This is a genomic window from Nitrobacter sp. (assembly GCF_051535235.1).
Classification (GTDB): Bacteria; Pseudomonadota; Alphaproteobacteria; order Rhizobiales; family Xanthobacteraceae; genus Nitrobacter.
The window spans coordinates 55,145-168,154 of sequence record NZ_JBPPLZ010000006.1; the positions used below are offsets into that span (position 1 = coordinate 55,145).

Here is a 113,010-nt window from a genome sequence, read left to right on the forward strand (position 1 = left end):
CGACGTCGGAGACTTCGGCGCGGGTCGGTACCGGCGACTGGATCATCGATTCCAGCATTTGCGTCGCGATGACCACCGGCTTGCCGGCGCGCCGCGCCATCCGAGTCATCTGCTTCTGAAGGCTGGGCACCTGTTCGAGCGGCAATTCCACGCCGAGATCGCCGCGCGCGACCATCAGCGCATCGGCCATTTCGAGGATTTCCGGCAGGCGGTCGATGGCCTGTGGTTTCTCGATCTTGGCCATCACCGAAGCCCGGCCCCGGATCATCTTCTTGGCCTCGGCCACGTCGTCTGCGCGCTGCACGAACGACAGCGCGATCCAGTCGACTCCGGCTTCCAGCGCCGCGTCGAGATCGGAGCGGTCCTTCTGCGTCATCGCCGACACCGGTAAATCGGTGTCGGGCAGGCTGACACCCTTGCGGTCGGACATCCTGCCGCCGACGACAACGCGCGTCACGGCGCGCTCGGAGGAGGCCTCTTCGGCGATCAGGCGCACCTTGCCGTCGTCCAGCAGCAGCGTGTGGCCGGGGCGCAGCGCCGCCAGGATTTCCGGATGCGGAAGGTGGACGCGGGTCTTGTTCCCCGGGGTCTTGTCGGAATCCAGCACGAACGTGTCGCCGTTGTTCAACTGGATCGGGCCGTCGGCAAACGAGCCGATCCGCAGCTTGGGTCCCTGCAAATCGACCAGGATGCCGATCGGGCGGCCGTAGCTGCCCTCGACGTTGCGGATCGTCGCCACCAGTTCACGCATCTTGTCATGCGAGGTGTGGCTCATGTTGATGCGGAAGACGTCGGCACCCGCCTCGAACAGACGGCGGACCATGGCGCTGTCCGAGGAGGCCGGTCCGAGCGTGGCGAGAATCTTGATACGGCGAAGACGTCTCATGGCTTACGTCCGGGCAACGCGCCTGGCGTCAGTCCAGACGCGCCCGGAGGCGTTCCGCCCGCTGGATCGGGCAAACCCGGAAATGAACCCTGGGAAGGCATCCCGGGCATCTGCGGCCCGTGTTCGCCGGATTCCGTCAATTGGACGGTCCAGGCACGCTGGTCTCCGGTATCGATCTCGAAAAAGCCGGTGCGGTCGAAGCCGCGTGCCAGACAATTGTCGGTGCCTCTGATCGTGAATTCCTTGTCGCGCGAGCACATAAAAGCCTGTCCCGACCATTCGCCGCCATGGTCGTAATCTAGAGCATAAATATAATAGTAACGTGCGATGAGCGTGCCACGCAGCAGCGTTTCGCAGGCACGCGATGAGACATTCCACCACCCCTCGGTGGTCCAGCCCTCGGCGTCCTTGTAGCCAAGGGCGATGCCGACGCGGCTTGAGGTGTTGTTGCAAAGCCGGAAGTCGGCTGCCGCGGGCGCCGACCACAGGCAGAGAATGAGGATGCCGAGCGCGGGCAAGAGGCCCGCGGTGCTCGCGCGCAGCGAGACCGGTGGAGGAGGGAGAGGATCTGATTTCGTCATTTAGCGGGGCAAATCGTTTTGCGTGATTTCGCGTGACCCGTTATGGCCTGTCAACGGCTGGAACCCGCTTTTCACGCCAAGGTGCGCATTTTCCAACCTGCAAACTCCTATTAGCGCTGCGATATGGTAGAATCCATGGCTAGTCCAACCAAACCTCCGTCCGGACCGGCGATGACGAGATCGGCTCATGACCATTGACGACAAAACAAAAACGGAACTGGAAGCCGCGGTGTTTCGGCGGCTGGTCGCCCACCTGCGCTCCCGGACCGATGTCCAGAATATCGACCTGATGAATCTCGCGGGCTTCTGCCGCAACTGCCTGTCGAACTGGCTCAAGGAGGCGGCCGACGAAAAGGGGGCCGCCATGACCAAGGACGAAAGCCGAGAGGCTGTGTACGGCATGCCCTATGAGACCTGGAAGACGAAGCATCAGGGCGCGGCGACGCCGGAGCAACTCGCTGCGATGAAGAAGAGCGGGAGCGGTCACTGACGTTTTGAGCGGGCGGTCGCGTGCGCCTTATGGCGTTTTCGAGAGAAGCATGTCCTTGGGCTCGACCCGAGGACGGCTGCTGGTTCGCGTCAAGAAAACGCGTCAACACAAAATCATGGAGCCCTCTTCTGATTCCATCGAAGCGAAAGCCTCTCATGCAGCCTGTGCGTCGCTGTGGATGAAGGCGATGGCGTCTTGACGCCAAGCACGCCGCTCGGGAGTGTCGGTCTCCACGTGTGGTGAGCGGCCAGCGCGTCCAGGCTCACATCCCATCATTTATCGATTTCAGGAGTAGCAGGATGGCCACCGCCGTCGCCGCCAAGGAAGAGCCCGCGACCCGATTCGCCAAGGATCAGCTCAAGGCGATCATCGAGCGCATCGAGCGGCTCGAGGAAGAGAAGAAGACGATTTCCGACGATATTCGCGACGTCTACGCCGAAGCCAAGGGCAATGGCTACGACGTCAAGGCGCTGCGGACCATCGTGCGGATGCGCAAGCAGGACGCCAACGAGCGCCAGGAGCAGGAAACCATCCTGGAGACCTATATGCAGGCGCTGGGGATGCTGTGAGCGGAGAGCGGTCGCTCGAGAGGATCGTCGGGTCGCGCGATGCGAGTTCGAACCGACTTACCGCAGCGAGCGCCCGCGCGCCGCGAGACGTGTCGTGGTCAGGGCGGCGACGGCCGATCCGCTGAACCGGTCGCAGAGGATTCCCATCTGCGGATCGTCGGAGAAGGTCATCGCAATCGCCCGTTCCGGCTTTTGGAAGTAGATATGCATCAATGTCATGTCCTGGTCGCCCAAGACCGTTGCCGACATCGTGCGGCTCGCGCTTGGAGCAACGATCATCGCACGCATCCAGACATCGCTGTCGCGCGTGGCTGCCGGCGCCAGTCGGCGCGAGGTGGCCACCACGGCGCCCTGGTCGCCTGCGCCTTTCACGAGGACCGTTGTCACGCCGTCTATAGCCATCGGATTGCGCGCGGGGGCGATGGGCCGGATCGGCGGTATCGATGCGGTGGCCGCGACAATTCGCGCGCGGCGGACGTCTTTCGGCGCCGGCGCATAGGCCAGCGCCTGTAAGGATTCGGAGATACTGGAGGTCGGCTGCGGGTCGACGGCGGCAAGCGCCCCGCGGGCGCTGACGGCGGCGACGACCTGTTCGGGCGTGGCCTGGGTCGGGGCAGCCGGCATTTCGTCCCAGAAGCCGCGGGCATTGATGATGTCGGCCGGGGTTTGCGGTTTGCTGACCGCAGCCGCGGCCTGCTTTGTCGGCGGAACCGGCGGGGCATCGGCAGATGCGAGCCGGAATGCCGCGACCGGCTTCGGCCGGGGCAGCGGGATCGGGTCCGCCGAGGTCGCCGGAGCCGCGGAGGCGACCGTCGTCTGGACAGGCGGCTGGACCGCCGGTGCGCCATCCGAATCGTCATCCTCGTCGGCGGCGGCCTTGCCGCGGAACAGCGCCAGCAGGAAATTCGACGGCTTGCTCTTCACAGCTCCGTCTTCATCCGCGTTCTGGCCGCGTCGCTCGATGTCGGCCATTGCCAGCTCATAGCCAGGCAGCGGGTTGCCGTCGGAGGGAATGTGCACGGTGCGGCCGTTCGGGAAAACGCGCACGAGCTGATCGTGGGTCATGCGCGGCCAGTGTCGCACATGGCCGGTGTCGAGATGAACGAAGGGCGAGCCCGATTTGGGATAGAAGCCGACACCGCCGCGCTGCATGCGAAGACCGGCAAAACGGATTTTTTCGAGCTGCACGCCTGGAATGAAGAAGTCCATCGCGTGGCCGAGCATGTGCTGGCTGAATCGCGCGACGCCGGTATGCGCGGAGCGGCGGCGAAGCATGGCATTGGTGGCGGGGGAGCGGTAGGCGGAGACGATGTTGATCGGCTGTCTGGCGTCGACGTCGCGATAGACCTCCCAGAGGATGTCGAAGAGGTGACGATCCATGGTGGTCTGCTCCTGGCTGCGCCAGTCGCGAAGATAGTGATTGAGCTGCTTCAGCGCGGCTTCGTCGTAGCGGCCGTTGCGCTTGAAGGTGACGGTCAGATCTTCGTTGGAATGGGTGTGATGAAACGAAAGCGTGCGCGTCTCATTGAGCGCAGCCGCGTCGTGCACCGATCCCGCGCCCGCCAGCAGCAGAAGCGACGTCAGGCCGATGCAGTAACCGGCCCGCGGAATCGACAATGATTTCAAACCGCGTGCAAAACCCGCAAGCACGTCAATGAGCCCACCCGAAGGACGATTAAGTCGCGCAGCCTTTCCACGACCCCGTTTGTGGAAGGGCTAAACTCAAGTCGTAGAGCAGGAGGGTTAATCCGGATTTACCTTAATCCGCCCCCTCCTAAAGGATAACTAGCCCGCCGACTGTGGCAAAAAAGAGCCAGGGGATTAAGGCGCGGGGGACAATGGTTAACGTTAAAAGAGCCCGGTTGTACGATGAAGTGATTGTTTTTAATCAACTAAATCCGTCTTCCGGCAGGTGGCGAAGGGTGTTTCCGCCAGGTTGGACGGAAATGGCGGTTGGTTTGCCTGAAGCCAACGCGCCAAAACAAAATTCAAAATTATAAAAATCATCCCGCCTCTGATTCTATCAGAAGCGGGAAGGCGCTAGCGCCGATAGATCTGACGACGGCGGTCCTCGACCTGGGGAGGGGGATTCTGGAAACCGAACAGCCGTTCGAAGAACGAAGGGCCGCTGCTCGTGAAACCACCGCCAAATCCGCCGTTATCGTTGAGAGCCACGCCTTGCGGGATGTCTCCTCTCGGACGGGAATAGTTCGGCTGGGCATGCGCGATCACCGCCTCGAGATCCCGGCCCTTGGCGTTGCGGAGCAGCGCCAGCATCGTGGAGTCACGGCCGTAGACGTCAGGACGAATCTGCAGTTTGCCGGCGCTGTCCACGAACGCGGTCTGATAGGTGATGTTGACCGGAATCGGGGTCGGGAATTTGATGTCGAACTCGTTCCGGCCGTACATGCTTCGGACCTTTTCCGGGGTGTAGTGATCCTGCGGAAGGGCGATGTTGAGCAGCGTCGCGGCATACTGGTCGGGGTTTTGCACCCGCATGCAGCCATGGCTGAAAGCGCGCGTCTCCTTGGCGAACAGATATTTGTCCGGCGTATCGTGCTGATACACCAGGAACTTGTTCGGGAAATTGAATCGGATACGGCCCAGCGCATTGCGTTCGCCCGGCGGCTGCGAAATGTGGATGCCGCCGCTGCGGTCCCGCTCGAGCTTGAGACCCATGCGTTCCAGCACCGTCGGATCCTGCTGCAAGGCGGGCAGGTATTCCTTGTAAATGATCGACGGCGGCACGTTCCAGGTCGGATTGACGGTGATGTACTTCATCGTTTCCGTCAAAAGCGGCGTTGCATGAATCCCCGGCTTGCCGACGACAACGCGAGTGCTCCAGACCTGCGCGCCGTGCTGCATCACCTTGAGCGAGTAGTCCGGAATGTTCAGGATGGCGTAGGCGTCGCCGAGCGACGGCGCGCCGAGTTCGCGCGGCAGCCAACGCCAGCGCTCCATGTTGACGATGATGGTGTCGATCTGACGATCCTTCTTCACGCCGTTCATGGCGCGAAGAGTGTTGTTGCCAAGAACACCGTCGGGCTTGAGGTGGCTGCGGCCCTGGAAAGCCTCCACGGCGGCGGCGACATCGGCATCATAGTGGGTATCGTCGGGATTTTCAGCGACGCCCAGTCTGGCGCGAATCTGCGGTACGCGCGGATCCTCCATCATGGCATTCTTGCGAAATACGAGGCTCGGGCCCTCGGCAATTTCGATCACGGGGCCTTCCGACGCCTTTCGGAGTTCGGCGAGCTTCTGCTTCAACTCCCGATAAAGCTTGTGCGGCGGGTTGTAGCTGTCGAGCGCTGCGGAGGCATCCTTCGCGGTGGTGACGTTCTTCAAAACCTGCTCGGGATCGATCGGATGCTCCGGATACTGGATATCCGCGCTGACCTGCGACCAGTGCATCCGGCCGCTCTGGGCCTGTCGGGCGTAGTCCATCATGCTCGCGGTCAGCTTGAGGTCGGCTTCGGCGATCTGATCCGGCGACGCCGCTTCGGCAAAATTCGGCACGGGATAGTCGGCGGGATCGAGGCCATCGGCCGCGGCGTCCTTCAGACGCGCGATCACGCCCTTGGCCTGTGCCGTCAGAGCGCCGCCCTCCGTCCATATCGGGGCATAGCCTCGCTCCGTGTAGAATTTTTCGATCGCGGTGCGCTCGGCCTTGCGATCGAAGAATTTTGCGGCCTTCGCATCGAGCAGTTCGTGCAGCTTCTCGGCCGCGGGTTGATCCGCGGGGGGGACGTTGCTCGCGGCCTTCACCGGCTCGCCGGCAGCCGGTGAGGCGGCGGTCGCGGCGGCGGGGTTAACCGTTGCAGTCGCGTCCTTCTTTGCGTCGTCCGTTTTGGTCTCTGCCTTGGCGCCCTCAGCGCGCGGCGTCGCGGCGTCGGCCGGCTTGGCCTCCGTCTTCGCGTCGGAGATCTTCGCGTCAGAAGCCTTCGCGTCAGAAGCCTTGGTGTCGGCGGACGTCGCGTTCGAAGGCGCCGCGGGGTCAGTGGCGTTCGCGGTGGCGGGTTTCGTCTCTGCCGGCGGGGCAGGCGTGTCGGCGGTTTTGCTGTCAGCCGGTTTCGACCTGCTGACGAGGGGCGGAGCAGGCGGCACGTCGTTCATCTTGAAATCGGCTGCGGTGGGCGGCGGAACGTTCGCCGGCTCCGGCGTCGGCACAGCGGCATCGATTGCAAGTTCGGCGGGACTCTTCTTCGCGGTGTCCGTCTGGGCGGATGCTGCCGTGGCCGAGACTGTCAGAAAGGCGGCTGCAAGGGCCATCAGGAAGCGGTCGAAACCGGTCCGGTTAGTCGCGTAGTCCCGCATTCTCAGCACCCCTTGGGTGAAACTGTCCCGGCCTGGAACAATTTTCCGATGATTTCGTCCAGCGTTCGCCAAGTCTTGAATATTGGCGATTCACGTTCATGCACGGACGTTACACGCGCCCGATTCGGGCAGCCAGCGCCGCAGAGGCCACTCACGACAAACTGACCTCAAAAATACGCTGTTTGCAACGCGACACGCCTTTTTCAAAGGTGTTTTCCGTCAGTCTGTCACCGCGCCGCAACGGTTCACGTCCGCGACATTTTTTCTCCCTGCTGCTCGCAACCGGTACCCAGGGAACGCGAGGAAGCCCGTTACTGTTCCTCGTTCGCCGCCATGTCATCGTTCGCCGCCATGTCATCGAGCTTGCGGTAGAGTGTGGACCGTCCGATCTTCAACCGTCGCGCCACTTCGGACATCTGCCCGCGGTAATGTGAAATCGCAAAGCGGATGATATCGGCCTCCAATTCTTCCAAGGGGCGCATTTCGCCGTCTTGCGCCAGCATCGAGAGGCTGCTGGCATCGGGGAGAGGCGGAACGATCGGTATTTCATTACCGGGTATCACGTTGTGCGCCATCCGAAGCACCACCGGCTCCATGACCAGGGGCTCGTCGGTCTCGGCAGCCGGCGGCGCGCCGATCAGCGGAAAATCCGAAAGGCCGAGCTGCTCGTCCTCGCTCATGACCACCGCGCGATAGACCGCGTTTTCGAGCTGGCGGATGTTGCCGGGCCAGCTGAGCTGCGACAGCCCCGCCATTGCCTCGCCGCTGATGCCAGCGATCGTCCGGTTTTCCTCGGCGCAGAAGCGCGCGAGAAAATGCCGCAGCAGGTTCGGGATGTCGTCGCGCCGCATCCGAAGCGGCGGGATCGTCAGCGGCAGCACGTGCAGGCGATAGAACAGATCTTCCCTGAATTCACCGGCCTTGACGCGTTCGAGCAGCCGCCTGTTGGTGGCCGAGACGATGCGGACGTCGACCTTGACCGGCTTGCGGCCGCCGACCGCTTCCACCGCACCCTCCTGCAGCGCGCGCAGCAGTTTCACCTGCGCCGTCAGCGGCAGTTCGCTGACCTCGTCGAGGAACAGCGTGCCCCCGGAGGCTTCGACGAATTTGCCGGCGTGGCGCTCGGTCGCGCCGGTGAACGATCCCTTCTCGTGACCGAACAGGATCGACTCCACGAGGTTGTCGGGAATGGCGCCGCAGTTCACGGCGACGAACGGTTTTGTGCTGCGGTCGCTCGTGCCGTGGATCGCGCGCGCGAACAGTTCCTTGCCGACGCCGGATTCGCCCTCGATCAGCACCGGGATCGATGAACTTGCGGCCTTTTTCGCCGCCTTCATCACGTTGGCCATGGTCTCGCTGCGGGTGATGATGTCGGCGAAGCTGAGGCGGCCTTCGCGGCTGTGGCGGACCCGCCGCAACTCGCTTTTCAGCGCGCTGGCATTGAGCGCATTGCGTAACGAGACCTGCAGCCGCTCGATGCCGACCGGCTTGATCACGAAGTCATGGGCGCCGGCGCGCATCGCCGAGACCACGTTGTCGATGCCGCCATGGGCGGTCTGGACGATGACGGGGACATTGATGTCGGCTTCGCGGATTTTCGCCAGCACGCCCATGCCGTCGAGGCCGGGCATTACAAGATCGAGGATGAGGGCATCGATGACGGGGCCGTCGGCGGTCGTCAGCGCGGCGATGGCCGCGTCGCCTCCCTCGACCACGATCGCCTCATAGCCTGACCGCCGCACCATGTTTTCGACGAGCCGGCGCTGGACCGCGTCGTCGTCTGCGATCAAAATGGTGGCAGTCATGGCATTCCCCGCACGCTACAACTATCTGTACCGAATCGAGGCACACTGGCGGACGCTGATTAATGCGCTCTTAAGGTTTGCCGCGCCGTCGTCGTGCAACAGTTTTTTCTTCCTGACCGGAAACTGAAAAGAAAGTCTGGATCGATAATGGCTTCGCGTTCTTCCTCCGCCTCCCGCAAATCCGCCGCCCGCAAGCCCGCCTCTCATCGCAAACCCGCGGTGACGAAAAGTGCCGTCGCGAAACCGGATGCGGGTCGTCTGCCGGAATGGAATCTCGCCGACCTTTATGCCGGCATCGACGCGCCCGAGGTGACGCGCGATCTCGACACGGTCGATGCGGACTGCAAGGCGTTCGAGGCCGACTACAAGGGCAGGCTCGCGACGGAAACGGCGAAATCCGACGGCGGCACGTGGCTGGCCGAAGCCGTGCGGCGCTATGAGGCGATCGACGACCTCGCAGGCCGGCTCGGCTCGTATGCGGGTTTGATCCATGCGGGCGACAGCGTCGATCCCGCGATCTCGAAATTCTACGGCGATATTTCCGAGCGCCTGACGGCCGCCTCGGTGCATCTCCTGTTCTTCACGCTCGAACTCAACCGCATCGACGACGACGTGATCGAGCGCGCCATGCAGGCGCCGGAGCTTGGGCACTATCGCCCGTGGATCGAGGACAGCCGCAAGGACAAGCCGTATCAACTCGAGGACCGGGTCGAAAAGCTCTTCCATGAGAAGTCGCAGACCGGCTACTCCGCCTGGAACAGGCTGTTCGACCAGACCATCGCGGGCTTGCGCTTCAAGGTCGGAAGCAAGGAGCTTGCGATCGAACCGACGCTGAACCTGTTGCAGGACCGCTCACCCGAAAAGCGCAAGGCGGCCGGTCAGGCGCTGGCGAAGACGTTCAAGGCCAACGAGCGAACCTTCGCACTCATCACCAACACGCTGGCCAAGGACAAGGACATCTCGGACCGCTGGCGCGGCTTTCAGGACGTCGCGGATTCGCGCCACCTGAACAACCGCGTCGAGCGCGAGGTTGTCGATGCGCTGGTGGCGTCGGTGCGCGCGGCCTATCCGCGGCTGTCGCATCGCTACTACACGCTGAAGGCGCGCTGGTTCAAAAAGAAGAAGCTCGCGCACTGGGACCGCAATGCGCCGCTGCCTTTCGCCGCCACCGGCGTCATTCCGTGGAGCGACGCGCGCAAGATGGTGCTGACGGCCTACGGCGATTTCTCAACAGAGATGGCCGGCATCGCCGAACGCTTCTTTACCGACCGCTGGATCGACGCGCCGGTGCGTCCCGGCAAGGCGCCGGGCGCGTTCTCGCATCCGACCACGCCGTCGGCGCATCCCTATGTGCTGATGAACTATCAGGGCAAGCCGCGCGACGTGATGACGCTCGCCCATGAACTCGGTCACGGCGTGCATCAGGTGCTGGCCGCGAAGAACGGCGCGCTGATGGCGCCGACGCCGCTGACGCTTGCGGAGACGGCGAGCGTGTTCGGCGAGATGCTGACCTTCAAGCGGCTGCTGGCGCAGACCAGGAACGCGAAGCAGCGGCAGGCGCTGCTCGCCGGCAAGGTCGAGGACATGATCAACACCGTGGTGCGGCAGATCGCGTTCTATACCTTCGAGCGCGCTGTCCATACCGAGCGCAAGAACGGCGAGCTCACCGCCGAGCGCATCGGCCAGCTCTGGCTCAGCGTGCAGGGCGAAAGTCTCGGTCCCGCGATCGAGATCAAGCCGGGCTATGAGACGTTCTGGATGTACATTCCGCACTTCATCCATTCGCCGTTCTACGTCTACGCCTATGCGTTCGGAGACTGCCTCGTGAACTCGCTTTACGCTGTCTATGAGCACGCGGCCGAAGGCTTCGCCGAGCGCTATCTGGCGATGCTCGCCGCCGGGGGTACCAAGCATTATTCCGAACTGCTGAAGCCTTTCGGGCTCGACGCCAGAGATCCCAGGTTCTGGGATGGCGGATTGTCGGTCATCGCCGGAATGATCGATGAACTGGAGACGATGGGATAGCCTCCGGCCTTACAGATGGCGTGTCAGGCGCTCGGACGTTCGCGTGAACCAGCGTGGCGGCGCCGGGGTGCAAGAATAAAGTCCTATGGGACGCAACGGACGATGGGCCCGTGGCAAAACGGCACAGGGCAGGGGGCTGGCAGGCCGGATTGCGCGACCGCACCGGCGGCGAGGCAGCGTTTGGACGCTATTTCCGCATCTCGGCCGACCAGCGGTGGCGATTTTCCGTCAAACAAGCGGGGCAGGGACGCGACCTGAGCGCAAAACCGGGCAATTGCGGGCTTCCTCGCTTATTTTTCTTCCTTTTGTACATAAAAGAACAATGACATCGCCGTGGCGGCCGCCACACCGTTGCTCTGTCCTTCCGATTGCGCTAATTCCTCCCGGGCAAGATCAACCCTGGCTGGAGACGAGACGTGTCAGATCATAGCGAAATCGTGTACTCGACGGCGGACGGTATGGATTATCCGGCGCATGAGGAAACCTATAAGGCGTTCATTAAATTTGGGACCGTCGGCACGGCTGCCGTGATCACCCTTGTCTCGCTGATGGCGATTTTCCTCACCTGATTGCCCGGTCGTCGTTCGGGCCGTCCTTGATTTCCGTTCGCTAACAATGTGGCTGGTGCTTTAATCGTGCGTGGCCGTCGGCTGCGGGAGGCATCATGAAGATTGCGATAGCGAAGGAAATCGATCCGTCGGAGCCGCGGGTGGCCGCGTCTCCCGACACGGTGAAGAAGTTCAAGGCGCTCGGCGCAGATGTCGCCATCGAGCCGGGCGCCGGAATCAAGTCTGGAGTCCCGGATTCGGACTTCGTGGCCGCGGGCGCCGTGGTCAGCGCCGACGCGGTCCAGGATGCCGACATCGTCATCAAGGTGAAGCGGCCGGAAGCCGGCGAGCTTGCACGCTACAAGCGTGGCGCGCTGGTGATCGCGATCATGGACCCCTACGGCAACGAAGCTGCGCTCAAGACGATCGCGGATGCCGGCGTGTCTGCCTTCGCGATGGAATTGATGCCGCGCATTACGCGCGCCCAGGTCATGGACGTGCTGTCGAGCCAGGCGAATCTCGCCGGCTACCGTGCAGTCATCGAGGCGGCTGAGGCCTTCGGCCGCGCATTTCCGATGATGATGACCGCCGCCGGCACCGTGCCGGCCGCGAAGGTGTTCGTCATGGGCGTCGGCGTTGCCGGCCTTCAGGCGATCGCGACCGCGCGCCGCCTCGGCGCCGTCGTCACCGCGACCGACGTCCGTCCCGCGACCAAGGAGCAGGTGGAAAGTCTCGGCGCCAAATTCCTCGCGGTCGAGGACGAAGAGTTCAAGAACGCGCAGACCGCCGGCGGCTACGCCAAGGAAATGTCGAAAGAGTATCAGGCCAAGCAGGCTGAACTGACCGCGGAACATATCAAGAAGCAGGACATCATCATCACGACCGCGCTGATTCCCGGACGCCCGGCGCCGAGGCTGGTGACCGCGGAGATGGTGCGGTCCATGAAGCCGGGCTCCGTGCTGGTCGATCTCGCGGTCGAGCGTGGCGGTAACGTCGAGGGTGTCAAGGCTGGCAAGGTCGCCGATCTCGATGGCGTGAAGATCATCGGCTTCACCAATGTCGCGGGCCGTGTCGCCGCCTCGGCCTCGAGTCTTTATGCCCGCAACCTGTTTTCGTTCATCGAGACGCTGGTCGACAAGACGACCAAGGCGCTCGCGGTGAACTGGGACGACGAACTGGTCAAGGCGACCGCGCTGACGAGGAACGGCGCGGTCATCCATCCGAATTTCCAGCCGAAAAGCGCATGAATGTTGTTGTCCGCCAACGCGCTCCGGTTACCGCCCTCTCCCCGTCGGGCAGAGGTCGCGCCATCAGGCGCGGGTAAGGGGGCCGCTTTCATATCCAACATCCCATCCACCTTTCACCCGGCTCAGCGCGTTCGCCGACCTGCCGGAGGGGAGAGGTGAAGAAAGCAACGAGATTCTGATGGAACATATCGTTCAGGCCGTCGATCCCTTCGTTTTCCGGCTGTCGATTTTCGTGCTGGCCGTGTTCGTTGGCTATTTCGTGGTGTGGTCGGTGACGCCCGCGCTGCATACGCCACTGATGTCGGTCACCAATGCGATCTCCTCGGTGATTGTGGTCGGGGCGTTGCTCGCCGTCGGCGTCGGCATGATCTCGGCCGGCTCGGGCTGGGCGCGGGCCTTCGGATTTGTCGCGCTGGTCTTTGCCTGCGTGAATATCTTCGGCGGCTTCCTCGTCACCCAGCGAATGCTGGCGATGTACAAGAAGAAGCAGAAGTAGATTTTTTCGATGCTGGGTTATTTCCAGTGTCCCGGATGCGAGGCGGCACGCCATGCTGCATCGCTGATCCGGGACCGCCACAATTTGGGACGGCCCCGGTTCTGCGTCGCATCGCGTTGCGCTGCGCCGCGTCCGGGACAAGACGTCGGGGCTCCGCCATGAACGCCAATCTTTCCGCGCTGCTTTATCTCGTCGCAGGCGTCCTGTTCATCCTGTCGCTGCGCGGGCTGTCGAGTCCGGCGTCGAGCCGGAAAGGCAACTTCCTCGGCATGACCGGCATGGCGATCGCGGTCGCGACCACGCTCGCCTCGCATCCGCCCGCCGACGTGCTGGCATGGCTGCTGGTCATTCTCGGGGTCGCGATCGGCGGCGGCATCGGCGCGATGATCGCGCGCCGGGTGCCGATGACGTCGATGCCGGAACTGGTGGCGGCGTTCCACTCGCTGGTCGGCATGGCGGCGGTGCTGGTGGCCGCGGGCGCGTTCTATGCGCCGGAAGCCTTCGGCATCGGCACGCCTGGTCATATCCATGCGCAGAGCCTGATCGAGATGTCGCTCGGCGTCGCCATCGGCGCGTTGACCTTCACAGGTTCGGTGATCGCGTTCCTGAAACTGTCGGGCCGCATGAGCGGCGCGCCGATCATTTTGCCGGCGCGCCACATCATCAACATCGTGCTCGCTCTCGCGCTGATCTTCTTCATGTACGGCCTGGTGATGTCGGGCAGCGTGCTCGACTTCTGGGTGATCACGATTCTCGCGCTCGCGATCGGCGTGCTGCTGATCATCCCGATCGGCGGCGCCGACATGCCGGTCGTGATCTCGATGCTGAACTCGTATTCGGGCTGGGCGGCGGCTGGCATCGGCTTCACGCTCGGCAATTCGGCGTTGATCATCACCGGCGCGCTGGTCGGCTCCTCCGGCGCGATCCTGTCCTACATCATGTGCCACGCCATGAATCGCTCGTTCATCTCGGTGATTCTGGGCGGCTTCGGCGGCGAGACCGGCGCGGCCGCTGCCGGCGGCGGCGAGCAGAAACCCGCCAAGCTTGGCTCGGCCGAGGATGCGGCGTTCATCATGAAGAACGCCTCCAAGGTCATCATCGTGCCCGGCTACGGCATGGCGGTGGCGCAGGCCCAGCACGCGGTGCGCGAAATGGCGGACGCGCTGAAGAAGGAGGGGGTCGAGGTCAAATACGCGATCCATCCGGTCGCGGGCCGGATGCCCGGCCATATGAACGTGCTGCTGGCCGAGGCCAACGTGCCCTATGACGAGGTGTTCGAACTCGAGGACATCAATTCGGAATTCGCCCAGGCCGACGTCGCCTTCGTGATCGGCGCCAACGACGTCACCAACCCCGCGGCGGAGGAAGACAAGTCCTCGCCGATCTACGGTATGCCGGTGTTGCAGGTCTGGAAGGCCGGCACCGTGATGTTCATCAAGCGCTCGCTCGCGTCGGGCTATGCCGGTATCGACAATCCACTGTTCTATCGCGACAACACCATGATGTTGCTTGGCGATGCCAAGAAGATGACGGAGAATATCGTCAAGGCGATGTGATACGGCGGAGTTCAACAGCGGGAGGCCGACATGGCGGACAACAAGGCGAAGCGCGGGGGTGGTGATCGCCGCCTGATTTCGTTGAGTGAGGCCTATGAGGTCCGCTACTGGGCCAAGAAGTTCAAAGTCACTCCATTGAAGCTGAAGGCCGCTGTGAAGGCGGCAGGCCGCTCGGCAAAAAAGGTCGAGGCCTACATCAAGCTGCAGAAGCACAAGGCCAGCGACCGGCTGCTGATTGCGCTGAGCCAGCCTTACGAAGTCAGCTACTGGTCGAAGAAGTTCAAGGTGACGCCCGCAAGGCTTCGCGCCGCTGTGAAAGCGGTCGGGCATTCCTCGAAGAAGGTCGGCGCTTACCTCACTCCCGGGAAGGCGGCCAAAAAGAAAACCGCGGTCAGGAAGGGCGCGGCCGTGAAAAAGAAGGCGGCTCCCAAAAAGGCCGGGACGACCAGGAAGGCGAAAAAGGGCGCTCGCAAGCGCGCCGCATAGGCCTGCCGCCTGTGAGCGCGCATGGTTCGATGCCTCGCTCGGCGTGGATTTTCCCCGCTCTGGCCGTGTTGTTCTACGGCGCTGTGACCGGTCTCGGCATCACTTTCGTTCCGTCCGCGACCGGCATCCTGTTCGCGGTCGTGCTGCTGGTGATCCTGTTCGGCACGGTTTTCGCGGCCGTGCACCACGCCGAGGTCATCGCGGAGCGGATCGGCGAGCCTTACGGAACGCTGTTGCTGACGCTCGCGGTCACCATCATCGAAGTTTCCCTGATCGCGACGATCATGCTGGGCGACAAGGCGGTGCCGGAACTGGCGCGTGATACCGTGTTCGCGGTGGTCATGATCGTGTGCAACGGTCTGGTCGGGACCTGCATTCTGGCCGGCGGGCTTCGTTACCGCGAGCAGGAGTTTCAACCAGCGGGCGTGAACATCTATCTCAGCGTGCTGATCGTGTTCGCGACGATCACGCTGGTGATGCCGAACTATACCCTGACGACGCCCGGGCCGCTGTATTCGCAACTGCAACTCGGTTTCGTCAGCGTCGTCACCATCATGCTCTACGCCGTCTTTCTGTACACGCAGACGGTCCTGCATCAAGACTATTTCATTGTCGGGCACGACGCCGACGGCGGGGAGGGATCTGCCTCGAACCGCTTGCTGGCGCTGAGCGTCGCGCTGCTGCTGATCTCGCTGCTCGCCGTCGTGCTGCTGGCGAAGAAGTTCTCGCTGGTAATCGACGCGGGCATCGCGGTGGTCGGCGCGCCTGAAGCCCTCGCCGGCGTGTTGCTGGCGCTGCTGGTCCTTTTGCCGGAAAGCGTCGCGGCGCTTGCGGCCGCGCGGCAGAACGATCTGCAGAAGAGCATCAATCTCGCGCTCGGCTCCTCGCTGGCCACAATAGGTCTGACGATTCCGGCCGTGGCAGTGGCCGCCTACGTCATGGACAAGCCGCTCGAACTCGGTCTCAGCGCCCAGAAGATGATCCTGCTGGGCCTGACGTTCCTTCTGAGCATGCTGACCTTCGGAACGGGCCGGACCAATATCCTGTTCGGAATGATCCACATCGTCGTGTTCGCGATCTATGTCTTCATGGTGTTCGTGCCATAGTCGGACAACGAACGGAATCACCGACGCCTTCGCCTTGAGGCGAGGCTTTGAGGATCGCATGTCTCAACGCACTCTGCGACGGATCGGCCGCCATGCGTGCCTCGTGGTCACGCTTGGGGCAATGGCATCCGCCGCTGCGGGCCAGGAGATGCCGACCGACCACGACCACATGGGTCGCGACCACATAGGTCACGAACATATGGGTCACGAACATATGGGTCATGCCGCCTCGGGCGGACGATCCCATCATCCTCATTCCGCCAATCCAGTGAAGCGGACACATACGGCGGTGAAACGGAAGCCTCCGGCGCCGGCCATGGCGCACACGGATATGGCCCACATGGATCATGAGGCGATGAGTCCCGCGCATACGGGGCACGGAACGGACGGCCACGGCTCCATGCCCGGCTTTCTCGGACCCTACATGATGGCGCGCGAGGCGTCGGGAACGAGCTGGCAGCCGGACACCTCGCCGCACGAAGGGCTTCACCAACAGTTCGACGCCTGGAGCGTGATGACCCACGGCTCCATCAACCTGAATTACGACCGGCAGCCGGGTCCGCGCGGCGCGGACAAGACCTTCGTCAGCGGCATGCTCATGACCATGGCGCAGCGGCCGCTCGGAGACGACGGCACCTTCGGCGTGCGCGCCATGCTGTCTCCGGAGCCGCTGATGGGGGCGGCCGGCTATCCGCTGCTGCTGGCGAGCGGCGAGACCGCCGACGGCGTGTCGCATCTGGTCGATCGCCAGCATCCGCACGATCTGTTCATGGAACTGGCGGCGACATACAGCCACAATATCACCGCGAACTCGAGCGTCTTCGTCTATGGCGGCCTGCCGGGCGAACCCGCGCTCGGACCGCCGGCCTTCATGCATCGCCTCAGCGGCATGGACAATCCCGAGGCCCCGATCAGCCACCACTGGCTCGATTCGACGCACATCACATTCGGCGTGTTGACGGCCGGTCTGGTTCTCGAGAACTGGAAGTTCGAGGCTTCGACCTTTCGCGGGCGGGAACCCGACCAGTACCGCTACGACATCGAACGGCCGGCGCTCGACAGCGTTGCCGGCCGGGTGAGCTGGAATCCGGTCCGCGAACTGTCGCTGCAGGTGTCCTACGGGCACCTGAATTCGCCGGAACAGCTCGAACCGGAGGTCAACGAAAACCGCCTGACGGCTTCGGCGATCTACACCACGCCGTTCGGCGACGGGCATCTGTGGAGCGCGACGGCGGCCTGGGGCCGCAAGATGCTGAGCCCGGGGGAAACGCTGGACGCCTATCTGTTTGAGAGTTCCGTGATTCTGAAAAACAACTGGACGCTGTTCATGCGCGCGGAACAGGTCGCTGAAAATGAACTGACGCACCACATTCCCGGTCTCGAAGACAGGGTTTTCAACGTGGGCAAAGTCTCGGTCGGCGGAATCTACGATTTCATCCGCACCGATCATGCCAAGTTCGGCATTGGCGGACTGGTCAGCCGCTACCTGCTGCCCGACGATCTGAAACCGGTCTATGGGCGCGACCTCACCGGCTTCATGGCGTTCGGCCGGATCAAGCTGCTCTGACAGCGGAGCCGTGAAAGCCGCGCTCCGGGCTTTCGGCCGGCGCGCTTCGTCGCGCGGACCGACATCCGCAAAACGCGATAATCGACACGAAACGTGACGTGGACCACCACCTTGCCACCGATCAGTCGCGATTGATCCCTCAATCGGCCCAAAAGTTTCCGCATCAGACAGCGCGGGAGAGGCCGGCCATGCTGAAATACGCTTCAAAGTTCTTTTTCGAGAAGATCCTGCCGTCCGTGGTGGCGACGGTGACGGGCGCCTACATCGTCAACCACTACATCGTAGGCAAGCCTGCCGATGCATCGGCCCCCGCCGCCGTGTCGTCCGCGGTGGTGCCCGATAAAGCTGGCGGCGCCGAAGGCGGCATTCGCGCGAAGGGCATTTCCGAAAAGGCAGTTGCGACGGTGCCTGCCGAGAAGGTCCAGCCCGAGACGGAGAAGCCAGCCGAGAAGCGGGCTGAAACCGCGTCCGCTCCGGCCGCCATGAAGAAACATCAAACGGCGCGGCGCGAAAAGGCCGCCGCCAAGGTCGCATCCGCTCCGGCGCAGACGGGGTCTATTCCGGACGATCTTCGCGACGCCAACGATCTGGCGCGGGCTGCGATCGACCGCTTGCGCGGCACGAACGATGCGGACCCGCGCATTGAAGGCTCGCGCTCCCGATCGGAGGTCACGCGAGCGCAGCCGGATGCCGACCGCCGCCCGACCGAATCAGTTCCGCGCCTGCAGGATATCGCGCGCGCGGCGCCGGCGGTGCAGCCGCTTCCGCCACCGATCCAGGTGTCCGTGCCTGCTGTCGAAACTCCCCGGCTTGATGCGATGGCGACCGGGGAGGGCTCGCCTTCCGACCGCGCCGACGATCGTGCGCGACTGCCGGTTCCGCCTGCGGACATTCCGCAAGCCTCGGGACGATTCGATCCTGCGGCCAACGCGGCAGAGCAGACGAGCGCCCATACCACGGTCGCCGATGACATGCTCTCGGCTGCGAAATCGGTTGTCCAGGCGGTGCTGCCGAAATAGCCGCGGGCCGCGTTCCGTATTTTCGAGCGAAGGGGGAGGGTTTGCGTCAAGAAAACCCGTCAAAAAAAAGGCTCTGCAAAGCCTGAATAGCCCGTCGGCGGCGCCGCCGACGGGATCGCATCAAACAAAAACGCGGGGCTGGAACCCCGCGTTTTCGTTAAAGCCTGATCTGCAGCGATCGTTCAGCGCGGTCCGCGCGGACCGGCACCCGGACCACCACGGCCTGCGCCCGGTCCAGCGCCAAAAACCGGTTTCGGCTTCATTGGCAGCAGGCCTTCGCGCTGCATCTTCTTGCGTGCGAGCTTGCGGGCGCGACGGACAGCTTCAGCCTTTTCGCGAGCCTTCTTTTCGGAGGGCTTTTCGTAATGACCGCGGAGCTTCATTTCGCGGAAAATCCCCTCGCGCTGCATCTTCTTCTTCAGCGCCTTGAGGGCTTGATCGACATTATTATCGCGAACGAGAACCTGCACGCGGCATCCTCTTTCAATTGCACGAAGTGAGAAATGGGTCAGAAGCAGGAGGGCCGACAAAGGCCATGCCCTCAGCATCAAGGGCGCCGATGTAACAGATCAGGCCGGTAATGTCCACCGCCACTCCGCGGTTTGTGCATCGGACAGGCCGAAAGTTAGGTGGATTCTTCCAAAAGTACCGCCATCGCGGCCGACGAATGCTTCACAATGCGGTTTTTATGGTTCTTGATCTCGAACGATTGATCTTTGGAATTTAAAGGGAGGGCGTCATGGATGTCAGGAAATACGTAGCCGAACTGATCGGTACTTTCTGGTTGACCTTTATGGGGTGCGGCAGCGCGGTCATCGCCGCGGCCTTTCCGCAGGTCGGCATCGGGCTGCTGGGCGTCGCCTTCACCTTCGGCCTCAGCGTCGTCACCATGGCCTATGCGATCGGGCATGTTTCAGGCTGCCACCTCAATCCGGCCGTGACTTTGGGGCTGACCGCGGGCGGACGGTTTCCGGCCGGGCAGGTGCTGCCCTACATCATCGCGCAGGTGCTCGGCGCGATCGCCGCCGCTGCGCTGCTTTATGTGATCGCCAGCGGGGCTCCGGGCTTCGATGTCGCCAAGGGATTCGCATCCAACGGCTACGGCGAGCATTCGCCGGGTCATTACAATCTCATGGTCGCCTTCATCACCGAGGTGACGATGACCGCCATGTTCCTGTTCGTCATCATGGGCTCGACCCATGGCAGGGCGCCGGCCGGTTTCGCGCCGCTGGCGATCGGACTCGCGCTGGTGATGATCCACCTCGTCAGCATTCCCGTCACCAACACGTCGGTGAACCCGGCGCGCAGCACCGGTCCGGCGTTGTTCGTCGGCGGTTGGGCACTGGAGCAACTCTGGCTGTTCTGGGTAGCGCCGCTGATCGGCGGCGTCATCGGCGGCGTGGTCTATCGCGGGTTAAGCGGTGAGCCGGAAGGTGTCGTGGCAGGAAAGTAGCCCATCGCGTCATGCGGGCTCGCGACAAAAAATTGGTTCTTGCCAATTTGTGCGTGAAGCGAAGCAATCCGGAAATCGCATTTGAGAACTGGATTGCTTCGTTGCTACAGGAACGACGCGCGTCGCCTTGAACTCCTCGCAATGACGCCAGCGGAGACGAGACGTCACTCGGACCGCCGTCAGCCGCCATCCTTGACCTCGGTAACATGGCCCATCTTGCGGCCGGGACGCTGCGCGCCCTTGCCGTAGATATGCACGGCGGCGCCGGGCACGGTGAGCCATTTGCCGTAGTCAAGAATGTCGTCGCCGATCAGGTTTGTCATGACGACGCTGCCGTGCCGGATCGGCTTGCCAAGCGGCCAGCCGGCGACGGCGCGGATGTGCTGTTCGAACTGCGAGACAGAAGCGCCGTCGAGCGTCCAATGCCCGGAGTTGTGGACTCGCGGCGCGATCTCGTTGACGAGTAGCGCCGGGCCGGCCGGGCCTGGCACCACGAACATCTCCACGGTCAGCACGCCGACATAATCGAGCGCATCCGCGATTTTTTTCGCGATGCCGCGCGCCTGCGCGGCGAGCGTATCGGAAATCGCGGCCGGCACGCGCGAATATTTCAGGATGTGGTCGCGATGCTCGTTCTCGGTCACGTCGAAGCATTCGACGCAGCCATCTGCGCCGCGCGCCGTGATCAGGGAAATCTCGCGCTCGAACGGCACGAAGGCTTCCAGGATCGCAGATCTGGTGCCGAGATCGTCCCACGCCTGATCGGGATCGTCGCCGTCGCGGATGATGGCCTGGCCCTTGCCGTCATAGCCGAAGCGGCGGGTCTTGATCACCGCCGGCAGCCCGATGACCTCGATCGCGTCGCGCAACGCCTGCGGGGACGCGACCTCGGCATAGGCGGCGGTGGCGATACCCAGGCCGGCTATGAATTTCTTCTCCAGCAGCCGGTCCTGAACCGTCTCCAGAATGCGATAATCGGGCAGCACCGGCCGACGCGCGGCCAGCACCATCGCGGTCGCGGCCGGGATATTCTCAAACTCATAGGTGACGACGTTGACGTCGGATGCGAACAATTCCAGCGCCTCGACGTCGGCATACTCGGCGCAGGTGGCGTTCTGCACGACGTCGAATGCCGGCGAATCCGGATCCGGCGAGAACACCTGGCACTTGAGGCCGAGGCGCGCCGCCGCCAGCGCCAGCATCCGGCCGAGTTGCCCGCCGCCGAGAATGCCGATGGTATCGCCCGGCTTGAGCGTCACCCGCCGAGAACCGCTCACGCCGATCCCTCCGGGCGCTCGCCCACGGCATCGGTCTGCTGCTTGCGCCAGGCGGCAAGGCGTGCGGCCAGCGCCGGGTCGCTGAGCGCGAGCACGCTCGCCGCCAGCAGCGCCGCATTGATGGCGCCGGCCTTGCCGATCGCAAGCGTTCCCACCGGAATTCCGGCCGGCATCTGCACGATCGAATACAGCGAGTCGATCCCGGCCAGCGTTTTTGATTCCACGGGTACGCCGAGCACCGGGAGTTCGGTCAGCGACGCCGTCATGCCGGGCAAATGCGCGGCGCCGCCCGCGCCGGCTATGATGACCTTGAACCCCTCCGCCTTGGCGCCGCTGGCGAATGCGAACAGCCGCTCGGGCGTCCGGTGCGCGGATACGATTCGCGTCTCGCTGGCCACGCCAAGCGCGGCCAGAGTGTCCGCGGCGTGACGCATTGTTTCCCAGTCCGACTGGCTTCCCATGATGATGGCGACGGCGGCGGTCATTTATTTATTTTATTTCTTTCGGGAATCCGGAAAACATGGTGCGGATTATAGGAGGGTGCCTTGACGGGGCAAGCGGTGGGGACTGAACTATCCTGTCTTGGTGAACGACGGCAAGCCTTGTGGCGATGAAAAAGACCTCGAAAGCGTCGGCTTCGACCGCTGCGAAACGCAAGGCGAGCCGCCGCAAGACCGCGCCGGTCGCGCTCGCGCCAACGCGCCCGACGGCGTCACAACGTGACGTCGCGACCGAGGCCAGAGCCACGATCCGCCGCCTCAAGACCCGGCTTGCGGCCGCGCAGGCGCGGATCGCGGATCTGGAGGCGTCCGCGGATACCGATTTTCTTCTGGGCGTCCTCAATCGCCGGGGCTTCGAACGCGAACTGCGCCGCTCGGTCGCCTACATCCGGCGCTATCACGCGAACGGGGCGCTGTTCGTGCTGGACGTCGATCGCCTGAAGCCTATCAACGATGCGTTCGGTCACGCGGCCGGAGATGCGGTGCTGAAGGCGGTGGTCGCGGCGCTGTCCCGGCACGTGCGATCCTCCGACCTGATCGGGCGGCTCGGCGGCGACGAGTTCGCGCTGCTGTTGTGGAATCTCAGCGAAACCGACGCCAGGGCCAAGGCGTCGGCTCTGGAAGAGACCATCGACGGGCTGGCACTGACGTTCGGGGGGCGAGCGATCACCACCGGCGCGTCGATCGGGGTGGCCATCCTCGGGCCGCATGCCGACGCCGGCACCGCGCTGGAGCAGGCCGACTGCGCAATGTACCTCCGCAAGGCGCAGCGGCGGAGCAGTTGAGAGGCGGTGGCATCGGCGGGCGCGGCAGGCGCGCTGTTCAGGCGATGATATCCGGCGTGATCTGGTCTTCGATGAAGGCGATGCGGTCGCGTAACTGCAGCTTGCGCTTTTTCAGCCGCTGCAGGCGCAGCAAATCGGGCGCGGGCGATTGATGCAAGGCATCGATGGCGGCGTCGAGATCGCGGTGTTCCTGGTTCAGCCGGGCGAGCTCAGCTCCGAGTTCGCGCTCTTCTTCGTCGGTCATGAGTTGAATCGTGAAGAGTTTGCGAAAAGTTGGAGGTTTCAGCTAGATCACGAACGTGATCGATTCCAATATTTTAGAGCGGGCTGCCGACAGAAAACCGCAACACTTTTCTTCATCCCGCTCCAGGCGAATTATTGTCCTTGCCCGCGCGCCGCGCAAGCCGCCAGCAGGTCCCTCCTTACGGTTCATTTTCCGAATCCCGCAAATATGATCGATGTGCTTTTCTGCCCCATCGACAGCTGTCTGGGTTCATGTAAACTCACGAATTCGGAGCGAATCTGAGGTTGAAACCACCGAGGAGGTTCGAATGGCGATTCAGGCGCATCTCGCTGAACTGGAACGGAAACATCGGATCCTGGAAGGCGAATTGCACGATGCTCTCAGGCATCTTTCCACCGACGACCTGAGGATTGCCGAATTGAAGCGCCGGAAACTGATGCTCAAGGATGAGATCGAAAGACTGAAACTCTCCGCGGTCGAGACCCTCCACTAAAATCCTTCCAGTCTTCGAGGGATCCGCGGTCTTTGCGTCGCCGATTGATCGCCGCCGTTGGCGCGGGGAATCGGCGCGGGCCTGATTTGCCGGGCTACGTTTCCGCCATCGCGGCGACATGGTCCGCGATCGCAAGCGATGCCGTGAGGCCGGGCGATTCAATTCCGAACAGGTTGATAAGCCCGGCTACGCCGTGATCGGCTTGCCCCTCGATGATGAAGTCCTGCACGGCGACGGACGGCGGCACGATTTTAGGCCGGATTCCGGAATAGGCCGGGAGCAGGGCGTCGTCCGGCAGGTCCGGCCAGTAGCGCCGGATCGCCGGATAAAACCGCTCCGCCCGCGCCGGGTCGACGGCATAGTCCGGGCTGTCGATCCATTCCACGTCGGGGCCGAAGCGCGCCTGCCCCGCGAGGTCGAACGTCAGGTGCACGCCGAGGCCGCCGGGCTCCGGCACCGGATAGATCAAGCGCGAAAACGGCGCGCGGGCGCTGCAACTGAAATAGTTGCCCTTGGCGAGGTAAGCCTGCGGAATGCGATCCGCCGGCATGCCTTCGATGCTGCGCGCCACGGCCGGCGCGCCAAGGCCGGCCGCATTGATCATGAGATCGCAAGCGAGCGTCATCGGCATGTCGCCGCCGGTTTCGATTTCCAGCCCCTGTGGCGTCGCGCTTGCGCGCAACAGCGGCGTCAGAAAGGCGAACACCGCGCCGTCGCGCTCGGCATCGCCTCGCAGCGCCAGCATGTAGGCGTGGCTGTCGATAATTCCGGTCGATGAAGACAGCAGCGCGGCGACGCATTGAAGCGCCGGCTCGAGCGCGCGGGCCTCAGTGCCGCTCAGCGATTGCATGCCTTCGACGCCATTGGTCTCGGCGCGCGCCTTGATGGACTGCAACCTGCCGGCTTCCTGCTCGTTCGTCGCGACGATCAGCTTGCCGCAATTGCTGTGCGGAACGCCGTATTCCCGGCAATAGTCGTAAAGCGCGCGCCGGCCGCTGACGCAGGTCCGCGCCATCAGGCTGCCGGCGGAATAGTAGATGCCGGCGTGTATCACTTCGCTGCTGCGCGACGACGTTACCGTGCCGATCGCTTCCGCCGCCTCGAGAACAACGACCTCGCGGCCGGAGCGTGCGAACCGGCGCGCGATCGCGAGCCCCACCACGCCGGCACCGATGATGACGCACTCAACCCTGTCCATTCGCGGCCTGGTGTCCCAAATCCGAAGTTCGCCTTGCTGCGTTGCGCCCTCCGTCGCGAACTTCGGATTCGAAGGAACACTGGAGCCTTTCCGCTTCTAAAGGGAATCAAAAGCGGGGCTCTAAAGCGAGCTTCCGACCGCCCGTTAGCAGGGCATTAATCATGAGAGACCAATTGTGCAATCCAGGACGCATTTTTCGATCGCAGGGGTAGGTTTTTACCCGATTCAAACCCGTTGGGCCAGACACTCCACCGGCAGATCCCGGGGGCGCGATGACTGGCAAGAATTGGCAGGCGGGCGGCTACAACTTCGTTGCTGCGATGGGGCTCATATACACGGTGTTTGCGGCGACGTCTGCGGACGCGTTGGCGGCTGCCATCGTTTTGCCGGAGAGAGCCGGCGCCTCAGCCCAGGGCGACGTGATCCAGCAAGTTCTTGCCGGCGGCGTTATCGCCTTTTGCTTTCTGGCGGCGGTGACCATCCGCGCGTCCAGGGTGCGCGAGGTCAGGCGCTCGCATCTGCGCACACAGACATTCGAACGCGAGTCGCTGTCGCGCGAACTCGAAAACACAAAGAAGTTTCTCGAAACCGTGGTGGACAATATTCCGGTGCCGCTGATCGTCCAGCGCGCCAGCGACGGCCATTATTTGCTCGCCAATCGGCCCGCCGAGGCGCTTCTCAATCGCCGCCGCGAGGATGTCGTCGGGCTGACCGCATCGGATATCTTCGATCCGCGCGACGCGAAGCTGATCCGTGCCCGCGATGAAGCGGCGGTCCGGAATGGCGGCTTTCTGACCCAGCATCCGATCAGCACCGTCAATGGGCTGCGGCTGTTCCTGACCCGCCGCATTCCTGTGGCGGCTGATGACGGCGAACCGCAATACCTGATCAAGACGCATGAAGATGTGACTGACCGCCGCCAGACCGAGTCGCGCATGGTGCACATGGCCTATCACGACGGGCTGACCGACCTGCCGAACCGCACCGCGTTCCTGAAAGCGCTGTCGCAGATGATCGAGTCGTGCCAGGGAACGAACGACGAGTTCGCGGTGCTGTCGGTCGATCTTGACGGCCTCAAGGAAATCAACGACGTGTTCGGTCACGCGGTCGGCGACAGGCTGCTGATCGAAGCAGCCCATCGCATTCAGGAGGCGGCGCACGGAGGCCTCATCGCAAGATTGAGCGGCGACGAGTTCGGCGTGATCATCGATGGCGAGCAACCCGCCGCGGGCAAGGCGCTCGCCGAAAAGCTCGTCGAAGCGATGACGCCGGAATTTCTGATCGACGGCAAATCCGTCCGCGTCGGGCTGAGCAGCGGCATCGCACTGTTTCCGCGCGATGGCATCGACCCGGCCTCGCTGCTCTCCAATTCCGGCGCCGCACTGTTCCGCGCCAAGAAGAGGTCGCGCGGATCGATCAGCATTTTCGACCCCGATATGGATCGGCAGATTCGGGATCGCCGTGCGTTGCATCAGGATCTGTCGAGCGCCATCCGCAACGGCGAACTGTCGCTGCACTACCAGCCGCAGGCACGCACGGGCCACAAAGTCGATGATAGGGATGTGACCGGCTTCGAGGCGCTGGCGCGATGGACCCATCCGACCCGCGGCCTCATTCTGCCCGACGATTTCATTCCGCTCGCCGAGGAAAGCGGTCTGATCGTGGCCATGGGCGAGTGGGTTCTGCGCGAGGCATGCCGGGAGGCGGCGTCCTGGCCGAACCCGAAGCAGATCTCGGTCAACCTGTCGCCGGTGCAGTTCGTCCATGGCGATCTGGTCGGCCTCGTGCATTCGATCCTGCAGGAAACCGGACTCGATCCGAACCGGCTGGAACTGGAGATCACCGAAGGCGTGCTCATCGAGGACTTCGAGCGCAGTCTGGCGCTGTTGCGGCGGCTGAAAGCGTTGGGTGTTCGCATTTCGATGGACGATTTCGGCAGCGGCTACTCCTCGCTGAGCTATTTCCAGGCGTTCCCGTTCGACAAGATCAAGATCGACCGGGCGTTCGTCATGTACCTCGGATGCAATCCGCAGTCCGCGGCGATCGTCCGGGCGGTGATCGGCCTCGGTCACGGCCTCGACGTGTCGATCCTTGCGGAGGGCGTCGAAACGTCCGAACAACTGGGCTTTCTGGCCGACGAGGGCTGCGATGCGGTCCAGGGCTATTTCATCGGCAGGCCGGAGCCGATCGCGCAATACGCTACCCTTGTCGGGCGTCCGCCCCACACTCCCGAAACACCCTGCCGCAAGGCCGGCTGACAGCCGTTTTCATCGCGGAACGATCGCGTTCGCTGCGTCCGGGTTCCTTCGCGAACCGTGTCGCGAAGCTTCGCCGTGGGGCAGGGCAGGGCGATTTGACATTCGCTGCCTGTTTGAGGCGCAATCTGCGGGCGCGAATGCCGCATCCAAAAAGCCGCCGGCACCGTGTATTGCGATGGGTCGTTCGGACTCGCAAGGAGACTCGCTGAAAGGGACGCGATGCTTCATCGCGAAACGAGACGGGGTGGAATGACTGACGACGCGAGGCAAGCCCCTGACGTGGCAGAGGCAGACGACATCCCGCTGTTGCAACTCGATGCGCTCGTCAAGCGCTTCGGCCGATTTACCGCGGTCGACCGGCTGGCGCTCGACATCAAGGCAGGGGAGTTTTTCGCGCTGCTGGGGCCGAGCGGCTGCGGCAAGACCACGCTGTTGCGGATGCTGGCGGGATTCGAAACGCCGGATGCCGGCCGGATCGTTCTCGACGGCCAGGACGTCGCCGGCATTCCGCCGCATCAGCGTCCCGTCAACATGATGTTCCAGAACTATGCGTTGTTTCCCCATCTCAGCGTGCAGGACAATATTGCGTTCGGGCTGAAACGAGCGGGCCTGCCGCGCGAGGAGATCAAGACTCGCGTTGCGGAAATGGTCGCGCTGCTGAAACTGGAGGACATGGAAAGGCGCAAGCCAGACCAGCTTTCGGGTGGCCAGCGGCAACGCGTGGCGCTGGCGCGCGCGCTGGCGCGGCGTCCGCGGCTGTTGCTGCTCGACGAGCCGCTTGCCGCGCTCGACAAGAAGCTGCGCGAGAACACGCAAGCCGAGCTGATGCGGCTGCAGCGGCAGCTCGGTATGACCTTCATCGTCGTCACTCACGATCAGGAGGAGGCGATGATGATGGCGGACCGCATCGGGGTGATGAACGCCGGGCATCTGGTGCAGGTTGCGACGCCGCGGCAGCTCTATGAGGCGCCGAATTCGCGCTGGGTCGCCGAGTTCGTCGGCGGCGTCAACGTCATCGATGGTAAAATCGAATCGCGCGATGCGAAGCGCGTGACGATCGCGACGCCGGATGCCGGACGCGTGATCGCCGCAGCGCCCTTGCAGGCGTTGAGGACCGACCAGGTCTGCGTTGCGATCCGTCCCGAGAAGGTTCGTCTGTCGGCTCACGGATCTGCGCCGGATGGTGGCGACGCGGCGGAGATCAACCGCCTGGCGGGCGTGGTCGCCGGCATCAGCTATCTCGGCGGCCAGACCCGCTATCAGGTCAGGCTCGACAGCGGCGCGCTGCTGCGCGCCTCAGTCGCCAATACCGCGCGGCTCGATCTCGATGCGTTCACGATCACACAGCGCGTGGTGGCGTGGTTCGCCGTCGACGATTGCGTGGTGCTCGACAGATGAGCGGGCGGCATCTCTTCACAACGCCTGCCCGCAGGGCGGCGATCGTGCCGTTTCTGTGGATGACGCTGTTCTTCCTGCTGCCGTTCGGCTTCGTGCTCAAGATCAGCCTGTCCCAAACCGTCATTGCACAGCCACCCTATCTGCCGGTGTTCGATCCGGCGCAGGGCATGGCCGCGCTCAAGGCCGCTTTCGCAGCGCTGTCGCTGGACAATTTCAGCCTGCTCGCCTCAGACCATCTTTATATCGTGTCCTACCTGCGGAGTATCGCGGTCGCGCTGTTATCGACGGCGATTCTGCTCGCAATCGGCTATCCCGTCGCCTACGGCATGTCGCGACTGCCGGCGCGGTGGCAACCGATCGCGATGATCCTGGTGATCGTGCCGTTCTGGACATCGTTCCTGATCCGCGTCTATGCGTGGATCAATATCCTCCAGCACGACGGCATCCTCAACAAGGCGCTGCTCGCGCTGCATGTCGTATCCGCGCCGGTCGTGTGGTTGTCCACCGACACCGCGATGTATATCGGCATCGTTTATTCCTATCTGCCGTTCATGATCCTGCCGCTCTATGCGACGCTGGCCAAGATCGATCCGGCGCTGCTCGAAGCCTCTGCCGATCTCGGCGGTTCGCGGCTGACGACATTCTGGCTGGTGACGTTTCCGCTGTCGCTGCCGGGCGTCGGCGCCGGCGCGCTGCTGTGCTTCATCCCGATCGTCGGGGAATTCGTGATTCCGGATCTGCTGGCCGGCTCGAATTCGCCGATGATCGGACAAACGGTGTGGCTCGAATTCTTCACCAACCGCGACTGGCCGGTGGCGTCGGCGCTCGCCGTCGTGCTGCTGGCGCTGCTGCTGGCGCCGCTTCTCGTCTACGAGCGAATGCAGCGTCGTCAGTTCGAGGGGAGAAGGTGATGGGAAATAGTGGTCCGAAGCGATCGCGCAAAACCGTCATCTCTCCCCGCGGGAAAGCGGGCGGGCTCTGCGTACGGCGGAGGTCGTGCGTAAAATGAAACAACTGTTCCGGTTCAACATTACTGCACTCGCGCTCGGGCTGGCGTTTTTGTACGTGCCGATCGTCGTTCTCGTGATCTATTCGTTCAACGCGTCGCGTCTGGTGACGGTGTGGGGCGGCTGGTCGCTGCGCTGGTACGTCGAACTGTTCAACGATGCCGCGATGCTGTCAGCGGCCGCGATGAGCCTGCGGGTGGCGGCGTTCTCGGCCACGGCCGCCACCATCCTCGGCACGCTCGCGGCGGTGGCATTGACCCGCGGCGAGAGCTTCCGCGGCCGCACGCTGTTTTCCGGCATGCTCTACGCGCCGCTGGTAATGCCCGAAGTGATCACCGGGTTGTCCCTGCTGCTGCTGTTCGTTGCGGTCAATGCGGAACGCGGATTCTGGACGGTCACGATCGCCCATACCACGCTGACCATGTGCTTCGTCGCCGTGGTGGTGCAGTCGCGGCTCGGATCGCTCGATCGCAGCCTTGAGGAGGCCGCGATGGATCTCGGCTGCGATCCGCTGCGAGCTTTCCTCAAGGTGACGCTGCCGCTGATCCTGCCGTCGGTTATGGCCGGCTGGATGCTGGCCTTCACGCTGTCGATGGATGATCTCGTGATCGCGAGTTTCACCACCGGACCCGGTTCGACCACGCTGCCGATCCGCATCTATTCGGAGGTGCGCCTCGGCGTGAAGCCGGAGATCAACGCGATCTGCACGTTGATCATCGGATCGATCACGCTCGTTATCATCGCGGCATCGCTGGCCTCGAAACTGTCGAGCCGGCAGGGCGAAAGCGCCGTACCGTTGTAAGACGATGATAGCGTTTTGAGATGGAATCGGTTCGCGTTGTCAGTTCGTGCGCGGCGCGGCGGATTCCGCCGGGACGGCTGGAGCGGCCGCTTCGGGACCTGTTTTCTGATTGGTGAGACGCTCGAGCACCGAGCGAACCGCGTCGCGGGTCTTGCGGTCCTTGACCGCGTCGAGCAGCGGCGCCGACGCCTTGGAGCGGCGGATCAGGCTTTCCGGATCGGGAAAGATCAGCGGATCGTCCCACGGCCCCTGGATCACGAAGGGAAGGTCGAAATTGTCGGCGTTTGTCGCCGCTGTCAGGCTTGCGATGCCCTTGAGGTCGTAGTCGCGCCCGGGCACCGAGGCGGTGCCGGTGATGATGAGACGCGCGGCCGGACCCTCGACGCGCACGTCGGTCGCGACCGCGACGCCGTCGTTGAAACTGAGGGCGATGTTCAGTGTGTCGAACGGCGTCCTGCCGTTGCGGAAATTTCCGCCGCCTGAAAGCGGCCGGCGCTCCAGCCGCTTCAGCAACTGTTCGATGTTGAACCCGTTGATGGCGCCGTCATGCCCGGTCAGGCTCGCTGTCCCGCCGAGCGATTGCGCCAGCCCGAAAGGGCTCGATCCCCTGGCCTCGAGCGAGACATTCAGGTTGCCGCGTCCGGAGAGCTTGCCGGTGCCGAACAGATCGCTGGCGCAGGCTTGCAGATCGACGTCGGTGAGCTGAAACTGCGCCTTCACCTCGGCGGCCGAGTCGGCCTGCGAGATTCCGAACGAGCCTTTGGCGATTCCGTCATAGATCTGCGCTTCGCCGATGCTGAGCGCCAGCGTTCCGTTGCGGAGGTTGGCGCCGAGCGCGGTCTTGCCGAGCCTGGTCGAACCGACGGTGACCTTCGCTGCCGAAAGCCGCATGTCGAGGTCGGTGGCGGACAGCGCATGCAGGTCGAACAACTGTCTATTCCAGTCTCGGGCGCCGTTGGCGAGCAGGCGGATGGTCTGGATATAGGGCGTGAAATCGACCGCGCCGGCGGCCAGCGTCGCCTGCAAGGTCTGCCGTCCGTTGTTGGCGTAGGTCATCACGCCTTCGGCGACGTTGCCGTCGATCTCGATGTTGACGTTGGTCAGCGCGATCGATGCGCCGATCATGTTGGCGCGCGCCTTGAGCGCGAAGCGGCCGAACCCGCCGCTGCCGGGCGGAGGTTGTCCGATCCAGCCCATTGCCTCGCGTAACGAGGTGCTGTCAGCAGTCACGGTGCCTTCCATCATCAGGCTGACAGGGTTCGCAACCGTGCCGTCGAACGCGAATTTCAGCGGCGCGCTGGCGATCTTGACCTTCAGGCCGGAGCGCTCGCCGGACAACGCGGCGAGAAAATCGCTGAGGCTGATGCTGCCGTCGACGCGTTCGCCGCGCCAGTCGAACTGTCCGGTCGCTGCGAAGGAGCGGGAGATCGAGGGCCACGCCAGCGACAGGTCGATGTCGCCGAGGTTTTCGGAGACCTGATTGGCGGCGTCCTCATAGCTGAGTTCGCCATCCTGGATGCGGATTTCGGAGAACGAAACCGGGCTGTCCGCTCCGGGCTTCATGGTCCGGGCGATCGTTTCGACAAAGGGTGTCCAGTTGCTCGTGCCGTCAGTGGCCCGCGTCACGCGGATGTGAGGGCGGAGCATCATGACGTCGGCGATCTGGAAACGCTGCATCAAGAGCGGAAGCAGCCGCAGATTGGCGGTGAGCACATCGACGCTGAGCGCGGGAGCATCGGTATTGCTGTCCTTGATCCGGACATCATGGAACGAGACATAGCTGCCGGGAAAAACCGAGACGTCGATGCGGCCATCGGCAACGAAGTCGAGGCCCGTCACGGCGCGGATCTGCGTTTCCACCGCGTCGCGCAAGGCGTCGCGGTCGAGCAGCCGCGACATTGCGATCACACCGGTTAGCGCCGTCAGCGCAACTGCCAGAATGGCCGCGACCGATATTCCCAGGCGCTTCATTCCTTGGGCCATCGTCCTTGGGCCATCGTCAATGACATGTCCGGGCTGGTTGACGCTCGCCGAGCGGTCGGGCACCGGTTCGGCCGGGCCGCAACTTGATTGGTTTTCTTGACGCTTTCAAGGCCGCCGATGATGCGATTCTACTATTTGCATCCCGTTGCGGCGGAAGGAATTTTGCCTGATACTTGCCCATCAGCCGTGCCCGGCGCGCCCGGCAGGCGGCGCCGCCCTCCTTCCAGGTCGCATCCCATGAACAAGGTCTACCCGGACGCCAAATCGGCCCTCGACGGCATTCTCAGGGACGGCATGATGATCATGTCCGGCGGCTTCGGCCTTTGTGGCATTGCGGAAACGCTGGCCGATGCGATCCGCGACTCCGGCGTCAAGAATCTGACGGTGGTGTCCAACAACGCCGGTGTCGATGGCATCGGCCTCGGCCGGCTGCTCGAAACCCGGCAGATCAGGAAAATGATCTCCTCCTATGTCGGCGAGAACAAGCTGTTCGCGCAGCAGTACCTCGCGGGCGAACTGGAACTCGAATTCAATCCGCAGGGCACGCTGGCTGAGCGCATCCGCGCCGGCGGCGCCGGCATTCCGGCCTTCTATACCAAGACCGGCGTCGGCACCCTGATCGCCGAAGGCAAGGAGGTGAAGGAGTTCGACGGCGAGAAATACCTGATGGAACGCGGGCTGTTCGCCGACCTAGCCATCGTCCACGCCTGGAAGGGCGACACCGCCGGCAATCTGGTCTATCGCAAGACCGCGCGAAACTTCAATCCGATGATGGCGACCGCGGCGAAAATCACCGTCGCCGAAGTCGAACATCTCGTGCCCGCGGGCGAGATCGATCCCGATCACATCCACACGCCCGGCATCTTCGTCAAGCGCCTCGTCGAGGTAGGGAACGCCCGCAAGCACATCGAATTCCGCAACACCCGCCCGCGTCCGACGGCATGATCCGTTCAGGTGATATGCGGCTTTGCGAACGGATCGTGGCGAATGAAATGAACGGCGGTTTTATGCGCCGTCATTGCGAGTGCAGCCAAGCAATCCGCGCTTGGGATCAAGACCGGATCGCTTCGTCGCTTTGTTCCTCGCAATGACGAGATATACCAAGGAAGACAGGAGAGCCCGATGGCCTGGACCCGCGAGCAGATGGCGGCGCGCGCCGCCAAGGAATTGCGCGACGGCTATTACGTCAATCTCGGCATCGGCATTCCGACGCTGGTGTCGAATTTCATCCCCGACGGCATCGACGTGCAACTCCAGAGCGAGAACGGCATGCTCGGCATGGGTCCGTTCCCCTATGAAGGGGAGGAGGATCCCGACCTCATCAACGCCGGCAAGCAGACGGTGAGCGAACTGCCGACCACGAGCTATTTCTCCTCGGCCGACTCGTTCGGCATGGTGCGCGGCGGCCATATCGACCTGTCCATCCTCGGCGCGATGCAGGTGGCGCAGAACGGCGACCTCGCCAACTGGATGATCCCCGGCAAGATGGTCAAGGGAATGGGCGGCGCGATGGATCTCGTCGCCGGCGTCAAGCGTGTCGTCGTAGTGATGGAGCATTCCGCCAAGGACGGCCCCAAGCTGCTCAAGCGCTGCACGCTGCCGCTGACCGGCGAAAAGGTCGTCGATATGGTCGTGACCGATCTTGCGGTGTTCACCATCGACAAGCACGGCAAGGACGGCATGGTATTGATTGAGCTCGCCGACAATGTCGCGCTCGACGAGGTCAAGGCGAAGACTGAAGCCGAATATCGCGTCGCGCTGAAGAACGCTTGAGCCGCCAGCGGCGCCGCCATGTCGCCAGCACATCTAGCGGTTGCCGGTGAGAGCAGAGAGAGCCTAGCGCCGTCCGCCGAGTTCCCGGGGCAGGAAGCTTGAGCTGATGTCGCCGTCTCCGAGGCCTGATTGCGGCTGGGTGTAGCCGGCCGAAAACGACAGGCTGAGGTTCGATGTCGGCCGGATTTCGACGCCCGCATGGAAGCCGGAGGCGGCCGTCGTGCCGGCACCCGGATTCAAGGACGTGATCGTGTTGAAGGCATCCGGACCGAATTTCAGCGTATCGACGCCGCCGAACAGCGTCACAGGCATGTTGCCCGCGCCCTTGAAGTTGTAACCGAACTGCGAACGTTCATAAGAAAGCGAACTGCCGAACGCACTCGGTCCGCCGCTCAGGCCGAAGCCGAAGCCCGTCAGCGAACTGACGGGCGCGCTGTAGCTTCTGAAAACGAATCCGCTCTTGTCGGCCTGCCCGGCGTCAAAGCTCGGGAAATTGCCGTACGTTCCCACGCTTGCGGTATCGACCGCACCGCCGCCGAATGGTCCAAATGGAATCCAGTATTTCACAGGCTCGCCCTGGGCGCGCGCGCCGGACCAGCTCAGGCAGAGCGCGACCGCTAAAACCAGATGATACTTGCCTGAGAATGTCGCCATCCCGCTCCCGCGACTGATTTGTGCAACTATATGCCAGCGGCCCGTCTGAGGCCAGCGGATGATTTCACAAGCCTGTTCCCGGGTCAGGCGTGTCGGCATCGCTATTTGGAAGCCAGCGCCTTCGCCTGCGCGAACACTACCTCGATCAGCGTGCCGGAATGCGGCCCGGTCCTGATGTGGAACTGCGCGCGATTGGCTTCCACCAGCGCCTTGGTGAGCGACAGGCTGACGCCGGCGCTCTCCGAGGCCTGATCGTTCGGCGCCTGCGTGCGGAATGGCTCCGTCGCGGCCGCCACCTCGTTGTCGTTGAGCCCGTGTCCGGTGTCGCGCACGCGCAGCGCCACGTCGCCGAAATCGTTGAGCGCCGTCGAGACGATGACCTGGCCGCCGGCATTGGCGAGATGGATCGAGTTGCCGATCAGGTTGAGCGTGATCTGGCGCAACGCCTGCGCGTCCGCCACGACCAGCGGCAGCGTGTGCGCGAGCGAGGTGCGGATGATGATGCGCTCGCGATTGGCCTGCGGCTGCATCACCGCGACGCATTGCTCGACCAGTTCGTTGAGGTTCTGGTTGACGAAGGCGAGATCGAGCTTGCCGGTTTCGATCCGCGACAGGTCGAGCAGGTCGTCGATGAAAGCGATGATGCGCTCGCCGGAAGCGCGGATGTCCTTCATGTATTCGCCGTAGCGTTCGTTGCCGAGCGGACCGAATTTTTCGTCGCTCATCACTTCCGCAAAGCCGATGATGGCGTTGAGCGGCGTTCGGATTTCATGGCTGATGCGGGCCAGCACATCGGCTTTGGCGCTCGCCGCGCGATCGGCTTGCCGCCGCGCCTGCGCCAGTTCGGTCTCGACCTTTCGCGCCTGCGACAGATCGCGGAACACCGCGAAGAAGTTGGGACCATCGGCCCGCGTCCGGCCCATCGTCATCGACAGCGGGATCAGGCCGCCCTCGCGCACGCGGCCCAACACCTCGCGGCCGTGATCGAGCAGGCTCGCGACGCCGTCGCCCGCAAGTCCGCTGAGATAGTCGCGCACGGTACCCTGACTTTCCGGCGCGAAGAGATCGGCGAGATTGAGCTGCGTGAGGCTGTCGCCGGAGCGACCGAACAGCGCCTCGGCGCCGCGGTTGCAGGCGGTGATCCGTCCGCCTTCGTCGAACATCAGGATGCCTTCGGTCGTGGTGTCGAGGATGGCGCCGAGTTCCTCGGCGGTGGCTTGATCCACGGGAGAGGCCGGCGCACTGGCAGAGATCAGCGCATGCGCAGGCTCGCCATCCCACGCGATCGCGAAAACATGAGCGGTGATCGGCTGCTGCTGCACGCCCGAGGGCGCGGTAGCCGAAATGGTGACGGGAGAGCCGGCGGCCGGGGTGCTTCCGGCGGCGGGCACGCCGGATTCGACCAATAGCGCGTCGAGCCCGCCGGCCTGCTCCAGCGCGGCCAGGCCGTCACAGCCGACCTGCACGAGAAAGGCCGGATTGGCATAAAGTACGCGGTCGAGCCGGCACACCATCACGCCGATCGGAAGCAGGTCGAGCACCTGCGTGTTGCGCATGGAATCGGCTGGCGGCGCGGCTGCCGGCAAAGACAGTCCGTCCTCCTGCCGTCCGGTGGCATCGGATTGATCGTGGGAGTGGTCCTGGGACTGATCTTGGGATTGATCTTGGGGCGATTCCTGCGCAACCGGCGGCTCGGTGACGGCATCATGTTCGGGCGCATACTGTTCGCTCTCGAGCCGCGCCGAAAGCTGCCGAGCCAATTCGTTGAAAGCGTTGTTCTCGACAGGGGTGAGCGAAGGCGGCCTCAGGTCGGTCGGGGACCTGAACGGCAGGACATTCTTGGGCGTTTCCACGACTGGATCCGGTTCTGCTGGCTGAAGTGAAAATTCGGAGGCGGACGCTGCATCGGAAGACGTCGATGCGGCCTCCGGATGCGGATAGGGACTCTTGTTGAACAAAAATTCGTGATGCCGATGCGCTGCGAGCCGCGCCAGCCCTTCACGATCGCGGCAAACGCCGAAGCCGCGATAGCCTGCGAAATTCCGCGCGCGATCGTAGATCGGTAGCCCGGACAATTCGACGGACAAACGAGTGTAGGATCCGTCGACGGGCCAAAGCAGCGTGATGCCGCTCCAGGTGTCGCGAGTGGCGATCGCCTTCGCAACGCGGCCTTCGGGATCGAGTCCGAACACCTCCGTGATCTCGCTCCACAACCGGCCGAAGCCGGCTGCCGTGCGCATGCCGATCACGCGGGTGAAGTCGTCGGAGCCGAGCGAGAAGCGGCCCTCTGCATTCATCCGCCACATGAAGCGCAGGGGATGACGACGCATCCCCGGAAAGGAATCGCGTGACGGGATATTGTCAGGCGCGCGCGGTGCATCGACGGTTGGCGTCGAGGCAACGGCCGCTTCCGTCTGCGGCGACGGTGCCGATTGCGGTTCAGCCGGCGACGCCGCACTCTCCGAGGAGGAGGGGTCTGCAGCCTGCTGCGCGAGCAGCGCGACGAGTCCGACGTCGCTCCCGCTGCCGACCCGTTGCAGCACCATGTGCAATGGACCTGTCGACGTCTCGGCGCGGCCCTCGCGCAGCGCCTCTTCGCGCGCGCCTTCCAGGCCGGCCTCGGCCAGGCTGTGAAAACCGAGCAGCGGCCGCGCGGTGTCGCTGGCGCTGACCAAACCTCCGTCGTGCGCGAACGCGGCGATCGGCGTATCGACCCCTTCCGTCAGTCGTTGCAAGCGTTCGATCAGCGGCATGCCGCCGCCCACCGGCTCCACGCAGGTGATGAGAATGCCGCCGGCGCTGTCCGGGAAATCCAGCCGCGCGCAGGCGCAGGTGACGAGGCCGCCGAACGCCGCGCCAAAGCCGCGGAGGCGTTCGAGCCGCACCGCGCCTGTCGGCGGCAGCCGATCCGCAAGCCGGGACACCTGCTGTCGGTGCGGATCGGCGGGACCGAGTTTTCGCGACGCGAGCGTGGCGTTATTGGCAGCGCCGAATACGCAAGCCCCGACCGGATTGGCCCAAAGAACGCGCGTGCCGTCGAGCGACCACAGCCATGCCGGCTGCGCGCCGGTTGCATGAACGGCGAGCCGCTGATCTGTCACGCCGAGCAACTGGAAATCGGCGCTGGTCTCGGCGCTGGTCATGGGCACCGTGTCGTTCGACATCTCTGGTTGTTGGCTGCCGCGCTACGCATCCCGGCACCGTGGCAATTCGTCAGTATCGCGTCCTGCTCGCCTGAGGTCCACGGCTCGGCCTCGCCAAAGCCGGGATAACCTTAATTCGGCCGTTGTTTATGGACCTCCGCGGCTCGAAGCACGTTGAGGTGTTGCAAAAGCAAACCAGAGGTCCACGATAGGAAGCCGTGAAGGAAGCGGCGGTGGAGGCATGCAACAGGAGTGGCGATCATGAGTGATAATGGGCGTGACCATTTCGAGATTCCGAACGACATGCGGTCGATGGCGGAAGCCGGCTTCGAGCAGGCGCGCAAGGCTTTCGAGAGTTTTCTCAGCGGAGCCCAGCACACCGCCAGTTCGATCGAAGGGCGCAACGAGGCGGTTCGCAGCAGCGTTCGCGACATCAGCAGCAAGGCGATCTCCTTCGCCCAGCAGAATATGACGGCGTCGCTGGACTATGCCGAGAAGCTTCTCCGCGCCACCGATCTTTCCGAGGTGATGCGGCTGCACACCGAATATGTGCAGAGTCAGATGAAGGCGTTGACCGAACAGGCCAGCGAAATAGGGCAAAGCATGGGCCGGGCCGCCATGGAAATGGGGAAGCCCAAGATCTGACGAAGCCCAAAATCTGACTCGGTGTCGCGGTGGAAACCCGCGCGTAGTGTCTTTTTTCGAACTTTTGATCGAATCAGGGCGTTTTGCGCTGCAAAATCTTGTTGCGATGCACAATGGTTATGATAGTTGTGTAGGAGACTGCTTGCCCGGGTCTCGATGATACCGAATCCGGGCATCCGTGATCCGTCTCCGCCCCCTCGAAGGCCGCTTACTGGATCACGCGGTTTCATCCGATGCGAAGGACATACGCCATGACCAACACAACCGATCCGTTCGAAGTCCCCGAGCAGGTGCGCGCATTCGCCGAAAAAGGCATCGCGCAAGCCCGCGACAACTACGCGAAATTCAAGGAAGCCGCGCAGGACGGCAACGGCGCCATCGAAGCGGTCTTCAGCGCCGCCAGCAAGGGCGCACACGCTTACTCCACCAAGCTGCTCGGCTTTGGTCAGGCGAACACCAGCGCCGGCTTCGATTTTCTGCAGGAACTGGCCGGGGCGAAGTCGCTGTCCGATGTAACCGAAGTGTGGAGCAATCATGCCCGCAAGCAATTCGGGACATTTGCAACCCAGGCGAGGGAGCTCTCCGAACTGGCTCAGGAGATCGCGGTCGAAACAGCCGAGCCGATCAGGACCGGCGCGTCGAAACTGTTCCAGTCGGCGGCGTGATCGAACGGGGCCGTTGCGGCTTGCGGCAGACCCGAACCGGGATGGTTCGGGTTTCGTTTCCGCCAGAATATATCGTCGAATGCCCTTGATTCCGCGCCGGAACCACGCGCCTTGTATCGGCAGGCGAGGGGCCAGGGGCGTTGCGGCTGCGTCGTCGGCTTAAGCGGCCGGCCTCGCGATAACCGATGGTTGCGGCCTTGCCAAAGCAGGGCGTTGCTCCTAGTTTCCGCCCCGTTCGCCACCGTTTTTCAGGCCGCGAGCAGGATGCAGTTGTAGCTCAGTTGGTTAGAGCGCCTGTCTGTGGAACAGGAGGTCGGTGGTTCGAGCCCACCCAACTGTACCAACAAAATCAATTATTTAGATAGAATTTTCGCCTGCCTCCAATTGAGCATTCGCCGTTGGGGTGTGGTCTGGGGTGTGGGGTTTCATCCGTTACCATCCGTTCCCATCCGTTGCCATGTGCGCTGCCGTCCGTTGTGATCCGTTACTGAACCGGCTGGTCCCGCAGCGAAACACACGCGCGCGATTCGGCCTGGGCAACGCGAGTTGCTCTGCCCCGGCAGGATCGACACGCCGCACGGCGAAAACCAACGGGGAGCGGAGTTTCGCCGCACCGGCATAGTCTTCACAGCCCCTTTAACTATATTTGTTGTGATCCGGTCAGTTGTGTATTGTCGAATCGATGCCATTCTTTTCGAACTGACTGGCGTCAGCTACGTTGATAGCTGCGGAGGCGAAATCGATGCTCGTTACCATGCAGAACTCGGAGCTTGTTGAAAAGCTCATGAAGCTTGCGCGCGGTGATATCGATTTGGTGCAGCTTGCAGTTCGTGAGTCTGCTCGCGGTGCCGCTGCGGCCGACCTTGAACGGGTCGTTGATTATATTGTGGAGCATCGCGCCTCCACGCGGCGACCGCAACGCGTATCCGCGTCGGTTTGATTGTTCCGCCACTGAATTGTGATCCATGTCCATCGCATGGACCACCATCATAGTTATCGCGCTACTTCTCCCGGGCGTCTTCACGTTCATCGGGTATTCCACGACCGAACGCTTCTCACGCGATATCATAAAGACTAGCGCGGTTGGAGAAATCGGGGCCGCCGTCCTCATTGCGATCGTTGTTCATTTGATCGCGTTGTGGATTCTTACCCTTTGCGGATTTAGCCTTACTGAATTTATTCAGCCGCTCATAGATCACGAAAACCTTCCTGCAAGCACCATCGCTAATTTGGTGGTGCAGCGCCTTGCACCTATTGCGATTTACGTTGTCGTTACGGCACTCGCCGGGACTGTCGTGGGATGGTTGATTGCTACGGCCGTGATACGAGGCGGTTTGCCTCGTCTCGGCAAACACAAATGGATTTACACAGTGATGAACGCGAGTCGCGAAGGCATCGTGACTGCGCACGTCATGACAACGACAGCGGAAAATAACCGCATCCTAATGTACAAGGGCATTCTTTCGGAGTCTATCTGACGTTAGATGGCAATCTTACTTACGTGGTTCTCAAAAGCTGTTTTCGCTTCTTTATGACCTTTGACTATGAAATGCCAATGTTGAGCGAGCAATGCAATTGTTCGGCCCGGATCAACAAGAACGCGACTCTCAGTTCTGGGACTATTTGTTTATCTACGGAAAGAATATCGCCAACATCCTCGTTGATCCGAGTCAGCAAATCGAGGAAACAGCGCGCGGCAAAGAAAAGTTCTATGAAGCGCTTGAAAAAGACAGCGAAGAGCTAGAGACGGATGCACAGTGGTTCTCAGCGGACGTCTTCTCACACTGCCATGAAGTCACCGACCCCGCCGGTCGACGCGTCTTAGGGAAGCAACGCTGATGCTCTATTTAGACTTTGACGGCAAGTGGCTCGACAGGTTTCGGAAGTGGATTATTGGACTGCCAGATAGAGATTTTAGGGATGCAAGCTTAATAGACAAGGTCGGCCGGCTTATCCTTATTGGAATCGCGCTTGCACTATGCCTAGTCCTTCTCTGGATTTTCCTAAGGTAAATCACGGGGTGATCGTACAGATGGTGTGGTCAGTTCCGCGCGTGTTGGCATGGTCCTGGGTTGCGCAGTGAATCGACGGCCAGAAAAAGACCGCTCTTGGCGTTCAGCACCATCTCGCCGGTGGCGGGATTTGTGCCAACTGCAAAATTCAAAGAGTTGAGATCGATGAGATTGCCGCCGGCTATGGGAATCGCATTGAGATTCTGGTCGAGAGCGAATACGCCATCCCTAGTTGAAATCAGGGCCACGCCGGACTCTCGCCAATCTTTCAAAGGCGGCACGGGTAAACCGCCACCTGAAAACGGCATCGGCCGCGCGACTAGCTTCCCGTCCACGGTAAGTTCGAACAGCCCGTTTCGCGTCGAAAGGACAACTCGTTTGATTGAAGGAAGATCATAGACCCGCGAGAGAGGGCCTATACGCGCGCTGCTTCCGTCAACAACCGGCGTCATGACGTGTCCGTCGTAGAGAAACAGACCGTCCTTGCCCTCGATCAAGGTCTTGCCGAGGGTCGGAAGGTCGTAGATTCTGCCAAAGGGGAAAAGCTTTGGCTCTGGGTTTCCGATATTTCCGCCTGGAATGTCTTCGAAGCCGTCCCTCCCAAGCCGCCTCCATCGCGGGTGGTTTAAGTCGAACAGACCACCGGTCCGGTAGATCAACACCTGCTGAAACAGGCTTGAGGTTCGATAACGCTGGGCAGCACCGTTTGCCTCGCGAGGCAATCCTTCCTTGTATGATTGGAAGCTTAGAGAGCGGCTGCCAGTTCCTGAGACATTCCAAGACCGAGCGATCCGGATTTTTAAGGAGCATCACGATCTTGCAACGTGGCAGTACCAGGGCTGTCTTGCGATTATCAAGACCTTGGGCCACAAGGCTATCCGGCTAGTGTAATTACGTCGCGGAAAGTATCCTACCACTAATTTTTCTCGACGACACGCCGGCCTATTCCGATAAGGCCATCGCATTCCTGCGCGGAAGCGGCAGTCGTCCAACTGGCGCAAGCGCTGAACTTGCCGCAAAATTCGATCTGGTGCGTGACCGCGATCTCAAGGAGTATATGATCCGGATTTGGGGTTACGATACACTCGATAAACTGCCGCAGAGGAATGCGCGGCCCGAGACCTACGCTCTCGCCGCCAAAGCGTGTGAACGCATTGCGCGAATTTCCGATCAATCATTGCGCGACCAGAACTTTGGGGTCGATTGCCCGGTCCCACCCAGGAAAAAACTGTACGGGGAGCCGTAGCTCCCGCTGGCTCGTCGATTGTCCCATACCCAGGAGTTTATCGAATGCCGGACGGCATTGCTGGCAAGCGTGGAAGTGAAATCGGGAACGACTCGTCGCTTGGCGAATTGTTTGCCGGGACGGAGGCCTCCCCCCAGGGCTCGTCTTCAATCCCCGAGAATGCCCCAACCCGCCGGTGATCCCCTTCGCCGGCGGGTTATTAATTTAATTGATTGAACCTTTAGCTTCATCCTGATCTTGATCTCGCCGCGCGGCAGTTCCCGCGGCCCTTGGAGCTAATCCGGAGCAGTCGTCGGTGCGCGGCTGATTCGTGGTCGCTGGCTTTCTTACGAAGCGCGTCTCTCGCTTTTCCTGCCGGAAGCTTATCGACCTTCTCCGTATCAATGTCCGCAAGGCGGCGGTTTTCGCCGAGTGTTGGGTTCATGACACATCCGTTGCAAACGGTGTCGCACGACTATGACAATAGCGAATGCCCGATCTGCAGCAGAGATGGCTTCTCGTTACCGGCCGGAAGGTGCATGAATTGCCGTCTGGTGACGCGCGCCACGATAACTAAAGACGACCCTCATATAAGGAGGCTGCGATGAAGAAACTGGTGTCGATCGATGAGCGGACCGAAGGAAAAGATCGCGGCGCGTTCGTCCTACATTGGGTAGAGAACATCGTTGAATACAGCATCGTCACCGATCGGGACGGCACGAAATCTCGGATCGCTAAACCAGCCATTCAACAGAGTAAGACAGAGCGCCCTTATTCCGACCAGAATCAGCGCCGCACAATAGAAGCCGAACTCCAACAAACGCATTGCTAGATTCAGAACCGTCAAACTCGCAGATCAAGACATCTTCAAATGCCTGGCCAACGGTTGTTTCGGCGGGAGTAGGCGACGAAGCGAGCGTGACAAGCGCTGCGATCAACACGCCTAAATCGTAGGGGCACTTCACCTAATCTTTGGCTTTTGCCGTCACGCATCTTTGCGCTAAAACAAAGCATTCATGAAAAAAGGTTGGTATCGTCGATTTAACCGGCGCTATTTTTTCGTTCCTTGGTGCTGGTGATGGGCCGCCAAGGTGCTCACCAACGCTTTGGCGGTCTTTCCTTGGCTGTTGCTATCGCACTGCCGGTCGTCTCCCAACCGATCCATATCAACCGGCTCGCGAAGGTGCGGCAAGCCTTTCGGCTGATCTGGAAAAATAAACTTTTGCCGCGAAGCCATCGCTCGTCGAAGCGGTCCCCAAACTGAATCGCGTCTAGCAAATTGCGCGACCTTAAGGGTCAATAGTCGAGGCGATTATTAAATTGCCCAGCGATTTCCTTGGCTTCGGCTTTACCGAGGCGTGCCGCATCTCGCGCGGAAATGAGAAGTCCATTCGCAGTATCATCCGCCAAATCAGACATTACCAGCCTCCTTTGGCCGGACCTTTATTGTTATAAGCAAACAAGTTATCGAATAACGGAAATGCATCCATCGATTTCGAGCGCGTTGGCCGGCTTGAAGAGAATTGCCCAATGCGAAAAACGTTGATTGCTGCGGCTCTGTTCGGGTTCACCGCCTGGGCGATCGTCACGTTTGCTATGATGGTCGCGAAGTGGACCAGCCAAGTGCAGGGCGATTCCAGCATCCAGCGTCAGTCACACTAGCCACCCGAGGCCGTCCGTCGTCTCGAGGCGTTCGAGCGCTGAGAAGCCCGGCGAACCGTCTTTGACGGCGTCCTGCTTTTTCCTATCCCCGCCGTTGACCAGATCGTTTAGTCTGCATAACGTCAATCAAAGTTGACACACGTGCCGCGGCCCGACAAGCTGCCTCGGGGAACCGGGCTCGTGCGGTCGGCTGTGGAACCGCTCGACAGGGTGCGGCTGATCTCAATGGAGCGCTGCAGGACGGAGGACACTTAGCTCATGGCGAGGGCCTTTCCATTTTCGGCGATCGTCGGCCAGGACGAGATGAAGCTTGCCTTGATGATTGCGGCCGTCGATCCCCGGATCGGCGGCGTTCTCGCCTTCGGCGACCGTGGTTCCGGGAAATCGACGGCGGTGCGCGCGCTGGCGGCGCTGTTGCCGACCATGCGGGCCGTCGCGGGCTGCCGCTATCAGTGCGATCCCGATGACGCCACTTCGTGGTGTGAGGCCTGCAGGGCGCAGGCTCTCAAGGGTAAGCTGAAGTCACATCGCGTGCCGGTGCCGGTGGTCGACCTGCCGCTCGGAGCGACCGAAGACCGCGTGGTCGGCGCGCTCGATCTCGAGCGCGCGCTGGCGCATGGCGAGAAAACCTTCGAGGCCGGACTGTTGGCGCGCGCCAATCGCGGCTTCCTTTATATCGACGAGGTGAACCTGCTGGAGGACCACCTGGTCGATCTGCTGCTCGATGTCGCTGCCTCCGGCGAGAACGTCGTCGAACGGGACGGACTCAGTATCCGGCATCCAGCCAGAATCGTTCTTGTCGGCACTGGCAATCCGGAGGAGGGCGAGTTGCGCCCGCAACTGCTGGATCGCTTCGGTCTGTCGGTCGAGGTCAAGACGCCGGACGATCTGCTGACGCGCATCGAAGTGATCAAGCGGCGGGATGCGTTCGAAAACGATCCTGCCGGCTTTGTCGCGCAATGGGCGAAGGAGGAGGCAAGGTCGCGGAAGACGATTCTGTCGGCCCGTGAGCGGATCGACGAGGTTCTGGTCTCCGACGCCATGCTGACAAGGGCTGCGCAGCTTTGCATGTCGCTTGGCACGGACGGATTGCGCGGTGAATTAACGCTCATGCGCGGCGCGCGTGCGGTCGCTGCCATCGAGGGAAAAAAGGTCGTCAACGAAGACCATTTGAAGCGCGTCGCACCGGCCGCTTTGCGCCATCGGCTGCGCCGCAATCCGCTCGACGAATCCGGAGCGAGCGTGCGGGTCGAGCGTGCGCTCGCCGAATGTTTTGCCGCATGAGCACGGGCGCGGAGATCTGGTTGGACGCGGTAACCTCGGCCGCATTGTTCGCGGTCGATCCCGTCGGCGTCGGCGGCATTTGCGTCCGGGCGAGCCCGGGCCCTGTGAGGGATCGCTGGCTCGCGATCTTGCGGGCCTGCTTTCCGCTTTCCGTCCCGTTCCGAAAATTGCCGCCGGCGATCTCGGAGGACCGCCTGCTGGGCGGCCTGGATCTCGCGGCGACGCTGCGGGCAGGACGGCCGGTGGTCGACCGGGGGCTGCTGGCGGACATCGATGGCGGCGTTTTGCTTGCGGTGATGGCTGAACGGTTGCCGCCCGCCACGATGGGACGTTTGAACGCCGTCATGGATCGCCGCGAGGTTGTTGTCGAGCGCGACGGCGTGTCGCGACGGATGCCGTCATCCTTTGGTGTCGTTGCCTTCGATGAAGGCGTGGACGATGAACAGGCGCCGGCTGCGTTGTGCGACCGTCTCGCGTTCCAGCTCGATCTCCAGTCCTTGGGCGGCGCAGATGCGAGTTCAGCCGGCTTCGACTTCGAGGCCGACGATCTCATTGCGGCCCGTCACCGGTTGGTGGAGACGACGATAGCGGCAGACCTTGTCGAGACACTATGCCAGGTCGCGGTCTCACTCGGCATCGCCTCGCTTCGCGCACCCCTGCTGGCTGTTCGTGTGGCGCGGGCAGCGGCGGCACTCGACTGCGATGAGGTCGTGGGGCGCGCGCATCTGGAACTCGCTGCACGACTGGTGCTGGCTCCGCGCGCGACGGTGTTGCCGGCGCCGCCGGAGCAGGAGCCGGAGCGGCCTTGCGATCAAGAACCTGGCGAAGCTGAGGACAGTCGCGATGACGAGATCTCGATCGAGGATCTCGTTCTCGAAGCTGCACAGGCCGCGATCCCACCCGACCTGTTGAAGCGGCTGCAAGACAACAGCCTCAATCGACCTCGCAACTCGAGTGCCGGCAAGCAGGGACAGTCACGCGCGGGTCCACGGCGCGGCCGGCCCACTGGTGTGCGCCGTGGAGAGCTCGGTCGCGGCGCCGGGCTGAATCTGCTGGAAACATTGCGCGCGGCTGCGCCTTGGCAGCCGCTTCGCCGGATTTCAGCGAGCAACGAATCCGGCGGAGCGACACGCATTTTCATCCGCAAGGAAGATTTCCGCATCAAGCGCTTCAAGCAACGCAGCGCGACCTCGACGATCTTCGTCGTCGACGCTTCCGGCTCCTCGGCATTGCAGCGACTTGCCGAAGTCAAGGGTGCGATCGAGTTGCTGCTGGCCGATTGCTACATCCGGCGCGATGAGGTCGCATTGATCGCATTTCGCGGCCAAACGGCCGAGCTGGTTCTGCCTCCGACGCGATCGCTGACCCGTGTCAGGCGCAGCCTTGCAGCGATTGCCGGCGGCGGCGGAACGCCATTGTCGGTCGCGATCGCCTCGGCGACCACGCTCGCGTCCGCGATCCGCAGCAAGGGTCATTCGCCGACGGTCGTGTTGATGACGGATGGGCGCGCCAACATGACACGCGACGGCAGCGGAGGACGTGCCGCCGCGGAAGCCGAAGCGCAAGAGGCGGCGCGGCAGCTGCGTGTCGCCGGTATTCCCGCGGTCGTCATCGACACCTCGCCGCGTCCGCACCCGCAGGCCGAGCGGATCGCGACGGAGATGAGGGCGCGCTATGTCGCGCTACCCTATGCCGATGCCACAAGGCTCTCGCGAGTGGTGCAGGCAAACATCCGCGGGGATGGTCAGGCATGATGATCGCGAACGCGCTTCGGCAACCGCTCTCCCTGCGCGATCTGCGCATCGTCCGGACCGGCGGCGGCCGGGTGCCCGCCCGAGTTGGTATCCAGCACCGGCTTGCTGGAACGAACGATAGTCAAGATGCATTTTCACGGCTTGGTGACAAGATATCCTGTCATCTGGATGCCCAAATGCCGCATTTTGCCGGACAGTAACCGGTCAGGCAATGAGAGGACGATCGATGCAGCAGGTCTCATCAACGGCAAGTGCCCAGGACGCCAATCCGGCGCGCGAGGAGACGTTGCCGGCTCCGCTGTCGGGCAAGCGCACCGAGCTTGCCGATCGGCATCACGGCCAGATCATGCTCTATGGACAGAGTCTGACATCTCCGGGTGGGACCGCGCCGCCCTTGCTGCTGGTGCACAGCATCAATGCGGCCGGAACGGCCTACGAGATGAAGCCGCTGTTCGAGCACTATAGCGGCAAGCGTGCGGTCTATGCTTTGGACCTTCCGGGTTTCGGCCTGTCCGACCGCAGCGACAGAAAATACACGCCGCGGCTGATGACGGACGCCATTCATGCAGCGGTGCACGAAATTCAGCGAGTGGAGGGCGATGACCCCATCGACATCGCCGCGCTGTCGCTGGGATGTGAGTTCGCGGCACGCGCTGCGACCGAGACGCCGAATGCGTTCCGCAGCATTGCGCTCATCAGTCCGACCGGTTTCGATCGCCGCTCTGCCCGGGCTGCAGGGCGGACTGGAGGCGATGGCACGCGCGCGATGCCCTGGCTGCTTGGATTGCTGAGGTTTCCGCTATGGAGGCAGGGCTTCTTCCAGGCTCTTACCTCCCGCGCCAGCATCCGCTTCTTCCTTCAGAAGAGCTGGGGTTCGAAAGAGATCGACGAGGGGTTGCTCGAATACGATTACATCACCACGCATCAACCGGGCGCGGAAAACGCACCTTACTATTTCGTGTCGGGCTACCTCTTCAGCACGGATGCGATGAAACTCTACCGGAACCTCTCGATGCCCGTCTGGATGTCCCACGGTTTGCGCGGAGACTTTGTCGACTACGAACAAAAAGTGCTCGTCCAGCGGCTGCCGAATTGGGATATTTCGGTTTTTCAGACGGGCGCCATGCCGCATTTCGAAAAGCTTGCGGAATTCATCGCGCTCTACGAAAGCTTCCTGACTCGTTTGGTGACGAAATAAACTCATCTCTGAGACGCATGTATCGGTGACTTCGTAACTTCTTTGTCAGTGGCGGCACGATGGGTGCAAAACTGTCCTGGCGTGCCGATGGCGCGGACTGGCCTAACCGCGAAGCAAGCCGCTTCGTGGAAGCCGCCGGATACCGCTGGCACGTTCAGATCATGGGATCAGGTCCCGTCGCGTTGCTCGCGCACGGGACCGGATCGGCCACGCATTCCTGGCGCACGCTCATGCCGCTCCTGGCGCGGCGCTTTACGGTGGTCGCGCCGGATTTGCCTGGTCACGGTTTTACCGAGATGCCGCCGGCCTTTCGATTGTCGCTTCCCAGCATGGCGCGGGATCTCGCCGCGCTTTGCAGGCAACTCGATGTGAAGCCGCAAGTCGCGATCGGCCATTCGGCCGGAGCCGCGATTCTCACGCGCATGGCGCTTGACCGATCGATCGAGCCGAGCCTGATCGTCAGCCTCAATGGCGCCTTTCTGCCGTTTGGCGGCTTTGCCGCGCTGGTGTTCTCGCCGCTCGCCAAAGCCTTGACGTTCAACCCGCTAGTGCCGCGGCTGGTCGCCCGGCGTGGCGGTGATCCGGCTGCGGTGCACCGGTTGATCACCGGAACAGGATCGATCATCGACGCCGAAGGCGAGCGGCTCTATGGCAAGCTTGTCTCCACCCCCGCGCATGTCGCGGCCGCCTTGCAGATGATGGCGAATTGGGAATTGCGTCCGCTGGTCCGTGATCTGCCCAGGCTGCAACCTGTCCTCCTGCTGATCGCAGCCTCCAACGATCGCACGATTCCGCCGGACATCGCGCGGAGGGTTCGGGAGATCCTGCCCAAGGCAAAATTGAAGATGATTCCGGGACATGGTCATCTCATGCACGAGGAAGTGCCCGAACTTGCCGCGCAAATCATCATTGACGAAGGAATCTCTTCCGGTGTCATTGCGCCGCAACAGGGAATGTCAACTTGACTTGATATTTTTCTGGCGCAACCGTCAATTTAAGTTTACACTTTGCGTCATGCTCGATGTCTCGCCCCCCATTCATGCGCGGACGTTCCGCGCCGACCCCCGGCCGCACGCTGTCGTCATTGGCAGCGGATTCGGCGGACTGGCGGCGGCGGTGCGGCTGGGAGCGCGGGGATATCGCACGACCGTTCTGGAAAAGCTCGATGCGCCGGGCGGGCGGGCCTATGTGCATCGGCAGGATGGCTTCACCTTCGATGCCGGCCCCACAATTATCACCGCTCCCTTCCTGTTCGAGGAGCTATGGTGGCTGTGCGGCCGCCGGCTTGCCGATGACGTCACGCTGAAGCCCGTGTCGCCGTTCTACCGCATTCGCTTCGACGACGGCGCCGTGTTCGATTGCTCCGGCGATGCGGCGGAAATGCGCGAACAAATCGCCCGCTTCTCAACGGACGACGTCGCCGGTTACGAAAACTTTCTGAAAGCCAGCGAGGCCATCTTCAAGGTTGGATTCGAGGAACTGGGCGACGTGCCCTTTGACTCCTGGAAGGACATGGCGCGCATCGTGCCGGCGATGCTCCGCTTGAAGAGCTATCGTACTGTGTATGATTTTGTCGCGTCCTTCGTGCGCGACGAGCGGCTGCGTGTCGTGCTGAGCTTTCATCCGCTTCTGATCGGCGGCAATCCGTTTACGACCACCTCGATCTACTGCCTGATCGCATTCCTGGAGCGGCGCTGGGGCGTGCATTTCGCGATGGGCGGCACCGGCAGCCTGGTGAAGGGACTGGTCGGCTTGATAGAGGGGCAGGGCGGATCGGTCCGGTGCGGATCCGAGGTCGCCGAGATCCTGACGCAACGAGGCGTCGCCACCGGCGTACGGCTCGCGAGTGGCGAGACCTTGCAGGCCGATATCGTGGTGTCGAATGCCGATCCTGCCTGGACTTATAAGAAACTGCTGCCGGGAATTGCGCGCAAACGCTGGACCGATCGCCGCATCGACAATGCGCGCTACTCGATGAGCCTGTTCGTCTGGTATTTCGGCACGCGCCGCCGCTATGACCACGTCGCGCATCACACAATCCTGCTCGGGCCACGCTATCGCGGACTGCTGCAGGACATCTTCGAGCGAAAGGTGCTGGCGGAGGATTTCAGCCTCTATCTCCACCGGCCGACCGCGACTGATCCCTCGCTGGCGCCGCCGGGTTGCGATGCCTTTTATGTGCTGTCGCCGGTCCCGCATCTCGAGAGCGGCATCGACTGGTCGGTCCAGGCCGAGCCTTATCGTCAACGGATCGAACGGGCGCTCAGTGAGACCGTCTTGCCGAATCTCGGGCGCGACGTGGTGAGCTCGCGAATTTTGACCCCGCAGGATTTCCAGGATCGACTCTCATCCTATCGTGGCGCGGCCTTCGGACTCGAGCCGGTCCTGACCCAGAGTGCGTGGTTCCGCCCGCACAACAGGAGCGAAGAGGTCGAGCGGCTGTTTCTCGTCGGCGCCGGCACGCATCCAGGCGCCGGCCTTCCTGGCGTCCTGTCCTCGGCCCGTGTGCTCGACGACATCGTTCCCGATGCAAAATCGCTGGAGAAGATCGCGTGACTGATGTCTCCGATATCGCAGTCTGCAAGACGCTGCTGCGCGGCGGCTCGCGGACCTTCTTTGCGGCCTCCTTGATATTGCCACGCGCGGTCAGCGATCCCGCGATCGCTCTTTATGCCTTCTGCCGTCTCGCCGACGACGCCGTTGATCTCGGCGGCAGCCGATCGAATGCGGTCGACGGGTTGAGGGATCGCCTTGCTCGTGCCTATGCCGGTCAGCCACTGGCGTTGCCGGCCGATCGGGCGTTTGCGGAGGTGGTCGCGCGCTTCGCCATTCCGAGGAAATTGCCCGAAGCACTGCTCGAGGGATTGGCCTGGGATGCCGAAGGCCGCCGCTACGAGACGCTCGACGATCTTCTGGATTATGCCGCGCGCGTTGCCGGGGCCGTCGGCGCCATGATGGCACTGCTGATGCGCCGGCGCGATCCGGCTGTCGTCGCGCGGGCTTGCGATCTCGGCATCGCGATGCAACTCACCAATATCGCCCGCGACGTTGGTGAGGACGCGCGCGCCGGCCGCCTCTATCTGCCGCTGCAATGGCTGCGCGAGGCGGCGATCGATCCCGCGACGTGGCTGGCCGATCCGCGTTACGACATGCGCATCGGCAGCGTCATCGGGCGCCTGCTTGCCGTCGCCGACACATTCTATCAGCGGTCCATCGCCGGCGTCGGGGCGCTCCCGGCTTCTTGCCGCCCCGGCATTCATGCCGCGCGGTTGATCTACGCCGAGATTGGACATGAGCTGGCGCGCGCAGGGCTTGATTCGGTTTCACGCCGAACGGTTGTGTCCGGATCGCGCAAGCTTCGCCTGCTTGCCGACGCCGTGGCGCAGGCTTCTTTTGCCGAGCACGGCTTGATCAGCGATGATGTGGATCCGGCGGCCCGCTTTCTGCTGGATGCAGTCGCAGCGTCCCCGTCGACGGTTGCATTGAGCATGCCGAGATCCCCTCGAAAGAGCGTGCGCGATCGGGCCGTGTGGGTACTCGATCTGTTCGAGCGACTCGAACACCGCGACCAGTTGCGGCGCGCCGGTGACCTCTCATGAACGGGATGGGCGGACTCGTCGAGTTCTGCGTGGTTGCAATGTTCGCGCTTGGCTGGGCTTTGCTCGAGTGGCAGGGACGCAGGCTTGATCGCAAGCGCGCCGAGCGCGAGACGGCCGAGACCCGGGACAAATCATAGAGCCTCGCTTCTGATTTCATCAGAATCGAAAAGGTTCTGTCCTTCGCGATCGCCGCGGCATGCGGAAAGGCAGCATGGCCTGCACGATGGGCATCCGGAAACGATCGAGCGAAAGGCTCTCATGCACGATCTCGGCAGTTTCGCCGAAGAGTTTTGCCGATAATTGCGAGCGTGCGTAGAACGGAGCGTCCTCGAGTGTGCGCTTTACGGTGACAAGCTGCTGCGCGTCGGCTCGCGCCGTTCGCGCAACGCGCCAGCCGGTCGAATCCAGACTGGCCCGCGGCAGCGGCTCCAAATGCTCCACTGTACCCGTTCGGTCGAATCGCATGGCAAGGCTGCTTGCGTCCTGACTGCGCGCCATCATGTCATACGAGACGACTGTTCCCTTCCCGGTATCTGCGCGTGACCACTCCCAGCCGATGAAGTCATGCTCGAGCGGCGCCTCTCCGTAATTCATGTCGAAATAGCCTTCGCCGAGCCACCGTGTCGAGGGTCGCCGGAAGTCGACCTCAACCTGCGAACAGGGAGCGATCGGGTGCCAGCGATGGCGTCCTGCGGCATCGAGCGTAAAAGCGTTCCTGGTCAATGCGGAGGGATAGACGCGTACGACGCCCTGGAGACGATGTGGAAACGGGACGGCCACTTCATCGATCGTGAATGTCAACGCCTCACCATTCCAGTCGATACGGCTCGGGCCGATGACGAATTCGTTTTTGCTGCGCCGTATCGCGGCGCGGCCGCGCTCGGTCATGGCCCAGTGCTTGCGCTGCTGGCCATAGATCGCGACGTTCAACGCGCAATGATTGAGTGGGTCGCCGCGGCCGAAGCGCCGGGCAAGCGCATAGTAAGGCGAGAACACACTGCCGATGAAGGCGATGAGCGTGATGCCTTGTGCGCCATCGTCGCTCAGCGCGTCGACATACCACCACGCGTAGCCGTTTTTCGGAACGGCGCGGTCGAAGTCAGGTCCGCGATCAGGCTCGTTGCCGCCATCCGTCCCGATAGTGCCGCCATCGGCACTCCCGGTCCCGGATGGACACTCCCTCCCGCCAGGTACAGTCCGGGAAGCTTCGTTTTTGCTCCCGGCCGCTGGAATGACGCCAGCCAGCCGTGAGAGCTTCGGCCATACAACGCGCCGCCCGTTCCCGGAAACATCCGATTGAAGTCGGTCGGCGTCGTGACCTCCGTCAATTCCGGGGTTGGCTTGATGGTGAGACCGCACCGTTCCAGCATCCCGAAGGTTCGTTTCGCGCATTGGCTGATCTCCGCTGGTTCGAATCGATACCGGTCGCCGACCGCAGGCGCGTTGGCGAGAATGAACAGCCGCTCCGGCGACGATCCCGCTGGCGGCTCGTCGTTGCGGTCCTGCGCGCAGACATAGACGGTCGGCTCGCTCGGTAACTGGCGGCGGCCGACGATGCTGTCGAACTCGGCGCGATAGTCGCGCGAGAAGAACACGGAATGACGAAGCAGCGGGAATCCACTCGGAGCGGCGACGCAGCTCCAGGTCATGGCCGACAGCGAGCGCGCCTTGTCCGGAATGACGGCCGCCGTTCGTGCCGCGTCGGGACCAAACAGGCCTTGTGCAAGCGCTGCCACGTCGGCAGTCATGATGACATTGCCGGCCTCGATGCGCTCGCCGTCGGCGAGCAGGACGCCCGACGCGCGACCGGATTCGACGACGACGTCCGATACGTCCGCGTCGTAGTGGAACTGCACGCCGCGGCTCGCGGCCATCTCGGACATGATTGAGGCGACCCGATGCATGCCGCCGTCGACCAGCCAGACGCCCGCGCTCTCGACATGCGCGACCAGCATCAGCGTGGCCGGCGCGTCGAATGGCGACGAGCCACAATAGGTGGCGTAGCGGCCGAACAATTGCTGGAGGCGGGGATCCCTGAAATAGCCGCCGAGCGCCTTCCAAAGCGTCTGGAACGGCCTGATCGCTATCAGGTCGCGAACGCCGGAACTAAGCAGCAACGATGTCATGCTCGGTGCGGGTGCAGAGATAAAAGGCGCCTTGAGGACGTCGAAGATCTTCTTCGCATCCGCGCTGAAGGCCTTGAAGCCCGCGGCCTCGGACTGGCCTGCGAAACGGCCGATCGCGTCCGCTGAACACTCTTCATCGGAGAACAGATCAAGCTGGCTGCCATCGGCCCAGGCGTGGCGGGCGAGAACACTCAACGGACGAAGCGTGATGTGATCGTCGAGTTGCTCGCCGAGCGAGTCGAACAATTCGTCGAACACCCAGCGCATGGTGAAGACAGTCGGACCGCAGTCGATACGCCAGTTGCCCAGCACCGCCTCACGCATCTTGCCGCCGGGACGGGCGGTGCGCTCGACCACCGTGACCTCAAGACCCTGGGCTACCAGGGCCAGCGCCGCGCTCAGTCCCGCTATTCCGGCTCCGATGACGACCACTCGTTGGCTGCTCATGACGTCTCTCAGAACAAACCGCTTGCTGTTCGGGAATATCCGTCTATTATGCTTTACATGTCAAACGTCAATTATAGTTGACATTTCGAGGCGGCCACAAACACGGAGGCAGGCCATGGATATCGCGACGCGGATCGAGAATTCTCTTAATCAGGCGGTCGGATTAGCCGGGCAGGCGCGATGTCCACCTCGATTGGCGGCGGCGATGAGCGCCGCGGTATTTCCCAGAGGAGCACGGGTCCGACCCCGGTTGTGCTATGCGGTTGCGAGCGCCTGCGGAGACGATGAACCCGAGGCGACCGCGGCTGCGGGCGCGGCCATCGAACTTCTGCATTGTGCTTCGTTGGTGCATGACGATCTGCCCTGCTTCGATGACGCCGCGATCCGGCGCGGGCGCCCCTCGGTCCATGCCGCCTTCGGCGAGCCGCTGGCGGTTCTCGTAGGCGACGCGCTGATCGTCCTCGCCTTTCAGACCATGGCGCGTGCCGCATGTTCGCCACAACGAATAACGCGCCTGATCGCAACGGTCGGCGCGGCGGTCGGCGTGCCTCATGGCATTGTCGCGGGCCAGGCCTGGGAGTGTGAAGCGGAAATCGATCTGTCGCACTACCATCGTTCGAAGACCGGCGCATTGTTTGCCGCGGCCACGGTCTGTGGAGCCGCCGCTGCGGGCGAAGACAATCCGGAAGCCTGGCGCAGCCTAGGCGAAAAGATCGGAGAGGCATATCAGGTCGCCGATGACATCAGGGATGCGGCGAGCGACGAGGAGGAGGCCGGTAAGCCAATCGGCAAGGATGTCGCGCTCGGCCGTCCCAGCGCGGTCATTCGCTACGGGCTTACGGGTGCGATCTCCTATCTTCACGAACTCGTCGCCGACGGTATCCGCACGATGCCGCCCTGCGCCAACGCACATGAGTTGAAGACATTGATGGAGCAGGAGGCGAAGCGCCTGGTGCCGAAGCGTCTAGCGCAATTCGCCGCATAGCAATTGCGAGGCCAGCCATGGCCCTCAGCGACCGAATCGAATCGGGCCGTCTCCTCGGCCACGGCTGGCGGGGGTTTCGCGATTTCTTGCTGTGCAGCAGGCGTTTTCAGCGTTTTGCCACGGCCTTTCCCTTGACGCGGCCGATCGCGCGGCGTCATGCGAATGCGTTGTTCGACCTTTGCGCGGGCTTTGTCTATTCGCAGGTTCTGGTTGCCTGTGTCCGCGTGCATCTGTTCGAGCAGTTGCGGGATGGGCCGTTGCCGACCGCGATGTTGGCGGCGCGTGCGTCCATGCCCATCGATGCCATGACGACGTTGCTCGAAGCGGCCACCTCGCTCCGATTGCTGGAACGACGCGGACGCGAGCGTTACGGTCTCGGCCCGCTCGGTGCGGCGATGCTGGGTAACTCCGGCATTGCCGCGATGGTCGAGCATCATGCCGCACTCTATGCCGATCTGGCTGATCCGGTTGCGCTGCTGCGCGACGAACCGGGCGAGCGCAGGCTTGCGCACTATTGGCCCTATGCCCGCCAGACGTCACCTTCCGCGCTGACCCGCGAGGTGGTCTCGCCTTACACCGCGCTGATGTCGGCCACTCAGCCCATGGTCGCGGAGGCGGTGCTTGACGCCTATTCCTTCGCCCGACACCGCTGTCTTCTCGATGTCGGTGGTGGTGACGGCAGTTTCCTGATCGCGGCCGGGCAGCAGACTCCCGCGCTGGATCTGAAATTGTTCGACCTTCCTGGAGTCGCTGCGATCGCGCGCGAGAGATTCGCCGCGGCCGCTCTCGATCATCGCGCGTCGGTCATGGAGGGGAGTTTCCTCACGGATCCGCTGCCGGCAGGGGCGGATGTCATTTCGCTGATCCGTGTCGTGCACGATCACGACGATGACGCGGTGCTGCAATTGTTTGCGCGCGTGCGCGAAGCGTTGCCCCGGGATGGCGTGTTGGTGATCGGCGAGCCGATGTCCGATCCATCGGGCGTCGATCCGGTCGGCGCTTATTTCGCCGTCTACCTCCGCGCCATGGGCAGCGGCCGTCCGCGCAGCGTTGCTGCACTGCGAAATATGTTGAAGCAATCCGGATTCGCCGACGTGCGCCAACGCTCTACCCGGATTCCGATGATTGCAAAGGTCATCGTCGCGCGCGCCTGACGAAATTGTAAATATCAGTTGACACATAGAATAGTAAGGTTATCATGACACTCAGATGAGAAGTCCGCCGGGGGATTAGCCAGATGCATACGTTGGCCGTCGTGCTGGAAACTCCAAAGCAACTCGCGCTGAAGCGGCTTCCTTTGGCTGAAACCTCTGGCGGCGATCTCGCTGTCGACATCGAATGGACCGCGATCAGCACCGGCACGGAACGCTTGCTGTTCGAAGGGCGAATGCCGGTTTTTCCCGGCATGGGCTATCCGCTGGTGCCGGGCTATGAAGCGGTGGGACGCGTCCGATCCTGCGATGCCGATTCAGGTTTCCGTAAAGGCGAGCGCGTGTTCGTGCCCGGCGCGGCGGGTTGCTTCGGCGAGGTGCGCAGCCTGTTCGGCGCGGCTGCGTCGCATCTCGTGGTGCCGGCGAGGCGCGCGGTCTCCTTCGATGAAGCGCTGGGCGAGCACGGTACGCTGCTCGCGCTTGCCGCGACGGCCTATCACGCGTTGCGCGGCGACCCGAAGCCCGATTGCATCGTCGGACATGGTGTGCTCGGGCGGCTCCTTGCGCGCCTTACCATGGCGCTTGGCGGCGCGCCGCCGGTCGTATGGGAGCGTGACGCCGATCGTGCCAGGGGTGCAACCGGTTACGAAGTCATCGATCCCGCTGCAAATACGCGGCGCGACTATCGCGTCATCTGCGATGTCAGCGGCGATGCCTCGCTGCTCGACGATTTGATCGCTCATCTTGCGCCCGGAGGCGAGATCGTTCTCGCCGGCTTCTACAGCATGCCGCTCAGCTTCGTGTTTCCGCCGGCGTTCATGCGCGAAGCGCGCATCCGCGTCTCCGCCGAATGGCGCCAGGACGATCTGGTTGCCGTGCGCGACCTCGTCGATCGCGGGAAGCTGTCGCTCGACGGGCTGATCAGTCATCGCGCAGACGCCCCGGAGGCGACCGACGCATACCGGACCGCATTCAACGATCCCTCGTGTCTGAAAATGGTCCTCGATTGGAGAGCATACGCATGAACGTTCATCCGAAGCTCAGTGCCATGACGGACAATTTGCGTGCGGAAGCTGCGGTGGAGCCGGATGCGCCGGTCACCACGCCGCCGACCAAAAAGACGCAGATCATCGCGATCTACGGCAAGGGCGGTATCGGCAAGAGCTTCACGCTCGCCAACCTGTCCTACATGATGGCGCAACTCGGCAAGAAGGTGCTCCTGATCGGCTGCGACCCCAAGAGCGACACCACCTCGCTGCTGTTCGGCGGCCGTGCTTGCCCGACCATTCTCGAAACCTCGTCAAAGAAGAAGCTCGCAGGCGACGAGGTCGCCATCGGCGACGTCTGCTTCAAGCGCGACGGCGTGTTCGCGATGGAACTCGGAGGGCCGGAGGTCGGCCGCGGCTGCGGTGGCCGCGGAATCATCCACGGATTTGAACTGATTGAGAAGCTCGGCTTCCACGACTGGGGCTTCGACTACGTGCTGCTCGATTTCCTGGGCGACGTCGTCTGCGGCGGCTTCGGCCTGCCGATCGCGCGCGACATGTGCCAGAAGGTGATCATCGTCGGCTCCAACGACCTGCAATCGCTCTACGTCGCCAACAACGTCTGCTCGGCGGTCGAGTATTTCCGCAAGCTCGGCGGCAATGTTGGTGTCGCGGGAATCGTCGTCAACAAGGACGACGGCACCGGCGAGGCGGCCGCTTTCGCGCAAGCGGCGGGCATTCCCGTACTGTCGTCGATACCGGCGGACGACGATATTCGTCGCAAGAGCGCCAGTTATCAGATCATAGGCAAGCCTGGCACGCCATGGGCGCCGCTGTTCGAGGAACTTGCGGCGCGTGTCGCGGACGCGCCGCCGCAACAGCCCCGCACGCTGACGCATGACGGATTGCTGAGCCTGTTCAAAAGCTCCGATGTCGGACGCGATGTCGTGCTGGAGCAGGCGACGATCGAGGACATGTGCGGTCCGCAGGTCAAGGCGAAACCTACCCTCGAAGTAATTTACGACAACGTATGACGGACGTGACGCAATGAGCGAAGCACTTCGCCATGACCGGACGACGAGTGAGAGCGACATTCAGGTCGCGGCTCCGGAGCTTGAGCCTGCGGCGGTCGCCGGCTCCGCGCCGACGCCCGGCGGCGGATTGAGCTGTCACGCCGGCAAGGACGAATTGAAGAAGGCCGCCGAAGCGGCCGGCAAGAGCGAGACGCTGGCGCGCTACGCCGCCGACTATCCGGTGGGGCCGCACGACCAGCCGCAAAGCATGTGTCCGGCGTTCGGCTCGCTCCGCGTGGGGCTGCGGATGCGCCGGACGGCGACGGTCCTGTCGGGCTCGGCCTGCTGCGTCTACGGACTGACCTTCACCTCGCACTTCTATGGCGCGCGGCGCAGCGTCGGCTATGTGCCGTTCAACTCCGAGACGCTGGTGACGGGAAAACTGTTCGAGGACATCCGCGACGCCGTATTCAAGCTTGCGGATCCCGCGCAATTCGATGCGGTGGTTGTCATCAATCTGTGCGTGCCGACTGCATCCGGCGTGCCGCTGCAAATCCTGCCGAAAGAAATCAACGGTGTTCGCGTCATCGGCATCGACGTTCCGGGCTTCGGCGTTCCGACTCATGCCGAAGCCAAGGACGTGCTGGCGGCCGCGATGCTGAACTACGCACGGCGCGAAGCCGAGGAGGGGCCGGTCCAGGCACCGCGCGCGCCGCAGTCCGGCAAGCCGACCGTGACCTTGCTCGGCGAGATGTTCCCGGCCGATCCCGTCGGCATCGGTATGCTGCTGGCCCCGATGGGACTGGCCGTCGGTCCGGCCGTCCCGACGCGGGAATGGCGCGAACTCTATGCTGCGCTGGACTGCGCCGCGGTGGCCGCGATCCATCCGTTCTACAAGGCCTCGATCCGCGAATTCGAAGCCGCGGGCCGCGCCGTCATAGGCTCCGCGCCTGTTGGCTGCGACGGCACCGCCGCCTGGCTCGACGCGGTCGGGTCCGCATGCGGAGTGGCGCGGAGCGCCATCGACGCGGCGAAGAATGCCGCGCTTCCCGCGATCACCGCCGCGCTCGCGGCCAAGACGATCAGCGGCCGCATCACGCTGTCCGGCTATGAGGGATCGGAGCTTCTGGTCGGCCGGCTCCTGGTGGAGAGTGGCGCGGACCTGCGTTACGTCGGCACCGCCTGCCCGCGCACGCCGTGGTCGGATGCTGACCGCGAGTGGCTCGAAGCCAAGGGCGTGCGCGTGCAGTATCGCGCTTCGCTCGAGCAGGATCTCGCCGCGATGGAGGAGTTCGCTCCGGATCTCGCCATCGGCACCACGCCGGTCGTGCAGAAAGCGAAAGCCAAAGCCATCCCCGCGCTCTACTTCACCAACCTGATTTCGGCCCGTCCGCTTTTCGGCGCCGCCGGCGCGGGCTCGCTCGCCCAAGTCGTCAATGCCGCGATCGCCGGCAAAGCCCGCTTCGACACCATGCGCGAATTCTTCGAGGGCGTGGGCGAGGGCGACAAAGCCGGGATATGGCAGGACACGCCGACGCTGCGGCCCGATTACCGCGATAAATTTCGCAAGGCCACGCTGGCGCAAGCCAAGAAGCGCAAGTCCGAGGAGATGATCTGATGCTCGTGCTCGATCACGATCGTGCGGGCGGCTATTGGGGCGCGGTCTATGCGTTCACCGCGATCAAGGGCCTGCAGGTGATCATCGACGGGCCGGTCGGCTGCGAAAACCTGCCGGTGACGTCGGTGCTGCATTACACCGATGGGCTGCCGCCACACGAGCTGCCGATCGTGGTGACCGGACTCGCCGAGGAAGAACTCGGCCAGAAGGGCACCGAGCAGGCCATGAAGCGCGCGCGCGCCGTGCTCGATCCCGATCTGCCCGCGGTGGTGGTGACGGGGTCGATCGCCGAGATGATCGGCGGCGGCGTGACGCCCGAAGGCAGCAACATCAAGCGCTTCCTGCCGCGGACGATCGACGAGGATCAATGGCAGAGCGCCAACCGCGCCATGTCCTGGTTGTGGAGCGAATACGGCCTGCGCAAGATTCCCGAACGCAAGCCGCGCGCTGAGGGCGCCAAGCCGCGCGTCAATATCATCGGCCCGATCTACGGCACTTTCAACATGCCATCCGATCTCGCCGAGATCCGTCGCCTGGTCGAGGGCATCGGCGCGGAGATCAACATGGTCTTTCCGCTCGGCAGCCACCTCGCCGACATTCCGAAGCTTATCAACGCCGACGCGAACATCTGCATGTATCGCGAGTTTGGGCGGTTGCTGTGCGAGACCCTGGAGCGGCCTTATCTGCAGGCGCCGATAGGCTTGCATTCCACGACCGCGTTCCTGCGCTCGCTCGGTGAAATTCTCGGGCTCGATCCGGAGTCCTTTATCGAGCGCGAGAAACACACGACCATCAAGCCGCTGTGGGACCTCTGGCGTTCAGTCACGCAGGACTTTTTCGGAACCGCGAGCTTCGGCATTGTCGCTAACGAGACCTACACGCGAGGCATACGGAATTTTCTCGAAGCCGAGCTGGGTTTGCCCTGCATGTTCGCCTTCGCTCGCACGGCTGGGACCAAGACCGACAACGAGACCATCCGCAAGGCGGTGCATGAGAAGACGCCTTTAGTGCTGTTCGGAAGTTACAACGAACGCATGTACGCGTCCGAAGTCGGTGGCCGCGCGATCTACATCCCGGCCTCTTTCCCAGGCGCAGCGATCCGGCGGCACACCGGAACGCCTTTCATGGGATATGCCGGCGCCACCTTTCTGGTGCAGGAAGTCTGCAACGCGCTATTCGACGCGCTGTTTCATATTCTTCCGCTCGCAACCAGCCTCGACAAGATCGAGGCTACGCCGTCGCGCGTTCATCGCGAACTCGCCTGGGACCCGGCGGCCAAACTCGCTCTCGACCGCATAGTCGACAGTCAGCCCGTGCTGGTGCGGATCTCCGCTGCCAAGCGCCTCCGCGATGCCGCCGAGCGCGGTGCACTCCGATCCGGCCTGGAGCGGGTGACGGAGGAGGTTCTTGCCGAAGCCAGTACATCGCTGGAAGGGCAAGCCGCATGATCAGGAAATCGTATCTCAACCGGGAAGGAGAGACCGATGTCGATGGCGCCGTATGAGAGCACACACCACAAACCAGCTTCAGGCTCGAAAGCAGGCTTCGAATATCTCTTGGTCTACACCGCCTGCTTCGCTGCTTTCCTCGTGCCAGTCACCCTCAAGCGCATCAGTGCGCGGAGCGGTAACGAGGCGCAACATCGCAATTCAGTCCTTGGGGAGACGAGCGAGATGGCTGCGAACTGCGCGTCGTCGTCGTTCGTGGGGTTGTGACAGGGAATTCGTGCGGCTCGCTGCACGGATGGCCATGCCGGCAACGGGATGGCCTTCGACGCCGCTCATGCTTCGAGCGGCATTCGGCCGAAAGGCCTAAATAGGAGGTACTACACATGGTGGACGTACCAAGCAAGGGAGGCTCTCTGTCGGGGCTGACCGAATCGGAAGCCAAGGAATTCCACAGCATCTTCATGACGAGCTTTGTGATCTTCACGGTGATTGCGATCATCGCGCACATTCTCGCCTGGATGTGGCGTCCGTGGCTACCGGGCCCTGGCGGGTATAAGGCGGCGATGGATGGAGCGATCCACTACGCCAGCATCGTTAGCTCCTACCTGACCTAGAGAAGGAGAAGACTATGTGGCGCTTATGGTTGTTGTTCGATCCGCGCAGAACGCTGGTTGCTCTGTTCACGTTCCTGTTCGCACTGGCATTGGTGATCCATTTCATCCTGCTCAGTACGAACCGGTTCAACTGGCTAGAAGGACCTCGTCCAGCAAAGACGTCGTCCATTTCCGACCCGGCGACTCCGCTCAAGCTCGGCTAGGAATCAATATCTGGAAGCGGGCGATCTGGACGGCAGATCCGGTTTGCCCGCTCCCAATTCCAACGGCGAGGCGGCATCGTTAGCACTGGAGGAATGACCGATGGCCATGCTCAGTTTTGAACGCAAATACCGCGTCCGCGGCGGTACGTTGATCGGCGGCGATCTCTTTGATTTCTGGGTCGGCCCGTTCTATGTCGGCTTCTTCGGAGTGACGACGATCTTCTTCACGTTCATCGGCGTATCGCTCATTCTGTATGCCGCGGCTCTCGGGCCCACCTGGAACCTCTGGCAGATCAGCATCAATCCGCCGGATGCCCAATATGGCTTGTCCTTTGCGCCGCTGGCTGAAGGCGGCTTCTGGCAACTCATCACGGTGTGCGCGCTCGGCGCCTTCGTTTCCTGGGCCCTGCGCGAAGTCGAGATCTGCAGGAAGCTTGCAATCGGGTACCACGTGCCGTTTGCATTCGGCTTCGCTATCTTTGCCTATTTCACCCTCGAAGTGATCCGTCCGGTTCTGATGGGGTCGTGGAGCTACGGTTTCCCTTACGGCATCATTTCGCATCTCGATTGGGTGTCGAACACGGGGTATGAGTTCGGCAATTTCCACTACAACCCCGCGCACATGGTCGCGATCACGTTCTTCTTCACGACCTGCTTCGCTCTCGCGCTTCACGGTTCGCTCATATTGTCGTCGACCAACCCTGGCCGCGGCGAGGAAGTCAAATCGCCGGAGCATGAGAATACGATGTTTCGCGACCTGCTTGGCTACTCGATCGGGACGCTCGGCATTCACCGGCTCGGTCTCTTCCTGGCTCTTTCTGCAGTCTTCTTCAGCGCCGTCTGCATCGTCATCAGCGGGCCGGCCTGGTTGCGTCCGGAAGGAGCCTTGTGGTCCGACTGGTGGGAGTGGTGGCGCAGCGTGCCGATCTGGTCGCCGCACGGTTGAATGGGAGGTTGCAATGGCCGAATATCAGAACATCTTCACGCAAGTTCAGGTCCGCAGTCCCGTGTATCCCGGCATCCCCTTGCAGCCCGGGATCTGGGAGCGCCTCGGAAAGGGAGGCCACTCCTACTGGCTCGGAAAGATCGGCGATGCGCAGATTGGACCGGTCTATCTAGGCTTCTTTGGTCTCGCTTCGTTGATGGCCGGCTTCGTCGCGATCGAGATCATCGGTCTCAACATGCTGGCTTCCGTCAACTGGAGTCCGCTGGAATTCATCCGGCAATTTCCATGGCTCGCATTGCAGCCGCCGGCGCCGGAATATGGATTGCAGATATTTCCGCCCCTGCAGGAAGGCGGCTGGTGGTTGATGGCGGGCTTCTTCCTGACAACCTCGATCCTGCTGTGGTGGGTAAGGACCTATCGCCGCGCTCGGGCTTTGGGACTTGGCACTCACGTCGCCTGGGCTTTCGCGGCGGCAATCTGGCTCTATCTCGTGCTTGGGTTCATCCGTCCAATCCTGATGGGGAGCTGGAGTGAGGCGGTACCGTTCGGGATCTTCCCGCACCTGGACTGGACCAACAACTTCTCGATCACGCACGGTAATCTGTTCTACAATCCGTTCCACATGCTCTCGATCGCGTTCCTCTATGGTTCGGCACTGCTGTTTGCCATGCACGGCGCGACAGTGCTTGCAATCAGCCGCTATGGAGGCGAGCGCGAGATCGAGCAGGTTGTCGATCGCGGCACGGCGTTCGAGCGGGGTGCGTTGTTCTGGCGCTGGACCATGGGGTTCAACGCCACGGCCGAGTCCATCCATCGTTGGGCCTGGTGGTTCGCGGTGCTTTGCCCCTTGACCGGCGGCATTGGTATCCTACTGTCGGGAACGGTCGTCGATAACTGGTTCGACTGGGGCGTGAAGCACGGCTTGGCCATGCCTCGATAAGCCTCAATGCAAGTGAGGTTGCATGCTCGAACGAACTGATCACGCCGGGCGCGCGTTGCGCCCGGCGAGCCTTTTGGAAGCGTTGAGGGAGCGGACGCGGGATCTGCACGTTCGGGCAGAGCGATCGGGGATCATCGCCGATATTTTGCGCGGGCGAGCCACACGCGAAGGCTACGAACGTCTGCTGCGGAGCCTGCTTCCGGTTTATCAGACGCTCGAGCGGCAATTGGCGCGACACGGAGCGTCATCCCGGATCGGACCGATCGTACGTCCTGAGCTTGATCGCGCCGGTGCCATAGCAGCCGATCTGCGTTACTTCTCGATCAGCGACGGTTCAATCAGCGACGTTGGCGAGAAGCACTCGCCGGAGACGGCGAGATATGTGAGCGCAATCGTGGCCGCCTCGGATGGCAACGGCAGCCGGCTGATTGCTCACGCCTATGCGCGCTATCTGGGCGATCTGAGCGGTGGCCAAATCTTAAGCCGCCTGCTTTCCCGCTCGCTCAATCTTCCGCTTGCAGCGCTATCCTTCTATGTCTTTCCGGCGATCCCGGACATTGAAGCGTTCAAGTCGGATTATCGGTCCGCCATCGATCGCGTAGGCGATGAGAGCGAGGATTTCGATGCGGTCGTCGAAGAGGCCGCGCTGGCCTTCGAGCTGAACATCGATCTTTCAATTGCCGTGCAGGCGGACGCAGCACGGGCGCTACGTTAGCCGTCCGAATGCGAGGTGTGCCAAACCAGATGCTCGAGGATGTCGAGCGTCCGGCTGGTGGAGTTGCGAATGCTGTCGAGCATCTCCGGCATCTGGCTGATTTCCGCGCCGTGCGTGACCTCGAGCGCCGCAAGCTGTGCGTTTTCGACCGCTGAGGCTGCGAGTTCCTGATAGAGGACGCTGGCGCTTGGATCGAGACCCAGACTGGGCCGTCGTGCGCCGGCGATATCTTCCTGGAAGCGGGTTCGCGCCGACTCCGCGGCCTTGCGGTCGCTGAGGTCGGAGAAGATTATGACGAACCCGAGCACGCGCTCATGCGGTCCGACGACCGGATCAGCGCGGACCATCAGCGAACGTGGCTGCGCACCGTTGTTGTTGATCTGCAACTCGCCGCTCCAGCCTCGCTTGTGGCGAAGCAGGTCCTCCAGGTTCGCGCGGAACTCGACCGGTGAAGCAAAATAGGTGCTCAGATCGCGAAGGTGAGGCAAATGCGGGTGCGATGCCCGCAATTGTTCTTCAAAGGCTTCATTCAGGAGCAGGATGCGGCCTTCGACATCGGCGATGATGACGGGTTGCACCGAACCGGTCACCTGGCGGCTGATGGTTTCGAGCTGATCCTGTGCAATGACCATCCGCACCGAGCGGAATTGCAGGGCAACATCCGCCACGGTCTCGCCGATCATGCGGGCGGAGGATATCTCGGCTGGCGACCAGGGATCGGACTTGCCTTCCACCAACTGATGCCATTGTGCGAAGGATCGTCGCGGCGAAAGGTCGGATGGATCGTCGCCGATGATGACCGGCTTGAGCGGGTCACCGCCCCAGGTCACGGTTGTGATACGTTCCGGCCTGAACCACATCAGGTATTCGCCGGAACTCGCCGAAAGTGGCGCTGCGATGAGGCCGCTGGCGACCGAACGCAGATCCATGAAGGCGGGCTCGTCGATCGTCAGCGACGCAGTAACGAGGTTTTCCGGCCGCTGGCTTGCCCGCTCCGTTCGCTTGCGGTCAAGCCAGCCGCCGATCTCGCGGATTCGCTGGGTACCGGGTACATCGCCGATCGTCGTCACCTGTCCCTCGAACAGCAGCGCCGCACCCGAGGCCCCAAGGGGCTGGAGCAAGGATTGTGCGCCGTCGAACAGGGCAGTCTGCCAATCGCCATCGCGCGACACGGCTTCGATCAGCCGCTGCTCGAGCCTGCGCACCACCAGTTCGGACTGGCTCTGTGCAAAGCTTTCGAGTGCGGCAATCCTGATGGCGCAGGCTTCCGCCAGCGCCTCGCATACCGCCCGCATATCGAAGGGGATAAAGCGTGGCGCATAGTGATGGCATGCGATCAGTCCCCACAGCCGATTGCAAACCATCAGCGAGCAGACCAGTGTTGCGCCCACCCCCATGTTCTGCAGATATTTCTGATGAATCGGTGACATGCTGCGCAGGCAGCTAAGGGACATGTCGAGATCACGGCCGTTCAGAGGCGAGAGGCGCGGCTGCAAGGGCACCGGCGTGTAATTGACATCGACCAGCAAGCGAACCCGATTGCGCTCGTAAAGCTTACGCGCGATCTGCGGAATGTCGGATGCCGGATAGCGGTTGCCGAGGAAGGCTTCGAGGTCCTGGCGTCGTCGTTCGGAAAATACTTCGCCGTGTCCTTCATCGTCGAAGCGATAGACCATCACGCGATCGTAGCCGGTGATTTCCTTGAAGATGGCGGCTGTTTCATCGCAAAGGGCGCGCAGCGAGGACGACCAGGTGATGCGGTGAAGGGCGCCGTCAAGTGCCGGCGTCGGGTTGGCTGATGGCGCGGCGGGTTCCAGTTCGAGCATGAGACCGCCGTTTGAGGGGCGATGGATCGTGCAGTCAAATCGCCGCTGAGGGCTGCCAAGGCTGCAGCGCACCGTCATTGGCGTCGAATGAAGCGGATTTCCCAGATGCGGCAGGATTTGTAGCAGCAGATTGCCGTCGAAATCGGACAGCGGGCGACCAAGAATAGGGCTGACCTTCAGCACCTCGCCGGCATTGGCGCTCGCCTGAATAACGACATTGTCCGGCTCACGAACAACGAGAAGCGCGCCGTGGGGTTGAATCGACCCCGCAAGATGAATCTGTTCGCGCTCGCAATTGGCGAGCGTAGCCTGTCCGAAGGCCGGTGATGCAAGAGGGATCGAGGTCAAATAACCTCCCCTTATTTTTCCTCGCTATCCGGTGCTATCCGGTTTCTCATCGAGATGATATCGATCGAGTTTGGCGTAAAGGCTCTGCCGACTCAACCCCAGGATTTCCGCCGCTGTCGTGCGGTTCCCTTCGGCAAGTTGCAGCGCGGCACGTACATAGTGTTGTTCGACCACTTCGACAGTGCTCTTGACCAATTTCCGCAGCGGCGTCTTGCCGACCGTTTCGTTCATGGAGGCCAGCGCCGTTCGCAGACTATCGCTTTGAGGGTTCGGGGAAAGCCGCCGCGCGACATTGCGCATGACAAGGACGATCCGGGTGTCACCGCCGTGCTGATAGCCGGAGGCGGAGATCTCGATCTCGGTTTCCGTGCCGAATTCCCCCAAAACCGTGGTCGATAGCAGTCGCACCATGCCGTGGCGCTGGATGTTCGAAATCAGAACGGCCAGATCGGCACCAGGACGTGACAGCCAGCGGCCGAGATTCTTGCCCGTAACCGCTCCGGTGGATCCGATCTCGACGAGTTCGCTGAACGCCCGATTGGCGAATTTGATCTCGCCACTGTCATCGACAATCGCTACCGCGTCGGGAAGGCGATCCAGCAGGCCTTCGAGGCCTTCTTGCTGCGGCACGGTCGCTCCGGCCGGCTTTCCGATCGGTGTCATCTGCACGAGAAAGACAGGCGTCGACTCTTGTGTCATCAACGAGCCGCGTAGTGTCCATGGCGCGCCTTCTGCGCCGAGATGGACCACGATCGCCGGCGTTTTGCCCTGGTCGCGCACCCTGCGCAGCATCAACTCGATCGGTTCGCGGTCCTTGGCGGCGATCTCCTGCAGGAAGTCCCGGCCAACCAAGCCTTCCTTGCGACGCGCAGTGCCGCCCAGCGCGGTGGCGGCAGTCCGATTGGCCTCGACTATGCGCAGATCGGCAACCTTCACCAGCAGGACCGCATCGTTGGAGGCTTCGATGACAAGGCGATATCGCGTTTCGATTTCGCGGAGCTTCCAGTAGTCGCGCTCTATTGTCTGCTGCGCGGAGATCAGTCGAGCCTGCAGTTCGGCGACCGCCTGCAGGTTCTTGCCGATCGCGAGCATTCCGGCGCGGCCGCCGAGCAGCACCGTCGTGAACTCCATCGGCAGTTCGAGGCCGCTCGGAAATTTCTGGATAATCTGCCGGAACGCCGAGATGCCGGTCCGCTGCGTGTCCTGCATCATGCGCTGGATCTTGTCGCCCGCGCCGCCCACGACCTCTGACCATGGACGCCCGATCCATGCGTCGATGTTTTCCTTGGACATGGCGGGGGCGAGCGTCACTTCGCGAATGACGCCATCCATATCGAGAAGCAATGTCACATCAGGTTGGGGAGTGTTGAACTCCGACATTGCGCTCCGCATCCAGGTTCAATTGCCGAACTGAATTGCCACTCACGTGCGCCAGTGAAGAGGTCCTTGGAATCAACCGAGGGGTTCTGGCGAACCAATCTGAACATGTTGACAGTCCGGTCAATGTGATCGTTTTGCGCGGTTGCGCAGGACTGTCAAGCAAAATTTACGTGCTCCACCGCTTTTAATGCCGGACCCGGTCGTTTCGCGCTCTTCGCCCTAGAGGAACCGCAGAAACAGCAATCGTGACCCCCATTTATGACAAGAATTATTGACAATATCTTATGTTAAGTAATCATTACTAGTCCAGGAAATGACCTTCGGGAGGTAATGATGATAGGAAAGATGGCCACTTTCGCAGCGATCCTCGTGGCTGCGGCCACACTGGTTCCGTCCGCAAGCTTCGCCGCAGGCGAGGGGTTGGGGGGCGACCCGGCAAGGGGTGCGCAGGTTTTCAAGCAGTGCATGACCTGCCACCGCATCGGTCCCAACGCGAAGAACTTGATCGGTCCCAATCTGACGGGTGTCATTGGCCGGCAGTGCGGTACCGCGCCGGGCTTCGCCTATTCCGACCTCAACAAGCATGCTGGGGAGAACGGTCTGGTGTGGAGCGAAGATCTGATCTTCCAGTATCTGCCCGACCCCAACGCGTTCCTGAAGAAATTCCTCACCGACAAGGGCAAGGCCAATCTCGCCACAGGTTCCACCAAGATGACCTTCAAGCTCGTCAATGAACAGCAACGCAAGGACGTCGTCGCCTATATCAAGACCTTCTCGCCGGACAAGGACAAGAAGTAGATTCTCGTCTCAATGCCAGCGTTGCCTGAGATCGGCAACGTTGGCCACGCCTGCCAGCGCCAGGCATGCCGTGTACCACGGCCAGGAATAGCCGCTCAGAGAGAGGCGGAGCGCGAGCAGCAGGAACGCGCCCGCCAGCAAATTCGGCAGCAACTGCGCTGGCGCAATGCCGCGTCGGGTCGCTTGCCAGTAAAGCGTGATCGCGACGATTTCGGCTGCGACAATCGCCAGGATCAGATCGACCGCGTGGACGCCGGAGAGGAAATCGATCATCGAGTTGTCGTCCCGTCTCAGGTTGCGCGCGCCAGTCCGGTCAGATGTGCGATGTTCTTGAAGAAGATTCGGACATGCGACAGGGGTCTTGCGCGCACCAGGGCCTTGTTCATGTAGGCATCCCAGGTCAATTGCTGGACGTCACGGTCGCGGCAGATTGCGACAAAGCGCTCACGGCGGCTGTCATTGATGTACCAATAGCGCTGCATCAGCTTGAGGATCCAGAACACGCCGCCATGCAGGCGCATGAAGCGCTTGCGTGCGCGCTTGAGCTGCCGCGCATCGCCCGTGAGCAGGAACTGATGGACCGCCTCGGCCACGAAGCGCCCGCAGGCCATCGCGTAATAGATGCCTTCGCCCGAGGCCGGGGCCACGACGCCGGCGGCATCGCCTGCCAGCACGACATCACGGCCGTTGTCCCATCGTTTGAGCGGTTCGAGCGGGATTGGCGCGCCTTCGCGCCGGACGGTCGCGGCCTGGTCGAGACCGAGCGTCTGCCGCAACTCGCTCACCGAACCGCGCAAGGAAAATCCCTTGCATGCGCTGCCTGTGCCTATGCTCGTGGTGGCGCCGTGCGGAAAAATCCAGCTATAGAAGTCCGGCGACAGCTTGCCTCGATAGATCACGTCGCATCGCGTGCCGTCGAAGGGGATTTGTCCCTGTTCGGGCGACCGGACAATTTCGTGATAGGCAAAGACGTAGCGAATGTCTTCCGCGCCGGGGATGCATTGGCGGCCAACCGCCGACAGGGCGCCATCGGCGCCGATCACGGCGTTGGCACGGATAGAGAGCGTCTGCGAGGCTCCGTCGGCGTCACGCGACTCGTAGACGATCATCGCCACGCCATCCTGATCGCGTCGAAATTCCTTGAAAGTGCCAGTACGCCGCTCGGCGCCGGCATGCGCGGCGCGTTCGCGCAGCCACTCATCGAAGACGTCGCGATCGACCATGCCGACAAAGCCGCCATCGATCGGCATGTCGACCTCTCTGCCGGTGGGCGACACCATCCGCGCCGACGAGATCCGCGCGACGAGAAGTTCGTCGGGAATGTCGAACTCGGCGATCAGCCGAGGCGGAATTGCACCTCCGCACGGCTTGATCCGGCCGGCGCGGTCGAGCAGCAGCACGCGGTATCCGAGGTGCGCCAGGTCGTTGGCCGCAGTGGCGCCGGACGGTCCGCCTCCGACAACCACGACGTCGAATGTGGAAGGATGTGTCATGTCGTGCTCCCTGCGTGACTTGCCAAGGTCATTGAATTGCCGGTGTCATCCTTGGCCAGCGGCTCGCCGATCCACAACGCGAGGTAGGCAGCCATGACGAACAGGCCGGCCTCGGCCGTAAACACCAAGGCATAGGAAAGAGAAGGTGAGGAGAGGAAATGTCGCGCGGCGTCGCTGACGAGTGTCCCGAGCAGACCGCCGAGGCCGAACGAGATCGCCTGCGATGCGCCCCACACGCCCATGCGGGTGCCTTCGCGCTTCCGATGTCCGGCGCCGACCAGATTCATCATCGCACCGAGCGCGGCAATCGCATACACGCCGTTGGTGACGCCGAGCGCCAACACCGAGAGCTGCAGCGGCCATCTGGGTCCGACCAGTGCCGCAAGCGCCAGGCTGAACAGCGCCAGCGCGGAAGCGATGCAACCGCTTATGATCCAGGGGCGGGTTTGCATTCGCCACGAGGGCATCAGCATGTTGATGACGGGGACGAGAATCATGCCGGTCAACGCGCCGCCGTGCTGGACGCCGGAGAGCCGCGTGGTTTCACCGGGCGTCATGCCGAAAACCGCCCCGGCGAACGGTTCGAGGATGAGGTCTTGGGCGCTGTAAGCCAGCATCGAGACGAAGATGAAAACGGCGAAACGGCGCACCTTTGGCTCCGTCCAGACTTCCTTGAGTTCTTTCGAGAAGGATCCTTCGCGCGGCGCGGCGCTCACGCGTTCGGAGGGCAGCGTCTCGCCTTCGATCCCCCATATACCTATGATCGTAACGAAAAGGGCAATCGCCGAGACCGCAGATGACACGATGACCAGCCGGCTGCCCGAGTAAGGATCGAGCGCGCGACCCGCAACGAGCGTGGTGACAATGAAGCCCGCGATCATCATGACCCACGCGATCGAAGCAGCCGCGCTCCTGCGCGCCGGCGCGGTGCGTTTGGCGAGCAGCACGAGAAGCGAGGTCCCGGCGGCGCCGACACCGATGCCGATCATGATGAAGGCGATTACTGCGAGGGTGATGCCTGCGAGCAGCCATGTTGCCATCCATGCGGTCGCGACCGCGGCGAGCGCGCCGCCTATCGCAAGCACCGCCATTCCGCCGATGATCCACGGCGTGCGGCGGCCGCCGAGGTCGGAGCCATAGCCCAGACGAGGGCGGAACACCTGCATCGCGTAGTGAAGGCCGACCAGAACGCCGGGCAGCATCGCCGGCAAGGCGAGTTCGACAACCATGACTCGGTTCAACGTCGACGTGGTGAGCACGATGATCGCGCCGAGTGCCGCTTGCACAAGACCGAGGCGGACAATTCCCAGCCAGGAAAGCGGTCGCAAGGTTTCCCGCATCATGCCGTGATCCTCCCGAGCGCGAACGCGGTGACCAGCATGCCCAGCACGTACAGGCTGACGCCGGTGCTGTTGTACCAGGGCGCGCGCTCGCGCGGACTTTGCAGCAGTCGGCGCATCAACGCGAATTGGCCGCAGAGCAGGGCGATGACGATCGCGGCGTGAACCGGCTGCCCCCAGAGAAGCAGAAGCGCAATGACGATCGCCTGTGCCGATGTCATCGTGACGCAGGCGAGCAGTGCTGCGCGATGCGTGCCGAGTTGCGCCGGGAGGGAGGCGACATGCATCATGCGATCGCCATCGATGGATTTGAAGTCGTTGAGCGTCATGATGCCATGGGCACCGATGCTATAGAGCAGGGCCGCAAGCACGATGCGCTGGTCCGGCGCGCCGTTCGTCATGATTGCGGCGGCCGTCAGCCACGGCAGTCCCTCGTAGCATAAGCCGACGGCGCTGTTGCCGATCCAGCCGTTCTGCTTGAGCCGGACCGGTGGCGCACTGTAGGCCCAGGCCAGAACGAGCCCGAAGACAGTTGCGCCGCATGCCCAGAGACCGAGCTGCGAGGCGACCGCAAGCGACAAAGCCGTCCAGATCCATGCGATGACGAGACCCCAACGGCCAGGTATGCGTCCGGAAGGGATCGGCCGGTCGGGTTCGTTGATGGCATCGACGTGACGGTCGAACCAGTCGTTGACCGCCTGGCTCGTCGCGCAAACAAGAGGTCCGACCAGCACGACGCCAGCAAGGACCGTGGGCCAGCGTCCGGCCGGGCTCTGTCCCGACGACACGATCCCGCAGCCGAACGCCCACATCGGCGGAAACCAGGTGAGGGGCTTCAGCAGTTCGAGCACGACCAGTGGGGAGGGGCGCTTGGGCGAGGAGGTTGGAGCGATCTCGGTCATGATGCGTTACTCGACCTTGCCTTCGTCATATTCACTGGCATCGGCCAGTCCGAAGCGCCGCAGCTTGACATAGAGGCTCTGGCGGCTGAGCCCGAGCATTTCGGCAGCGGTGGCGCGATTGTCTCCGGTCAGCTTCAATGCTGCCTCGATGCACATGCGCTCGATCACGTCGGTCGTTTCGCGCACCAGCTCTTTCAGCGGAACGCGTCCGATCAGTTCCGTAAGCTGCTCGCGTGATCGCGGGATTTCGGAATGTGGGTCGGAGATGGCGCCGATGCGTGGTTCGACATTCCGGATGATAAAGCCGAAGCTGGGTTGCTCCTGGCGCCCGAGGGCGACGGCCGAGATCTCGACGTTGACAGGGGAGCCGTGCTCGCCGCGAATTACGCTCGAGAACAGCTTGAGTGATCTGTGTTGACGCAGATTCGTCAGCAGGATCTCGAAATCGATGCTGGATTTTCCGATCCAGCGATCGATATTCTCGCCGTGAACGTGCTTCTCGTTTTCGATCTGGGCGAGTTGCAGGAAGGCGGCATTGGCGCGGAGCAGACGACCCTCGCGGTCGGTGAGGACAATGCCGTCCGGAGCATCCTCGACAAACTTGAGCATCTGCGAGGCCTCGTCTGCGTGCGACGAGGCAGGCGCCAGCGCTGGAATGGCGGGCATAAAGCGCAGCAGGAAAAACGATGAGACGTCCTGCCTGAAGAACATTCCATCGAGAATGAAGTCCCGTCCGTTGTTCAACCGCAGCTTCAGCGCCTCGATGCGCCCCTGGGTGCGCAAGGCAATGGAAATGGACTGGACGGCAACGGGGTCGTCGATCAGAAGGGCATCCGGAAAAAGCTTTCCGATCAACTGGGCCACACCTACGTCGAGCAAGATGGACGATGCGGGATTGGCCTCCACGACCCGATGGGTCGAGGCATCAACGATCAGCACCGGTTCCGAATACATCTGGAACAGGATCCGGTAGCGCGACTCCACGTTGCGCATCTTCGAATAGTCGCGCTCGATGGCGATCTGGGCCTCGACCAGCTTTTGCTGGAGGGCGGCGGTCGCGCGCGCGTCGCGGCCGAGGGCGACGAAGCGCCGATTTCCTGTTGCGATCACGGCGTGGAGGATCGGAATGTCGGGGCCGCGCGTCGCCGGATAGCGGATCTCCCGCCATCGCGAGACTTTTTTCGCAGTCGCTTCCTCCAGGAGTTGTTCGATCTTCCTCTGGCTTTCCTCGGCAACGGTTGCCTGCCAGTGGCGTCCGATCCATTGATCGCTGTATTTCAGTTCGAGCGACAGATCCGAGCGCTGGAAGGAGACGGTGTGGATCGCTCCTTCATCATCAATGGCAAGGGCAATGTCGGAAGCCGCAGCAATCAGGGTGGCCGCGACATCCGCGTCGAGATCGCCAAGCGATTGTTTCGGAGCCCTGAAAACCTTCACGGACGAAATCACCCTCTGACAGGAGCAGTTCTCTAGCGGCGAATTTCATCCCGGAGTCGCTTTCACAAAGTCAGCTTATCGCCGCTCGGTCAGGAGCTTGACGACATTCTGGGCTTGCGAAACTTCTTGACTGAAGTCGGAGACGACTGCATCGCCGCCGACCAACAGGACGAGTTCAGGCCGTTCGGTAAACGCAGGACCGCATACCATTACACCAATATTCTGATTGGACGATTCGCGCCGGATCATGCGGATGTTCGTCGCGAGGTCGTCCAGTTTCCTGTCGTGACTTGCAAAGAATTCGACGACGTCGAACCATTGCGTGCGGATCGTATCGATGAACGCTGCGCCGGCGGGATCGGGTTCGATCCAGGTATCCCAACCGTCGCGCCGAAAAAATTCTCCGGCCAGCACGAGGCCGAACATCATGTGTGTGATGTCATTCTTTTCGCCGGGACCCGCCGTCAGCAGGGCGCGGAGACCCGCGGATTTGAAACCCGCGTCGGCGCAAAAGGCGGGGCTGAAGTCACGCAGCAATTGCTGCATGCGCCAGAGCGCAAGCGTGATGGCGGCAAAATCCCACTCATCGTTCATCCAGAGACGACGGAGATGTTGGGCGGCCGGAACCATCAGGTCGAGATAGATCGTCTCGAGAGATGCCCCGCGATCGCGATAAGACTGGATGAGTTCCGCGGCCCGATAGCTTTCTGTCCCCAGCACCAACTCTGCGAAGCCCGATGCTCCACCCTCGGTCGCGGGAAGAATGTTCGACGGCGCCGGCTGATGCACCCCGTTTCCGTGGGCCATCACCAGGCGGGGAATGATCTCGACCTCGACAGTCTGGCTGAGATTCGACACCGTTGTGCTGCGAATGACCAGGGATGGAACTTTGCGGTGAAGACCGGTTTCAAAGGTTCGGCGCCCTGGACGGACGCCAAACCCGGCCGGCGGAGGGGCGGTTTCATTGAGATCGGTCATCGAATGCCTCCCTGAACATTTGAACGGAAGTCGGTCGGATCGTCAAGAAGTATTGACGTAAGTTTTTATTGACACTCTTCGTGGGGGGAGCTACCTTCTACGCATCGGACTCGCACTTCAGGGGTCAAGCGATGCAACATCCGAGGGCCAATCGATCGCAAGCCGATACTGCCGGCCCTGATGATCTGATGGTGCTGCCTGGTCCCACGCCATCGCATCACTCGTCCAACGGATTGTCAAACAAACTTTACTATTGCTGTGATGGTAAGTTCACATTTTCGACCGATCCCGAGCATCGCCAAAGCCCCGCTTCTCTTGGCGAGCCGCGGTCGCGGCCGGCGAAACGTGCGCCCCGTCCGCTTTATTCAGCCGAAGAGAAGCGCCGCCGCGATGAGACGTCGTGGACGCTGGTGCAAGGCATCCTGGCACCCATCCAGTTTCTTGCGTTCGCGATCAGTCTCGGTCTGGTGCTGCGCTATCTCGCAACCGGCGAGGGATTCTGGATCGCCACCGGCTCCGTCGTAATCAAGACGCTGCTGCTCTACGCGATCATGATCACGGGCTCGATCTGGGAGCGCGTCGTGTTCGGTCACTACCTTTTTGCGCGCGCCTTCTTCTGGGAAGACGTGTTCAGCATGCTGGTGCTGGCCCTGCACACAGCCTATCTCGCCGCGATCATCGGCGGCATCGGCAGTCCGCAGCAGCAGATGATGCTGGCGCTTGCGGCCTATGTCTCCTATGCGATCAACGCCACCCAGTTCCTCCTCAAGTTTCGCGCCGCGCGCCTGCAGGATCAGGCCGGACGACTGACGGCACAATTCGCCGTCGAGGAGGCCACATGAACACCCGCGCCCAGCCCTGTTCCTTCGGTGACAATGTCCTGCGCGAACGTGGCCAGCGGGAAGTATTTTGCGGGCTCACCGGGATTGTCTGGCTGCATCGCAAGATCCAGGACGCGTTTTTCCTGGTCGTCGGCTCGAGAACCTGCGCCCACCTGATTCAGTCGGCGGCTGGTGTGATGATCTTCGCCGAGCCGCGGTTTGCCACGGCGATCATGGAGGAGCGCGATCTTGCCGGCCTCGTCGATGCCAACGACGAACTCGACCGTATCGTTGCGCAATTGCTGGCGCGTCGCCCCGACATCAAGCTACTGTTTCTGGTCGGCTCCTGCCCGTCGGAAGTGATCAAGCTCGATTTGTCGCGCGCTGCCCTGCGGCTCTCGCAGCGGTTTATGCCGGCTGTGCGCGTGCTCAATTATTCCGGCAGCGGGATCGAGACGACTTTTACCCAGGGCGAGGACGCCTGCCTTGCCTCTCTCGTGCCGGTTTTGCCCGAGGCCAATTCGAAGTCTCCGCCGTCGCTGTTGGTCGTCGGGGCGCTGGCCGACGTTGTGGAGGATCAGTTCCGCCGGCTGTTCGTCGAGCTTGGAATCCCCTCCGTCTCGTTTCTGCCGCCGCGACGTTCGTCCGAGCTGCCGGCCGTGGGACCGAACACGTTTTACTTGCTGGCTCAACCGTTCCTGCGCGAAACCGCGCAGGCGCTGGAGGAGCGCGGCTGTCGGCGAATTGCGGCGCCGTTCCCGCTCGGAAGCGAAGGCACGACAGCGTGGCTTCGCGCCGCCGCCGCGCAATTCGGTGTCCGCGCCAGGCATTTGGATGCTGTGACCGCTCCGCTCTGCGCACGGGCCGATCGCGCGGTCGGCCGCTACAGGTCGCAGCTCGCGGGCAAGCGCATCTTCCTTTTCCCGGACTCGCAGATCGAGATTCCCGTCGCGCGCTTTCTGGCGCGTGAGCTTGGCATGGATATCGTCGAAATCGGTACGCCCTACCTGCATCGCGATCACCTTGCGGACGAACTCGCACTGCTTCCCGCAGGCGTCCGTCTTAGCGAAGGGCAGGATGTCGACCGTCAACTCGACCGCTGCCGCGAGGCGGCTCCCGACCTCGTTGTCTGCGGTCTCGGTCTGGCCAATCCGCTGGAGGCCGAGGGCATCGCCACGAAGTGGTCCATCGAACTCATCTTCACGCCGATCCAGGGCTACGAGCAGGCAGGTGATCTCGCTGAGCTGTTCGCGCGTTCCTTGATCCGCCGGGCAAGGTTGGTGGCTTAGATGCAGCTCACGGTCTGGACATATGAAGGACCTCCCCACGTCGGCGCGATGCGGATCGCCACCGCCATGCGTGGGGTCCATTATGTCCTGCACGCGCCGCAGGGGGACACCTACGCCGACCTGCTCTTCACCATGATCGAGCGACGTGACCGCCGTCCGCCCGTCACCTACACGACTTTCCAGGCTCGTGATCTCGGCGGCGACACCGCTGATTTGCTGCAGACGGCCATGCGCGAGGCCTATGCGCGCTTCACACCGGACGCGATGCTCGTGGGCGCGTCCTGCACTGCAGAACTGATCCAGGATGATCCCGCCGGTCTGGCGCAAGCGCTGGACCTGCCGATTCCGATCGTGCCGCTGGAATTGCCCTCGTACCAGCGCAAGGAGAACTGGGGGGCATCGGAGACGCTTTATCGAATTGTGCGTACGCTTGCCAATCCTCTCCGGGAAGATCCCTCTGACCCGCGAGCAAAGAGTGTACGCGCAGTCTGCAATCTGCTTGGTCCGACGGCACTGGGGTTCCGTCACCGCGATGATCTCGCGGAAGTGACCAAGTTGATTGTGGATTTGGGTATCGACATCAATGTTGTCGCGCCATGGAATGCGACGCCCGCCGATATCGCGCGCCTTCCCGAGGCCGATTTCAACGTCGTGCTGTATCCCGAAATTGCGCTGACGACGGCGCAGTGGTTGCAGCGGAATTTCAACCAGCCCTACACCAGAACCGTGCCGATCGGCGCGGCTGCGACACGGCAATTCATTGAAGAAGTGGCGAAGCTCGCCGGCATCGACCCGGCATTGGCTCAGGTGGGCGCGGAGCAGCGTTCGTCGTGGTACGCGCGCTCGGTCGATTCGACCTACCTTACCGACAAGCGCGTCTTCGTGTTCGGGGATGCCACGCATGCCATCGCCGCGGCACGGGTCGCGACGAAGGAGCTTGGCTTCAAGCTCGTCGGCCTCGGCAGCTACAGCCGCGAATTCGCCCGCGACGTTCGCGAGGCGGCAGCCTCCTACGGCATCGAGGCGCTCATTACCGATGACTATCTCGAGGTCGAAGCGAAGGTTGCCGAGCTGCAGCCCGAACTGGTGCTCGGCACTCAGATGGAGCGCCATATCGCCAAGAGGCTCGGTATTCCCTGCGCCGTCATTTCCGCGCCGACGCATGTTCAGGATTTTCCGGCGCGCTACTCACCCCAGATGGGCTTCGAAGGCGCCAACGTGATCTTCGACACCTGGGTTCATCCGCTGATGATGGGCCTCGAAGAGCATCTGCTTGGAATGTTCCGCGACGACGCAGAATTCAACGACACAGCTCCGTCGCATCTCGGCGGCCCGATCGAGTTGCCGCAGGCACTTGCGGGTGCCGCTTGGTCGGCCGAGGCGGAGCAAGAGCTTCACAAGATTCCTTTCTTCGTGCGCGGCAAGGCACGCCGCAACACGGAGCGCTTCGCGCAGGAGCGCAATGTCGGCTTGATCACAATCGAGACCTTGTACGATGCCAAAGCGCATTTCGGCCGCTGACAGGACACCCATCCGGGTCGTCATCGTGACGATGGACAGCCATCTGGCGTCCGCGGCGTCGCGCGCGCGGGCGACCCTGGGTGCCGAATTGCCCGGGCTCGATCTTGCGATCCACGCAGCCGACGAATGGAACTGCAATCCGGCGTCGCTGGAGCAATGCCGGGAGGACATCGCGCACGGCGACATCGTCATCGCAACGATGCTGTTTCTGGACGAGCATATTCAGGCGGTCCTGCCCGCGCTCGCCGCCCGCCGCGAGCATTGCGACGCCATGATCGGCTGCCTGTCGGCCGGCGAGGTGGTGCGATTGACCCGGCTCGGCCGCCTGACGATGTCGGGCTCCAGCGGCGGCATGATATCTTTGCTGAAGCGGCTGCGCGTCAGCCGCACGGGCAATTCCAGTGGCGCGAGCCAGATGAAGATGCTGCGGCAGATGCCGCGGCTGCTCCGCTTCATCCCGGGTACGGCGCAGGATTTGCGCGCCTATTTCCTGACACTGCAATATTGGCTTGCAGGATCGGAACAGAATTTCGTCAGCCTGGTGAAATTTTTGATCGGTCGGTATGCCGATGGGGCCCGTTCGTCCTTGCGCGGAAAGGTCCAGGGCGCGGACCCTATCGTCTATCCGGACCTTGGGCTCTATCACCACAAGCTCGCGAACAGGATTGTGACGCGCATCGAAGAGTTGCCGGCGTCGCCCCACGCCACGGGACAGGTTGGCGTCCTGGTGATGCGATCCTATCTGCTCGCCGGCAATACCGCACATTATGACGGAGTGCTGGACGCGCTCGAGGCAAAGGGACTGAGCGTCATAACTGCCTTCGCCAGCGGCCTCGATTCCCGCCCGGCGATCGAGGAGTACTTCATCCGGGACGGCGTGGCGACGGTGGACGCTGTGTTGTCCCTGACCGGCTTTTCACTTGTCGGCGGTCCCGCCTACAACGACGTCCATGCCGCCGAGACCATGCTGGCGCGGCTTGATGTTCCCTATATCGCCGCGCATCCGCTCGAATTCCAGACCGTCGAGCAATGGCGCGAGGATTCTCGCGGACTGACGCCTGTTGAAGCTACGATGATGGTGGCGATTCCGGAGCTCGATGGCGCGATCGCGCCGATGACCTTCGGGGGACGATCTTCCATCGTCGATGTCGGCCGCGACATGGTCGTGGTGCCGGAGCGGGCGGCCATGCTGGCGGCACGGGTGGCCCGGCTGGTGGCGCTCCGCAGGAGTGCGCGCGCCGAGCGCAAGCTGGCGGTCGTGCTGTTCAACTTCCCGCCGAACGGCGGCAGTGCCGGGACGGCCGCCTATCTCTCGGTGTTCCAGTCGCTGCATAATACAATGACTGCACTCAAGGCAGCCGGGTACGTGGTCGATGTCCCGGCCACAGTGGATGAACTTCGCGCCCGCGTCTTGAAGGGGAATGCACAGCGGTTCGGAACCGACGCGAACGTCTCCGCGCGCATTCCAGTCGACGATTATGTGCGCCGCGAGCGATGGCTGCCGGAAATCGAAACGCAGTGGGGCGCCGCACCGGGCAGGCATCAGACCGATGGCAGTCATCTGCTGGTGCTCGGAGAACGGTTCGGCAATCTCTTTGTCGGCCTGCAACCGGCCTTCGGTTACGAAGGGGATCCGATGCGGCTGCTGTTCGAGCGCGGCTTTGCGCCCACCCATGCGTTCGCGGCCTTCTATCGCTGGATTCGGGAGGATTTTGGCGCGAACGCGGTCCTGCATTTTGGCACCCATGGTGCCCTCGAATTCATGCCCGGCAAGCAGGTCGGCCTTTCCGGCGATTGTTGGCCCGATCGTCTGATCGGTGACCTGCCGAATTTCTATCTCTATGCCTCCAACAACCCCTCGGAAGGGACGCTTGCCAAGCGCCGTGGTTCGGCAACGCTCATCAGCTACCTGACGCCGGCGATTGCGAAAGCGGGTCTGTATAAAGGGCTCGCCGATCTGAAGGCCTCGCTCGATAGCTGGCGCGCGATGGCGCCGGAGGCAAGGGATAGCGAACGCGCCGACGCACTCGCGCTCATCCAGGCTCAGGCCGCCGCGGTCGATCTTGCCGAGGCGGAGCCCCTCTGGGGACAAACTGCGGTCAAGCGTGTTTCGGAACTCGCCAACGCTGTGATCGAGCTCGAATACTCCCTGATACCGCACGGACTGCATGTGGTCGGAGCGCCGCCCTCGGAGACGGAGCGCGCGGACATGCTGGACGCCGCGGGCGTCACCGATAACGAGCGGCGGACTTCGCTCGACAGGATACTGGCCGAGGATCACGAAACGCCCGCCCTCATCCACGCACTCGACGGTGGATATATCCATCCGGTGGCCGGCGGAGACCTTCTACGCAACGTCGATGTGCTGCCGACGGGGCGCAATTTGCACGGTTTCGATCCGTTCCGCATCCCGAGTGCATTTGCGGTGCTGGACGGGGCACGGCAGGTCGAGCGCCTGCTCGCACGTCATGCCGGGGAAGCGGGAGCAGTGCCGGAAACCGTCGCGCTGGTGTTATGGGGTACCGACAATCTCAAGACCGAAGGGGCGCCGATCGCGCAGGCGCTGTGGCTGCTTGGCGCCGAGCCCCGCCACGACAGCTATGGCCGGCTTGCCGGAGCGCAATTGATTCCGCTGGAGCAACTGGGCCGGCCGCGTATCGACGTCGTCATGACCCTGTCGGGCATCTTCCGGGACCTGATGCCGTTGCAGACGAAGTTGCTGGCCGAGGCGGCATTGCTCGCTGCCGAGGCGAACGAACCCATCGAACAGAATTTCGTTCGCAAGCATGCGCTTGATTATCAGGCCAAGCAGGGTGGCGATCTCAGAGAAGCCGCACTGCGTGTCTTCGGCAACGCCGAGGGTGCCTATGGCGCCAACGTCAATCATCTTATCGATTGCGGCGCCTGGACCGACGAGCAGGAACTCGCCGAGGCCTATACGCGGCGCAAAGGCTTTGCCTATGGCACGGACGGCCGCCCGGTTCGCCGCGATGCACTGCTGGGCCACGTCCTGGCCGGCGTCGATGCCGCCTACCAGAACATCGATTCCATCGAACTCGGTGTCACGACCGTCGACCACTACTTCGATACGCTCGGAGGCATCAGCCGCGCGGTGAAGCGCGCGCGCGGTGAAGCGGCGCCGGTCTATATCGGTGACCAGACCAGGGGGGAGGGCACCGTTCGCACACTCTCCGAACAGATCGCGCTGGAGACGCGCACGCGGACGCTCAATCCGAAATGGTACGAGGCGCTGCTCGCGCACGGCTACGAGGGCGTCCGCCAGATCGAATCGCATGTCACCAACACCGTAGGCTGGTCCGCCACCACGGGACAGGTCGCACCCTGGGTCTACCAGCAGATCACCACGACTTACGTGCTGGATGAAGCGATGCGCGAGCGCCTCCTCGCGTTGAATCCTGCGGCTTCGGCCAAGATCGCGAACCGCCTGATCGAAGCACATGAACGAAATTACTGGTCACCCGACCAGGCCATGCTCGAAGTCCTGCGCAAGGCCGGAGAGCAGTTCGAAGATCGCCTCGAAGGCGTGGGAGTAGCAGCATGAATATTCCAGTCCGGCAGCCTGTTGCAACCGCGCCGATCCGTCGCCCCGACGGCGCCGGCAGCGTGCAGGTTCAGATGGATCCCAACCTGGCCATCGGGACGGCGAAGGTATTTTCGGTCTACGGCAAGGGCGGCATCGGCAAGAGTACGACCTCGTCGAACCTGTCGGTTGCCTTCTCCAAGCTTGGCAAGCGCGTGCTTCAGATCGGCTGCGACCCCAAGCACGACTCGACCTTCACGCTGACCAAACGACTGGTGCCGACCGTAATCGACGTCCTCGAGCAGGTGAATTTCCACGCCGAGGAGTTGCGCCCCGACGATTTTGTTTATCGCGGTTACAACGGCGTGATGTGCGTCGAGGCCGGCGGGCCACCGGCGGGGACGGGCTGCGGCGGCTACGTCGTCGGCCAGACCGTCAAGCTCCTGAAGGAGCATCACCTCCTCGAGGACACCGACATCGTGATCTTCGACGTGCTCGGCGATGTCGTTTGCGGCGGGTTTGCGTCGCCTCTGCAGCATGCTGATCGCGCGCTGATCGTCGCGGCGAACGATTTTGATTCGATCTTCGCGATGAACCGGATCGTGGCTGCGATCCAGGCCAAGTCACGCAATTATCCGGTCCGGCTCGGCGGCGTCATTGTCAACCGTAGCGACGGCACCGACCAGGTCGACAAGTTCAACGAAAAGACTGGGCTGAAGACGATCGCGCACTTTCCCGATCTTGATGTCGTCCGCAAGAGCCGCCTGAAGAAATCGACGTTGTTCGAGATGGAGCCGTCCCCGGAGGTCGACGCCGTGCAGAACGAGTATCTACGGCTTGCTGCCTCCTTGCTGGCAGGAGCCGAGCCACTGAACGCCGTCCCGCTGAAAGATCGCGACATCTTTGACCTGTTGGGGTTCGACTGATGACCACCATGCATTATCTCGAGCGGCGTAGCGAACTGGAGACCTATTTCGATCGTACCGCGGTCGCGGCCTGGACTCGGCTGACCTCGGAGGCGCCGGTCGGACGCATCCGCGCCACGGTCCGCGCTGGCCGTGACGAGATGCGGCAGACACTCTTGTCCTGGCTGCCGGAAGATATGAGCGGCGCGCGCCTGCTCGATGCCGGCTGCGGAACCGGCGCGCTGTCGATCGATGCCGCGCGTCGGGGCGCGAATGTCGTCGCCGTCGACATCTCGCCGAGTCTGATCCAGATCGCGAGCGGCAGGCTTCCCGCCGACATCAGTCCCAATGCCATCCGCTTCGTCGCCGGCGACATGCTGGATCCGAGCCTCGGCAAGTTTGATTTCGTCGTCGCGATGGACTCGGTCATCCATTATCGCCCGGATGACATGGTGCGGATTTTCGCAGGCCTTGCGACGCGCACGATGCACTCGCTGCTAGTAACCTTTGCGCCGAGGACCCCGGCACTGACGTTCATGCACATGGTCGGACGCGCGTTTCCCCGCGAGAACCGCGCACCTGCGATCGAGCCGGTCAGCGAGCGATATCTCAAGAAGCTGATCACCGAACATCCGGATCTCGATGATTGGTTGTTCGGGAGAAGCCGCCGCGTCACCAGCGGCTTCTACAAGTCCCACGCATTGGAGCTGTTGCGACGATGAGCAGGGCCGTACCATCGCTTGCACAAGGCTGGATGCGACTGGGGTCGCGATTCCTGCCCTTTGCAGACGCGGCGACGACCGAGCTTCCGTTGCCGCGGTTGATGCGTCTGTCTCTGTTCCAGGTGTCGGTCGGCATATCCGTGGTGCTTTTGAACGGCACGCTGAACCGTGTGATGATCGTCGAGCTTGGCGTGCCGAGCTGGCTGGTGGCCCTGATGGTCGCGATGCCGCTGGTTTTCGCACCGCTGCGCGTGCTGATCGGCTTCCGATCGGATCATCATCGCTCAGTGCTCGGCTGGCGTCGTGTGCCCTACATCTGGATGGGCACGCTGTTACAGTTCGGCGGCCTTGCGATCATGCCCTTCGCGTTGCTGGTACTGTCGGGCGACGCGCCGGGGCAGGTTATCGCAGGACGGATCGGGGCGGCGATCGCGTTCCTGCTGGTGGGCGCCGGCTTGCACACCACGCAGACGGCCGGACTTTCTCTCGCGACCGACCTCGCGCCTGAGCGTTCGCGTCCGCGCGTGGTGGCCTTCCTTTATGTCATGCTCATGCTGGGCATGATGGCAAGTGCGCTTCTCTTCGGTGCGCTTCTGGCCAACTTCAGCGAGATGCGGCTGATCCAGGTGGTCCAGGGCGCAGCCTTGACCGAGATGGCGCTCAACATCATCGCGTTGTGGAAGCAGGAGGCACGCGATCCGTCACGGACTTCGGCGGCAATCGAGCGGCCGAGCTTCCAGGAGTCCTGGCAGAAATTCCGGGAAGCAGGCGGCTCGCCTCGCGTGCTTCTGGCGGTCGCTCTCGGAACCGCCGGCTTCACCATGCAGGACATCCTGCTCGAGCCCTATGGCGCCGAGATATTGCATCTCACCGTCGGCGAGACCACCGGGCTTACCGCGTTGTTCGCCGCTGGCACGCTGACCGGCTTTGCCATCTCGGCGCGGCGCCTCGGCAATGGATCGGATCCGTATCGGATCGCCGCCATCGGCGCGTTGGTCGGCCTGATTGCATTCTCTTCCGTGATCTTTTCTGCACCGATGATGTCGCCCTTGCTGTTCCGGATCGGCACGACGCTGATCGGCTTTGGCGGCGGACTGTTTGCCGTCGGCACGCTGACGGCCGCCATGGCTCTGGCGCGGGATGGTGCGAGCGGACTTGCGCTCGGCACCTGGGGCGCCGTGCAGGCGACAGCGGCGGGAACGGCGATCGCCGGCGGTGGCGCCATTCGTGACGTGATGTCGGCGCTTGCGGGGGAAGGACATTTTGGCGTGACGCTCGCCAATCCCGCGACCGGCTACAGCATCGTCTATCAAATCGAGATCGCACTTCTGTTCGCAACGCTCGCCGTGATCGGGCCCTTGGTGCGGTCGCGGCATCCTGCGCCACAGCAAAAGTCCGAGTTCGGCATTGCGGAGTTTCCAGGCTAATTCATTCGGGAGGACGTCATGCACTCAGATCTCACCGGTTATGTGGATGTCGCGCAGGTTACACTGTACGCATTCTGGATTTTCTTCGGCTGCCTGATCTTCTATCTGCGGCGTGAGGACAAGCGCGAAGGCTATCCGCTGCAATATGAGGATGATGGCCGCCGCAGTGGCGTCGGCTTCCCCTCTTTTCCCGGCCTCAAGAAGTATCTGCTTCGTAACGGTCACACCGCAACCGTGCCGAGTTGGAAGAACGATCGCCGCGATGCGCCGGTGACGCCGATGGCGCCCTGGCCGGGTTCGCCCTATGTGCCGACGGGTAATCCAATGCTCGACGGCGTCGGCCCTGCCTCCTATGCCGATCGCGAAGACGTCCCCGAACTCTCGATGGATAACGTTCCGGCGATCGTGCCGCTGCGCGTCGAGCCCACGATCGTGGTCGAGCAGCGCGATCCCGATCCGCGTGGAATGCCAGTGATCGGCGCCGATGGCGAGATCGGCGGCATAGTCCGGGATGTGTGGGTCGACCGCGCCGAAATGCTGATCCGCTACCTCGAGGTCGAGGTGACGGGAGCAGCCGACCGCAACGTTCTGGTGCCCATGACCATGGCGCGCATCAAGATGCGCTGGGGCGAGGGCAGCGTCCTGGTTCAATCCATCCTTGGCCGGCAATTCGCGGATGCGCCGGTGCTTGCCAACCCCGATCAGGTGACCAAGCGCGAAGAGGACAGGATCGTCGGTTATTTCGGCGGTGGCAATCTGTACGCCATCGCTGCTCGCCAGGAGCCGCTGCTGTGAGTATCCGGGTGGGCCAGTTCGAGGATCTCGATATGCCTCGTGACGAGAACCTGCTCTGGCAGGGCCGGCCGGATGCGCGTGCTCTGGCGGTCCGGGTGTTTCACGTCCGGCTGGTCGCGATCTACTTCGCGCTGCTGTCTGCGGCACGGGTCGTGATTGACGTCTCCGACGGCAGGTCATGGTTCGATGCCGCGATGGCCGGGTCGCAATTGGCCATTCCGCTCGCGGTCGGGCTGGTCCTGCTTTGCGGACTGGCGTTGCTCTATAGCCGCACGACCCGGTACAGCGTGACCAACCGGCGTTTGTTGCTGCAATTCGGTGCAGTGCTGCCGATGACGCTCAACATCCCCTTCAAGCAGATCGCGAGCGCTGCGGTGAAGGAATACGCCGACGGTACCGGCGATCTGCCCATTGCCGTCATCAGCGAAAAACGATTGGCGTTTCTGTTGCTGTGGCCGCATGTGCGACCCTGGCGGCTGACGAAGGTCGAGCCCATGCTTCGCTGCGTGCCGGACGCGCGCAACGTCGCCGATCTTCTGACAAAGGCACTGACAACCGCGTCCTCGCCGGCGCCTGAGCCGGTCGTTACCGCAATGCCGGTGCCGCAGCCGGCAGAGGTTGGCTCTGTTGTCGCGACTGCGGCGTAAGGAGGAGACGATGAGCGCAGCCCGTGCCGAAAGAATGGTTCCCCGCGGGGCGATCCTTGGAGCAGCCGCGCTGATCGGATTCTCGCTTGTCCTCGCGAGCGTTAGTCGATTAACGGGCATCGGCGCGGTCCGAGCCGACTATGCAAAGACGGTGCAGAGCATGTCGGTCCGGTTCGAGGATCGCGCCGATGGCGGCGTTGCGGTGATTGCGCCCCGGAGCGGCGCGGTCGTCGGGGTCGTACCGGCAGGAACCGACGGCTTCGTCCGCACCGTGCTGCGCAGTCTCGCCTTCGACCGCCAGCGCTACGGTGTGGACGCAGGGCCGGCCTTCGTCATCGCCAAGTGGTCGGATGGGCATTCCACCATCGAGGATCCTGCCACAGGTCGCCGCGTCGATCTTGCGGCGTTCGGCGCTGTCAACATGCAGGCCTTCCAACACGTGATCGCCATGCGAGGTAACAGGCCATGACCCTGCTCCGGAGAGTGGAACCCCGTCGCTTCGATGTCGAATGCACGATTGAAATCGAGCAGACCGGCGAGAGTCTGCATGCTCATGTCAGTCTCGACGGCGATGTCGATATACGCCCCGGCGACCAGGTCACCATTCAGGGTGCGCCGGTCCGGGTCGCATTCGGTGACTGCGTCCAATTGCGTCGCACCGCCACGGTCGTGCGCGCCGGCGCGCTCAAGCGCTTCATGACATACGTCGCCGGCTATCTCGAACTCACTGAACTCTACGAAGTCAGCTTCTCGGACGGGAGGGCATCATGATTGCGATCGAAGGCGGGACCCGGACATCGTCGAGCACCGACATGGCGAGCGAGGACACCATCCTCAGCCCGCGCTTCTACACGACCGATTTCGACGCCATGGACCGGCTCAACGTCGATCTCGTACGGCGTGAATGGGACGCCGTGATCTCCGATCTGCGTGCTGACTTCAATCGCAAGCATTTCGTCAAGACCACGGAGTTCGAGAAGGGGTTCGACGAGCTTCCGGACGATCTGCGCAAGGAGTTCAAGGACTTTCTGGTCAGCTCGCTAACGGCGGAATTTTCGGGCTGCGTGCTCTATGCCGAGATCAAGAAGCGCATCAAGAACCCGGATATTCGCGAACTGTTCACCTATATGAGTCGCGACGAGGCGCGTCATGCCGGTTTCATTAACGAGATCCTGAAGGATCACGGCATCGGGGTTGACCTCGGCTTTCTGACCAAGGTCAAGAAATACACCTATTTCAAACCGAAGTTCATCTTCTATGCGACCTATCTGTCGGAGAAGATCGGCTACGCGCGATACATCACGATCTACCGGGAGATGGAACGCAATCCGGACCGGCAGTTTCATCCGATCTTTCGCTGGTTCGAGAGATGGTGCAACGACGAGTTCCGCCATGGCGAAGCCTTTGCGCTGCTGATGCGCGCCGATCCCAGCCTGCTCAGGGGTTACAACAAGCTCTGGATCAAGTTCTTCCTGCTCGCAGTGTTCGCCACCATGTATGTGCGCGATCACATGCGGCCGGCCTTCCATGCGGCGCTTGGCGTAAGTTCGACGGACTACGACATGCGGGTGTTCAGGATCACCTCGGAAATCTCGCGACAGGTGTTTCCTGTGCTGCTCGATATCGATGACCCGCGCTTCCTGGCCGGCCTTGAACGGCTGCGGAAGAATGCGGAAGCGATCGCCGACGCAAAAGCGCGCAGCGGACTGGCTGCGCGCTTCAGGCGCGTCGTCCTGCCGCTCGCGGCAGCCGCTGCCTTCTTCCGGCTGTTCATGCTGCCGGCCAAAAGCAACGAGTTGCCGCGCGAGATCAGGCTTCAACCTGCTTGGTGATGGGAGCCTGTCATGGGCGCACTTGCAATCGCAATTCCTTACGTTCTCTTCGTTTGGTGGTTTTCGACAGGCACGGTGCTGCTGCTGGTCGGGCTGTCGTTGCGGCACGGGGCAGTCCTGAAAGCGGGGACGGCAGTTCTGTTCGTGGCCTCGCTCGCGGGACTCACCGCCAGCAGTCAGATAACGAGCGCCACAGGCGCCTATTGCGTCTTCACCTGCGCTATCCTGCTGTGGGGCGCCGTCGAGATATCGCTGCTGGCGGGCTGGATCACCGGCCCGCGGCCTGAAGCCTGCCCACGCGATTGCTCCACGGTCGATCGCGTGTGGTTTGCGCTGCAGGCGACCGCCTATCATGAGTTTGCCCTGATCGCGACGGCAAGCCTTGTCTTCCTTGTGACCTCAGGCGCGCCCAATCAGCTTGGTTGGTGGACATTTGCGGCGATGCTGTTGTTGCGGCAAAGCGCCAAGATCAATCTGTTTCTCGGCGTGCGCACGCTCAACGACGAACTGATGCCGGCGCAGGTGAATTTTCTTCGGAGCTATTTTGCGCGCAAGCCGATCAATGCGCTGTTTCCGCTCTCGGTGACGCTCGCGACCGCGGCCGCGGCGTGGCTCGCCGTCGCTGCTAACGATGCGGGATCGGATTTCGAGGCGCTGTGCTACGCGCTGTTGGCAGCGCTCGTTGCGCTGGGAGCGCTCGAACACTGGTTCATGGTCCTTCCGATGCCGGTGGTCGACCTCTGGCGCTGGAGTGTCCGCTCGCAGAAGCCGGTCGCGAATGTTCCGGAGCCGCCGGCACGGCCGGTTCTCGCGGTCATTCCCGGCGGCGGCGGTGCGGCGCCTGAACGGCCGGCTGCGAAAAGTGCCGCTTTTCTCGAAAGGCAACGCCTGGAAGACCAGTTTCGTCAGGCCTATCGCGAAAGCAAGGCTGCCGGCGCTGTCCAGATCGTGTCGGGGCATGTCGGCGCTGTCGAACAGGACGCGTCATTGGGTTTCAACCGGACAGCTGAGGGGAGATCGCCATGAACTACGAAGACTATTTCCGCCGCCAATTGGATGGTCTCCGCCGCGAGGGCCGCTATCGTGTTTTCGCCGATCTTGAGCGCAAGGCCGGTTCATTCCCGCGCGCCATGCATCACACGCCGTCCGGCCCGCGCGAAGCGACGGTGTGGTGCTCGAACGACTATCTCGGAATGGGGCAGCATCCGGAGGTTCTGGCTGCGATGCACGAAGCGCTCGATCGTTGCGGCGCCGGCGCCGGCGGCACGCGCAACATCGCCGGCACCAATCACTACCACGTTCTGCTGGAGGCGGAACTGGCCGAACTGCACGGCAAGCAGGCGGCGCTGCTGTTCAATTCCGGCTATGTCTCGAACTGGACGACGCTCAGCACCCTGGCCTCCCGCATGCCGGGCTGCGTCATCCTGTCGGACGAGCTGAACCACGCCTCGATGATCGAAGGCATGAAGCAAAGCCGTTGCGTCACGCGGGTGTTTCGGCACAACGATGTCGCCGATCTGAAACGCAAGCTCTCTGACCTTGATCGCGATGCGCCCAAGCTCGTTGCGTTCGAGTCGGTCTATTCGATGGACGGCGACATCGCGCCGATCGCAGACATCTGCGATGTCGCGGATGAACATGGTGCGCTGACCTATCTCGACGAGGTGCATGCCGTCGGTCTGTACGGGCCACGCGGCGGCGGCATATCGGACCGCGAGCGGCTCACTGACCGCCTAAGCGTCATCGAAGGAACGCTCGCCAAGGCGTTCGGCGTTATCGGCGGCTACATCACAGGCTCTCACACCCTCTGCGACTTCGTTCGCAGCTTCGCCTCGGGATTCATCTTCTCCAGCGCATTGCCGCCGGCGGTCGCCGCCGGAGCCTTGACCAGCATCCGTCATCTGAAGGCAAGTTCGCAGGAGCGCGAACGACACCAGGAACGCGTCGCCACCTTGCGGCGCCGGCTGGATCAAGCGGGCGTGCAGCATCTCGACAATCCAAGCCACATCGTGCCGGTGATGGTGCGCGATCCCGTCCTCTGCAAGCAGATCAGCGACACGTTGCTCGATCGTTACGGCATCTATGTGCAGCCGATCAATTACCCGACCGTCGCTCGGGGTACGGAACGCCTGCGCATCACGCCGTCGCCGCTTCACTCCGACGAGGACATCGACGCGTTGGTGACGGCGCTCTCCGAGATCTGGGCTGAGGTCGGGTTGGCGCGTGCCGCCTGACGCCGGTCCGGACCCATGACGAGGTCCGGATCGACGTCTCTAAAAGCCGCGGAAGGACCCGTTACTTCGGCGCGCCTTCCAGATGGCCGCCGCTGTCCGGCCCCGATCCGCTCGTAGAGCCGGTCGGAGCCTTACGGCTATCCGGCGACGGATTTTGCGGTTGATAGGGTTTCGGCGTGTTCGGGTCCGTCCGTTCGGTCGACAATTGATTGTTGCGTTCCGTGGCTTCCGACACGGCCGTTCCCGAATGAGAACGGTATCCGAATGTCAGGAGCGTCATCCCGATCAGGGCCACGGCGAGCAGGCCGAGGAGTTCTGCGCCTGCGCCGGAGGGTTCGACGCCGCGCGATGTGCCGTCACCCCCGAGTGCATAAGCCGCAGCCTCACGGTTGCGACGTGATCGCAGGAAGGCAAGAAAGAATCCCGCTGCGACGATGACGCCTGCAGCCAAGGTGAAGAACATAAGCCAGCTCAGGGGCGTATCTCCGGTCATGGCATTCTCCAAAAGAGTTTCGGAGTGTCTACGCCTCGGATGCCGGAGTGTTCCTACGGATAACGGTTCCAATTATCGTCCGGCTTCCCGGCGCTATCCAGGGAAGGGAAACCACGGTGACCGATCGTGAAGGAACCGCTGGTTGCCGAACGCGCTGATGCAGGTCGCGTCCAGATCGCCATGTTCGCTGCCATGAGGTGGCGCGCAACAGGCTCGCGGAGGCGGGACCACGATCGCCGAACCGACGCAATTGCGTATCGATCCGCGCGATGTCCGGAAAAGAGATAATCGATCGCGCCCAAACTGAGTTGAAAACTGCCTTGGCGGGCATCGACACGCGAAGGGCCGGCTATCGGAGACCGCTGTATGTCGTGAAGCGGGTCTCTTCTCGGATACGCCGGGGGCTACCAGATCCCCGGCGCACCGTCGGTCGATTTCTTGTTCGGCGCGTGCTGTCGTCGATCGCCGCCGGAGATAATACAGCAGCGCATCCGCTGCACCTGGCTGCCTGCTGCCTACATTTCCGGGCGGCGGCGTCACATTCACGAAAACGCGGCCGAACCGCCATCAGCGCATATCAAAAGCCGATTGTGATCGGAATACGCGCTGGTCATCGCTCAAGAGCATTGTCCGGCTAGTGGAGTTCCACTTAGCCGGAAGATGCTCAGTACCCCATCCAGCGGGGCGGTTCGTTCAACTTGTCAGGCCAGGTCAGAGCCTTCGTCGAATACCAGTTGTCGACTTCCTTTTTTACGAAGTCTGTTCCCCACCCGTAACGCTGCTGCAGCTTTTTCTCGAGTTGCTCCTTGTTGCCAGCGATCTCCCAAAGGTCGTCGAAAGTGAACTTGCCCCACTGATCTCTGACCTTGTACTTGACCTGATCCCAGTTTTCTTCAATCCGATTCCAGTCCATTTTTTAGTCCTCCTCCATGGTAGCGAAAGAGAAATCGGTCCCTGCACATTTGTTCCGGGGTCAAATGGTCGCACCCTGAATGAGGAGGTCGGGTTTGCTGCTGCGCCTGCGAAAGCGATTGCTGGATGGTCATGTCGGGAGACGTTGAATGATGCAGAAGACCGGAAGCGGAAAACACAAGACGTCCTATCCGGACCCGGATGCGACCGAGTTTGTTCACGATCGCGAAGAGTACAGCGCCCCTGACCTCCCCGAACGGTTGAGCAATCCCATGCGGGTCGACCTGGGATTGCTGGCGCGGATCGACGCGGCCAGAAAAGCAGGCGGGCCGGTCGGCGAGCACTCGGTCTGGTCGCGATGGTACGACTCCCAGGTCGAGGAATTGCGCGGCCGGTGGATGGCGCTGTTCGACTTCTACAAAATCGCCGCGCGATCGCCCGAGGATGCCTGGATGCAGCTTGCGACCGCTTTGGCGCGCGATTTCGTTCCGGGCCTGCTGGTGGAAAATGTTTTTCCGACCCAGGATCTTCTCATTGAACAGGCGCGGCTTTTCACCCTGATCACGGAGGTGTCGGAAGCCGTGCGCGCGCGGCGCGGCGAGGCGAGCGATCATGTTTCGGAACGAGCGGTGCTTGAGGAGGACTTTTTCAACGAGCAACCGTGGAACGCCGAGTTGTTTGGAAAGAAACCGGACAGCATCGATACGCTGGTGACGAGGTTTGCGCGGGAGAAGGAGCGCTTCGCCAGATTGCTGATCGAGCAATATTGGTCCAAGGCCGCGATCCTGTCCTTCTTTGCCGATTCCGGTCTTGAAGCGCCCGAATTCATCGCCGATCTGCCGACGTAGGGCTTCGGGACACAGCCTCGAAGGGGTTCAAACGGATTTAAGGGGCGAGTTTGTCGAGCGCCGCTGCCGTTTTCTGAAACGGCCGACCTGCGTGAAAATCACACGCCGGGCACGGGTTAGACAAAACGCGTGCCGATGCGTTGGTACCGCAGCCTGAAACCGGCAAAAGAGGCTACGTCCATCATCCCCGTAGCGGCCGGTTGTCACCCGGCGTGTGCGACCGACAACGGAACTGACTATACGACGGCCTCATCGGCTTTTCCATCGCCATGACACCGGAGCGGGCGCGAACGACCGCACCGCAACCGGATGCCCTCGTCATTCAGGAGCTTGTCTCGCGTGATGTCGCGTCGGCCGCGTCCGGCAGGCTCTCGAGCAGGGTTTGCAACGTCTTCAGTGTCGATTGATCGGCGACGCCGTCGACACGTTCCGGCCGGAAGTGACGCTGAAAGGCCGTCACCACTTCCGCGGTCGTGTTGTCGAATGTCCCGCTCGCCTTGATGCCGTAGCCGTATTGCGACAGCGCCTGCTGAAGCGCGCGGACGTCGTCGCCCTCGCTGCCGGTCTTTATCACCTCGCCCGGCACGATCGGTGCCGGCTGGACCCAGTGCCCGACGCCGGAATCCGCCAGCGCGTGCCACGGAAATTTTTCGCCGGGATCTTTCTTGCGTGAAGGCGCGACGTCGGAATGCCCGACAACGCGCCAGGGCGGAATGTCGCGCCGAATAATGATGCCGCGGCACAGCGCGATGACGGCGGCGATCTGCCGGAGCGGATAGTCCGGATAGCCCCAATCATGGCCGCGATTGACGATCTCGATACCGATCGAGCAGGAGTTGATGTCCTCTTCGCCGGCCCATGAGGCGACGCCGGCGTGCCAGGCCCGCTTGACCTCCTGGACGCACTGCACAACGCGGCCGTCCTCGAGCACGACATAATGTGCGGAGACGTCGGTGCCGGAGGTGCACAATCGGGCCAGCGCGCCTTCGACGTCGGGCATCCCGGTATAGTGCAGCACAATCATGTCCGGCTGCCGTCCTTTGGCCCGGTCGCCGAAGTTCATGGAGGGCACGGTGTCGGAGACCACCGATGAGTCCGGGATGAAGGTCGGCATTCCAGCGATAGCCTTGGGGACCGGGAGAGGGCGTCGACGTCTGGGGTCGGAATAAGCGTATGCGGACGAACCTGATAGCATGCAACAACCCGGAACAGATAGGAGAACGGCCCGCGGCGTGAAGCGCGCGGTCCATTGTCGACGACTCAAGCGGTCCATTGTCGACGACTCAAAGTGTAATCACTATCCGGACGCCTGATCCGGCAGGCAATCGAAGCCTGATCCTCTTTCGCCTTTTCCCCGACTTTGGAGGACTGAATCAGGGGCAAGCGCATCGGGCGCGACAACTCGATTCCGGCCAAAACCATCAACTCTTTCTTAACGCTAACGGCCGTTACTGAGTGATGAAGTGCCGAGCCGGTTTCGGAGCGGCCGAGGTCCCATTTGCGTTCGAAATCCCCATGGCAGCCCCTCAAATTCCATGTGGAAGCCCGGGTTTGTCAGCCTATCTCCTGGCGCGGGAGCGGGTGGGGGCCAAGCCGGCTGGACCCGCCGTGGCGATGCGGCGCAGTGACCGGGGTGGTCGGTTGATTTTCAGACGTTCGGGGCGGAATGGACGCGCGCGTGTCGAGAGCAATGCATCTGCGGACGGGGGCGGGACCATGACGGTTGCGCCGGTTCGTCATGTGCCCGTGCTCGGTCGCGAGGCTGTCGCCATGCTCGCGCCGCATGCGGGCGGTGTCTACGTCGATGCGACCTTCGGGGGCGGGGGCTATTCCCGCGCCATCCTTGCTGCGGCCGATACCCGCGTGATCGGGATCGACCGCGACCGCACCGCGATCGCCAGCGGCTTCGGTCTGGTCGAGGAGTCCGGCGGCAGGCTGACGCTGGTCGAGGACCGCTTTTCCAATCTTGCCGCGATCTGCGCCGCGGAGGGTGCTGACGCCGTCGACGGCATCGTCATGGATGTCGGGGTGTCCTCGATGCAACTCGACGAGGCCGGTCGCGGTTTCTCGTTCCGTCTCGACGGTCCACTCGACATGCGCATGAGCGGGCATGGGCCAACCGCGGCCGATGTGGTGGCGCGCGCCTCCGAGACCGATCTCGCCAACATCATCTATGTCTTCGGCGAGGAGCGGCGCTCGCGCGCGGTGGCGCGCGCCATCGTTGCCGCACGGCGCGACGCGCCGATCGCGACCACGCGGGCGCTGGCCGATATCGTCTCGAAGGTGGTCCGCGCCAAGCCGCACGAGATTCATCCGGCGACGCGGACATTCCAGGCGTTGCGGATTTTCGTCAACGAGGAACTCGACGAACTGATCACGGCGCTGGCGGCGGCGGAACGCGTGCTCAAGCCGGGCGGCCGGCTCGCGGTGGTGTCCTTTCATTCGCTGGAAGACCGCATCGTCAAGAACTTCTTCGCCGCGCGCGGCAAGACCGGCGGCGGTTCGCGCCACCGGCCGGAAATCGAGCGGGCCGCGCCGAGCTTTGCCATTCTGACGCGCCGTCCGGTGACGGCGGGGGAGGACGAGGTTCGCGCCAACCCGCGTGCCCGTTCCGCCAAGCTGCGCGCCGCCGAACGCACCGCCGCGCCCGCGTTCGACGCCGACACGCATCCGGACTGGCCTTCGCTCGCAAACGTGATGCGGGGAGGCTGATCGATGCGGATCATCCACTTCCTCGTCGTCTGCGCGCTGGTCTATGCGGCATCCTATGTCTACCGCATCAAGATGGATTCCACGGCCCGCACCGAGCGCGTGCTGCGTCTTCAGGCGCAGGTGCGCGAGCAGCGCGAGGCGATTGCGGCCTTGCGTTCGGAATGGGCCAAGCTCGATGCGCCGAGACGTCTGCAAATTCTGGCCGAGCGACATTTGAAACTGAAGCCGATCGAAGCCACGCAATTCGATTCACTGAAGAACCTGCCGGAGCGGCCGCCGAGCCTGGTGCCGCCCGGCACGTCCGACCCGATCGGCGCCATGATCGAGATCGTCGATCCCGATCTCATCACCGGTTCGCTTCCCGCGCCGGAGGGCCCGCGATGACCGGCCGGAACAAGCCCGGAGGCGTCAGCCGCACGCTGTCGGTGGCGTGGAGCCAGCGCGTGATCCGCAACCTGCTCTACGGGCGCAACGTCGATCGCGCCGCGAAGGCGCGGGTGCGCGTCGGCCTCGTCATTATCATATTCGGCCTGATCTATGCGGTGATCGCGGCGCGCCTCGTGATGTTTGCGGCATTCCCGGATGATCGGGGAGGTCACCGCACGGCGTCGCAGGATGCGATCGCGACTGCTCGGCCCGATATCGTTGATCGCAACGGCCAGGTTCTCGCCACCGACGTCAAGGCGCCGAGCCTGTTCGGCGAGCCCCGCCGCATCATCGATCGCGACGAGGCGGTCGAACTGCTGACGGCGACGCTGCCCGATCTTGAGACCGCCGAGGTCCGCCAGCGCCTCGGCACCCGCAAGGGCTTCGTATGGCTGAAGCGCGAGATCACCCCGTCGCAGCAGAAGGAAATCCACAACCTCGGCATTCCGGGCATCGGCTTCCTGCGCGAGAACAAACGCGTCTACCCAAGCGGCAGCGAGGTCGCGCACCTGATCGGTCTGGTCAACATCGACAACCAGGGCATCGCAGGCATGGAGAAGTGGCTCGACAGCAACGGGCTCGCCGATCTGCATCGCGCCGGCTTCGCCACCGACCGCCTGCAAAAACCTATTGAACTCTCGGTCGACCTGCGCGTCGAGCACGCGCTGCGCGACGAGTTGCTCAAGGCCAAGGAGCATTATCACGCCAAGGCCGCCTCGGGCCTCGTCTCCAATGTGCGGACCGGCGAGATCGTCGCGATGGTCTCGCTGCCGGATTTCGATCCGAACAACCCGAAGGAAGCCCACGATCCCGATCGCATCAACCGTTTGACAACGGGCGTCTACGAAATGGGGTCGACCTTCAAGGCCTTCACGCTGGCGATGGCGCTCGATTCCGGCAAGTACGATCTGAATTCGATGTGGGATGCGCGTGCGCCGCTGCATTTCGGCCGCTTCACGATCCATGACGACCATCGGCTCGGCCGCTTCATCAACATGAAAGAGGTGTTCACCTATTCGTCCAACATCGGCGCGGCGCGGATCGCGCTGGCGCAAGGCGTCGAGGCGCACAAGGCATTCCTGCGCAAGATGGGCCAGATGGATCGCCTGCGCACCGAACTGCCGGAAAGCGCGGCACCGATCCTGCCGCGGAAGTGGGGCGAACTGAACACCGTCACCATCGCTTTCGGTCATGGCATCGCGGTGGCGCCGTTGCAGGCCGTGATGGGCATCGATGCGCTGGTCAATGGTGGTTACCTCATTCCGCCGACCTTTCTGAAGCGGTCGGAAGCGGATGCGATGAAACTCGCAAAGCGGGTCATCAAGAAGGAAACCAGCGACAAGATGCGCTTCCTGCTGAGGCTGAACGCCGAGGTCGGCACCGCAAAGAAGGCCGACGTCAAGGGCTACTATGTCGGCGGCAAGACCGGCACCGCCGAGAAGGTCATCAACGGCCGCTATGCCAAGAAGCGCGTGCTCAACGCCTTCACCGCGATCCTGCCGGCGGACAATCCGCAGTATCAGCTTCTGGTGATGCTGGACGAGCCGCAGCCGCTCAAGGAGACGTTCGGCTTCATCACCTCCGGCTGGAACGCGGTGCCGACCGGCGGCAAGGTGATCGCGCGCATCGCGCCGCTTCTCGGCGTCCAGCCCCGGTTCGATCTGCCGCCGTCCGACCGCCTTATTCTTGCGGCATCTCGAGCGACGCAGTAAACGCGGGGTCAGCGGCGCGGCCGGGACCAGGAGAGCATGAAACTTCGCGAGCTTTTCGGCGACGATGCCGCCATGGACGTGCGGACCGGCGAGCTTGCCGTCACGGGCCTTGCCGCGGACAGCCGCGAGGTCAAGCCGGGCGATCTGTTTTTCGCGCTTGCCGGGACGACGACCGATGGCGCGCGGTTCGTCGATGCCGCGGTTGCGTCCGGCGCCGTCGCGGTGGCCGGTGAGCACGCGCCGGCGGGTGGCCGCGTTCCGTTCGTCGCGACGCCGAATTCGCGCCGCGCGCTGGCGCTGGCTGCGGCGAAATTTTTTCGGCGACAGCCGGGGACGATCGCAGCCGTCACCGGCACCAGCGGCAAGACATCGGTCGCAGCCTTCACCCGGCAGATCTGGCAGCGCCTCGGTCATCCCGCCGCCAGCATCGGTACCATCGGCGTGGTCTCGCCGTCGCGCAACGTGTACGGCTCGGTGACGACGCCCGATCCGATCGCGCTGCATCGCGAACTCGATCAGCTCGCGGGCGAGGGCGTGACGCATCTCGCGCTGGAAGCGTCCTCGCACGGACTCGACCAGCATCGCCTCGACGGCGTGCGCGTGCGCGCCGCCGGCTTCACCAATCTCTCGCGCGACCACATGGATTATCATCCGACCGTTACGCACTATCTCGATACAAAACTGCGGCTGTTCCGCGAACTGGTCGAGCCGGACGGCGTCGCCGTGATTTCCGCCGATCACGATTGTTCGGGCACGGTGATCGAAGCCGCCGTCGCGCGCAACCTGCCGGTGATGCGTGTTGGCCGCCGCGGCGACGGCAAGCACATCGGCATTCGCCTGGTCGACGCGGTCATCGATGGCTTTGCGCAACGGGTGACTCTCGAACACGCGGGATGCGAGCGCATCATACATCTGCCACTGGTCGGCGAATTCCAGATCGAGAATGCGCTGGTGTCGGCGGGTCTCGTCATCGGCACCGGCGGCGACGCCGATCAGGTGTTCGCGGCGCTCGAGCATCTCGAAGGCGCCAAGGGGCGGCTTGAACTGGTTGGCGAGGGCAACGGTGCGCCGGTCTTTGTCGATTACGCTCACAAGCCGGACGCGCTGGCGAAAGCGCTGCAGGCGCTGCGGCCGTATGCCAGGCGACGGCTCGTGGTGGTGTTCGGCGCGGGCGGCGACCGTGACGCGGGCAAGCGTCCGCTGATGGGCGAGATCGCCGTCAACAATGCTGATACAGTCATCGTCACCGACGACAATCCGCGCAGCGAAGATCCCGCCGCGATCCGCGCTGCGATCCTCGCGGCCGCGCGCGGCGCGCGCGAGATCGGCGATCGCACGGAGGCGATCCGGGCCGCGATCGCGGGCCTGCAGCCCGGAGACGCATTGCTGATCGCCGGCAAGGGCCACGAGACCGGACAGATCGTCGGCGACCGGGTACTGCCGTTCAGCGATCACGAGGCGGCCATCGCTGCGTTGACAGCGGGGGCCGCATGAGCGCGCAGCCGTTGTGGACAGTGGACGCTATGGCTGCGGCGATGCGCGCCGAACGGCGAGGGGCATTGCCGGCGGCGATCACCGGCATCTCCATCGACAGCCGCACCCTTGCACCGGGCGAGGCCTATTTCGCGATCAGGGGTGACGTGCATGACGGCCACGCTTTCGTCGATGCCGCCTTGAAGGCAGGCGCAGCGCTGGCAGTGGTCGAGGCCGCGCAGCGCGACAACTTCACGGCCGATGCACCTTTGCTGATCGTCAACGATGTGCTGGCCGCCTTGTGCGATCTGGCGCGGGCCGCGCGCGCGCGGCTTTCAGCGCAAGTGATCGCGGTGACGGGTTCGGTCGGCAAGACCTCGACCAAGGAGGCGCTGCGAAGCGTGCTGGCCGCGCAGGGTAAGACCCACGCCTCGGTGGCCTCGTTCAACAATCATTGGGGTGTGCCGCTATCGCTGGCGCGCTGCCCGGCGGACGCGCGTTTTGCGGTCTTCGAGATCGGAATGAATCACGCGGGCGAGATCGCGCCGCTGGTTAAGATGGTGCGGCCGCATATCGCCATCATCACCACGGTCGAGCCGGTGCATCTGGAGTTCTTCTCGGGCGTCGAGGCGATCGCTGACGCCAAGGCGGAAATTTTCGAAGGCGTCGAGCCGGGCGGCGCCGTCGTGCTGAACCGCGACAACGCGCAGTTCGCACGGTTGCGGCAGCGCGCCAAGAAACTCGGCATCGCGAGGATCGTCTCGTTCGGCGCCGACGAAAAGGCCGACGCGCGCCTGCTCGACGTGGCGCTGCATCCGGCGTGCTCCGCCGTGCATGCCAGAATTCTCGGTCACGAATTGACCTATAAGCTCGCCCTGCCCGGCCGCCACATGGCGATGAACTCGCTGGCGGTTCTGGCGGCGTCATCGTTGGCCGGCGCGGACCTTGCGCTTGCGGGTCTTGCGCTGTCGCAGGCGCAGCCGGCCGCGGGACGCGGCGTGCGCCATGTCCTGACCGTGCCGAACGGCGAAGCGACATTGATCGACGAGAGTTACAACGCCAATCCGGCCTCGATGGCGGCGGCGCTCAACGTGCTCGGCCAGGCCGAAACAGGCGCGCAGGGCCGCCGCATCGCCGTGCTGGGCGACATGCTGGAACTCGGCACAGGAAGTGCGGATCTGCACCGCGGCCTGACCGGGCCGATCAATGCCAATGCCATCGACATGGTATTTTGCTGCGGCCCCCTGATGCGCAACCTGTGGGACGCGCTTTCCTCCGGCAGGCGGGGCGGCTATGCAGAGGGATCGGGCGCGCTCGAATCGCAGGTGGTGGCGGCGATCCGTGCCGGCGACGTCATCATGGTCAAGGGCTCGCTGGGATCGCGAATGAAAGTGATCGTGACGGCGCTCGAAAAGCGATTTCCCGGCAACGCCGCGCATGACGGAGTCGCGGTTTAGGGTTTCACATGTTTTATTGGCTGATCGATCTTTCCAACACTGTTCCGGGACTCGGCGTTTTCAAGCCGCTCCTGAACGTCTTCCGCTACATCACCTTCCGCACCGGCGGCGCGATGGTGACCGGCGCGTTGTTCGTGTTCCTGTTCGGTCCCTGGATCATCGACAACCTCCGCTTGCGCCAGGGCAAGGGACAGCCCATCCGCTCCGACGGACCGCAGTCCCATCTCGTCAGCAAGAAGGGCACGCCGACCATGGGCGGCCTGATGATCCTGTCGGGACTTGTCGTGTCGACCGTGTTGTGGGCCAATCCGCTCAATCCCTATGTCTGGATCGTGCTCGCGGTGACGCTCGGTTTCGGCATCATCGGATTCTATGACGACTATCTGAAGGTGACAAAGCAGACCCATGCCGGGTTCGCCGGACGGACCCGCCTCCTGCTCGAACTGGTGATCGCGCTGGCCGCCTGCTATGCGCTGGTCCGCCTCGGCCGCGAGCCGTTCTCGACCGCGCTGGTGATCCCGTTCTTCAAGGACGTGGTGCTGGACCTCGGCTGGTTCTTCCTTGCCTTCGGCGCCTTCATCATCGTCGGCGCCGGCAATGCGGTGAATCTCACCGATGGCCTGGACGGCCTCGCCATCGTGCCGGTCATGATCGCGTCCGCGAGCTTCGCCATGATCGCCTACCTTGCTGGCAATGCGGTGTTCGCCGACTACCTCCAGATCAACTACATCGCCGGCGCCGGTGAACTCGCGGTGCTGTGCGGCGCGGTGCTCGGGGCGGGCCTCGGCTTCCTCTGGTTCAACGCGCCACCGGCCTCGATCTTCATGGGCGACACCGGTTCGCTGGCGCTCGGCGGCATGCTTGGCTCGATCGCGGTCGCGGTGAAGCACGAGATCGTGCTTGCGGTCATCGGCGGCCTGTTCGTTCTTGAAGCGGTGTCGGTGATCGTGCAGGTGACGTCGTTCAAGCTCACGGGAAAGCGCATCTTCAAGATGGCGCCGATCCACCATCACTTCGAGCAACTCGGCTGGACCGAGCCACAGATCGTGATCCGGTTCTGGATCATCTCGGTGATGCTGGCGCTGGCCGGCCTCTCCACGCTGAAGCTGCGGTGATTTTTCGTCATGGCCGGGCTTGTGGTGACCAGAATCGTTCGCGCGACTGTTGGCGAATTCGCTTCCCCCTCGTGGGGGAGGATTAGGGAGGGGGGTGCCCACGCCGTCAATGCATCAACACACTCCCCTCTCGACCTCTCCCCCAGCACATGTCGGGCCTGCCCGGTCTGCGCCAATTGGGTTTCAGATCGCGCTCGCGCGATCTGTTGGAGGGGGGGAGCAGTCCGTGCGCGCGGCAAGGCCTTCCCATGATCCCCGTCACCTCCTTCGCCGGCAAGATGGTCGCTGTGTTCGGCCTTGGCGGCTCCGGCCTTGCGAGCTGTCAGGCGCTGAAGGCGGGCGGGGCGGAAGTCATCGCAAGCGACGACAGTGCCGACAATCTCGCGAAGGCGGCGCAGGCCGGCTTCATCACCGCTGATCTGCGCACGGTGGCGTGGACCAATTTCGCCGCGCTGGTGCTTGCGCCCGGCGTGCCGCTGACGCACCCGGAGCCGCACTGGAGCGTGCTGGCGGCGCGCGAGGCCGGCGTCGAGGTGATCGGCGACATCGAACTGTTCTGCCGCGAGCGGCGTCGTCATGTGCCCGACGCGCCGTTCGTCGCCATCACCGGCACCAACGGCAAGTCCACCACCACCGCGCTGGTTGCACATCTGATGCGCGAGGCCGGTCACGACGTGCAGATGGGCGGCAACATCGGCACCGCGATCCTGTCGCTGGAGCCGCCGCGCAAGGGGCGCGTGCATGTCATCGAGATGTCGTCGTATCAGATCGACCTGACGCCTTCACTCGATCCGACGGTCGGCATCCTGCTCAATGTCAGTCCCGATCATCTCGACCGCCACGGCACCATCGAGCACTATGCGGCGGTGAAGGAGAGGCTGGTCGCGAGCGTGCAGCCGCAGGGAACGGCCGTCATCGGTGTCGACGATATCTGGAGCCGGGCGGCGGCTGATCGCGTCGAACAGGCCGGCAAGCGCGTGGTGCGGGTTTCGGTGAAGCGGCCGCTCGCGGATGGCATCTGTGTCGATCATGGCAGAATCGTCCGCGCCAGCGGCGGAGCACAGACCGAAATCGCCGACATCGGCGGTATCGGTTCGCTGCGCGGGCGGCACAACGCGCAGAACGCCGCATGCGCCTCGGCGGCGGCGCTTGCGCTCGGCGTGACCAACGACATCCTGCAAAAGGGCTTGCGCAGCTTTCCCGGGCTCGCGCACCGCATGGAGCAGGTCGGCCGCAAGGCCAACGTTCTGTTCGTCAACGACTCGAAAGGCACCAACGCCGACGCCACCGAGAAAGCATTGTCGTCCTTCGCCGACATTTTCTGGATCGCCGGCGGCAAGCCGAAGAGCGGCGGTATCAGGCCGCTCGCCGAACTGTTTCCGCGTATTCGCAAGGCCTATCTGATCGGGGAGGCGGCGCAGGACATCGCGGCGACGCTTGACGGCAAAGTGCCGTACGAGATCAGCGGGTCGCTGGAAGCGGCGGTGCCGGTCGCCGCGTGCGACGCCGAGGCGTCGGGCCTTGCGGACGTCGTGGTGCTGCTGTCGCCGGCCTGTGCATCGTTCGATCAGTTCCGCAATTTTGAAGTCCGCGGCGACCGCTTCCGCGAACTGGTGCAGGCGCTGCCCGGTGTGAAGTCGGTGGGGTGAGATTGTTTTCACCCTCCCCTGGAGGGTGTGGCTTCACCCCAACCCGGCTCGCATCTCGCTTCGCTCAATGCTCGCCTACCCACGAGCGAGCTTTGCTCGTCTCGGACCCCTCCAGGGGAAGGTGAAGAAGATCTTCCGCTGGAAGGCATGGATTGCTCCTGAAACGGGATCGCTCCCGAAAACTTGTCCTGTTTCCTTAACCTCCCGGTAATCACGATCGGGGACCAATGGCGTGATCTCCGCCCGCAGGATCCGCCATGATTTCACGCGAACAACGCACGCCGCTCTCGGAATGGTGGTGGACTGTGGACCGGTGGCTGCTGGCGGCCATGATCCTTCTGATGCTGACGGGCGTGGTGCTGTCGCTGGCGGCCAGTCCCTCGGTCGCGACCCGGATCGGGCTTGATCCGTTCCACTTCTTTCATCGCCATGTCTTGTTTCTGCTGCCCTCGATCGTCGTGATGGTCGGCGTGTCGTTCCTGTCGCCGCGCCAGATCCGCCGCTCGGCGCTGATCGTCTTCGCGCTCAGCATCGTGCTGATCGTGGCCACGCTCGCGTTCGGCCCGGAGGTCAAGGGCGCGAAACGCTGGATCACGATCCTCGGCGTCAACATCCAGGCCTCGGAATCCGCAAAACCCGCTTTCGTCGTGTTGGCGGCGTGGCTGTTCTCGGAGTCCGCGCGAAAGCCCGAGATGCCCGCGACCTCGATGGCGCTGACGCTGCTATTGGGGCTCGTCACCCTTTTGGTGCTGGAGCCGGATTTCGGCCAGACCATGCTGATCCTGATGGTGTGGGGCGCGCTGTTCTTCATCGCAGGCATGCGCATCGTCTGGGTGTTCGGTCTCGCAGGCACCGCGATCGCCGGATTGTTCGCCGCCTATATGCTGGTTCCCCACGTCGCAGCCCGCATCCAGCGCTTCATGGATCCGGCTTCCGGCGATACCTTCCAGGTCGATACCGCGATGGACGCTTTCGCCAACGGCGGCTGGTTCGGCCTTGGCCCCGGCGAGGGCATCGCCAAGCGGAGCCTTCCGGACAGTCATACCGATTTCGTGTTCGCGGTCGGCGCCGAGGAGTTCGGCATCATCATGTGCCTTGCGCTGCTGGCACTGTTCACCTTCATCGTCATGCGCACCCTGTCGCGCGCCTATGCATCGGAGGATCTGTTCTCGCGCTTCGCCGCGTCCGGGCTCGCGATCATGTTCGGCGTGCAGGCCGCCATCAACATGGCGGTCAACCTGCATCTGATCCCCGCCAAGGGTATGACGCTGCCGTTCATTTCCTACGGCGGCTCGTCGATGGTCTCGCTCGCTTACGGCGTCGGCCTGATGCTGGCGCTGACGCGGCAGAGGCCGCGCACGGAAATGGAATCGATCGGTGAGGCCACCGCCGCCGCGAGTTATGCTTAGATGGATGTGCGTCCACGGCTTGACCGTCATGTCGGGCCATAGCCATTCGAAGAATGGCGTCGCTTTGCTCGTCTATGGTGCCGGGCATTCACGTCTTTCAAGCGTGTGATAAGAAAAGGCGTGGATGGCCGGGACGAAGCCCGGCCATGACGATGGTGATGGGTCGAATCTTGTGACCGAACAACAACCTCTCATCCTGCTCGCCGCCGGGGGCACCGGGGGACATCTGTTTCCAGCGGAGGCGCTCGGCGTCGAGTTGATGAAGCGTGGCCTGCGGGTGCGGCTGGTGACGGACTCGCGTGCGTTGCGCTATAGCGGACTGTTCTCGAAGGATATGACCGACGTGGTGCCGAGCGAGACCGTGCGCGGCCGCTCGCCGCTCGCGCTGGCGCGCACCGGCCTGACGCTCGCGGCCGGCACGGCGGTCGCGCTCAAGCTGATGCATCGGTTGAAGCCAGCCGCCGTGATCGGCTTTGGCGGCTACCCGACCTTGCCGCCGCTGCTGGCCGCGCGTATCGCCGGAATTCCGACATTGATTCACGACGCCAACGCGGTGATGGGCCGCGCCAACCGCTTCCTGTCGCGCCGCGTCAGCGCCATCGCCACCTCGCTGCCCGGCGTGCTCGCCAGGGAGCCGTCGCTGATCGGCAAGACCACGACGACCGGCACGCCGATGCGGCCGGCGATTCTCGCGGCCGCCGCCGTTGCCTTTGCCGCGCCCGGTCCGGACGATCCCATCCGCGTTCTCATCGTCGGCGGCAGCCAGGGCGCGCGCGTCATGAGCGACATCGTGCCGGCGGCGATCGAAAAGCTCGAAGCCGCGCTGCGGCGGCGGCTGGTCCTGACCCAGCAGGTTCGCGACGAGGACATGACGCGGGTCCACGCGGTTTATGACCGGATTGGGATCAACGCCGAACTGGCGCCGTTCTTCGCCGACCTGCCGGCGCGGCTGGCTGCGAGCCATGTGATCGTGTCACGCTCCGGCGCAGGCACCGTGGCCGAGCTTGGCGCGATCGGCCGTCCCTCCATTCTTGTGCCGCTGCCCGGCGCGATCGATCAGGACCAATTCGCCAATGCCGGCGTGCTGGCGGATGCCGGCGGCGCGATCCGCATCGTGCAGGCGGATTTCACGCCGGAGCGCCTTGCGGCCGAATTGTCCGCGCTGGCCGACGATCCGGCGCGGCTTGCGGCCATGGCGGCGGCGGCGCGCACCGTGGGCCGGCTTGACGCAGCGGAGCGGCTCGCGGATCTGGTCGTTAAAGTGGCTGGAATCTAGCTGATTCCGGCTTGTCATGCCCCGCGAAAGCGAGGCATCCAGTACGCCGTGCGGGCCGCTGTGAATCGGTGTCGCGGAATACTGGATCGTCCGCTTGGGACGATGACGGCAAGGAATAGACATGAGACTGCCGCGCGAAATCGGCCCCATCCACTTCGTCGGCATCGGCGGCATCGGCATGAGCGGCATCGCCGAGGTGCTGTGCAATCTCGGCTATACCGTGCAGGGCTCGGACGCTTCCGAGGGCGCTAACGTCAGCCGCCTTCGTGAGAAGGGCATCAATGTCACGGTCGGCCACAAGGCCGGCAACGTGAACGGCGCGGACGTGCTTGTGGTTTCCACCGCGATCAGGCGCGACAACCCCGAACTGATGGCGGCGCGGGCGCAACGCATTCCGGTCGTGCGCCGCGCGGAAATGCTCGCCGAACTGATGCGGCTGAAAAGCTGCGTCGCCATCGCCGGCACCCACGGCAAGACCACCACCACGTCGATGGTCGCGGCGCTGCTCGACGCCGGCGATTTCGATCCCACCGTCATCAACGGCGGTATCATCAACGCCTATGGCACCAATGCGCGGCTCGGGGCGGGCGAGTGGATGGTGGTGGAAGCCGACGAGAGCGACGGCACGTTCCTGAAGCTGCCGACCGACGTCGCCATTGTGACCAATGTCGACCCCGAACACCTCGATCACTTCAAGACGTTTGATGCCGTGCAGGACGCGTTCCGCTCGTTCGTGGAGAACGTGCCGTTTTACGGCTTCGCGGTGATGTGCATCGATCATGCCGTCGTGCAGAGCATGGTCGGCAAGATCGAGGACCGTCGCATCATCACCTACGGCGAGAACCCGCAGGCCGACGCGCGGCTGGTCGACCTTGTGCCGAACGGCGGCGGCTCGCATTTCAAGGTGGTGTTCCGCAACCGCAAGACCGACGCCGCCCACGAGATTTCCGATCTGGTGCTGCCGATGCCCGGCCGCCATAACGCGCTCAACGCCACGGCGGCGATCGCGGTGGCGCATGAACTCGGCATTCCCGACGCGACCATCCGCAGCGCCATCGCTGGCTTCGGCGGCGTCAAGAGGCGCTTTACCAAGACCGGCGAGTGGAACGGCGTCACCATTATCGACGACTACGGTCATCATCCGGTCGAGATCGCAGCGGTGCTGAAAGCGGCGCGCGAGTCCACCAGCGGCCGGGTCATCGCGGTGGTGCAGCCGCATCGCTACACCCGCCTGCAATCGCTGTTCGAGGAGTTCTGCACCTGCTTCAACGATGCCGATACCGTTGTCGTCGCCGAGGTCTATCCGGCGGGCGAGGCGCCGATCGAGGGCATCGACCGCGATCACTTCGTGCTCGGCCTGCGCGCTCACGGGCACCGTCAGGTGGTGCCGTTGCAGGAGTCGGCGGCGCTGCCGGGCGTCGTCGCGGGTCTGGCAAAGCCTGGCGACTATGTGGTGTGTCTCGGCGCCGGCAACATCACGCAGTGGGCTTACGCGCTGCCGGGTGAACTCAAGGCGCTGGGATGAGGGGTCTTTCCACAGCGTTTGTAAAAGGCAGTAAGTTTGCAGCGCGGTTTGGACTGCTCTCTCTCCCGCTTGCGGGGGAGAGGTGGAGAGGGGGCTTTTTTCAAACGGATAGCTTGCGAGAAGGTGCCCCCACCCTAACCCTCCCCCGCAAGCGGGAGAGGGGACAGTCTGCCATTGTAGAGATGTCGTGCGCATGACCTTTCCGGACATCACGGCAAGACTGAAATCGCAGATGCCAGAGCTGCGCGGGCGGATGCTGGCGAACGAACCGCTCGCGCCGCTGACATGGTTTCGCGTCGGCGGTCCGGCGCAGGTGCTGTTCACGCCGGCGGACGAGAATGATCTCGCGTATTTCCTGCGGCATCTGCCGGAGGAGATTCCGATCTATTGCATCGGCGTCGGCTCCAACCTGATCGTGCGCGACCGCGGCCTGCCGGGCGTGGTGATCCGCCTGTCGGCGCGCGGCTTCGGCGAGATCACGACCGACGGCGAGACGTTGCGCGCCGGCGCTGCCGCGCTCGACAAGCGCGTCGCCGAAGCTGCGGCCGCGGCTGATATCGGCGGCCTCGAATTCTACTTCGGCATTCCCGGCACCATCGGCGGCGCGCTGCGCATGAATGCCGGTGCCAACGGCGCTGAGACCAAAGATGTCATGGTCGAGGCGCGCGCCGTCAGCCGCCGCGGCGACAAGATGACGTTCGACAATGCCGGCATGAAGTTCGAATACCGCAACAGCGCGATCTATCCCTCCGTCATCTTCACCGGCGCCACGTTTCGCGGCCGCAAGGCTGCGCCGGAGGCGATCCGCGCGCGCATGGACGAGGTGCAGAGCCATCGCGAAACCGTGCAGCCGATCCGCGAGAAGACCGGCGGCTCGACCTTCAAGAATCCGCCGGGGCAGAGCGCATGGAAACTGATCGATGCCGCCGGGATGCGCGGTCATCGCGTCGGCGGCGCGCAGGTCTCGGAGATGCACTGCAATTTCCTCATCAATACCGGCGAGGCGACCGCGCGCGACATCGAGACGCTGGGGGATTTGGTGCGCGCGCAGGTGAAGAAGCAGTCGGGCGTCGACCTGCAATGGGAAATCAAGCGGATCGGGTTAGCATGATCCCGAAAAGTGGAAACCGGTTTTCGGATAAGATCATGCTCAATCAAAAAGATAAGGCTAGAGTCTGGTTCAATGCAGTTGAATCAGACCTAGAGTAGATCGATGCGCATCACCATCCTTTTCGGGGGCAGCAACAAGGAGCGTCTCGTCTCGGTGGCGAGCGCGCAGGCGCTAAACCGCGCTTTGCCGGACGCGGACCTCTGGTTCTGGGACGCGCGCGACGATGTCTATAGTGTGTGCTCCGAGGCTCTGCTCGGTCATGCGCGGCCGTTCGAGGACGAGTTCGTGCCCGACGGCACAGGCGTGGCGCTTGAACGGGCGCTCGACGCGGCGAAGGCCGAAGACCGTCTGCTGGTGCTCGGCCTCCACGGCGGTCGCGCCGAGAACGGCGAATTGCAGGTGATGTGCGAACTGCGCGGCATTCCTTTTACAGGGGCCGGCTCGGCCGCCTCGCATCTTGCGTTCGACAAGGTCGCGGCAAAGCGGTTCGCGGCGCTGGCGGGCGTCAACGTGCCTCCAGGCGTGCCGCTACAGGACATCGACCGCGCATTGGCCGCGCACGGCCGGCTGATCGCTAAACCTGCGCGGGACGGATCGAGCTACGGGCTGATCTTCGTCAACGGGACGCAGGACCTCGTAGCCGTGCGCGCCGCGGCGGCGACCGAGGAGTATGTGATCGAGCCGTTTGTATCCGGCGTCGAGGCGACCTGCGGCGTGCTGGAGCGCGCCGATGGCACGGTCATCGCGCTTCCGCCGGTGGAGATCGTGCCGGCCGAGGGGGCGTTCGACTATGCCGCGAAATATCTGGCGGCGGCGACGCAGGAGATCTGCCCCGGGAGGTTCTCGCCCGCGATCGCTGCGCGGATCATGGATGATGCGCTGCGGGCGCATCGCGCGTTGTCCTGCCGCGGTTATTCCCGCACCGATTTCATCGTGACCGGCGAGGGGCCGGTCTATCTCGAAACCAACACCCTGCCGGGCCTGACCGCGGCCTCTCTCTACCCCAAGGCGCTTCGTGCGCAGGGGATCGGATTTTCGGATTTCCTGCACGATCAGATCGTGCTGGCCGAAAAGGCCGTCCGCCCGGCTTGAGGGATTTGGCGGCACCAACTCGGGAACCGCCGGGGTATTTCGGTCAGCGCAGCCGGCCCGCGTCCAAAAAGCCGCAAGGCATTCTTTTCTCGTATCAAAATGCGCTCTGCCCGCAGCAGTTTTACCTTTTGTTTACCAGTACGTCCGAAGGTTAACGCTGGCGGCCCATGTGACGCTTGGCTGCCGGGGCGCGAACTGTTGCGGATTTTCCGCTTCGACGATCGCATCGAGGGAATTGCGGACCTGCCGCGAGGTCGGCGCCCCCGTCCGGCATTGCCAGGTGGTCGCGCGTGTCTCCGATTTGAGATTCCTGCCTTAGGCGCCGCGAGTTCCAAAGCGGTGCCGGGCGAAACGTTGACGAGCGCGCGCGATGAAGGGTGGAGGACGTCTCGATCGATCGTTGAGATCGCCGGGGTCCATATCTGGCCTGACGGGGTCCGGCTTGCTGAAGCAGGCCGACCTGATCAGGCTTGCCGCCAGCGGCGCGGTTATTTTGCTGCGCGAGCAGGTCGCGAAGCTGAAGCGCGCCCGGGCGGATCGCCTCGATGCGCGCGCCAGGAATCCCAACCGCGCGATTGCCTTTCTGGAGCGCTATGTTCCGCGCCGGCTCGGCATGGCGCTGACCGTAACCGTCCTCGGCGGCAGCGCGGCGCTCGGCATCATCGCAGGCGGGCATGTTGACGCGGCGATCGGCGCTTTGAGCGACGCGCGCAATGCACTCGCCAATGCCGCGGGCTTCCGCATCAGTTCGGTCACCGTCAACGGCCGCAAGCAACTGACGCAGGACGAGGTGTTGGCTGTCGGCGGCGTCAATGGCCGTTCCTCGCTGTTGTTCCTCGATGCGGCCGGCGTGCGCGACAGCCTGAAAGGCGATCCGTGGATCGCGGACGCGACCGTGCTGAAACTTTATCCCGGCGCGTTGCAGATCGACATCACCGAGCGCCGTCCCTTCGCATTGTGGCAGGAGGACGGCAAGCTGTCGGTGATCGCGGATGACGGTGTCGTGCTCGAGCCCTACGTCACCCGCCGCTTCGCCTCGCTGCCGCTCGTGGTCGGCAAGGGGGCGGAAACCCGCGCCAAAGATTTCCTCGCCCTGGTCGCGCAATACCCGGTGGTCAACAACCAGCTCAAGGCTGCGATCCTGGTCGGCGAACGGCGCTGGAATCTGCGCCTCAAGGACGGCCTCGATATCCGCCTTCCGGAGACCGACGTCGGCCGCGCGCTCGCTGCGCTGGTGAAATACGATATGGAAGACAAGCTGCTGTCGCGCGACATCACCGCCATCGACATGCGGCTGCCCGACCGCATGACCGTGCGGCTTTCGGAAGAGGCCGCGAAGGCGCGCGAAGAGCAGTTCAAGAAATCCAGCAAGAAGGCCGGCAGCGCATGACCGGCCTCGACCGCAATCAGACCCCGAAAACGCGGCCGATGCAGCACAATCGCAGCGCGCTGGTGGCGTCGCTGGACATCGGCACCAGCAAGATCGCCTGCCTGATCGCGCGGCTGAAGCCGAGCGCGCCGAACGAAGCTCTGCGCGGACGAACCCATTCGGTCGAACTGATCGGCTACAGCCAGATCCAGTCGCGCGGCATGAAGGCCGGCGCGGTGGCCGATCTCGCCCAATGCGAGCAGGCGGTGCGCCAGGCCGTGTCGCTCGCCGAGCAGATGGCCAAGGTCCGGGTCGAATCGGTGCTCTTGCCGGTCTCGGCCGGACGGCTGCAGGGCCAGTTGATCGAAGCGGCGTCCCACATCCAGGGCGGTGCGGTCAGCCCGGCCGACGTCAGCCGCGTCACCTCGACCGGCATGCGCCACGCCACCGCCCCGGGACGCACCGTGCTCCATGCGCTGCCGGTCGGCTATTCGCTCGACGGCGTAAAAGGCATCCGCGATCCCCGCGGCATGGTGGCTCGCCGGTTCGGCGTCGACATGAACGTGGTGACCGCGGAGGCGACGGTCGCGAAAAACCTGATGCTGGCGGTCGAGCGTTGTCACCTCACCGTGGAAGCGATGGCGGCTAGCTCCTATGTGGCGGGGCTGTCGGTTCTGACCGACGATGAAGCCGATCTCGGTGCCGCGGTGGTGGAGATGGGAGCCGGAACGACCACGATCGCGATTTATTCGGCCGGCCGCTTCGTTCATGCCAGCGGTTTTGCCATCGGCGGCCATCACGTCACGATGGATCTCGCCCGCGGGCTGGGCGCGTGCATTGCGGATGCCGAGCGAATCAAGACGTTATATGGCACGGTGCTGACGGGCGGTTCCGACGTCCGCGAACTGATGACGGTTCCGGCAGCCGGAGACAGCGACAGCGACGCGCCTCAGGTCGTATCGCGCGCGACAATCGCCAACATCGTTCGTCAGCGCGTCGAGGAGATTTTTGAGATGGTCAGGGACCGGCTCGCGGATTCCCCCTTTGCCGCCGAGCCGCGCGCGCGGGTTGTGCTGAGCGGCGGCGCGTCGCAGCTCACCGGCGTTCCCGAACTCGCAACGCGTATCCTCCGCCGTCCGGTCCGCATCGGCCGTCCGCTTGGCTTCGGCCGGCTGCCCCACGAGGCCAAGAGCGCGTCCTTCGCGGTTCCCACCGGCCTGCTGGTGTATCCGCAATACGCACATCTCGAACATGTCGAGCCGCGGCACACGCGGGAACTTCGCACAGGGACGAACG

The 113,010-nt window shown here is 63.1% G+C and carries 105 protein-coding genes, 1 tRNA gene and 2 pseudogenes (2 of these 108 only partly in view); 78 read left to right on the forward strand and 30 right to left on the reverse strand.

From position 1 onward, the window contains the following. Together pyk and ACS3WA_RS09895 are read right to left on the reverse strand one after the other, a co-directional pair. A protein-coding gene (gene pyk, locus ACS3WA_RS09890) for a pyruvate kinase (RefSeq protein WP_438278360.1) crosses the window boundary here: on the reverse strand, positions 1–886 show its 5' portion. 551 nt of this gene lie to the left of the window's left edge; only the first 886 of its 1,437 coding nucleotides appear in the window; it begins with the start codon at positions 884–886; its stop codon lies beyond the left edge, outside the window. Then, positions 883–1,467 carry a DUF1036 domain-containing protein gene (locus ACS3WA_RS09895; RefSeq protein WP_438278361.1) on the reverse strand — a complete coding sequence of 195 codons (585 nt, stop codon included), beginning with the start codon at positions 1,465–1,467 and terminating at the stop codon, positions 883–885. The genes pyk and ACS3WA_RS09895 overlap by 4 nt, the downstream gene beginning before the upstream one ends. Positions 1,468–1,654: 187 nt before the next feature. Here ACS3WA_RS09895 and ACS3WA_RS09900 point away from each other — a divergent pair, with 187 nt between their 5' ends. Together ACS3WA_RS09900 and ACS3WA_RS09905 are read left to right on the forward strand one after the other, a co-directional pair. Beyond that, a complete protein-coding gene (locus ACS3WA_RS09900) occupies positions 1,655–1,957 on the forward strand; it encodes a DUF1244 domain-containing protein (protein ID WP_438278362.1) in 303 nt (100 codons plus the stop codon). Between the two features lie 299 nt (positions 1,958–2,256). Further along, entirely contained in the window at positions 2,257–2,526 is a 270-nt protein-coding gene (locus ACS3WA_RS09905; RefSeq protein WP_292610372.1) for a DUF2312 domain-containing protein, read from the forward strand. 57 nt (positions 2,527–2,583) lie between these two features. On the opposite strand, the gene ACS3WA_RS09910 is transcribed toward ACS3WA_RS09905, so the two are convergent. The 3 genes from ACS3WA_RS09910 to ACS3WA_RS09920 all read right to left on the reverse strand — a co-directional run bounded on the left by ACS3WA_RS09910 (position 2,584) and on the right by ACS3WA_RS09920 (position 8,645). Further along, positions 2,584–4,176, reverse strand: a complete 1,593-nt coding sequence (locus ACS3WA_RS09910; RefSeq protein ID WP_438278363.1) for a DUF882 domain-containing protein — start codon at positions 4,174–4,176, stop codon at positions 2,584–2,586. 390 nt (positions 4,177–4,566) lie between these two features. After that, complete coding sequence (locus ACS3WA_RS09915) at positions 4,567–6,840, reverse strand: L,D-transpeptidase family protein (protein WP_438278364.1); 2,274 nt, start codon at positions 6,838–6,840, stop codon at positions 4,567–4,569. A gap of 311 nt (positions 6,841–7,151) precedes the next feature. Beyond that, complete coding sequence (locus ACS3WA_RS09920; RefSeq protein ID WP_438278365.1) at positions 7,152–8,645, reverse strand: sigma-54-dependent transcriptional regulator; 1,494 nt, start codon at positions 8,643–8,645, stop codon at positions 7,152–7,154. A gap of 147 nt (positions 8,646–8,792) precedes the next feature. On the opposite strand from ACS3WA_RS09920, the gene ACS3WA_RS09925 reads away from it, so the two are divergent. The 8 genes from ACS3WA_RS09925 to ACS3WA_RS09960 all read left to right on the forward strand — a co-directional run bounded on the left by ACS3WA_RS09925 (position 8,793) and on the right by ACS3WA_RS09960 (position 16,109). Next, positions 8,793–10,670, forward strand: coding sequence for a M3 family oligoendopeptidase (locus tag ACS3WA_RS09925; RefSeq protein WP_438278366.1), 1,878 nt, complete (start codon positions 8,793–8,795; stop codon positions 10,668–10,670). 110 nt (positions 10,671–10,780) lie between these two features. Further along, positions 10,781–10,996, forward strand: coding sequence for a hypothetical protein (locus ACS3WA_RS09930; protein ID WP_438278367.1), 216 nt, complete (start codon positions 10,781–10,783; stop codon positions 10,994–10,996). Positions 10,997–11,086: 90 nt separating this feature from the next. After that, positions 11,087–11,239: an aa3-type cytochrome c oxidase subunit IV gene (locus ACS3WA_RS09935; RefSeq protein WP_438278368.1), complete on the forward strand. Its 153-nt coding sequence runs from the start codon at positions 11,087–11,089 to the stop codon at positions 11,237–11,239. Between the two features lie 95 nt (positions 11,240–11,334). Continuing rightward, on the forward strand, positions 11,335–12,465 hold the full coding sequence (locus tag ACS3WA_RS09940) for a Re/Si-specific NAD(P)(+) transhydrogenase subunit alpha (RefSeq protein ID WP_438278369.1): 1,131 nt from the start codon (positions 11,335–11,337) through the stop codon (positions 12,463–12,465). A 178-nt stretch (positions 12,466–12,643) separates the two neighbouring features. Then, positions 12,644–12,961, forward strand: coding sequence for a proton-translocating transhydrogenase family protein (locus tag ACS3WA_RS09945; RefSeq protein WP_292610363.1), 318 nt, complete (start codon positions 12,644–12,646; stop codon positions 12,959–12,961). A gap of 158 nt (positions 12,962–13,119) precedes the next feature. Beyond that, the gene (locus ACS3WA_RS09950; RefSeq protein WP_438278370.1) at positions 13,120–14,517 is read left to right on the forward strand and encodes an NAD(P)(+) transhydrogenase (Re/Si-specific) subunit beta; all 1,398 of its coding nucleotides are present in this window, start codon (positions 13,120–13,122) and stop codon (positions 14,515–14,517) included. A 30-nt stretch (positions 14,518–14,547) separates the two neighbouring features. Further along, the gene (locus tag ACS3WA_RS09955) at positions 14,548–15,003 is read left to right on the forward strand and encodes a DUF3606 domain-containing protein (protein ID WP_438278371.1); all 456 of its coding nucleotides are present in this window, start codon (positions 14,548–14,550) and stop codon (positions 15,001–15,003) included. Between the two features lie 11 nt (positions 15,004–15,014). Further along, positions 15,015–16,109 carry a calcium:proton antiporter gene (locus ACS3WA_RS09960; RefSeq protein ID WP_438278372.1) on the forward strand — a complete coding sequence of 365 codons (1,095 nt, stop codon included), beginning with the start codon at positions 15,015–15,017 and terminating at the stop codon, positions 16,107–16,109. Here the strand turns inward: ACS3WA_RS09960 and ACS3WA_RS09965 are convergent. Next, the gene (locus ACS3WA_RS09965) at positions 16,090–16,332 is read right to left on the reverse strand and encodes a hypothetical protein (RefSeq protein ID WP_438278373.1); all 243 of its coding nucleotides are present in this window, start codon (positions 16,330–16,332) and stop codon (positions 16,090–16,092) included. The genes ACS3WA_RS09960 and ACS3WA_RS09965 overlap by 20 nt on opposite strands. Before the next feature lie 93 nt (positions 16,333–16,425). On the opposite strand from ACS3WA_RS09965, the gene ACS3WA_RS09970 reads away from it, so the two are divergent. Together ACS3WA_RS09970 and ACS3WA_RS09975 are read left to right on the forward strand one after the other, a co-directional pair. Then, positions 16,426–17,676 (forward strand): hypothetical protein, encoded by a 1,251-nt coding sequence (locus ACS3WA_RS09970; RefSeq protein ID WP_438278374.1) that lies wholly within the window; start codon positions 16,426–16,428, stop codon positions 17,674–17,676. 188 nt (positions 17,677–17,864) lie between these two features. Beyond that, positions 17,865–18,695, forward strand: coding sequence for a hypothetical protein (locus tag ACS3WA_RS09975; protein ID WP_438278375.1), 831 nt, complete (start codon positions 17,865–17,867; stop codon positions 18,693–18,695). A gap of 182 nt (positions 18,696–18,877) precedes the next feature. Here the strand turns inward: ACS3WA_RS09975 and rpsU are convergent, their stop codons facing one another. After that, positions 18,878–19,165, reverse strand: coding sequence for a 30S ribosomal protein S21 (rpsU, locus tag ACS3WA_RS09980; RefSeq protein WP_292610358.1), 288 nt, complete (start codon positions 19,163–19,165; stop codon positions 18,878–18,880). Between the two features lie 269 nt (positions 19,166–19,434). On the opposite strand from rpsU, the gene aqpZ reads away from it, so the two are divergent. Further along, the gene (gene aqpZ, locus ACS3WA_RS09985; protein ID WP_438278376.1) at positions 19,435–20,148 is read left to right on the forward strand and encodes an aquaporin Z; all 714 of its coding nucleotides are present in this window, start codon (positions 19,435–19,437) and stop codon (positions 20,146–20,148) included. Between the two features lie 179 nt (positions 20,149–20,327). On the opposite strand, the gene ACS3WA_RS09990 is transcribed toward aqpZ, so the two are convergent. Next, the gene (locus tag ACS3WA_RS09990; protein ID WP_438278377.1) at positions 20,328–21,425 is read right to left on the reverse strand and encodes a 5-(carboxyamino)imidazole ribonucleotide synthase; all 1,098 of its coding nucleotides are present in this window, start codon (positions 21,423–21,425) and stop codon (positions 20,328–20,330) included. Next, on the reverse strand, positions 21,422–21,910 hold the full coding sequence (gene purE, locus ACS3WA_RS09995; protein ID WP_438278378.1) for a 5-(carboxyamino)imidazole ribonucleotide mutase: 489 nt from the start codon (positions 21,908–21,910) through the stop codon (positions 21,422–21,424). The genes ACS3WA_RS09990 and purE overlap by 4 nt, the downstream gene beginning before the upstream one ends. Before the next feature lie 125 nt (positions 21,911–22,035). Between purE and ACS3WA_RS10000 the strand changes: the two genes are divergently transcribed. Next, a complete protein-coding gene (locus ACS3WA_RS10000; RefSeq protein WP_438278379.1) occupies positions 22,036–22,710 on the forward strand; it encodes a GGDEF domain-containing protein in 675 nt (224 codons plus the stop codon). Positions 22,711–22,747: 37 nt separating this feature from the next. On the opposite strand, the gene ACS3WA_RS10005 is transcribed toward ACS3WA_RS10000, so the two are convergent. Beyond that, positions 22,748–22,954 (reverse strand): YdcH family protein, encoded by a 207-nt coding sequence (locus ACS3WA_RS10005; RefSeq protein ID WP_438274246.1) that lies wholly within the window; start codon positions 22,952–22,954, stop codon positions 22,748–22,750. A gap of 307 nt (positions 22,955–23,261) precedes the next feature. Between ACS3WA_RS10005 and ACS3WA_RS10010 the strand changes: the two genes are divergently transcribed. Continuing rightward, positions 23,262–23,447, forward strand: a complete 186-nt coding sequence (locus tag ACS3WA_RS10010) for a YdcH family protein (RefSeq protein WP_292610353.1) — start codon at positions 23,262–23,264, stop codon at positions 23,445–23,447. A gap of 94 nt (positions 23,448–23,541) precedes the next feature. Here the strand turns inward: ACS3WA_RS10010 and ACS3WA_RS10015 are convergent, their stop codons facing one another. Continuing rightward, on the reverse strand, positions 23,542–24,645 hold the full coding sequence (locus tag ACS3WA_RS10015) for an NAD(P)/FAD-dependent oxidoreductase (protein ID WP_438278380.1): 1,104 nt from the start codon (positions 24,643–24,645) through the stop codon (positions 23,542–23,544). A gap of 536 nt (positions 24,646–25,181) precedes the next feature. On the opposite strand from ACS3WA_RS10015, the pseudogene ACS3WA_RS10020 reads away from it, so the two are divergent. The 4 genes and pseudogenes from ACS3WA_RS10020 to ACS3WA_RS10035 all read left to right on the forward strand — a co-directional run. After that, positions 25,182–26,903: pseudogene (locus ACS3WA_RS10020) on the forward strand (putative bifunctional diguanylate cyclase/phosphodiesterase); the annotation flags it as partial. 249 nt (positions 26,904–27,152) lie between these two features. Continuing rightward, positions 27,153–28,301, forward strand: a complete 1,149-nt coding sequence (locus ACS3WA_RS10025; RefSeq protein ID WP_438278381.1) for an ABC transporter ATP-binding protein — start codon at positions 27,153–27,155, stop codon at positions 28,299–28,301. Further along, positions 28,298–29,212 (forward strand): ABC transporter permease, encoded by a 915-nt coding sequence (locus tag ACS3WA_RS10030; protein ID WP_438278382.1) that lies wholly within the window; start codon positions 28,298–28,300, stop codon positions 29,210–29,212. Before ACS3WA_RS10025 ends, ACS3WA_RS10030 begins: the two co-directional genes overlap by 4 nt. Before the next feature lie 94 nt (positions 29,213–29,306). Beyond that, positions 29,307–30,110, forward strand: coding sequence for an ABC transporter permease (locus ACS3WA_RS10035; protein ID WP_438278383.1), 804 nt, complete (start codon positions 29,307–29,309; stop codon positions 30,108–30,110). 39 nt (positions 30,111–30,149) lie between these two features. Here the strand turns inward: ACS3WA_RS10035 and ACS3WA_RS10040 are convergent, their stop codons facing one another. Further along, positions 30,150–32,093: an AsmA family protein gene (locus tag ACS3WA_RS10040; RefSeq protein ID WP_438278384.1), complete on the reverse strand. Its 1,944-nt coding sequence runs from the start codon at positions 32,091–32,093 to the stop codon at positions 30,150–30,152. Positions 32,094–32,330: 237 nt separating this feature from the next. On the opposite strand from ACS3WA_RS10040, the gene ACS3WA_RS10045 reads away from it, so the two are divergent. Both ACS3WA_RS10045 and ACS3WA_RS10050 read left to right on the forward strand, forming a co-directional pair. Continuing rightward, positions 32,331–33,038 (forward strand): CoA transferase subunit A, encoded by a 708-nt coding sequence (locus ACS3WA_RS10045; RefSeq protein WP_438278385.1) that lies wholly within the window; start codon positions 32,331–32,333, stop codon positions 33,036–33,038. 177 nt (positions 33,039–33,215) lie between these two features. Next, a complete protein-coding gene (locus ACS3WA_RS10050) occupies positions 33,216–33,866 on the forward strand; it encodes a 3-oxoacid CoA-transferase subunit B (RefSeq protein WP_438278386.1) in 651 nt (216 codons plus the stop codon). A gap of 63 nt (positions 33,867–33,929) precedes the next feature. On the opposite strand, the gene ACS3WA_RS10055 is transcribed toward ACS3WA_RS10050, so the two are convergent. Both ACS3WA_RS10055 and ACS3WA_RS10060 read right to left on the reverse strand, forming a co-directional pair. Next, entirely contained in the window at positions 33,930–34,520 is a 591-nt protein-coding gene (locus ACS3WA_RS10055) for a hypothetical protein (RefSeq protein ID WP_438278387.1), read from the reverse strand. Between the two features lie 101 nt (positions 34,521–34,621). Next, entirely contained in the window at positions 34,622–37,684 is a 3,063-nt protein-coding gene (locus ACS3WA_RS10060) for a histidine kinase dimerization/phospho-acceptor domain-containing protein (protein WP_438278388.1), read from the reverse strand. Positions 37,685–37,924: 240 nt separating this feature from the next. Between ACS3WA_RS10060 and ACS3WA_RS10065 the strand changes: the two genes are divergently transcribed. The 6 genes from ACS3WA_RS10065 to ACS3WA_RS10090 all read left to right on the forward strand — a co-directional run bounded on the left by ACS3WA_RS10065 (position 37,925) and on the right by ACS3WA_RS10090 (position 40,812). After that, positions 37,925–38,308 carry a phasin gene (locus ACS3WA_RS10065; RefSeq protein ID WP_438278389.1) on the forward strand — a complete coding sequence of 128 codons (384 nt, stop codon included), beginning with the start codon at positions 37,925–37,927 and terminating at the stop codon, positions 38,306–38,308. Positions 38,309–38,559: 251 nt separating this feature from the next. Next, positions 38,560–38,973, forward strand: a complete 414-nt coding sequence (locus tag ACS3WA_RS10070; RefSeq protein ID WP_438278390.1) for a phasin — start codon at positions 38,560–38,562, stop codon at positions 38,971–38,973. A 266-nt stretch (positions 38,974–39,239) separates the two neighbouring features. Next, a tRNA-His gene (locus ACS3WA_RS10075) sits at positions 39,240–39,316 on the forward strand. A gap of 399 nt (positions 39,317–39,715) precedes the next feature. Then, complete coding sequence (locus ACS3WA_RS10080) at positions 39,716–39,913, forward strand: hypothetical protein (RefSeq protein ID WP_438278391.1); 198 nt, start codon at positions 39,716–39,718, stop codon at positions 39,911–39,913. A gap of 25 nt (positions 39,914–39,938) precedes the next feature. Beyond that, positions 39,939–40,451, forward strand: coding sequence for a hypothetical protein (locus ACS3WA_RS10085; RefSeq protein ID WP_438278392.1), 513 nt, complete (start codon positions 39,939–39,941; stop codon positions 40,449–40,451). Positions 40,452–40,542: 91 nt separating this feature from the next. Beyond that, positions 40,543–40,812, forward strand: coding sequence for a hypothetical protein (locus ACS3WA_RS10090; RefSeq protein WP_438278393.1), 270 nt, complete (start codon positions 40,543–40,545; stop codon positions 40,810–40,812). A 202-nt stretch (positions 40,813–41,014) separates the two neighbouring features. Here the strand turns inward: ACS3WA_RS10090 and ACS3WA_RS10095 are convergent, their stop codons facing one another. Continuing rightward, entirely contained in the window at positions 41,015–41,707 is a 693-nt protein-coding gene (locus ACS3WA_RS10095) for a hypothetical protein (protein WP_438278394.1), read from the reverse strand. Between the two features lie 1,107 nt (positions 41,708–42,814). On the opposite strand from ACS3WA_RS10095, the gene ACS3WA_RS10100 reads away from it, so the two are divergent. Next, on the forward strand, positions 42,815–43,042 hold the full coding sequence (locus ACS3WA_RS10100; RefSeq protein ID WP_438278395.1) for a hypothetical protein: 228 nt from the start codon (positions 42,815–42,817) through the stop codon (positions 43,040–43,042). A 464-nt stretch (positions 43,043–43,506) separates the two neighbouring features. On the opposite strand, the gene ACS3WA_RS10105 is transcribed toward ACS3WA_RS10100, so the two are convergent. After that, complete coding sequence (locus tag ACS3WA_RS10105) at positions 43,507–43,629, reverse strand: hypothetical protein (RefSeq protein ID WP_438278396.1); 123 nt, start codon at positions 43,627–43,629, stop codon at positions 43,507–43,509. Positions 43,630–44,130: 501 nt separating this feature from the next. Between ACS3WA_RS10105 and bchI the strand changes: the two genes are divergently transcribed. Together bchI and ACS3WA_RS10115 are read left to right on the forward strand one after the other, a co-directional pair. Continuing rightward, a complete protein-coding gene (gene bchI / locus ACS3WA_RS10110; RefSeq protein WP_438278397.1) occupies positions 44,131–45,156 on the forward strand; it encodes a magnesium chelatase ATPase subunit I in 1,026 nt (341 codons plus the stop codon). Beyond that, positions 45,153–46,910 (forward strand): magnesium chelatase subunit D, encoded by a 1,758-nt coding sequence (locus ACS3WA_RS10115; RefSeq protein ID WP_438278398.1) that lies wholly within the window; start codon positions 45,153–45,155, stop codon positions 46,908–46,910. Before bchI ends, ACS3WA_RS10115 begins: the two co-directional genes overlap by 4 nt. Here the strand turns inward: ACS3WA_RS10115 and ACS3WA_RS10120 are convergent. Continuing rightward, positions 46,901–47,035, reverse strand: coding sequence for a hypothetical protein (locus ACS3WA_RS10120; protein ID WP_438278399.1), 135 nt, complete (start codon positions 47,033–47,035; stop codon positions 46,901–46,903). The two genes, ACS3WA_RS10115 and ACS3WA_RS10120, sit on opposite strands and share 10 nt — an antisense overlap. A 101-nt stretch (positions 47,036–47,136) precedes the next feature. Here ACS3WA_RS10120 and ACS3WA_RS10125 point away from each other — a divergent pair, with 101 nt between their 5' ends. From ACS3WA_RS10125 to ACS3WA_RS10145, 5 genes are read left to right on the forward strand one after another with little or no spacing between them, the layout of a single operon-like run. Further along, positions 47,137–48,108 carry an alpha/beta fold hydrolase gene (locus ACS3WA_RS10125; RefSeq protein ID WP_438278400.1) on the forward strand — a complete coding sequence of 324 codons (972 nt, stop codon included), beginning with the start codon at positions 47,137–47,139 and terminating at the stop codon, positions 48,106–48,108. A 59-nt stretch (positions 48,109–48,167) separates the two neighbouring features. Beyond that, complete coding sequence (gene bchO, locus ACS3WA_RS10130; RefSeq protein ID WP_438278401.1) at positions 48,168–49,073, forward strand: alpha/beta fold hydrolase BchO; 906 nt, start codon at positions 48,168–48,170, stop codon at positions 49,071–49,073. Between the two features lie 49 nt (positions 49,074–49,122). Then, positions 49,123–50,664, forward strand: coding sequence for a phytoene desaturase (locus tag ACS3WA_RS10135; protein ID WP_438278402.1), 1,542 nt, complete (start codon positions 49,123–49,125; stop codon positions 50,662–50,664). Then, positions 50,661–51,707, forward strand: a complete 1,047-nt coding sequence (locus ACS3WA_RS10140; protein ID WP_438278403.1) for a phytoene/squalene synthase family protein — start codon at positions 50,661–50,663, stop codon at positions 51,705–51,707. Before ACS3WA_RS10135 ends, ACS3WA_RS10140 begins: the two co-directional genes overlap by 4 nt. Further along, on the forward strand, positions 51,704–51,844 hold the full coding sequence (locus tag ACS3WA_RS10145; protein WP_438278404.1) for a hypothetical protein: 141 nt from the start codon (positions 51,704–51,706) through the stop codon (positions 51,842–51,844). Before ACS3WA_RS10140 ends, ACS3WA_RS10145 begins: the two co-directional genes overlap by 4 nt. Before the next feature lie 19 nt (positions 51,845–51,863). Here the strand turns inward: ACS3WA_RS10145 and ACS3WA_RS10150 are convergent, their stop codons facing one another. Next, complete coding sequence (locus ACS3WA_RS10150) at positions 51,864–52,703, reverse strand: hydratase (RefSeq protein WP_438278405.1); 840 nt, start codon at positions 52,701–52,703, stop codon at positions 51,864–51,866. A gap of 47 nt (positions 52,704–52,750) precedes the next feature. Further along, positions 52,751–54,280, reverse strand: a complete 1,530-nt coding sequence (gene crtD / locus ACS3WA_RS10155) for a 1-hydroxycarotenoid 3,4-desaturase CrtD (protein WP_438278406.1) — start codon at positions 54,278–54,280, stop codon at positions 52,751–52,753. Positions 54,281–54,395: 115 nt separating this feature from the next. Between crtD and ACS3WA_RS10160 the strand changes: the two genes are divergently transcribed. The 12 genes from ACS3WA_RS10160 (at position 54,396) to ACS3WA_RS10215 (ending at position 64,899) form a co-directional block, all read left to right on the forward strand. After that, positions 54,396–55,265 (forward strand): polyprenyl synthetase family protein, encoded by an 870-nt coding sequence (locus ACS3WA_RS10160; RefSeq protein WP_438278407.1) that lies wholly within the window; start codon positions 54,396–54,398, stop codon positions 55,263–55,265. Between the two features lie 17 nt (positions 55,266–55,282). After that, complete coding sequence (locus ACS3WA_RS10165) at positions 55,283–56,419, forward strand: methyltransferase (RefSeq protein WP_438278408.1); 1,137 nt, start codon at positions 55,283–55,285, stop codon at positions 56,417–56,419. An 83-nt stretch (positions 56,420–56,502) separates the two neighbouring features. Beyond that, positions 56,503–57,441: a chlorophyll synthesis pathway protein BchC gene (gene bchC / locus ACS3WA_RS10170; RefSeq protein WP_438278409.1), complete on the forward strand. Its 939-nt coding sequence runs from the start codon at positions 56,503–56,505 to the stop codon at positions 57,439–57,441. Next, positions 57,438–58,436, forward strand: a complete 999-nt coding sequence (locus ACS3WA_RS10175; RefSeq protein ID WP_438278410.1) for a chlorophyllide a reductase iron protein subunit X — start codon at positions 57,438–57,440, stop codon at positions 58,434–58,436. The genes bchC and ACS3WA_RS10175 overlap by 4 nt, the downstream gene beginning before the upstream one ends. 13 nt (positions 58,437–58,449) lie before the next feature. Then, entirely contained in the window at positions 58,450–60,033 is a 1,584-nt protein-coding gene (bchY, locus tag ACS3WA_RS10180; RefSeq protein ID WP_438278411.1) for a chlorophyllide a reductase subunit Y, read from the forward strand. Then, positions 60,033–61,481: a chlorophyllide a reductase subunit Z gene (gene bchZ, locus ACS3WA_RS10185; protein ID WP_438278412.1), complete on the forward strand. Its 1,449-nt coding sequence runs from the start codon at positions 60,033–60,035 to the stop codon at positions 61,479–61,481. Before bchY ends, bchZ begins: the two co-directional genes overlap by 1 nt. Positions 61,482–61,517: 36 nt before the next feature. Then, entirely contained in the window at positions 61,518–61,748 is a 231-nt protein-coding gene (locus tag ACS3WA_RS10190) for a hypothetical protein (protein WP_438278413.1), read from the forward strand. Between the two features lie 116 nt (positions 61,749–61,864). Further along, positions 61,865–62,095 (forward strand): light-harvesting antenna LH1, beta subunit, encoded by a 231-nt coding sequence (gene pufB, locus ACS3WA_RS10195; protein WP_438274272.1) that lies wholly within the window; start codon positions 61,865–61,867, stop codon positions 62,093–62,095. 14 nt (positions 62,096–62,109) lie between these two features. Further along, on the forward strand, positions 62,110–62,298 hold the full coding sequence (gene pufA, locus ACS3WA_RS10200; RefSeq protein WP_438278414.1) for a light-harvesting antenna LH1, alpha subunit: 189 nt from the start codon (positions 62,110–62,112) through the stop codon (positions 62,296–62,298). 100 nt (positions 62,299–62,398) lie between these two features. After that, a complete protein-coding gene (pufL, locus tag ACS3WA_RS10205) occupies positions 62,399–63,244 on the forward strand; it encodes a photosynthetic reaction center subunit L (protein ID WP_438278415.1) in 846 nt (281 codons plus the stop codon). A 13-nt stretch (positions 63,245–63,257) separates the two neighbouring features. After that, on the forward strand, positions 63,258–64,184 hold the full coding sequence (gene pufM / locus ACS3WA_RS10210) for a photosynthetic reaction center subunit M (RefSeq protein ID WP_438278416.1): 927 nt from the start codon (positions 63,258–63,260) through the stop codon (positions 64,182–64,184). A 55-nt stretch (positions 64,185–64,239) separates the two neighbouring features. Next, positions 64,240–64,899, forward strand: a complete 660-nt coding sequence (locus ACS3WA_RS10215) for a heme oxygenase (biliverdin-producing) (RefSeq protein ID WP_438278417.1) — start codon at positions 64,240–64,242, stop codon at positions 64,897–64,899. Here the strand turns inward: ACS3WA_RS10215 and ACS3WA_RS10220 are convergent. Further along, positions 64,896–67,073: a GAF domain-containing protein gene (locus tag ACS3WA_RS10220; protein ID WP_438278418.1), complete on the reverse strand. Its 2,178-nt coding sequence runs from the start codon at positions 67,071–67,073 to the stop codon at positions 64,896–64,898. The genes ACS3WA_RS10215 and ACS3WA_RS10220 overlap by 4 nt on opposite strands. Positions 67,074–67,097: 24 nt before the next feature. Beyond that, positions 67,098–68,453, reverse strand: coding sequence for a transcriptional regulator PpsR (gene ppsR, locus ACS3WA_RS10225; RefSeq protein ID WP_438278419.1), 1,356 nt, complete (start codon positions 68,451–68,453; stop codon positions 67,098–67,100). Between the two features lie 333 nt (positions 68,454–68,786). Between ppsR (ACS3WA_RS10225) and ACS3WA_RS10230 the strand changes: the two genes are divergently transcribed. After that, positions 68,787–69,251, forward strand: coding sequence for a c-type cytochrome (locus ACS3WA_RS10230; protein ID WP_438278420.1), 465 nt, complete (start codon positions 68,787–68,789; stop codon positions 69,249–69,251). A 9-nt stretch (positions 69,252–69,260) separates the two neighbouring features. On the opposite strand, the gene ACS3WA_RS10235 is transcribed toward ACS3WA_RS10230, so the two are convergent. From ACS3WA_RS10235 to ACS3WA_RS10260, 6 genes are all read right to left on the reverse strand, one after another. Further along, entirely contained in the window at positions 69,261–69,524 is a 264-nt protein-coding gene (locus ACS3WA_RS10235) for a hypothetical protein (protein WP_438278421.1), read from the reverse strand. Positions 69,525–69,541: 17 nt separating this feature from the next. Further along, a complete protein-coding gene (locus tag ACS3WA_RS10240; RefSeq protein WP_438278422.1) occupies positions 69,542–70,744 on the reverse strand; it encodes a geranylgeranyl diphosphate reductase in 1,203 nt (400 codons plus the stop codon). After that, positions 70,741–72,084: a BCD family MFS transporter gene (locus ACS3WA_RS10245; RefSeq protein ID WP_438278517.1), complete on the reverse strand. Its 1,344-nt coding sequence runs from the start codon at positions 72,082–72,084 to the stop codon at positions 70,741–70,743. The genes ACS3WA_RS10240 and ACS3WA_RS10245 overlap by 4 nt, the downstream gene beginning before the upstream one ends. After that, positions 72,084–72,986 (reverse strand): chlorophyll synthase ChlG, encoded by a 903-nt coding sequence (gene chlG, locus ACS3WA_RS10250; protein ID WP_438278423.1) that lies wholly within the window; start codon positions 72,984–72,986, stop codon positions 72,084–72,086. The genes ACS3WA_RS10245 and chlG overlap by 1 nt, the downstream gene beginning before the upstream one ends. Before the next feature lie 6 nt (positions 72,987–72,992). Next, a complete protein-coding gene (gene ppsR / locus ACS3WA_RS10255) occupies positions 72,993–74,423 on the reverse strand; it encodes a transcriptional regulator PpsR (protein ID WP_438278424.1) in 1,431 nt (476 codons plus the stop codon). 75 nt (positions 74,424–74,498) lie between these two features. Continuing rightward, positions 74,499–75,281, reverse strand: coding sequence for a cobalamin B12-binding domain-containing protein (locus ACS3WA_RS10260; RefSeq protein WP_438278425.1), 783 nt, complete (start codon positions 75,279–75,281; stop codon positions 74,499–74,501). Between the two features lie 308 nt (positions 75,282–75,589). Here ACS3WA_RS10260 and bchF point away from each other — a divergent pair, with 308 nt between their 5' ends. The 14 genes from bchF to hemA are packed head-to-tail and all read left to right on the forward strand — an operon-like array spanning position 75,590 to position 91,135. Next, positions 75,590–76,243 (forward strand): 2-vinyl bacteriochlorophyllide hydratase, encoded by a 654-nt coding sequence (gene bchF / locus ACS3WA_RS10265; RefSeq protein WP_438278518.1) that lies wholly within the window; start codon positions 75,590–75,592, stop codon positions 76,241–76,243. Beyond that, positions 76,240–77,511 (forward strand): ferredoxin:protochlorophyllide reductase (ATP-dependent) subunit N, encoded by a 1,272-nt coding sequence (locus tag ACS3WA_RS10270; protein ID WP_438278426.1) that lies wholly within the window; start codon positions 76,240–76,242, stop codon positions 77,509–77,511. Before bchF ends, ACS3WA_RS10270 begins: the two co-directional genes overlap by 4 nt. Beyond that, positions 77,512–79,032, forward strand: a complete 1,521-nt coding sequence (bchB, locus tag ACS3WA_RS10275) for a ferredoxin:protochlorophyllide reductase (ATP-dependent) subunit B (RefSeq protein ID WP_438278427.1) — start codon at positions 77,512–77,514, stop codon at positions 79,030–79,032. Continuing rightward, the gene (locus ACS3WA_RS10280) at positions 79,007–82,594 is read left to right on the forward strand and encodes a magnesium chelatase subunit H (protein WP_438278428.1); all 3,588 of its coding nucleotides are present in this window, start codon (positions 79,007–79,009) and stop codon (positions 82,592–82,594) included. The genes bchB and ACS3WA_RS10280 overlap by 26 nt, the downstream gene beginning before the upstream one ends. Beyond that, positions 82,591–83,499 carry a ferredoxin:protochlorophyllide reductase (ATP-dependent) iron-sulfur ATP-binding protein gene (gene bchL / locus ACS3WA_RS10285; protein ID WP_438278429.1) on the forward strand — a complete coding sequence of 303 codons (909 nt, stop codon included), beginning with the start codon at positions 82,591–82,593 and terminating at the stop codon, positions 83,497–83,499. Before ACS3WA_RS10280 ends, bchL begins: the two co-directional genes overlap by 4 nt. Then, entirely contained in the window at positions 83,499–84,200 is a 702-nt protein-coding gene (gene bchM / locus ACS3WA_RS10290) for a magnesium protoporphyrin IX methyltransferase (protein ID WP_438278430.1), read from the forward strand. The genes bchL and bchM overlap by 1 nt, the downstream gene beginning before the upstream one ends. After that, positions 84,197–85,627: a BCD family MFS transporter gene (locus ACS3WA_RS10295; protein WP_438278431.1), complete on the forward strand. Its 1,431-nt coding sequence runs from the start codon at positions 84,197–84,199 to the stop codon at positions 85,625–85,627. The genes bchM and ACS3WA_RS10295 overlap by 4 nt, the downstream gene beginning before the upstream one ends. An 18-nt stretch (positions 85,628–85,645) precedes the next feature. Continuing rightward, positions 85,646–86,422 carry a photosynthetic reaction center subunit H gene (gene puhA, locus ACS3WA_RS10300; RefSeq protein WP_438278432.1) on the forward strand — a complete coding sequence of 259 codons (777 nt, stop codon included), beginning with the start codon at positions 85,646–85,648 and terminating at the stop codon, positions 86,420–86,422. Beyond that, entirely contained in the window at positions 86,419–87,069 is a 651-nt protein-coding gene (gene puhB, locus ACS3WA_RS10305; RefSeq protein WP_438278433.1) for a photosynthetic complex putative assembly protein PuhB, read from the forward strand. The genes puhA and puhB overlap by 4 nt, the downstream gene beginning before the upstream one ends. 10 nt (positions 87,070–87,079) lie before the next feature. Beyond that, entirely contained in the window at positions 87,080–87,538 is a 459-nt protein-coding gene (gene puhC / locus ACS3WA_RS10310) for a photosynthetic complex assembly protein PuhC (RefSeq protein ID WP_438278434.1), read from the forward strand. Next, complete coding sequence (locus tag ACS3WA_RS10315) at positions 87,535–87,840, forward strand: hypothetical protein (RefSeq protein WP_438274296.1); 306 nt, start codon at positions 87,535–87,537, stop codon at positions 87,838–87,840. The genes puhC and ACS3WA_RS10315 overlap by 4 nt, the downstream gene beginning before the upstream one ends. Then, positions 87,837–88,901: a magnesium-protoporphyrin IX monomethyl ester (oxidative) cyclase gene (gene acsF, locus ACS3WA_RS10320; RefSeq protein ID WP_438278435.1), complete on the forward strand. Its 1,065-nt coding sequence runs from the start codon at positions 87,837–87,839 to the stop codon at positions 88,899–88,901. Before ACS3WA_RS10315 ends, acsF begins: the two co-directional genes overlap by 4 nt. Positions 88,902–88,913: 12 nt before the next feature. Beyond that, complete coding sequence (puhE, locus tag ACS3WA_RS10325; RefSeq protein ID WP_438278436.1) at positions 88,914–89,927, forward strand: putative photosynthetic complex assembly protein PuhE; 1,014 nt, start codon at positions 88,914–88,916, stop codon at positions 89,925–89,927. Continuing rightward, positions 89,924–91,135 carry a 5-aminolevulinate synthase gene (gene hemA, locus ACS3WA_RS10330; RefSeq protein WP_438278437.1) on the forward strand — a complete coding sequence of 404 codons (1,212 nt, stop codon included), beginning with the start codon at positions 89,924–89,926 and terminating at the stop codon, positions 91,133–91,135. Before puhE ends, hemA begins: the two co-directional genes overlap by 4 nt. Positions 91,136–91,196: 61 nt before the next feature. Here hemA and ACS3WA_RS10335 read toward each other — a convergent pair whose 3' ends face one another. Together ACS3WA_RS10335 and ACS3WA_RS10340 are read right to left on the reverse strand one after the other, a co-directional pair. Next, positions 91,197–91,628, reverse strand: a complete 432-nt coding sequence (locus tag ACS3WA_RS10335) for a hypothetical protein (RefSeq protein WP_438278438.1) — start codon at positions 91,626–91,628, stop codon at positions 91,197–91,199. Between the two features lie 664 nt (positions 91,629–92,292). Continuing rightward, positions 92,293–92,541 (reverse strand): CsbD family protein, encoded by a 249-nt coding sequence (locus ACS3WA_RS10340; protein WP_292695798.1) that lies wholly within the window; start codon positions 92,539–92,541, stop codon positions 92,293–92,295. A gap of 148 nt (positions 92,542–92,689) precedes the next feature. Here ACS3WA_RS10340 and ACS3WA_RS10345 point away from each other — a divergent pair, with 148 nt between their 5' ends. After that, a complete protein-coding gene (locus ACS3WA_RS10345) occupies positions 92,690–93,388 on the forward strand; it encodes a hypothetical protein (protein WP_438278439.1) in 699 nt (232 codons plus the stop codon). 322 nt (positions 93,389–93,710) lie between these two features. Here ACS3WA_RS10345 and ACS3WA_RS10350 read toward each other — a convergent pair whose 3' ends face one another. After that, complete coding sequence (locus ACS3WA_RS10350) at positions 93,711–94,583, reverse strand: N-acetylmuramoyl-L-alanine amidase (RefSeq protein WP_438278440.1); 873 nt, start codon at positions 94,581–94,583, stop codon at positions 93,711–93,713. A 320-nt stretch (positions 94,584–94,903) separates the two neighbouring features. On the opposite strand from ACS3WA_RS10350, the gene rsmH reads away from it, so the two are divergent. The 15 genes and pseudogenes from rsmH to ftsA all read left to right on the forward strand — a co-directional run. Further along, positions 94,904–96,100, forward strand: coding sequence for a 16S rRNA (cytosine(1402)-N(4))-methyltransferase RsmH (rsmH, locus tag ACS3WA_RS10355; RefSeq protein WP_438278441.1), 1,197 nt, complete (start codon positions 94,904–94,906; stop codon positions 96,098–96,100). 3 nt (positions 96,101–96,103) lie between these two features. Then, positions 96,104–96,484, forward strand: a complete 381-nt coding sequence (ftsL, locus tag ACS3WA_RS10360; protein WP_438278442.1) for a cell division protein FtsL — start codon at positions 96,104–96,106, stop codon at positions 96,482–96,484. Next, complete coding sequence (locus ACS3WA_RS10365; RefSeq protein ID WP_438278443.1) at positions 96,481–98,238, forward strand: peptidoglycan D,D-transpeptidase FtsI family protein; 1,758 nt, start codon at positions 96,481–96,483, stop codon at positions 98,236–98,238. Before ftsL ends, ACS3WA_RS10365 begins: the two co-directional genes overlap by 4 nt. Before the next feature lie 36 nt (positions 98,239–98,274). After that, the gene (locus ACS3WA_RS10370; protein WP_438278444.1) at positions 98,275–99,732 is read left to right on the forward strand and encodes a UDP-N-acetylmuramoyl-L-alanyl-D-glutamate--2,6-diaminopimelate ligase; all 1,458 of its coding nucleotides are present in this window, start codon (positions 98,275–98,277) and stop codon (positions 99,730–99,732) included. After that, positions 99,729–101,168 carry a UDP-N-acetylmuramoylalanyl-D-glutamyl-2,6-diaminopimelate--D-alanyl-D-alanine ligase gene (locus ACS3WA_RS10375; RefSeq protein ID WP_438278445.1) on the forward strand — a complete coding sequence of 480 codons (1,440 nt, stop codon included), beginning with the start codon at positions 99,729–99,731 and terminating at the stop codon, positions 101,166–101,168. Before ACS3WA_RS10370 ends, ACS3WA_RS10375 begins: the two co-directional genes overlap by 4 nt. 8 nt (positions 101,169–101,176) lie before the next feature. Continuing rightward, entirely contained in the window at positions 101,177–102,283 is a 1,107-nt protein-coding gene (mraY, locus tag ACS3WA_RS10380) for a phospho-N-acetylmuramoyl-pentapeptide-transferase (RefSeq protein ID WP_438278446.1), read from the forward strand. A gap of 248 nt (positions 102,284–102,531) precedes the next feature. Further along, positions 102,532–103,932, forward strand: a complete 1,401-nt coding sequence (gene murD, locus ACS3WA_RS10385; protein ID WP_438278447.1) for a UDP-N-acetylmuramoyl-L-alanine--D-glutamate ligase — start codon at positions 102,532–102,534, stop codon at positions 103,930–103,932. A gap of 257 nt (positions 103,933–104,189) precedes the next feature. Continuing rightward, the gene (gene ftsW, locus ACS3WA_RS10390; RefSeq protein ID WP_438278448.1) at positions 104,190–105,341 is read left to right on the forward strand and encodes a putative lipid II flippase FtsW; all 1,152 of its coding nucleotides are present in this window, start codon (positions 104,190–104,192) and stop codon (positions 105,339–105,341) included. A gap of 172 nt (positions 105,342–105,513) precedes the next feature. Continuing rightward, positions 105,514–106,617 (forward strand): undecaprenyldiphospho-muramoylpentapeptide beta-N-acetylglucosaminyltransferase, encoded by a 1,104-nt coding sequence (gene murG, locus ACS3WA_RS10395; RefSeq protein ID WP_438278519.1) that lies wholly within the window; start codon positions 105,514–105,516, stop codon positions 106,615–106,617. A 121-nt stretch (positions 106,618–106,738) separates the two neighbouring features. Continuing rightward, a complete protein-coding gene (murC, locus tag ACS3WA_RS10400; protein WP_438278449.1) occupies positions 106,739–108,142 on the forward strand; it encodes a UDP-N-acetylmuramate--L-alanine ligase in 1,404 nt (467 codons plus the stop codon). A 193-nt stretch (positions 108,143–108,335) separates the two neighbouring features. Next, a complete protein-coding gene (gene murB / locus ACS3WA_RS10405; RefSeq protein ID WP_438278520.1) occupies positions 108,336–109,253 on the forward strand; it encodes a UDP-N-acetylmuramate dehydrogenase in 918 nt (305 codons plus the stop codon). 102 nt (positions 109,254–109,355) lie between these two features. Then, positions 109,356–110,345: a D-alanine--D-alanine ligase family protein gene (locus ACS3WA_RS10410; protein WP_438278450.1), complete on the forward strand. Its 990-nt coding sequence runs from the start codon at positions 109,356–109,358 to the stop codon at positions 110,343–110,345. Between the two features lie 73 nt (positions 110,346–110,418). Next, positions 110,419–110,591, forward strand: a pseudogene (locus tag ACS3WA_RS10415) (D-alanine--D-alanine ligase); the annotation flags it as partial. A gap of 124 nt (positions 110,592–110,715) precedes the next feature. Continuing rightward, on the forward strand, positions 110,716–111,735 hold the full coding sequence (locus ACS3WA_RS10420; protein WP_438278451.1) for a cell division protein FtsQ/DivIB: 1,020 nt from the start codon (positions 110,716–110,718) through the stop codon (positions 111,733–111,735). Beyond that, positions 111,732–113,010, forward strand: the 5' portion of a protein-coding gene (ftsA, locus tag ACS3WA_RS10425) for a cell division protein FtsA (protein WP_438278452.1). The gene runs 44 nt beyond the window's last position; the window shows 1,279 of its 1,323 coding nt (coding positions 1–1,279); the start codon lies at positions 111,732–111,734; the stop codon falls past the right edge of the window. Before ACS3WA_RS10420 ends, ftsA begins: the two co-directional genes overlap by 4 nt.

Excerpts from the sequence above, each read along its gene's own strand:
- ACS3WA_RS09895 (WP_438278361.1), bottom strand. The coding sequence starts at position 1,467 with ATGACGAAATCAGATCCTCTCCCTCCTCCACCGGTCTCGCTGCGCGCG.
- ACS3WA_RS09900 (WP_438278362.1), top strand. The coding sequence starts at position 1,655 with ATGACCATTGACGACAAAACAAAAACGGAACTGGAAGCCGCGGTGTTT.
- ACS3WA_RS09905 (WP_292610372.1), top strand. The coding sequence starts at position 2,257 with ATGGCCACCGCCGTCGCCGCCAAGGAAGAGCCCGCGACCCGATTCGCC.
- ACS3WA_RS09915 (WP_438278364.1), bottom strand. The coding sequence starts at position 6,840 with ATGCGGGACTACGCGACTAACCGGACCGGTTTCGACCGCTTCCTGATG.
- ACS3WA_RS09920 (WP_438278365.1), bottom strand. The coding sequence starts at position 8,645 with ATGACTGCCACCATTTTGATCGCAGACGACGACGCGGTCCAGCGCCGG.
- ACS3WA_RS09925 (WP_438278366.1), top strand. The coding sequence starts at position 8,793 with ATGGCTTCGCGTTCTTCCTCCGCCTCCCGCAAATCCGCCGCCCGCAAG.
- ACS3WA_RS09940 (WP_438278369.1), top strand. The coding sequence starts at position 11,335 with ATGAAGATTGCGATAGCGAAGGAAATCGATCCGTCGGAGCCGCGGGTG.
- ACS3WA_RS09945 (WP_292610363.1), top strand. The coding sequence starts at position 12,644 with ATGGAACATATCGTTCAGGCCGTCGATCCCTTCGTTTTCCGGCTGTCG.
- ACS3WA_RS09950 (WP_438278370.1), top strand. The coding sequence starts at position 13,120 with ATGAACGCCAATCTTTCCGCGCTGCTTTATCTCGTCGCAGGCGTCCTG.
- ACS3WA_RS09955 (WP_438278371.1), top strand. The coding sequence starts at position 14,548 with ATGGCGGACAACAAGGCGAAGCGCGGGGGTGGTGATCGCCGCCTGATT.
- ACS3WA_RS09965 (WP_438278373.1), bottom strand. The coding sequence starts at position 16,332 with ATGACCCATATGTTCGTGACCCATATGTTCGTGACCTATGTGGTCGCG.
- ACS3WA_RS09970 (WP_438278374.1), top strand. The coding sequence starts at position 16,426 with ATGGCGCACACGGATATGGCCCACATGGATCATGAGGCGATGAGTCCC.
- ACS3WA_RS09975 (WP_438278375.1), top strand. The coding sequence starts at position 17,865 with ATGCTGAAATACGCTTCAAAGTTCTTTTTCGAGAAGATCCTGCCGTCC.
- aqpZ (WP_438278376.1), top strand. The coding sequence starts at position 19,435 with ATGGATGTCAGGAAATACGTAGCCGAACTGATCGGTACTTTCTGGTTG.
- purE (WP_438278378.1), bottom strand. The coding sequence starts at position 21,910 with ATGACCGCCGCCGTCGCCATCATCATGGGAAGCCAGTCGGACTGGGAA.
- ACS3WA_RS10000 (WP_438278379.1), top strand. The coding sequence starts at position 22,036 with ATGAAAAAGACCTCGAAAGCGTCGGCTTCGACCGCTGCGAAACGCAAG.
- ACS3WA_RS10005 (WP_438274246.1), bottom strand. The coding sequence starts at position 22,954 with ATGACCGACGAAGAAGAGCGCGAACTCGGAGCTGAGCTCGCCCGGCTG.
- ACS3WA_RS10010 (WP_292610353.1), top strand. The coding sequence starts at position 23,262 with ATGGCGATTCAGGCGCATCTCGCTGAACTGGAACGGAAACATCGGATC.
- ACS3WA_RS10015 (WP_438278380.1), bottom strand. The coding sequence starts at position 24,645 with ATGGACAGGGTTGAGTGCGTCATCATCGGTGCCGGCGTGGTGGGGCTC.
- ACS3WA_RS10025 (WP_438278381.1), top strand. The coding sequence starts at position 27,153 with ATGACTGACGACGCGAGGCAAGCCCCTGACGTGGCAGAGGCAGACGAC.
- ACS3WA_RS10030 (WP_438278382.1), top strand. The coding sequence starts at position 28,298 with ATGAGCGGGCGGCATCTCTTCACAACGCCTGCCCGCAGGGCGGCGATC.
- ACS3WA_RS10035 (WP_438278383.1), top strand. The coding sequence starts at position 29,307 with ATGAAACAACTGTTCCGGTTCAACATTACTGCACTCGCGCTCGGGCTG.
- ACS3WA_RS10040 (WP_438278384.1), bottom strand. The coding sequence starts at position 32,093 with ATGGCCCAAGGAATGAAGCGCCTGGGAATATCGGTCGCGGCCATTCTG.
- ACS3WA_RS10045 (WP_438278385.1), top strand. The coding sequence starts at position 32,331 with ATGAACAAGGTCTACCCGGACGCCAAATCGGCCCTCGACGGCATTCTC.
- ACS3WA_RS10050 (WP_438278386.1), top strand. The coding sequence starts at position 33,216 with ATGGCCTGGACCCGCGAGCAGATGGCGGCGCGCGCCGCCAAGGAATTG.
- ACS3WA_RS10055 (WP_438278387.1), bottom strand. The coding sequence starts at position 34,520 with ATGGCGACATTCTCAGGCAAGTATCATCTGGTTTTAGCGGTCGCGCTC.
- ACS3WA_RS10060 (WP_438278388.1), bottom strand. The coding sequence starts at position 37,684 with ATGTCGAACGACACGGTGCCCATGACCAGCGCCGAGACCAGCGCCGAT.
- ACS3WA_RS10065 (WP_438278389.1), top strand. The coding sequence starts at position 37,925 with ATGAGTGATAATGGGCGTGACCATTTCGAGATTCCGAACGACATGCGG.
- ACS3WA_RS10070 (WP_438278390.1), top strand. The coding sequence starts at position 38,560 with ATGACCAACACAACCGATCCGTTCGAAGTCCCCGAGCAGGTGCGCGCA.
- ACS3WA_RS10080 (WP_438278391.1), top strand. The coding sequence starts at position 39,716 with ATGCTCGTTACCATGCAGAACTCGGAGCTTGTTGAAAAGCTCATGAAG.
- ACS3WA_RS10085 (WP_438278392.1), top strand. The coding sequence starts at position 39,939 with ATGTCCATCGCATGGACCACCATCATAGTTATCGCGCTACTTCTCCCG.
- ACS3WA_RS10090 (WP_438278393.1), top strand. The coding sequence starts at position 40,543 with ATGCAATTGTTCGGCCCGGATCAACAAGAACGCGACTCTCAGTTCTGG.
- ACS3WA_RS10100 (WP_438278395.1), top strand. The coding sequence starts at position 42,815 with ATGAAGAAACTGGTGTCGATCGATGAGCGGACCGAAGGAAAAGATCGC.
- ACS3WA_RS10105 (WP_438278396.1), bottom strand. The coding sequence starts at position 43,629 with ATGTCTGATTTGGCGGATGATACTGCGAATGGACTTCTCATTTCCGCG.
- bchI (WP_438278397.1), top strand. The coding sequence starts at position 44,131 with ATGGCGAGGGCCTTTCCATTTTCGGCGATCGTCGGCCAGGACGAGATG.
- ACS3WA_RS10115 (WP_438278398.1), top strand. The coding sequence starts at position 45,153 with ATGAGCACGGGCGCGGAGATCTGGTTGGACGCGGTAACCTCGGCCGCA.
- ACS3WA_RS10125 (WP_438278400.1), top strand. The coding sequence starts at position 47,137 with ATGCAGCAGGTCTCATCAACGGCAAGTGCCCAGGACGCCAATCCGGCG.
- bchO (WP_438278401.1), top strand. The coding sequence starts at position 48,168 with ATGGGTGCAAAACTGTCCTGGCGTGCCGATGGCGCGGACTGGCCTAAC.
- ACS3WA_RS10135 (WP_438278402.1), top strand. The coding sequence starts at position 49,123 with ATGCTCGATGTCTCGCCCCCCATTCATGCGCGGACGTTCCGCGCCGAC.
- ACS3WA_RS10145 (WP_438278404.1), top strand. The coding sequence starts at position 51,704 with ATGAACGGGATGGGCGGACTCGTCGAGTTCTGCGTGGTTGCAATGTTC.
- crtD (WP_438278406.1), bottom strand. The coding sequence starts at position 54,280 with ATGAGCAGCCAACGAGTGGTCGTCATCGGAGCCGGAATAGCGGGACTG.
- ACS3WA_RS10160 (WP_438278407.1), top strand. The coding sequence starts at position 54,396 with ATGGATATCGCGACGCGGATCGAGAATTCTCTTAATCAGGCGGTCGGA.
- ACS3WA_RS10165 (WP_438278408.1), top strand. The coding sequence starts at position 55,283 with ATGGCCCTCAGCGACCGAATCGAATCGGGCCGTCTCCTCGGCCACGGC.
- bchC (WP_438278409.1), top strand. The coding sequence starts at position 56,503 with ATGCATACGTTGGCCGTCGTGCTGGAAACTCCAAAGCAACTCGCGCTG.
- ACS3WA_RS10175 (WP_438278410.1), top strand. The coding sequence starts at position 57,438 with ATGAACGTTCATCCGAAGCTCAGTGCCATGACGGACAATTTGCGTGCG.
- bchY (WP_438278411.1), top strand. The coding sequence starts at position 58,450 with ATGAGCGAAGCACTTCGCCATGACCGGACGACGAGTGAGAGCGACATT.
- bchZ (WP_438278412.1), top strand. The coding sequence starts at position 60,033 with ATGCTCGTGCTCGATCACGATCGTGCGGGCGGCTATTGGGGCGCGGTC.
- ACS3WA_RS10190 (WP_438278413.1), top strand. The coding sequence starts at position 61,518 with ATGTCGATGGCGCCGTATGAGAGCACACACCACAAACCAGCTTCAGGC.
- pufB (WP_438274272.1), top strand. The coding sequence starts at position 61,865 with ATGGTGGACGTACCAAGCAAGGGAGGCTCTCTGTCGGGGCTGACCGAA.
- pufA (WP_438278414.1), top strand. The coding sequence starts at position 62,110 with ATGTGGCGCTTATGGTTGTTGTTCGATCCGCGCAGAACGCTGGTTGCT.
- pufL (WP_438278415.1), top strand. The coding sequence starts at position 62,399 with ATGGCCATGCTCAGTTTTGAACGCAAATACCGCGTCCGCGGCGGTACG.
- pufM (WP_438278416.1), top strand. The coding sequence starts at position 63,258 with ATGGCCGAATATCAGAACATCTTCACGCAAGTTCAGGTCCGCAGTCCC.
- ppsR (WP_438278419.1), bottom strand. The coding sequence starts at position 68,453 with ATGTCGGAGTTCAACACTCCCCAACCTGATGTGACATTGCTTCTCGAT.
- ACS3WA_RS10230 (WP_438278420.1), top strand. The coding sequence starts at position 68,787 with ATGATAGGAAAGATGGCCACTTTCGCAGCGATCCTCGTGGCTGCGGCC.
- ACS3WA_RS10235 (WP_438278421.1), bottom strand. The coding sequence starts at position 69,524 with ATGATCGATTTCCTCTCCGGCGTCCACGCGGTCGATCTGATCCTGGCG.
- ACS3WA_RS10240 (WP_438278422.1), bottom strand. The coding sequence starts at position 70,744 with ATGACACATCCTTCCACATTCGACGTCGTGGTTGTCGGAGGCGGACCG.
- ACS3WA_RS10245 (WP_438278517.1), bottom strand. The coding sequence starts at position 72,084 with ATGCGGGAAACCTTGCGACCGCTTTCCTGGCTGGGAATTGTCCGCCTC.
- chlG (WP_438278423.1), bottom strand. The coding sequence starts at position 72,986 with ATGACCGAGATCGCTCCAACCTCCTCGCCCAAGCGCCCCTCCCCACTG.
- bchF (WP_438278518.1), top strand. The coding sequence starts at position 75,590 with ATGGTGCTGCCTGGTCCCACGCCATCGCATCACTCGTCCAACGGATTG.
- ACS3WA_RS10270 (WP_438278426.1), top strand. The coding sequence starts at position 76,240 with ATGAACACCCGCGCCCAGCCCTGTTCCTTCGGTGACAATGTCCTGCGC.
- bchB (WP_438278427.1), top strand. The coding sequence starts at position 77,512 with ATGCAGCTCACGGTCTGGACATATGAAGGACCTCCCCACGTCGGCGCG.
- ACS3WA_RS10280 (WP_438278428.1), top strand. The coding sequence starts at position 79,007 with ATGCCAAAGCGCATTTCGGCCGCTGACAGGACACCCATCCGGGTCGTC.
- bchL (WP_438278429.1), top strand. The coding sequence starts at position 82,591 with ATGAATATTCCAGTCCGGCAGCCTGTTGCAACCGCGCCGATCCGTCGC.
- bchM (WP_438278430.1), top strand. The coding sequence starts at position 83,499 with ATGACCACCATGCATTATCTCGAGCGGCGTAGCGAACTGGAGACCTAT.
- ACS3WA_RS10295 (WP_438278431.1), top strand. The coding sequence starts at position 84,197 with ATGAGCAGGGCCGTACCATCGCTTGCACAAGGCTGGATGCGACTGGGG.
- puhA (WP_438278432.1), top strand. The coding sequence starts at position 85,646 with ATGCACTCAGATCTCACCGGTTATGTGGATGTCGCGCAGGTTACACTG.
- puhC (WP_438278434.1), top strand. The coding sequence starts at position 87,080 with ATGAGCGCAGCCCGTGCCGAAAGAATGGTTCCCCGCGGGGCGATCCTT.
- ACS3WA_RS10315 (WP_438274296.1), top strand. The coding sequence starts at position 87,535 with ATGACCCTGCTCCGGAGAGTGGAACCCCGTCGCTTCGATGTCGAATGC.
- acsF (WP_438278435.1), top strand. The coding sequence starts at position 87,837 with ATGATTGCGATCGAAGGCGGGACCCGGACATCGTCGAGCACCGACATG.
- puhE (WP_438278436.1), top strand. The coding sequence starts at position 88,914 with ATGGGCGCACTTGCAATCGCAATTCCTTACGTTCTCTTCGTTTGGTGG.
- hemA (WP_438278437.1), top strand. The coding sequence starts at position 89,924 with ATGAACTACGAAGACTATTTCCGCCGCCAATTGGATGGTCTCCGCCGC.
- ACS3WA_RS10335 (WP_438278438.1), bottom strand. The coding sequence starts at position 91,628 with ATGACCGGAGATACGCCCCTGAGCTGGCTTATGTTCTTCACCTTGGCT.
- ACS3WA_RS10340 (WP_292695798.1), bottom strand. The coding sequence starts at position 92,541 with ATGGACTGGAATCGGATTGAAGAAAACTGGGATCAGGTCAAGTACAAG.
- ACS3WA_RS10345 (WP_438278439.1), top strand. The coding sequence starts at position 92,690 with ATGATGCAGAAGACCGGAAGCGGAAAACACAAGACGTCCTATCCGGAC.
- ACS3WA_RS10350 (WP_438278440.1), bottom strand. The coding sequence starts at position 94,583 with ATGCTATCAGGTTCGTCCGCATACGCTTATTCCGACCCCAGACGTCGA.
- rsmH (WP_438278441.1), top strand. The coding sequence starts at position 94,904 with ATGGCAGCCCCTCAAATTCCATGTGGAAGCCCGGGTTTGTCAGCCTAT.
- ftsL (WP_438278442.1), top strand. The coding sequence starts at position 96,104 with ATGCGGATCATCCACTTCCTCGTCGTCTGCGCGCTGGTCTATGCGGCA.
- ACS3WA_RS10365 (WP_438278443.1), top strand. The coding sequence starts at position 96,481 with ATGACCGGCCGGAACAAGCCCGGAGGCGTCAGCCGCACGCTGTCGGTG.
- ACS3WA_RS10370 (WP_438278444.1), top strand. The coding sequence starts at position 98,275 with ATGAAACTTCGCGAGCTTTTCGGCGACGATGCCGCCATGGACGTGCGG.
- ACS3WA_RS10375 (WP_438278445.1), top strand. The coding sequence starts at position 99,729 with ATGAGCGCGCAGCCGTTGTGGACAGTGGACGCTATGGCTGCGGCGATG.
- mraY (WP_438278446.1), top strand. The coding sequence starts at position 101,177 with ATGTTTTATTGGCTGATCGATCTTTCCAACACTGTTCCGGGACTCGGC.
- murD (WP_438278447.1), top strand. The coding sequence starts at position 102,532 with ATGATCCCCGTCACCTCCTTCGCCGGCAAGATGGTCGCTGTGTTCGGC.
- ftsW (WP_438278448.1), top strand. The coding sequence starts at position 104,190 with ATGATTTCACGCGAACAACGCACGCCGCTCTCGGAATGGTGGTGGACT.
- murC (WP_438278449.1), top strand. The coding sequence starts at position 106,739 with ATGAGACTGCCGCGCGAAATCGGCCCCATCCACTTCGTCGGCATCGGC.
- murB (WP_438278520.1), top strand. The coding sequence starts at position 108,336 with ATGACCTTTCCGGACATCACGGCAAGACTGAAATCGCAGATGCCAGAG.
- ACS3WA_RS10410 (WP_438278450.1), top strand. The coding sequence starts at position 109,356 with ATGCGCATCACCATCCTTTTCGGGGGCAGCAACAAGGAGCGTCTCGTC.
- ACS3WA_RS10420 (WP_438278451.1), top strand. The coding sequence starts at position 110,716 with ATGAAGGGTGGAGGACGTCTCGATCGATCGTTGAGATCGCCGGGGTCC.